96 protein-coding genes and 1 pseudogene are annotated in these 103,972 nt (G+C 71.1%); 51 read left to right on the top strand and 46 right to left on the bottom strand.

Translation table 11 applies throughout. From position 1 onward, the window contains the following. Positions 1 to 11 precede the first annotated feature (11 nt). The 4 genes from crtI to idi are packed head-to-tail and all read right to left on the bottom strand — an operon-like array spanning position 12 to position 4,105. Positions 12 to 1,646: a phytoene desaturase family protein gene (gene crtI, locus HUS56_RS01070; RefSeq protein ID WP_254431226.1), complete on the bottom strand. Its 1,635-nt coding sequence runs from the start codon at positions 1,644 to 1,646 to the stop codon at positions 12 to 14. Positions 1,647 to 1,648: 2 nt separating this feature from the next. Then, complete coding sequence (locus HUS56_RS01065; RefSeq protein WP_173921564.1) at positions 1,649 to 2,530, bottom strand: squalene/phytoene synthase family protein; 882 nt, start codon at positions 2,528 to 2,530, stop codon at positions 1,649 to 1,651. After that, positions 2,527 to 3,573 (bottom strand): polyprenyl synthetase family protein, encoded by a 1,047-nt coding sequence (locus tag HUS56_RS01060; RefSeq protein ID WP_173921563.1) that lies wholly within the window; start codon positions 3,571 to 3,573, stop codon positions 2,527 to 2,529. The genes HUS56_RS01065 and HUS56_RS01060 overlap by 4 nt, the downstream gene beginning before the upstream one ends. After that, positions 3,566 to 4,105: an isopentenyl-diphosphate Delta-isomerase gene (gene idi, locus HUS56_RS01055; RefSeq protein WP_173921562.1), complete on the bottom strand. Its 540-nt coding sequence runs from the start codon at positions 4,103 to 4,105 to the stop codon at positions 3,566 to 3,568. Before idi ends, HUS56_RS01060 begins: the two co-directional genes overlap by 8 nt. Before the next feature lie 86 nt (positions 4,106 to 4,191). Here idi and HUS56_RS01050 point away from each other — a divergent pair, with 86 nt between their 5' ends. From HUS56_RS01050 to HUS56_RS01040, 3 genes are read left to right on the top strand one after another with little or no spacing between them, the layout of a single operon-like run. After that, positions 4,192 to 4,713, top strand: a complete 522-nt coding sequence (locus HUS56_RS01050) for a MarR family winged helix-turn-helix transcriptional regulator (RefSeq protein ID WP_173921561.1) — start codon at positions 4,192 to 4,194, stop codon at positions 4,711 to 4,713. Beyond that, the gene (locus HUS56_RS01045) at positions 4,710 to 6,197 is read left to right on the top strand and encodes an SDR family oxidoreductase (RefSeq protein ID WP_173921560.1); all 1,488 of its coding nucleotides are present in this window, start codon (positions 4,710 to 4,712) and stop codon (positions 6,195 to 6,197) included. The genes HUS56_RS01050 and HUS56_RS01045 overlap by 4 nt, the downstream gene beginning before the upstream one ends. Next, complete coding sequence (locus tag HUS56_RS01040) at positions 6,194 to 6,637, top strand: pyrimidine dimer DNA glycosylase/endonuclease V (protein WP_173921559.1); 444 nt, start codon at positions 6,194 to 6,196, stop codon at positions 6,635 to 6,637. The genes HUS56_RS01045 and HUS56_RS01040 overlap by 4 nt, the downstream gene beginning before the upstream one ends. Before the next feature lie 10 nt (positions 6,638 to 6,647). Here the strand turns inward: HUS56_RS01040 and HUS56_RS01035 are convergent, their stop codons facing one another. From HUS56_RS01035 to sigJ, 3 genes are all read right to left on the bottom strand, one after another. Further along, on the bottom strand, positions 6,648 to 7,490 hold the full coding sequence (locus tag HUS56_RS01035; protein ID WP_173921558.1) for a tryptophan-rich sensory protein: 843 nt from the start codon (positions 7,488 to 7,490) through the stop codon (positions 6,648 to 6,650). Positions 7,491 to 7,690: 200 nt separating this feature from the next. Next, positions 7,691 to 8,713: a 1-aminocyclopropane-1-carboxylate deaminase gene (locus tag HUS56_RS01030; protein ID WP_173921557.1), complete on the bottom strand. Its 1,023-nt coding sequence runs from the start codon at positions 8,711 to 8,713 to the stop codon at positions 7,691 to 7,693. 13 nt (positions 8,714 to 8,726) lie between these two features. Beyond that, positions 8,727 to 9,629: an RNA polymerase sigma factor SigJ gene (sigJ, locus tag HUS56_RS01025; RefSeq protein WP_173921556.1), complete on the bottom strand. Its 903-nt coding sequence runs from the start codon at positions 9,627 to 9,629 to the stop codon at positions 8,727 to 8,729. Between the two features lie 70 nt (positions 9,630 to 9,699). On the opposite strand from sigJ, the gene HUS56_RS01020 reads away from it, so the two are divergent. Then, entirely contained in the window at positions 9,700 to 10,458 is a 759-nt protein-coding gene (locus HUS56_RS01020; RefSeq protein WP_173921555.1) for an SDR family oxidoreductase, read from the top strand. Positions 10,459 to 10,488: 30 nt separating this feature from the next. On the opposite strand, the gene HUS56_RS01015 is transcribed toward HUS56_RS01020, so the two are convergent. Continuing rightward, positions 10,489 to 11,190, bottom strand: a complete 702-nt coding sequence (locus tag HUS56_RS01015) for an endonuclease/exonuclease/phosphatase family protein (RefSeq protein WP_173921554.1) — start codon at positions 11,188 to 11,190, stop codon at positions 10,489 to 10,491. Between the two features lie 49 nt (positions 11,191 to 11,239). Here HUS56_RS01015 and HUS56_RS01010 point away from each other — a divergent pair, with 49 nt between their 5' ends. Then, positions 11,240 to 12,763: an ATP-dependent DNA ligase gene (locus HUS56_RS01010; RefSeq protein ID WP_173921553.1), complete on the top strand. Its 1,524-nt coding sequence runs from the start codon at positions 11,240 to 11,242 to the stop codon at positions 12,761 to 12,763. A 136-nt stretch (positions 12,764 to 12,899) separates the two neighbouring features. On the opposite strand, the gene HUS56_RS01005 is transcribed toward HUS56_RS01010, so the two are convergent. From HUS56_RS01005 to HUS56_RS00985, 5 genes are all read right to left on the bottom strand, one after another. Then, complete coding sequence (locus HUS56_RS01005) at positions 12,900 to 13,511, bottom strand: dihydrofolate reductase family protein (RefSeq protein WP_173921552.1); 612 nt, start codon at positions 13,509 to 13,511, stop codon at positions 12,900 to 12,902. Positions 13,512 to 13,737: 226 nt separating this feature from the next. After that, positions 13,738 to 14,322 carry an NADPH-dependent FMN reductase gene (locus tag HUS56_RS01000; protein WP_173921551.1) on the bottom strand — a complete coding sequence of 195 codons (585 nt, stop codon included), beginning with the start codon at positions 14,320 to 14,322 and terminating at the stop codon, positions 13,738 to 13,740. A gap of 167 nt (positions 14,323 to 14,489) precedes the next feature. Further along, entirely contained in the window at positions 14,490 to 16,853 is a 2,364-nt protein-coding gene (locus tag HUS56_RS00995) for a LuxR C-terminal-related transcriptional regulator (protein WP_173921550.1), read from the bottom strand. Between the two features lie 77 nt (positions 16,854 to 16,930). Continuing rightward, positions 16,931 to 17,140, bottom strand: a complete 210-nt coding sequence (locus tag HUS56_RS00990; protein ID WP_173921549.1) for a hypothetical protein — start codon at positions 17,138 to 17,140, stop codon at positions 16,931 to 16,933. A 40-nt stretch (positions 17,141 to 17,180) separates the two neighbouring features. Further along, positions 17,181 to 18,038 carry a class I SAM-dependent methyltransferase gene (locus tag HUS56_RS00985; RefSeq protein ID WP_173921548.1) on the bottom strand — a complete coding sequence of 286 codons (858 nt, stop codon included), beginning with the start codon at positions 18,036 to 18,038 and terminating at the stop codon, positions 17,181 to 17,183. A gap of 383 nt (positions 18,039 to 18,421) precedes the next feature. Between HUS56_RS00985 and HUS56_RS00980 the strand changes: the two genes are divergently transcribed. Next, positions 18,422 to 19,036, top strand: coding sequence for a histidine phosphatase family protein (locus tag HUS56_RS00980; protein WP_173921547.1), 615 nt, complete (start codon positions 18,422 to 18,424; stop codon positions 19,034 to 19,036). A gap of 41 nt (positions 19,037 to 19,077) precedes the next feature. Here the strand turns inward: HUS56_RS00980 and HUS56_RS00975 are convergent, their stop codons facing one another. Beyond that, positions 19,078 to 19,788 carry a TetR/AcrR family transcriptional regulator gene (locus HUS56_RS00975; protein WP_173921546.1) on the bottom strand — a complete coding sequence of 237 codons (711 nt, stop codon included), beginning with the start codon at positions 19,786 to 19,788 and terminating at the stop codon, positions 19,078 to 19,080. Positions 19,789 to 19,843: 55 nt separating this feature from the next. On the opposite strand from HUS56_RS00975, the gene HUS56_RS00970 reads away from it, so the two are divergent. Continuing rightward, entirely contained in the window at positions 19,844 to 20,845 is a 1,002-nt protein-coding gene (locus HUS56_RS00970) for an NAD(P)-dependent alcohol dehydrogenase (RefSeq protein WP_254431225.1), read from the top strand. A 58-nt stretch (positions 20,846 to 20,903) separates the two neighbouring features. Then, complete coding sequence (locus tag HUS56_RS00965; protein ID WP_173921545.1) at positions 20,904 to 21,437, top strand: hypothetical protein; 534 nt, start codon at positions 20,904 to 20,906, stop codon at positions 21,435 to 21,437. A gap of 91 nt (positions 21,438 to 21,528) precedes the next feature. On the opposite strand, the gene HUS56_RS00960 is transcribed toward HUS56_RS00965, so the two are convergent. The 3 genes from HUS56_RS00960 to HUS56_RS00950 all read right to left on the bottom strand — a co-directional run bounded on the left by HUS56_RS00960 (position 21,529) and on the right by HUS56_RS00950 (position 24,293). Further along, positions 21,529 to 22,773 carry an endonuclease/exonuclease/phosphatase family protein gene (locus HUS56_RS00960; protein ID WP_173921544.1) on the bottom strand — a complete coding sequence of 415 codons (1,245 nt, stop codon included), beginning with the start codon at positions 22,771 to 22,773 and terminating at the stop codon, positions 21,529 to 21,531. Positions 22,774 to 22,875: 102 nt separating this feature from the next. Continuing rightward, positions 22,876 to 23,328 (bottom strand): SRPBCC family protein, encoded by a 453-nt coding sequence (locus tag HUS56_RS00955; RefSeq protein WP_173921543.1) that lies wholly within the window; start codon positions 23,326 to 23,328, stop codon positions 22,876 to 22,878. Further along, positions 23,325 to 24,293, bottom strand: coding sequence for a YafY family protein (locus tag HUS56_RS00950; protein WP_173921542.1), 969 nt, complete (start codon positions 24,291 to 24,293; stop codon positions 23,325 to 23,327). The genes HUS56_RS00955 and HUS56_RS00950 overlap by 4 nt, the downstream gene beginning before the upstream one ends. A gap of 62 nt (positions 24,294 to 24,355) precedes the next feature. On the opposite strand from HUS56_RS00950, the gene HUS56_RS00945 reads away from it, so the two are divergent. After that, complete coding sequence (locus HUS56_RS00945) at positions 24,356 to 25,516, top strand: epoxide hydrolase family protein (RefSeq protein WP_173921541.1); 1,161 nt, start codon at positions 24,356 to 24,358, stop codon at positions 25,514 to 25,516. Positions 25,517 to 25,584: 68 nt separating this feature from the next. Then, positions 25,585 to 26,751, top strand: a complete 1,167-nt coding sequence (locus HUS56_RS00940) for a hypothetical protein (RefSeq protein WP_173921540.1) — start codon at positions 25,585 to 25,587, stop codon at positions 26,749 to 26,751. On the opposite strand, the gene HUS56_RS00935 is transcribed toward HUS56_RS00940, so the two are convergent. Both HUS56_RS00935 and HUS56_RS00930 read right to left on the bottom strand, forming a co-directional pair. Continuing rightward, positions 26,723 to 28,177, bottom strand: a complete 1,455-nt coding sequence (locus HUS56_RS00935) for an MFS transporter (RefSeq protein WP_173921539.1) — start codon at positions 28,175 to 28,177, stop codon at positions 26,723 to 26,725. The two genes, HUS56_RS00940 and HUS56_RS00935, sit on opposite strands and share 29 nt — an antisense overlap. Next, a complete protein-coding gene (locus HUS56_RS00930) occupies positions 28,174 to 29,562 on the bottom strand; it encodes an NAD(P)-binding protein (RefSeq protein WP_173921538.1) in 1,389 nt (462 codons plus the stop codon). Before HUS56_RS00930 ends, HUS56_RS00935 begins: the two co-directional genes overlap by 4 nt. Before the next feature lie 121 nt (positions 29,563 to 29,683). Between HUS56_RS00930 and HUS56_RS00925 the strand changes: the two genes are divergently transcribed. From HUS56_RS00925 to HUS56_RS00915, 3 genes are all read left to right on the top strand, one after another. Continuing rightward, positions 29,684 to 30,619: a cytochrome b/b6 domain-containing protein gene (locus HUS56_RS00925; protein ID WP_173921537.1), complete on the top strand. Its 936-nt coding sequence runs from the start codon at positions 29,684 to 29,686 to the stop codon at positions 30,617 to 30,619. A gap of 193 nt (positions 30,620 to 30,812) precedes the next feature. Further along, positions 30,813 to 32,375 (top strand): DUF222 domain-containing protein, encoded by a 1,563-nt coding sequence (locus HUS56_RS00920; RefSeq protein WP_173921536.1) that lies wholly within the window; start codon positions 30,813 to 30,815, stop codon positions 32,373 to 32,375. Positions 32,376 to 32,422: 47 nt separating this feature from the next. Continuing rightward, entirely contained in the window at positions 32,423 to 33,016 is a 594-nt protein-coding gene (locus HUS56_RS00915; RefSeq protein ID WP_173921535.1) for a class I SAM-dependent methyltransferase, read from the top strand. 21 nt (positions 33,017 to 33,037) lie between these two features. Here the strand turns inward: HUS56_RS00915 and HUS56_RS00910 are convergent, their stop codons facing one another. After that, complete coding sequence (locus tag HUS56_RS00910; RefSeq protein ID WP_254431224.1) at positions 33,038 to 33,880, bottom strand: EI24 domain-containing protein; 843 nt, start codon at positions 33,878 to 33,880, stop codon at positions 33,038 to 33,040. Positions 33,881 to 33,960: 80 nt separating this feature from the next. Between HUS56_RS00910 and HUS56_RS00905 the strand changes: the two genes are divergently transcribed. Next, positions 33,961 to 34,923 carry a hypothetical protein gene (locus HUS56_RS00905; RefSeq protein WP_173921534.1) on the top strand — a complete coding sequence of 321 codons (963 nt, stop codon included), beginning with the start codon at positions 33,961 to 33,963 and terminating at the stop codon, positions 34,921 to 34,923. On the opposite strand, the gene HUS56_RS00900 is transcribed toward HUS56_RS00905, so the two are convergent. Next, positions 34,889 to 35,980 carry a PLP-dependent aspartate aminotransferase family protein gene (locus HUS56_RS00900; RefSeq protein WP_173921533.1) on the bottom strand — a complete coding sequence of 364 codons (1,092 nt, stop codon included), beginning with the start codon at positions 35,978 to 35,980 and terminating at the stop codon, positions 34,889 to 34,891. The genes HUS56_RS00905 and HUS56_RS00900 overlap by 35 nt on opposite strands. 141 nt (positions 35,981 to 36,121) lie before the next feature. Here HUS56_RS00900 and HUS56_RS00895 point away from each other — a divergent pair, with 141 nt between their 5' ends. Then, the gene (locus HUS56_RS00895; RefSeq protein ID WP_173921532.1) at positions 36,122 to 37,312 is read left to right on the top strand and encodes an adenosylhomocysteinase; all 1,191 of its coding nucleotides are present in this window, start codon (positions 36,122 to 36,124) and stop codon (positions 37,310 to 37,312) included. A gap of 20 nt (positions 37,313 to 37,332) precedes the next feature. After that, on the top strand, positions 37,333 to 38,049 hold the full coding sequence (locus HUS56_RS00890) for an IclR family transcriptional regulator (RefSeq protein WP_173921531.1): 717 nt from the start codon (positions 37,333 to 37,335) through the stop codon (positions 38,047 to 38,049). On the opposite strand, the gene HUS56_RS00885 is transcribed toward HUS56_RS00890, so the two are convergent. Then, positions 38,039 to 38,686, bottom strand: a complete 648-nt coding sequence (locus tag HUS56_RS00885; protein WP_173921530.1) for a uracil-DNA glycosylase — start codon at positions 38,684 to 38,686, stop codon at positions 38,039 to 38,041. The genes HUS56_RS00890 and HUS56_RS00885 overlap by 11 nt on opposite strands. Before the next feature lie 101 nt (positions 38,687 to 38,787). On the opposite strand from HUS56_RS00885, the gene HUS56_RS00880 reads away from it, so the two are divergent. From HUS56_RS00880 to HUS56_RS00865, 4 genes are all read left to right on the top strand, one after another. Beyond that, the gene (locus tag HUS56_RS00880) at positions 38,788 to 39,348 is read left to right on the top strand and encodes a hypothetical protein (RefSeq protein ID WP_173921529.1); all 561 of its coding nucleotides are present in this window, start codon (positions 38,788 to 38,790) and stop codon (positions 39,346 to 39,348) included. Positions 39,349 to 39,419: 71 nt separating this feature from the next. Continuing rightward, a complete protein-coding gene (locus tag HUS56_RS00875; RefSeq protein ID WP_173921528.1) occupies positions 39,420 to 39,614 on the top strand; it encodes a hypothetical protein in 195 nt (64 codons plus the stop codon). Positions 39,615 to 39,803: 189 nt separating this feature from the next. Then, on the top strand, positions 39,804 to 40,244 hold the full coding sequence (locus HUS56_RS00870; protein WP_173921527.1) for a group 1 truncated hemoglobin: 441 nt from the start codon (positions 39,804 to 39,806) through the stop codon (positions 40,242 to 40,244). A gap of 109 nt (positions 40,245 to 40,353) precedes the next feature. Beyond that, positions 40,354 to 41,049 carry an NAD-dependent deacylase gene (locus HUS56_RS00865; RefSeq protein WP_173921526.1) on the top strand — a complete coding sequence of 232 codons (696 nt, stop codon included), beginning with the start codon at positions 40,354 to 40,356 and terminating at the stop codon, positions 41,047 to 41,049. Positions 41,050 to 41,158: 109 nt separating this feature from the next. Here HUS56_RS00865 and HUS56_RS00860 read toward each other — a convergent pair whose 3' ends face one another. The 3 genes from HUS56_RS00860 to HUS56_RS00850 are packed head-to-tail and all read right to left on the bottom strand — an operon-like array spanning position 41,159 to position 43,637. Next, complete coding sequence (locus HUS56_RS00860; RefSeq protein WP_173921525.1) at positions 41,159 to 41,809, bottom strand: cyclase family protein; 651 nt, start codon at positions 41,807 to 41,809, stop codon at positions 41,159 to 41,161. Beyond that, entirely contained in the window at positions 41,802 to 43,193 is a 1,392-nt protein-coding gene (locus HUS56_RS00855) for a cytosine permease (protein ID WP_173921524.1), read from the bottom strand. The genes HUS56_RS00860 and HUS56_RS00855 overlap by 8 nt, the downstream gene beginning before the upstream one ends. A 21-nt stretch (positions 43,194 to 43,214) precedes the next feature. Continuing rightward, the gene (locus HUS56_RS00850; protein WP_173921523.1) at positions 43,215 to 43,637 is read right to left on the bottom strand and encodes a nuclear transport factor 2 family protein; all 423 of its coding nucleotides are present in this window, start codon (positions 43,635 to 43,637) and stop codon (positions 43,215 to 43,217) included. Positions 43,638 to 43,832: 195 nt separating this feature from the next. Between HUS56_RS00850 and HUS56_RS00845 the strand changes: the two genes are divergently transcribed. Then, positions 43,833 to 44,414, top strand: a complete 582-nt coding sequence (locus tag HUS56_RS00845) for an XRE family transcriptional regulator (RefSeq protein ID WP_173921522.1) — start codon at positions 43,833 to 43,835, stop codon at positions 44,412 to 44,414. Positions 44,415 to 44,513: 99 nt separating this feature from the next. Next, positions 44,514 to 45,779, top strand: a complete 1,266-nt coding sequence (locus tag HUS56_RS00840) for an AI-2E family transporter (RefSeq protein ID WP_173921521.1) — start codon at positions 44,514 to 44,516, stop codon at positions 45,777 to 45,779. 50 nt (positions 45,780 to 45,829) lie between these two features. Here the strand turns inward: HUS56_RS00840 and nhaA are convergent, their stop codons facing one another. Beyond that, positions 45,830 to 47,767 (bottom strand): Na+/H+ antiporter NhaA, encoded by a 1,938-nt coding sequence (gene nhaA / locus HUS56_RS00835; protein ID WP_173921520.1) that lies wholly within the window; start codon positions 47,765 to 47,767, stop codon positions 45,830 to 45,832. Between the two features lie 290 nt (positions 47,768 to 48,057). Between nhaA and HUS56_RS00830 the strand changes: the two genes are divergently transcribed. The 3 genes from HUS56_RS00830 to HUS56_RS00820 all read left to right on the top strand — a co-directional run bounded on the left by HUS56_RS00830 (position 48,058) and on the right by HUS56_RS00820 (position 49,127). Next, the gene (locus HUS56_RS00830) at positions 48,058 to 48,231 is read left to right on the top strand and encodes a hypothetical protein (protein ID WP_173921475.1); all 174 of its coding nucleotides are present in this window, start codon (positions 48,058 to 48,060) and stop codon (positions 48,229 to 48,231) included. Between the two features lie 126 nt (positions 48,232 to 48,357). After that, positions 48,358 to 48,660, top strand: a complete 303-nt coding sequence (locus tag HUS56_RS00825; RefSeq protein WP_173921519.1) for a DUF1540 domain-containing protein — start codon at positions 48,358 to 48,360, stop codon at positions 48,658 to 48,660. A gap of 71 nt (positions 48,661 to 48,731) precedes the next feature. Then, a complete protein-coding gene (locus HUS56_RS00820; RefSeq protein ID WP_173921518.1) occupies positions 48,732 to 49,127 on the top strand; it encodes a helix-turn-helix domain-containing protein in 396 nt (131 codons plus the stop codon). Between the two features lie 244 nt (positions 49,128 to 49,371). On the opposite strand, the gene HUS56_RS00815 is transcribed toward HUS56_RS00820, so the two are convergent. The 3 genes from HUS56_RS00815 to HUS56_RS00805 form a co-directional block, all read right to left on the bottom strand. Further along, the gene (locus HUS56_RS00815; protein WP_173921517.1) at positions 49,372 to 49,977 is read right to left on the bottom strand and encodes a ClpP family protease; all 606 of its coding nucleotides are present in this window, start codon (positions 49,975 to 49,977) and stop codon (positions 49,372 to 49,374) included. Beyond that, positions 49,974 to 50,597 carry a ClpP family protease gene (locus HUS56_RS00810; RefSeq protein WP_173921516.1) on the bottom strand — a complete coding sequence of 208 codons (624 nt, stop codon included), beginning with the start codon at positions 50,595 to 50,597 and terminating at the stop codon, positions 49,974 to 49,976. The genes HUS56_RS00815 and HUS56_RS00810 overlap by 4 nt, the downstream gene beginning before the upstream one ends. A 74-nt stretch (positions 50,598 to 50,671) precedes the next feature. Continuing rightward, positions 50,672 to 51,193, bottom strand: coding sequence for a MarR family winged helix-turn-helix transcriptional regulator (locus tag HUS56_RS00805; RefSeq protein WP_173921515.1), 522 nt, complete (start codon positions 51,191 to 51,193; stop codon positions 50,672 to 50,674). A gap of 99 nt (positions 51,194 to 51,292) precedes the next feature. Between HUS56_RS00805 and HUS56_RS00800 the strand changes: the two genes are divergently transcribed. After that, a complete protein-coding gene (locus HUS56_RS00800) occupies positions 51,293 to 51,865 on the top strand; it encodes an NADPH-dependent F420 reductase (protein WP_173921514.1) in 573 nt (190 codons plus the stop codon). A 16-nt stretch (positions 51,866 to 51,881) separates the two neighbouring features. On the opposite strand, the gene HUS56_RS00795 is transcribed toward HUS56_RS00800, so the two are convergent. Beyond that, the gene (locus HUS56_RS00795; protein ID WP_173921513.1) at positions 51,882 to 52,697 is read right to left on the bottom strand and encodes an MBL fold metallo-hydrolase; all 816 of its coding nucleotides are present in this window, start codon (positions 52,695 to 52,697) and stop codon (positions 51,882 to 51,884) included. A gap of 80 nt (positions 52,698 to 52,777) precedes the next feature. Between HUS56_RS00795 and HUS56_RS00790 the strand changes: the two genes are divergently transcribed. From HUS56_RS00790 to HUS56_RS00770, 5 genes are all read left to right on the top strand, one after another. Next, positions 52,778 to 53,467, top strand: a complete 690-nt coding sequence (locus HUS56_RS00790) for an NUDIX domain-containing protein (RefSeq protein WP_173921512.1) — start codon at positions 52,778 to 52,780, stop codon at positions 53,465 to 53,467. Positions 53,468 to 53,521: 54 nt separating this feature from the next. After that, positions 53,522 to 54,961: an NAD(P)/FAD-dependent oxidoreductase gene (locus tag HUS56_RS00785; RefSeq protein ID WP_173921511.1), complete on the top strand. Its 1,440-nt coding sequence runs from the start codon at positions 53,522 to 53,524 to the stop codon at positions 54,959 to 54,961. 184 nt (positions 54,962 to 55,145) lie between these two features. After that, the gene (locus HUS56_RS00780; RefSeq protein ID WP_173921510.1) at positions 55,146 to 56,597 is read left to right on the top strand and encodes a lipase maturation factor family protein; all 1,452 of its coding nucleotides are present in this window, start codon (positions 55,146 to 55,148) and stop codon (positions 56,595 to 56,597) included. A 127-nt stretch (positions 56,598 to 56,724) separates the two neighbouring features. Then, positions 56,725 to 57,762, top strand: a complete 1,038-nt coding sequence (locus HUS56_RS00775; protein WP_173921509.1) for a serine/threonine-protein kinase — start codon at positions 56,725 to 56,727, stop codon at positions 57,760 to 57,762. Positions 57,763 to 57,838: 76 nt separating this feature from the next. Continuing rightward, complete coding sequence (locus HUS56_RS00770) at positions 57,839 to 58,969, top strand: AI-2E family transporter (protein ID WP_173921508.1); 1,131 nt, start codon at positions 57,839 to 57,841, stop codon at positions 58,967 to 58,969. 107 nt (positions 58,970 to 59,076) lie between these two features. Here the strand turns inward: HUS56_RS00770 and HUS56_RS00765 are convergent, their stop codons facing one another. From HUS56_RS00765 to HUS56_RS00745, 5 genes are all read right to left on the bottom strand, one after another. After that, positions 59,077 to 60,369 carry a sugar ABC transporter permease gene (locus HUS56_RS00765; RefSeq protein ID WP_173921507.1) on the bottom strand — a complete coding sequence of 431 codons (1,293 nt, stop codon included), beginning with the start codon at positions 60,367 to 60,369 and terminating at the stop codon, positions 59,077 to 59,079. Next, on the bottom strand, positions 60,366 to 61,157 hold the full coding sequence (locus HUS56_RS00760; protein WP_254431223.1) for an ATP-binding cassette domain-containing protein: 792 nt from the start codon (positions 61,155 to 61,157) through the stop codon (positions 60,366 to 60,368). The genes HUS56_RS00765 and HUS56_RS00760 overlap by 4 nt, the downstream gene beginning before the upstream one ends. A gap of 129 nt (positions 61,158 to 61,286) precedes the next feature. Beyond that, positions 61,287 to 62,357 (bottom strand): sugar ABC transporter substrate-binding protein, encoded by a 1,071-nt coding sequence (locus HUS56_RS00755; protein ID WP_173921506.1) that lies wholly within the window; start codon positions 62,355 to 62,357, stop codon positions 61,287 to 61,289. Positions 62,358 to 62,603: 246 nt separating this feature from the next. Then, complete coding sequence (locus HUS56_RS00750) at positions 62,604 to 63,935, bottom strand: GNAT family N-acetyltransferase (RefSeq protein ID WP_173921505.1); 1,332 nt, start codon at positions 63,933 to 63,935, stop codon at positions 62,604 to 62,606. Between the two features lie 40 nt (positions 63,936 to 63,975). Continuing rightward, positions 63,976 to 65,691, bottom strand: coding sequence for an FAD-dependent oxidoreductase (locus tag HUS56_RS00745; RefSeq protein ID WP_173921504.1), 1,716 nt, complete (start codon positions 65,689 to 65,691; stop codon positions 63,976 to 63,978). A 137-nt stretch (positions 65,692 to 65,828) separates the two neighbouring features. On the opposite strand from HUS56_RS00745, the gene HUS56_RS00740 reads away from it, so the two are divergent. The 4 genes from HUS56_RS00740 to HUS56_RS00725 are packed head-to-tail and all read left to right on the top strand — an operon-like array spanning position 65,829 to position 71,811. Then, on the top strand, positions 65,829 to 68,444 hold the full coding sequence (locus tag HUS56_RS00740; RefSeq protein ID WP_173921503.1) for a DUF4062 domain-containing protein: 2,616 nt from the start codon (positions 65,829 to 65,831) through the stop codon (positions 68,442 to 68,444). A gap of 34 nt (positions 68,445 to 68,478) precedes the next feature. Beyond that, on the top strand, positions 68,479 to 69,405 hold the full coding sequence (locus HUS56_RS00735; RefSeq protein ID WP_254431222.1) for a hypothetical protein: 927 nt from the start codon (positions 68,479 to 68,481) through the stop codon (positions 69,403 to 69,405). A 46-nt stretch (positions 69,406 to 69,451) separates the two neighbouring features. Next, on the top strand, positions 69,452 to 70,801 hold the full coding sequence (locus HUS56_RS00730) for a DUF1254 domain-containing protein (RefSeq protein WP_173921502.1): 1,350 nt from the start codon (positions 69,452 to 69,454) through the stop codon (positions 70,799 to 70,801). Positions 70,802 to 70,806: 5 nt separating this feature from the next. After that, on the top strand, positions 70,807 to 71,811 hold the full coding sequence (locus HUS56_RS00725) for an alpha/beta hydrolase (RefSeq protein WP_173921501.1): 1,005 nt from the start codon (positions 70,807 to 70,809) through the stop codon (positions 71,809 to 71,811). 53 nt (positions 71,812 to 71,864) lie between these two features. On the opposite strand, the gene HUS56_RS00720 is transcribed toward HUS56_RS00725, so the two are convergent. Then, a complete protein-coding gene (locus HUS56_RS00720; RefSeq protein ID WP_173921500.1) occupies positions 71,865 to 72,422 on the bottom strand; it encodes a DUF488 family protein in 558 nt (185 codons plus the stop codon). Between the two features lie 128 nt (positions 72,423 to 72,550). On the opposite strand from HUS56_RS00720, the gene HUS56_RS00715 reads away from it, so the two are divergent. Both HUS56_RS00715 and HUS56_RS00710 read left to right on the top strand, forming a co-directional pair. Beyond that, complete coding sequence (locus HUS56_RS00715) at positions 72,551 to 73,255, top strand: ThuA domain-containing protein (RefSeq protein WP_173921499.1); 705 nt, start codon at positions 72,551 to 72,553, stop codon at positions 73,253 to 73,255. Beyond that, positions 73,252 to 74,367 carry a glycerate kinase gene (locus tag HUS56_RS00710; protein WP_173921498.1) on the top strand — a complete coding sequence of 372 codons (1,116 nt, stop codon included), beginning with the start codon at positions 73,252 to 73,254 and terminating at the stop codon, positions 74,365 to 74,367. Before HUS56_RS00715 ends, HUS56_RS00710 begins: the two co-directional genes overlap by 4 nt. An 82-nt stretch (positions 74,368 to 74,449) precedes the next feature. Here the strand turns inward: HUS56_RS00710 and HUS56_RS00705 are convergent, their stop codons facing one another. Further along, on the bottom strand, positions 74,450 to 74,719 hold the full coding sequence (locus HUS56_RS00705) for a hypothetical protein (RefSeq protein ID WP_173921497.1): 270 nt from the start codon (positions 74,717 to 74,719) through the stop codon (positions 74,450 to 74,452). 346 nt (positions 74,720 to 75,065) lie between these two features. Between HUS56_RS00705 and HUS56_RS00700 the strand changes: the two genes are divergently transcribed. The 3 genes and pseudogenes from HUS56_RS00700 to HUS56_RS17200 all read left to right on the top strand — a co-directional run bounded on the left by HUS56_RS00700 (position 75,066) and on the right by HUS56_RS17200 (position 78,059). Then, the gene (locus tag HUS56_RS00700) at positions 75,066 to 75,347 is read left to right on the top strand and encodes a hypothetical protein (protein WP_173921496.1); all 282 of its coding nucleotides are present in this window, start codon (positions 75,066 to 75,068) and stop codon (positions 75,345 to 75,347) included. 93 nt (positions 75,348 to 75,440) lie between these two features. Then, positions 75,441 to 76,331, top strand: a pseudogene (locus tag HUS56_RS17475) (DUF4062 domain-containing protein); the annotation flags it as partial. Between the two features lie 573 nt (positions 76,332 to 76,904). Beyond that, positions 76,905 to 78,059, top strand: coding sequence for a hypothetical protein (locus HUS56_RS17200; protein WP_254431220.1), 1,155 nt, complete (start codon positions 76,905 to 76,907; stop codon positions 78,057 to 78,059). Here the strand turns inward: HUS56_RS17200 and xylB are convergent. Continuing rightward, positions 78,011 to 79,429 (bottom strand): xylulokinase, encoded by a 1,419-nt coding sequence (gene xylB, locus HUS56_RS00690; protein WP_173921494.1) that lies wholly within the window; start codon positions 79,427 to 79,429, stop codon positions 78,011 to 78,013. The genes HUS56_RS17200 and xylB overlap by 49 nt on opposite strands. A 135-nt stretch (positions 79,430 to 79,564) precedes the next feature. Then, complete coding sequence (gene xylA / locus HUS56_RS00685; RefSeq protein ID WP_173921493.1) at positions 79,565 to 80,755, bottom strand: xylose isomerase; 1,191 nt, start codon at positions 80,753 to 80,755, stop codon at positions 79,565 to 79,567. A gap of 116 nt (positions 80,756 to 80,871) precedes the next feature. Here xylA and HUS56_RS00680 point away from each other — a divergent pair, with 116 nt between their 5' ends. Further along, positions 80,872 to 81,906: a LacI family DNA-binding transcriptional regulator gene (locus HUS56_RS00680; protein ID WP_173921492.1), complete on the top strand. Its 1,035-nt coding sequence runs from the start codon at positions 80,872 to 80,874 to the stop codon at positions 81,904 to 81,906. Between the two features lie 387 nt (positions 81,907 to 82,293). Here HUS56_RS00680 and HUS56_RS00675 read toward each other — a convergent pair whose 3' ends face one another. Genes HUS56_RS00675 through HUS56_RS00660 form a run of 4 tightly spaced genes read right to left on the bottom strand, consistent with a single transcriptional unit; the run spans position 82,294 to position 87,871 of the window. Next, positions 82,294 to 84,660: a glycoside hydrolase family 3 N-terminal domain-containing protein gene (locus tag HUS56_RS00675; protein ID WP_173921491.1), complete on the bottom strand. Its 2,367-nt coding sequence runs from the start codon at positions 84,658 to 84,660 to the stop codon at positions 82,294 to 82,296. Then, positions 84,657 to 85,556, bottom strand: a complete 900-nt coding sequence (locus tag HUS56_RS00670) for a carbohydrate ABC transporter permease (RefSeq protein ID WP_173921490.1) — start codon at positions 85,554 to 85,556, stop codon at positions 84,657 to 84,659. The genes HUS56_RS00675 and HUS56_RS00670 overlap by 4 nt, the downstream gene beginning before the upstream one ends. Next, positions 85,553 to 86,545 carry a carbohydrate ABC transporter permease gene (locus HUS56_RS00665; protein WP_173921489.1) on the bottom strand — a complete coding sequence of 331 codons (993 nt, stop codon included), beginning with the start codon at positions 86,543 to 86,545 and terminating at the stop codon, positions 85,553 to 85,555. The genes HUS56_RS00670 and HUS56_RS00665 overlap by 4 nt, the downstream gene beginning before the upstream one ends. A gap of 3 nt (positions 86,546 to 86,548) precedes the next feature. Next, entirely contained in the window at positions 86,549 to 87,871 is a 1,323-nt protein-coding gene (locus HUS56_RS00660; RefSeq protein ID WP_173921488.1) for an ABC transporter substrate-binding protein, read from the bottom strand. Positions 87,872 to 88,015: 144 nt separating this feature from the next. On the opposite strand from HUS56_RS00660, the gene HUS56_RS00655 reads away from it, so the two are divergent. From HUS56_RS00655 to HUS56_RS00645, 3 genes are all read left to right on the top strand, one after another. Beyond that, on the top strand, positions 88,016 to 89,188 hold the full coding sequence (locus HUS56_RS00655) for an ROK family transcriptional regulator (RefSeq protein WP_173921487.1): 1,173 nt from the start codon (positions 88,016 to 88,018) through the stop codon (positions 89,186 to 89,188). Positions 89,189 to 89,332: 144 nt separating this feature from the next. After that, complete coding sequence (locus HUS56_RS00650) at positions 89,333 to 90,607, top strand: multidrug effflux MFS transporter (RefSeq protein WP_173921486.1); 1,275 nt, start codon at positions 89,333 to 89,335, stop codon at positions 90,605 to 90,607. Between the two features lie 209 nt (positions 90,608 to 90,816). After that, on the top strand, positions 90,817 to 91,653 hold the full coding sequence (locus tag HUS56_RS00645; protein ID WP_173921485.1) for a phosphatase PAP2 family protein: 837 nt from the start codon (positions 90,817 to 90,819) through the stop codon (positions 91,651 to 91,653). A 12-nt stretch (positions 91,654 to 91,665) separates the two neighbouring features. Here the strand turns inward: HUS56_RS00645 and xdhC are convergent, their stop codons facing one another. The 3 genes from xdhC to HUS56_RS00630 are packed head-to-tail and all read right to left on the bottom strand — an operon-like array spanning position 91,666 to position 96,433. After that, positions 91,666 to 92,502 carry a xanthine dehydrogenase accessory protein XdhC gene (gene xdhC / locus HUS56_RS00640; protein WP_173921484.1) on the bottom strand — a complete coding sequence of 279 codons (837 nt, stop codon included), beginning with the start codon at positions 92,500 to 92,502 and terminating at the stop codon, positions 91,666 to 91,668. An 11-nt stretch (positions 92,503 to 92,513) separates the two neighbouring features. Beyond that, positions 92,514 to 94,979 (bottom strand): xanthine dehydrogenase molybdopterin binding subunit, encoded by a 2,466-nt coding sequence (xdhB, locus tag HUS56_RS00635; RefSeq protein WP_173921483.1) that lies wholly within the window; start codon positions 94,977 to 94,979, stop codon positions 92,514 to 92,516. Then, the gene (locus HUS56_RS00630; protein WP_173921482.1) at positions 94,976 to 96,433 is read right to left on the bottom strand and encodes a xanthine dehydrogenase small subunit; all 1,458 of its coding nucleotides are present in this window, start codon (positions 96,431 to 96,433) and stop codon (positions 94,976 to 94,978) included. Before HUS56_RS00630 ends, xdhB begins: the two co-directional genes overlap by 4 nt. Positions 96,434 to 96,570: 137 nt before the next feature. Between HUS56_RS00630 and aceB the strand changes: the two genes are divergently transcribed. Genes aceB through pucL form a run of 7 tightly spaced genes read left to right on the top strand, consistent with a single transcriptional unit; the run spans position 96,571 to position 103,894 of the window. After that, on the top strand, positions 96,571 to 98,169 hold the full coding sequence (aceB, locus tag HUS56_RS00625) for a malate synthase A (protein ID WP_173921481.1): 1,599 nt from the start codon (positions 96,571 to 96,573) through the stop codon (positions 98,167 to 98,169). 14 nt (positions 98,170 to 98,183) lie between these two features. After that, positions 98,184 to 99,491, top strand: coding sequence for an aldolase (locus HUS56_RS00620; protein ID WP_173921480.1), 1,308 nt, complete (start codon positions 98,184 to 98,186; stop codon positions 99,489 to 99,491). Continuing rightward, positions 99,488 to 100,387, top strand: coding sequence for a bifunctional allantoicase/(S)-ureidoglycine aminohydrolase (locus tag HUS56_RS00615; RefSeq protein WP_173921479.1), 900 nt, complete (start codon positions 99,488 to 99,490; stop codon positions 100,385 to 100,387). The genes HUS56_RS00620 and HUS56_RS00615 overlap by 4 nt, the downstream gene beginning before the upstream one ends. After that, complete coding sequence (gene allB / locus HUS56_RS00610; RefSeq protein WP_254431218.1) at positions 100,384 to 102,069, top strand: allantoinase AllB; 1,686 nt, start codon at positions 100,384 to 100,386, stop codon at positions 102,067 to 102,069. The genes HUS56_RS00615 and allB overlap by 4 nt, the downstream gene beginning before the upstream one ends. Further along, entirely contained in the window at positions 102,056 to 102,550 is a 495-nt protein-coding gene (gene uraD / locus HUS56_RS00605) for a 2-oxo-4-hydroxy-4-carboxy-5-ureidoimidazoline decarboxylase (protein WP_173921478.1), read from the top strand. Before allB ends, uraD begins: the two co-directional genes overlap by 14 nt. 16 nt (positions 102,551 to 102,566) lie before the next feature. After that, positions 102,567 to 102,920: a hydroxyisourate hydrolase gene (gene uraH / locus HUS56_RS00600; protein ID WP_173921477.1), complete on the top strand. Its 354-nt coding sequence runs from the start codon at positions 102,567 to 102,569 to the stop codon at positions 102,918 to 102,920. 2 nt (positions 102,921 to 102,922) lie between these two features. Beyond that, positions 102,923 to 103,894, top strand: coding sequence for a factor-independent urate hydroxylase (gene pucL, locus HUS56_RS00595; RefSeq protein WP_173921476.1), 972 nt, complete (start codon positions 102,923 to 102,925; stop codon positions 103,892 to 103,894). Positions 103,895 to 103,972 lie beyond the last annotated feature (78 nt).

The following is a 103,972-nucleotide window of genomic DNA, read 5'->3' as shown; positions in this document are numbered from 1 at the left end:
CGTGAACCCCGTCATCCGTGGTGCTCCTCGAACTCGAGGGCGGAGCCGGGGGCCGACGTGGCGGGGGAGTCGGGGCTGCTCGCCGGCTCGGGCAGCGGGCCGGCAGATCGATCCCCGCGCACCCGCTTCAGCACGTTCTCGGCGCTGATCAGGCACATGGGCAGGCCGATGCCCGGCACGCTCGAGCCGCCCGCGTACAACAGCCCGCGCACGCGTCGAGAGCGGTTCGTGCCCCGCAGGAAGGCACTCTGCCGAAGCGTGTGCGCGGGTCCGAGGGCGCCGCCCTGCCACGAATTGAGTTCCTCGGCGAAGTCGGCGGGCCCGATGGTGCGTCGCACGACGATGCGGCGCGCGAGATCAGGGGTTCCGGTCGCGTCGGCGATGCGCGCGATCGCCCGGTCGGCGGCATCCTCGACGAGCCGATCGCCGGTGCCGTCGACGCCGCCGCGCCCGATGGACGGGTCGGCCGGGACGGGGATGAGGATGAAGAGGTTCGTGTCGCCCGCCGGGGCGACGGTGGGATCGCTCGCACTCGGCATGCAGACGTAGAACGAGGCCGGGTCGGGAATGCGGGGGTCGTCGCCGAAGATCTGGTCGAAGTTCGCGCTCCAGTCCTCGGTGAAGAACAGCGTGTGATGTGCGAGGCCCCGCACCTGGCTACGCACGCCGAGCATGGCGAGCACCGCGCCCGGACCCGAGGTTCGACGCTCCCACCACGATTCGGGGTAGGTCTGCGCATGGGCCGGCAGCAGCCGCGTCTCGGTGTGGTAGAGGTCGGCGGCCGAAACCACCCGCTGCGCCGCGACCTGGTGGAGCTCGCCGTTCGGGTCGCGGTACCGCACGCCGGTCACGGCCGGCGAGCGCCCGTCGGTGACCTCGATGGCCTCGACCGAGGCATCGGTGAGCAGCTCGACGCCGGCTCGTTCGGCGACCGCCGCGATGCGCTCGATGAGGGTGGTGAAGCCGCCCCGCGGGTAGAGCACGCCCTGCTCGAGGTCCATGTGGCTCATGAGGTGGTACATGGCCGGCGCGGCGTCGGGCGACGACCCGAGGAACACCGCCGGGTACCCGAGCACCTGCTGCAGGCGGCGGTCGGCGACCGACTGCCCGGCGAAGCGGTCGAGCGGTGTGGCGAGCAGACGCGCGAGCCGGCCGGCGCCGCGGAGCACCTCGGGGGAGAGGAACGCCCACGGGTCGTCGAAGTTGGTGTACAGGAATCGTCGCCGGGCGATGTCGTACGTGGATGCCGCGGAGTCGAGATAGCGCTCGAGGCGAGCGCCGGCGCCCGGCTCGACCGACTCGAAGAGCGCGACGTTCTCGCTGCGGGTGGCCCGGATGTCGAGTGGCTCGGCGTAGCCGTCGCCGTAGACCCGATAGCCGGGATCGAGTCGGATGAGATCGAGCTGATCGGCGGCGCTCGTGCCGAACAGCCGGAAGAAGTGGTCGAAGACCTCGGGCATGAGGTACCACGACGGCCCGGTGTCGAAGCGGAACCCGCGGCGCTCCCACGAGCCGGCCCGGCCGCCGAGCTCGCTTCGCGCCTCGAGCACGGTGACCGGGTGTCCGTCGCGCGCGAGCAGCGCCGCCGTTGCGAGACCGGCGATCCCCCCGCCGATCACCACCGTGCGGTCGGAATCCCGCGTCACCGTCATCGTCGCACCGCGCCGGAGGTGATCGCCGATCGCACCGCGATCGCGAGCTTCTCACCGTCGGGCACCCGGATGCGCGTGGCCATGAGCTGCGCCGCCGGAGTGCTGCGGCATCGCCGGGCGAGCTGCAGGAACAGCCCGTGTGCCGCTGCCACGGCGGGTCGCGCGCGCCGCGGCAACTCGGGGATGCTCCGCGCCGCGATCGCGAGGTCGCGCTCGATGTCGTCGAGGATGAGCGTCTTGTCGGCCTCGCTGAACGCGTCGGGATCCACCCACGGGAAGTAGTTGCGCCCGAGTTCGTGCCAGTCGACGGAGAAGTCGCGGAGGAAGTTGATCTTCTGGAACGCGGCACCGAGGTGCGCCGCGCCCTCCTCGAGCCGCGCACGCCTCGCGGCATCGGCCGGTTCGCCGATGAGGAAGACGGCGAGGCACATCAGCCCGACCACCTCGGCGGATCCGTGGATGTACGTCGCCACTTCGGGGGCATCCATCGGCGTGGAGTCGAGGTCACGTCGCATCGATGCGAAGAAGGGGCGCGTGAGCCGGGTGCCGATGCCGGCCTGGCGGGCGGTGCCCGCGAAGGCGTGCACGACGAGGTTCGTCGAGTAGCCGCGGAAGAGCGCCGCCTCGGTCTCGGACTCGAGCCCGTCGAGCAGCCCGAGCAGGTCGTCGTCGTCGAGCCCCGCCTCACGAGCCGTGCCGTCGACGATCTCGTCGGCCACGCGCACGAGGGCGTAGATCGACCGGATGTGGCGCCGCGACGAGGGATCGAGCAGGCGAGCGGCGGCACCGAACGAGGTCGAGTAGCGGCCGATGACCACGGCCGCGCTCGCCTCGGCGGCGTCATCGTAGCGGCGGAGGAGCCCGCGGTCGTCGTTCATCGCGAGCGCTCCGCAGCACGCTCGGCGAGCTCGGCGAGGGTGACCTTCAACGCGTCGGGGAGCTCGGCCGCGTCGAGCTCGAACCTGGCGAGCGCGACGTGCTCGTCGGCGAGACGCCGCGCCGCGTCGAGCGCGCCGCAGTCGAGGAGGGCGGCGCGCACCGAGTCGGCGCCCTCGTCATCGAGCGCCGGGTCGCCGAGTCGTGTCGAGATGAACGGCCAGGCGTCGGTCGTGGCGGCGTGCGCGGTGAGCGCGGTCTGCTTTCCGGAGCGGAGATCGGAGGTCGTCGACTTGCCGGTCACCGCCGGGTCGCCGAAGACGCCGAGGATGTCGTCGGTGATCTGGAAGGCGACGCCGACGAGGCGGCCGAATCGTGCTAGCGCCTCGACCGAGTCGTCGGGTGCGCCCGCGAGGATGGCGCCCGCCGTGAGCGGGCACTCGAACGAGTAGACCGCCGTCTTGTGCTCGAGCGTCGCGAGCACGAGCTCCATCGGTTGGGCCGCCATCGATCCGGCGGTCACGACGTCGGCGAGCTCGCCGGCGGCCGACACGAAGACGGCACGGTCGAGCACGTCGAGGAGGGCGGCGCGCCGGGCCTCGGGGATGGGGAGCAAGGCGAGCTCGCGGGGGGCGAGGCTGAGCGCCAGGTCGCCCGCGAGCACGGCGGCGGTCTCGCCCCACTCCCGGCTCCGGCGGGGGTCGACGCCGCCGGCGCGTCCGCGCTGCGCGAACCGGGCGGCGATGGTGGGTCGTCCTCGGCGCACGACGTCGCCGTCGATGACGTCGTCGTGGATGATGAACGCCGTGTGCAGCAGTTCGAACGCGATCGCCACGCGGGTGACGAGGGCCTGGTCGGCTCCGCCGAACCCCTCGTAGGCGCAGTTCACGAGGTGGGGACGGATGCGCTTGCCGCCGGCCATCTGCTGCTCGAGCGATTCCCAGAGCCGCGTGTAGTGGTCGCCGTACCGACGGGAGCGGATGAGGGTCTCGGCGAACAGCGTGCGAAGCCCGTCGTCGACCGTCGAGGTGAGCAGGTCAGTCATGGAACAGCTCCAGCTCGCGAGCCTGCAGCACGAGCCAAGGACTGAAGGTCCAGGGGGCTGCGTCGACGGCGCGACGGAGGCGATCGGGCGTCACCCAGATGTGCGACGCGACCTCGCGAGGGTTCGGGTCGGGCTCGTCGGTGGTCGTGGCGAGGTACACCGGGCAGAGCTCGTTCTCGACCATCCCGTTCTCGTCGGTCGCGCGGTAGCGGAACAGCGGGAGGGCCAGCTCGATGTGGTCGAGGTCGATGCCGAGCTCGAAGTCGGCCCTGCGGCGAACGGCGGCCATCAACGTCTCGGCGGGCTTCGGGTGACCGCAGAACGAGTTGGTCCAGACGCCTGGCCATGTCTGCTTGGTGAGCGCTCGTCGGGTCACGAGCACCTCGCCGAGGGGATTCAGCACGTGACACGAGAAGGCGAGGTGCAGCGCCGTGTCGGGGCCATGCGCGGCGCTCTTCGGCGCCCGGCCGATCGGAGTGCCCGCCTCATCGAGCAGCACGACCTCGTCTTCGAGATCTTCGATGGTCTTCATGTCCCCCGCCGTCCGTTCAGATCAGTTCGCTAACTCAGTTAGTGAATTCGCTAACCAAGTTAGTGATCTGACGATAGCATTGGTCCATGCCGAGCGGAAGAACCGAACGCAGAAGTGATGATCACTACTGGTACGACGCGGTGGAGCCCTCGGCCCTCGCCCTGCTCGAGAGCGTGCGCCGCCACCGCGCGGCCGAGGCCGCCATGCGTCGACGCATCCGTGACGACATGGATATGGGCGACACCGACCTCGCCGCCCTCCGGTGGATCATCGAGAACGAGCGGGCCGGTCGCGCCGCGACCAGCGCAGGGATGTCGCGCGCACTCGGCATCACCACGGCTGCGACGGTGAAGGTCGTCGGCCGACTCGTCGCCGAGGGGTACATCGCTCGCAGCAACCATCCGTCCGACCGTCGTGCACTGCTGCTCAGCACCCTGCCCGGGGCCCACGAGCGACTCCGGCGCGCGCTCGGTCCGATGCATGAGCGGATGCTGCGGCTCGCCGAGTCGCTCGAGCCCCGCGATCGCGAGGTCGTCATCCGCTTCCTCGAGCGGCTCGCCGCGATTCTCGACGAGGCGCCCGGCCGCGAAGCAGAGGTGGCCCCATGAGCCCGCGTCGCGTCCTGGTCACCGGCGCGACCGGGTACGTCGGCGGGCGCGTCGTGCCGCAGCTGCTCGCCGCAGGCCACGACGTCACGGTGTTCGTGCGCACGCCGAGCAAGCTGCTCAACGCCCCGTGGCGCGAGCGCGTGACGGTCAAGCGGGGCAGCCTCGACGACGAGGCCGCGACATCCGACGCCCTCCGAGGCATCGATGTGACGATGTACCTCGTGCACTCGATGAGCGCCGGTGGCGCGTTCGAGCGTGCGGAACACGAGAACGCGGCCATGTTCGCGCGAGCCGCGGAGCGACACGCAGTGTCGAAGATCGTCTACCTCGGTGGGCTGCATCCACAGGGCGTGGCCCTCTCACGGCATCTCGCCTCGCGGAAGGCGGTCGGCGACATCTTCCTCGGCTCGGCGGTGCCGGCCGTCGTGCTGCAGGCCGGCGTCATCATCGGCTCGGGGTCGGCCTCGTTCGAGATGATCCGGCACCTCACCGAGGTGCTGCCGTACATGCCGGCGCCGAGGTGGGTGCGCAACTGGGTGCAGCCGATCGCGATCCGCGACGTGCTGCGATACCTCGTCGGCGCCGTCGACATGCCCGACGACGTCGACCGGACGTTCGACATCGGCGGTCCCGATATCCTGCGATACGGACAGATGATGAACGGGTACGCCGTGGAGGCGGGACTTCCACAGCGCCCCATCGCCGCTCTGCCCGTGCTGACGCCGTGGCTCGCCGCGCAGTGGGTGAACGTGGTGACGCCCGTGCCGCGGTCGATCGCCGTGCCGATCATCGCCTCGCTCCAGCACGACTGCGTCGCCCTCGAGCACGACATCGACCGCTACATCCCGCCGCCCCGCGAGGGGCTGCTCACGTATCGGCAGGCCGTCCGTCTCGCGCTCACTCGCGAGGCCGAGGGCATGATCGAGACGAGCTGGCAGAACGCGACCGTGCCCGGCGCGCCGAGCGATCCGCTGCCCACCGACCCATCGTGGGCGGGCACCACGGTGCGCACCGACGTCCGCGAACGCACCAGCGCAGCGCCGCCATCCGCCGTGTGGCACGTCATCGAGTCCATCGGCGGCGCCAACGGGTGGTACTCCTTCCCGCTCGCGTGGGCTGCCCGCGGTTGGATCGACCGCATCTTCGGCGGCGTGGGCATGGGCCGCGGGCGGCGCCACCCCACGCAGCTGCACACCGGTGAGGTGGTCGACGTGTGGCGGGTCGAGTCGATCGAGCGCGGCCGGCGTCTGCGCCCGCGCGCCGAGATGAGGATGCCCGGGCGCGGCTGGCTCGAACTCGAGGGCTCGGATGCCGCGGGCGCCGGCTCCCGCTACCGCCAGACGGCGATCTACGTTCCGAAGGGGCCCGCCGGGCGCCTCTACTGGGTGCTCCTGCTCCCGTTCCATGGCATCATCTTCAACGGCATGGCGAACCGGATCCTCGAGACGGCGGCGGCCCGGGCATCCGAGGCGGCCGCCGCGTGAGGCTGTGGTCGGTGCATCCGCGGTACCTCGATCGGCAGGCGCTCACCGCGTGCTGGCGTGAGGGCCTGCTCGCCCAGGCGGTCATCCTCGAGCCGAGCCGCGGCTACTCGCGGCATCCGCAGCTCGAACGGTTCCGTGCGGTCGAGGATCCGATGGCGGCCGTGTGCAGGTACCTCGCGGCGGTCGCCGACGAGGCCGAGCGGCGCGGATACCGTTTCGCTCGGGAGCGGATCCGCGACCCGCTCGCGACGGCGCCGCCGATCGCCGTCACGACCGGCCAGCTCATGTTCGAGTGGGCGCACCTCATGTCGAAGCTGGAACGGCGTGCCCCCGACCTCCGGCGCGCCTGGCAGCACGTCGAGGTTCCCGACGCGCACCCGTCGTTCCACGTCGTCGCCGGGCCCGTCGCCACGTGGGAGCGCGGGCTGCCGACGGCGTAGCGCGGGGTGCCTACGGCGTCGCGTTGCGTGCCGACGGCGGAGTGCGCCGACGAGCCGTGATCACGCGAACCACGACCGCGGCGCCGAGCACGACGAGGGCGGCGATAACCGCGGCGATCGCGACGGCCGACGACGCGGGCGACCCCGTCGACCGGGCCACCGCCAGCCAGGCGAGACCCCAGGCGAGCGCCACCGCGGGCGCGAGTCGGCCGCGGCCCCAGATGGCGGTGCCGACGCCCGCCAGGCCGGCGAGGGCGACGACCCCGACGCCCCAGGCATCGGCCGGCAGCCCGGCGCCCGAGAATCCGATGGCGGTCAGCCAGGCCGTGATGTTCGCCGCCGTCGCGATGGTCACCCAGCCGAGGTAGAGGCCGATCGTGCCGTCGATGACGACGGCGTCGGTGATCGCTCGGATGCCGGATGCCCCGTCGTGCGGCGTACGGCGCACGAGCACGAAGGCGATGCAGAGCACGACGAGCAGGGCGACGATCACGACGACCGAAAGCCCCAGCAGGTCGGCTTGGACGCTGCCGATCCACGCGGCGTTCAGCGCGAGCGAGGCCGCGACCCAGTACCCGACCCTGCGGTGAATCGGCCGCGCACCCTGGCCGGGGAGCGCCTGCCACACCGTGTACGCCGCGAGCCCGAGGTAGATCACCGACCAGATCGAGAACGCGGGGCCCGCGGGAGCGATCAGCGTCGCGTCGGCCGCGAGGGCGCCGCCTGCGGCATCCGGAATCGCCTGGCCGCCGAACGCACCCGAGCCGATCGTCGCTCCCGCGATCGCCGCGACGGCCGTGGCGATCACGACGATCTGTCGAACCCGATCCGCTGTCCGTGTCTCTGCTCCCACGGCCCCACCCTAGGCGGAGGGCACGGCCGCTCGTGGCGACGGACGGAACCCCTTGCGGCCCCTCCGGTCACGGTGGTATCGCCCGCGACGCCGTGCTTCGTGGTGGTGCGGTCGCCGACCGTGCCCGAAATGACGCCGCCACGCCAGCCGGTACTGGCGAGGAACGCGGTTTCGAGCACACTCGGCGGTGGTGCGAGCTCCTAGTGGTAGCGGCCGCTGTACGCGTTGATCGCGGGCTGTCCGCCGAGGTGGGCGTACAGCACGTTGGCGTCACGGGGGATGGCGCCGCTCGTCACGAGGTCGATGAGTCCCGCCATGGACTTGCCCTCGTAGACCGGGTCGAGGATGACGCCCTCGAGCCGCCCGGTGAGCCGCATCGCCTCGTCGGTCGACTCGACGGGGATCCCGTAGTCGTCGCCGGCCCAGCCCTCGAGCACGGTGACCTCGTCATCGCGCAGGGCGCGCCCGAGCCCGATGACCTCGGCGGTGTTGCGTGCGATGCGCCCAACCTGCTCGCGGGTCTCGTCGATCTTCGCCGACGCGTCGATGCCGATGACGCGTCGCGGCCGCCCGCCGAAGTTCTGCTCGAGGTCGGCGAACCCCGCGATCATCCCCGCCTGCGTCGAGCCGGTGACCGCGCACACGACGATCGTGTCGAAGAACACGCCGAGCTCGCGCTCCTGCGCTGCGACCTCGTGCGCCCAGTTCGCGAACCCGAGACCACCGAGCGGGTGATCGGAGGCCCCGGCCGGGATTGCGTACGGCGTACCGCCCGACGCCTCGACATCCGAGATCGCCTGCTTCCACGATGACTTGAAGCCGATGCCGAACCCGGCGGGCGACAGCCGCACGTCGGCGCCCATGAGCCGCGAGAGCAGGATGTTGCCGACCCGGTCGTTCACCGGATCGGGCCAGTCGACCCAGCGCTCCTGCACGAGCACCGCCTGCAGCCCGAGGTGCGCGGCGACGGCGGCCACCTGCCGGGTGTGATTCGACTGCACGCCGCCGATCGACACGAGCGTGTCGGCGCCCTTCGCGAGCGCGTCGGGCACCAGGTACTCGAGCTTGCGGGTCTTGTTGCCGCCGAAGGCCAGGGCGCTCGAGACATCCTCGCGCTTCATCCAGATGCGGGGACCGCCGAGGTGGTCGCTCAGCCGGTTCACCGGATGCACGGGGCTCGGCCCGAACGTCAGCGGGTGGCGCGGGAAGTCGGCGAGGGCCATGGTGCTCCTTCGATCAGCGATTCCAGGCGTGCAGCTTATCTGGGTTGAGCACGATCCAGACGTCGTGGATGCGCGCCTCCGCGGTGCCGAGCGCGACGACGCCGATCACGCGGCCGCCCTCGGTCACCGCGAATCCGGCCGCGCCGTTCACCTCCCGCTGCTCGATCGCGACACCCGGTCCGGCCTTGGCGATGACGCCGAGGAGGAAGCGGGCGACGTTGTCGGCCCCCACGACCGGGCGCAGGGCGGCGCGCACCCGGCCGCCGCCGTCGCTCACCGACACGACGTCGGGGTCGAGGATGCTGATCAGCTGCTCGAGGTCGCCGTGCTCGCACGCCGCGCGGAACGCGCGCACGAGCCGCTCGTGCTCGCTCACCGGCGCCGGTCGGCGTCGCAGCTCGCGGACGTGCCGTCGAGCGGAGGCCGCGAGCTGACGGGTGGCCGCGGGAGAGCGACCGACGGCCTCGGCGATCTCGGCGAACGGCACCGCGAACACCTCGTGCAGCACGAACGCCACCCGTTCCGCCGGGGTCAGCGACTCGAGCACGACGAGCAGCGCCATGCTCACGGAGTCGTCGAGCGCGACGCGGTCGAGCGGGTCGATCGCCGGTGACGAGCCGGCCGCGGCATCCGTCGGTACCGGCTCGGGCAGCCACTCGCCGACGGACCGTTCCCGCCTGGCCGGCGCCGAGTCGAGCAGGGTCAGGCAGAGGCGGGATGCCGCGGTCGTGAGCCACGCGCCCGGTCGCTCGATCGCGGCCCGCGCCTCGTCGTCGAGCCGGTACCAGCGCTCGTACGCCTGCTGCACCACGTCCTCGGCGTCGTTCCACGACCCGAGCATGCGGAACGCCAGGTTCATGAGCCGCCGGCGTTCGCCGAGGACGTCACGGAGTTCGTCGGTTTCCACATGCGGCATGCTCACATCCTCACATTCCGGTGCGGCATCCGGTCGTAGGGGATGTGAACACTACGGAAGAATCGGTCCGATGAGGATCGCCATCGCCGGCGGAACCGGCATGATCGGACGACACGTCGTCGACGTCACGCGGGAGCGGGGGCATGACCCGATCGTGCTCACCCGATCGACCGGCGTCGACCTGACCACCGGCGAGGGCCTCGCCAGAGCGCTCGACGGATGCGACGTCGTCATCGACGTCACCTCGGTGCGCACCACCTCGGCGAAGACCTCGCGCGAGTTCTTCGGAGCCGTGACGCGAGACCTGCTCGCCGCCGAAGCGGCTGCCGGCGTTCGCCACCACGTCGCGCTCTCGATCGTGGGCGTCGGCGACGCGCCGTTCGCCTACTACGCCGGCAAGGCGTTGCAGGAGCAGCTCGTCGCCGCCGGAAGCGTGCCCTGGACGCTGCTGCGGGCGACGCAGTTCCATGAGTTCGCGATGCAGATCTACGAGCGGATGAAGTCGGGTCCGGTGGTGCCCGTGCCCGCCATGCGCTCGCAGCCGGTGGCGGCGAGGGAGGTGGCCGAGCGCCTCGTCACCCTCGCGACGGCCGAGCCGGCCGGATGGTCGCGCGACCTCGCCGGGCCCCGGGAGGAACGCATGGCCGACCTGGTCCGGCGTTGGGCCGAGCGCGCCGGCAAGCCGGGCCGGGTCGTCGAGGCGCCGCTTCCCGGTGGCTTCGGTCGGGCGATGCGCGACGGCACCCTCCTGCCCGGACCCGACGCCGACCACGGCGTGCAGACCTTCGACGAGTGGCTGGCGACGGTGGCGCCCGCCGCGCCGCGCTGACGGCCGGCGCCGGCCCGCGGCATCCGCCCGTCAGATGACTGGCTCGGTCTGCTGCACCGGCACGCCCGCGTAGTGCGCGTGCACGAGGATCGGGAGGTGGTCGGACGACCCGCGCGGCAGCGTCTCGACGCCGGCGATGTCGAAGCCCACGGATGTCGCGAGGTCGAAGTGCCCCCGGAAGAACTTGTAGCGCGTGTACGTGCGGCTGTCGCTGAGCGACAGCTCGTATCCGACCTCGCGCACCTTCGCGGCCAGGTTGTCCTTGAACACGGGATAGTTGTAGTCGCCGACCATGAGGGTCGGCAGGTTCGGCCCGAGGAACTGCAGCTCGGCGAGGGCCGACCTGATCTGGTGGCGTCGCAGCGAGTTCAGGGCGGTCAGCGGCGCCGCGTGGAACGACGCGACGACCGATTCTCGCTGCTCGAGGAGGTCGTGCAGGCGAACCGCGAGCAGGCGTTCGTGCGCCGGGCGAAGCAGGTGGTCGTGCAGCGACTTCTTCAGCGCGAAGGCACGCACGGCGCGAAGCTCGAAGAGGTCGGCACGGTAGTACACCGCGAGCCCGAGTCGATTGCCCGTCGTGGAGTGGGCGAGCCGCAGCTTGCCGACCTCCTCGGCGAGGCCCGTGGTGTCGACCTCCTGCAGCGCGATGACGTCGGGGGAGTAGCGCTCGTCGAGCGCAGCGAGTTCCGCGATCGCGCGGTGCTTCCTCAGGTTGTAACTGACCACCTTCATCGTTTCCAGCCTATGCGTGGTGTCGGTACCCGATGACAGACTTGACCTCGTGCTCCTCGACGAGATAGTGGCCACGACCGAGGCGGTCACCGCGACGAGGTCGCGGCTGGCCAAGGTCGACGCGCTGGCGGCGCTGCTGGGTCGGCTCGCGCCCGACGAGATCGCGCCCGCCGTGGGGTTCCTCGTGGGCAAGCCGCGGCAGGGCCGGGTCGGCGTGGGCTGGCGCGGGCTGTCATCGATGATGGGCCCGCCCGCCGACACCCCGAGTGTCACGGTCACCGAACTCGACGAGCTGCTCGAGCGGCTCGCCGCGGCATCGGGGTCCGGGTCGGTCACCGCGCGCGCCGGCGACCTGCGCGAGCTGACCTCGCGAGCCACCGAGCGCGAGCAGGGATTCATCTCGCGGGTCATCCTCGGCGAGATGCGCACGGGCGCGCTCGAGGGCGTGCTCACCGACGCGATCGCGCGTGCGGCCGATCGCCCGGGCGACGTCGTGCGGCGTGCGGCCATGCTCTCGGGCGATCTCGGCGAGACGGCGCGGCTTGCGCTCACCGGCTCTGCCGACGAACTGGCCGAGGTCGGGCTCGTCGTGGGCCGCCCGGTGCTGCCGATGCTCGCCGCGACGGCGCCCACGCCGGCGGCGGCGATCGAGGGCACCGGTGAGGCATCCGTGGAGTACAAGCTCGACGGGGCCCGCATCCAGGTGCACCGAGCGGGCGACGACGTGCGCGTCTTCACGCGCAACCTCGCCGACATCACGCATCGGCTGCCCGAGGTGGTCGAGGTCGTGCGCCGCATGCCCGTGCGCGACGTGATCCTCGACGGCGAGACGCTATCGCTCGACGAGGACGAGGCGCCGCGCCCGTTCCAAGAGACGATGTCGCGGTTCGGCGCCGAGCGGGCTCGCGAGGTGCTGCTGCATCCGTGGTTCTTCGACGTCCTTCACGTCGACGGGCGCAACCTGCTCGACGAACCGCTCTCCGTGAGAATCGAAGAACTCGAGCGCATCGCCGGGCCGCATCGCATCCCGGGTGAGATCACCGCCGACCCCGAGGTCGCCGAACGGGTGTCGCGCGACGCCCTCGCCGCCGGGCACGAGGGCATCGTCGTCAAGGCGATCGGCTCGCCCTACGCAGCCGGCCGCCGCGGATCGAGCTGGGTGAAGGTGAAGCCCGTGCACACCTACGACCTCGTCGTGCTCGCCTGCGAGTGGGGGTCAGGACGGCGCACGGGGTGGCTGTCGAACCTCCACCTCGGCGCCATCGACCCGGTCGGCGAGTTCGGCGAGCCCGGCGAGTTCATCATGGTCGGCAAGACGTTCAAGGGCCTGACCGACGAGTTGCTGAAGTGGCAGACCGAGTGGTTCCCGAAGATCGAGGTGCGGCGCACGCCCAACACGGTCTGGGTCGAGCCGGTGACCGTCGTCGAGATCGCGATCGACGGTGTGCAGCGCTCGCCTCGTTACCCTGGCGGCATCGCGTTGCGGTTCGCGCGGGTCAAGCGGTACCGCGACGACAAGCGGCCCGAAGACGCCGACACGATCCAGACGCTGCGCGGGTTGCTGCGGGCGTGACGGCATGGTCGACCCCATGGTGCATGGCTCAACGAAAGACTGCTGAAAAGAAGGACGCCCGCCGATATCGAACCGGGCGTCGAGCGGCGTCCTTCTTTTCAGGAGTCGCGCAGGTCCGAACGCATCTTCGCTTCGGCTACTCCAGATCGGAGATGTCCACGCCGGTCACCGGCACGCCGGCCCGCTCGTAGACGAGCGAGATCGCGCCCTTCGGGAACGCCCTCGGCGGCTCCGCCAGCGTGAAGGCGGCCGGGACCACGCCATCGAAGACGCGCTTGCCGGCGCCGAGCGTGATCGGGTACACGAACAGGTTCAATCGGTCGAGGAGGTCCGCCGCTACGAGCGACCGCACGAGCTCGCCGCTGCCGATGACGTGGATCTCGTCGAACCGGTCCTTGAGGGCGCGAACCTCGGTCGCGACATCCGTCAGCACCGTCGTTCCCTCCCACGTGGGGTCGGTGAGCGTCCGTGACACGACGAACTTCGGCACCGCGTTGAACTTGTGCGCGATCGGGTCGGGGCCCTGGGTGGGCCAGTAACCGGCGAAGATGTCGTACGTCTTGCGACCGAGCAGCAACGCATCGAGCCGATCGATGCCCGCACCGATCACCTCGCCCGACTCCTCGTCGAAGTACGCGCCCTGCCAGCCACCGAGCTCGAAGCCGCCCTCGTGGTCCTCGTCGGGGGCGCCGGGTGCTTGGAAGACGCCGTCGAGCGTGACGAACAGGTCGGCCGAGATGATTCCCATGGTGTGCTCCTTCGAGTGAACGGCGACCGGATGCCGCCTCTCCCTGTGCATCGAACGGGATCGCGCGGATTCGACATCCGCTCATCCAATCTTTCGCGGCCGCGTGCGAGCGTCAATGACCGTCGACGAGCGAGGCGCTCCCCGACGAGGAAACGGCGGATGCCGCCCCGAGACCGGGCGGCATCCGCCGTCGTGAGATGCAGGCGGTGAGGCCCGGGGTGCGTGACTACGCCGCGATCTGCTCCTCGGCGGCGGGCTCGCGCACCGTGCGGAGTGCCTCGGCCCACGCCACGAGCTGGTCGAGCATCGTGGTCACGCCGGGCAGGTGGTACTCGGCCGGGGTGAAGGTCGAGAAGTCCTTGAAGTCGGTCATCAGCGAGAACGCGAGCTGCTGGCGCACGGTCGCGAGCTGGAGCTCGGCGGCGACGAGACGCAGGTGCTCGACGGCGCGGGCGCCACCGAGGCTGCCGTAGCTGACGAATGCCGCGGCCTTGTTGTTCCACTCGTTGTAGAGGTAGTCGAGCGCGTTCTTCAGGGCGCCCGAGGTCGAGTGGTTGTACTCGGGAGTGACGAAGATGTAGCCGTCGTAGTCGGCGATCGTGGCCGACCACTTCTTGGTGTGCTCGTTCGCGTACTGACCGAACGCGGCAGGCGCGGCCTCGTCGAGGTGCGGGAGGTCGAAGTCCTTGAGGTCGACGATCTCGAACTGGGCATCCGTGCGGGACGCGGCCTGCTCGAGCACCCACTCCGCGACGGCCTGGCCGTTGCGGCCGGGGCGGGTGCTTCCGATGATGATGGCGATCTTGGTCATTCGCTTCGCTTTCCGATGGTTCAGTGGTTCGGATGTCGCGGACGGGCGGTCCTCCCACGACAAGACGCGCCTCTCGACGCGTCCAGCGAGTGCAACTCGGCGATGACTCGATCTATTCCTTTGCATGGAAATCTCGGGAAACGGAGTTGATCGGGCCGCCGCGCCCGTTAGTTGACCGGCGCGATGGTGAAGTCGTCGACGAGTTCGGGCGGGCAGGCCGCGGATGCGGCATCCGCCCCAGCGATGGCAGCGAGCCGGTCGAGCGTCGCGAGTGTCGCGACCCGGTCGCCGAGCGCCCACCGCGCATCGACGAGCGCCGTGAGGGTCGACGACTGCAGGTCACGGTTGCCACCGGCCTCCGCGACCGAGAGGGCTTCTTCGAGCAAGCCGACCCTCGCCTCGGACGGAACGCGCCGCGCCTGCAGCGCAAGGCTCCGCGAGAGGCACCGGAGGTCGCCCAGCCGGCGGAAGGTGCCGATGAGTGCCGCGATGTTGTCGCCCTCCGTCGGGTCGTCGCGATGCAGCTTCGCTCGAACGAGGTACGCGTGCGCGAGTTCGTGCTCGTTCCCGACCGAGTGCGCGTAGGCGATGCACTCCGACACCAACTGCTCGGCGCGATCGAGTTCGCGCCCCGAGTCGGCCGCCGCGAACGCGAGCATGAAGCGCGCGTTGTTCACGTGCATGGCATCTCCCGCCAGCGCGAAGCCACGCATCGCGGCCTCGAACTCGTCCATCGCCCGCTCGGTCTGCGGAGGTGTCGCATGGCGGAACGCGATGCCGCGCATCTGGTGGACCGCCGCGAGCTCCCATGAGTCGCCGAGCGAGCTGGCGATCCGCTCCGCCTCGTCGAGGTGCTCGTGCGCGGTGTCATCGCGGTCGGCGTACGCGTCGGCCATGCCCGCGAGGTGGTGCGCCGCGAGCCGAGCCCGATCGTCGCCGTCGCCACCGGCGAGTGCCATGGCGCGCTGCGCGAGCTCGCCGACGAGCTCGACGTCGAGGAAGGCGAGGGCGTTCCCCATCAGCAGCAGCTGCTGGGGGGTCGCCGATGCGAGCACCCGCTCGTCGCGCGCGGCCATGGCGATGGCGCGAACGCTGTCGACATCCGACCCGTACTGCTCGACGCCGATCGACAGGTCGGCCGCGAGCGGCAGGGCCGACGGATGCTTGGCGGCGAGGGCCCACCGCAGGGCGGCGTTGACCTCGGGGCAGAGCGTCGCCGAGAGATCCAATGCTCGGGCGCTGTCGTCGGTGCGGGCGGTGACCACGAACTGGTCGGTGATGCGCTGCATGTACACGGCGTGCTGTTCGAGCACCTCGCGGATGACGGCCGGATCGGTGCGGGCGTGCACGAACTCGCGCATCACGGCGAGCAGCCGGAACCGGCGCGGCGAGCCGCCGGTCGCCACGAGCAAGGAGTGATCCAGCAGCCGCAGCACCGTGCCCTCCGCGCCGGGGTGCGTCACGGCGGACGCCAGGTCGATGTCGAACGTGCGAGGCAGGGCCGCGAGCCGGCAGAGCACGTCGCGTTCCTCCTCGGTGAGGAGGTCCCAGGTCCAGTCGAAGGCGGTCTCGAGGGTGCGGTGCCGCCCCGCGGGCACGGCGCGGTCGAGCGTCGCGAAGTCGCGGTCGAGCCGCTCGGCGAGTTCGGCGAGCGACAGGTGGCGCGCGACGGCCGCGGCGAGCTCGATGGCGAGCGGGAGGCCGTCGAGTCGCTCGCACACGTGCGCGGCGAGCGGGAGGCCGTCGAGGCGCTCGCACACGTGCGCGGCGAGCTCGAGGTCGGCGGTCGACAGGCGCGCCGCCGCGGCACCTCCCGACGCGCCCAGGCGGTCGAGGAACATCGTCACCGCCGGGGCATCCGTGCCCCCGACGGGGAGGGGAGCGAGCGGATACACCGCCTCGAGGTCGTCGCCGATCGGCGTGCGCGAGGTCGTGAGTACGCGCAGGCCGTTCGCCCGTGCCTGGGCCCGCGCCACGAGTTCGCCGACGGCCGGCCCGACGCGATCGACGTTGTCGAGCACGAGCAGGTACGGATGCGATGCCAGCGCCATCACGACGGAGGTCGCGGCATCCGCCCCCGGCACGGCCTCGAGGTCGAGGGCCCGCGCGATCCTCGCGACGACGTCGCCCGGCTCGGCGTGCTCGAGTTCGACGATGACGGGCACGTGCTCGCTGCGGCTCGCGAACTCGAGGGCGAGGCGGGTCTTGCCCACGCCACCGGGCCCGACGACGGTCACCCAGCGCTGCTCGTCGAGCAGGTCGGCGAGCGTCGCGAGGTCGGCGTCACGTCCGACGAAGGCGTTGCGGGGCAGGCGAACGGATGCCGCACGCTCCCGCCGCTCGGCGGCCGCGGCCATGAGCTCCGCACGGCTCTCGGCCCCGAGCTTGCGCTTCAGGCTCGCGATGTGGCTCTCGACCGTGCGCACCGAGATGAACAACTCCGCGGCGATCTCGGGGTTGCTCAGGCGCCGTTCGATGGCGGCGAGGACCGCGCTCTCGCGGGCGGTCAGCGTGTCCGTACGGGCCGACACGGCGCCAGTCTAGGACCGCGCGCCGGTCGCCGCACCGGTTCGGGCACGCCCCCGTTCGCGGGTGACGGTGCGAGCATTCACCCCGTGGATGCGGGCGGCGCCACCAGACGGCCGAAGCGGCGGGGAAGGAGGGCACGGATGCCGCGGCGCGGGCGCGCGGCATCCGTCACCCCCTCGGCAGCCTCAGCGACCTCGGCGATGCGTCGCCGCAGCTCGAGCTCGCGCTCGAGGCGGGTCTCGTCGAGTCGGCGGAGGTCGAGCGTCGTGTAGTGGTTGCTGAGGTGCATGATCGTCTCTCGGGTTCGTTGTCGTGCGGGTGGTCGCCGGTCAGCGCACGCGTGCGGTGACGAGCAGGTACTCCCACTCGATCGCGTCGCCCGGCTTCTCGAGGCCGTGCGAACGTGCGAGCTCGGCGAGCGCGGTGTCGAGTGCGTGCACCTGCTCGGGGTCGTCGGCGATGCGGTTGTACACCGAGATCGTCGGTCCGTAATGGTGCTTGAAGTAGTCGCGGAACGCCTCGCCCGAGTCGAACCGGTCGATCACGACGGTCTCGCGCGTGACGGTGAGGTCGCTCACGCGGTCGCCCAGGAGGTCGCGCACATGCTGCTCGTCGCCCCAGAGCGGAGCGGGCTGGGCGCCCTCGGGCAGCGGCGGAGCGTACGGCTTCATGGTCTTGAACATCTGGCCGATGAAGCCCTCGGGGGTCCAGCTGATGAGGGCGATTCGCGCGCCGGGCTTCGAGACCCGCACGAGTTCGTCGGCGGCACGCTCGTGGTGCGGCGCGAACATCACGCCGACGGTCGAGAGCACGGCATCGAAGGCGTCGTCGGGGAAGGGCAGGGCCTCGGCGTCCGCCTCGCGCCACTCGAGCTCGGCGCCCGCTTCGGCGGCGAGACGCCGGCCGACGTCGAAGAGCTCGGGCGCGAGATCGCTCGCCACGACCATCGCGCCGCGGAGCGCGGCGGGGATGGCGGCGTTGCCGCTGCCGGCGGCCACGTCGAGCACGCGGTCGCCGGGTCGCACGTCGGCTGCGGCGACGACGCGTGGGCCGAGCTGCCAGATGAGGTCGGATGCGAGGGTCGGGTAGTCTCCCGACGCCCACATGGCGCGGTGCTTGGTCTTCAGGGCGCGGTCGGCGTCGGCGCGATCGGCATCGGTCTGGACGGGTGCTGCGGTCTCGGTCATCAGTCGTCTCCTCGACGGTGGATGGGTTGGTGTGCCCAGCGTCCTCTCGCCCGGCATCCGCCGCATCCGTGCTCTGCACGGAGATTTCCCCCGCGCCGGCTCGCAGGCGGTGTGGTGCGGCGCGGTGCGGTGCGGTGCGTTCCGGGATGGGTCTCCCTTCTGCGCGCGTCCGGCACTTCGGCACTTCGGCACTTCGGCACTTCGGCACTTCGGCACCTCGGCACTTCGGCACTTCGGCACCGCCTTCGAAAATCGGGAACACGACTTCCGTGCCTCGGCGGCACTCGGGGCCCGGCGACGCGCGCCGTCGGTGAGCGGTGTCGCCGGCCCGTCGGGCGCGACGTGTAGCGTTCGCCCAGCCGGCCCCGCCTATGGTGGGAGCCATGCACATCGCCCTCATCCGCCACGGTCAGACCGACTGGAACCTCCAGGGGCGCATGCAGGGACGCAGCGACATCCCGCTGAACGAGACGGGGCGCGAGCAGGCCCGCGTCGCGGCATCCGCCCTCTCGTCGGAGCCGTGGGACGCCATCGTCAGCTCCCCGCTCGTGCGGGCACGCGAAACCGCCCAGCTCATCGGGTCGGCCCTCGGCGTGCCGCTGGCCGCAACCTACGACGAGCTCATCGAGCAGGAGTTCGGCGAGGCCGAGGGCGTGCTCGTCGCCGACCTCGATGCGCGCTGGCCCGACCGCGACTTCGCCGGCAAGGAGCCCGATGAGCGGGTGGGGCCACGCGGAATCCGTGCCCTCGAGCGCATCTCGGTCGACCTCCCCGACTCGCGGGTGCTCGTCGTGACCCATGCGATGGTGATCCGGCACACGCTCGCGGCCATCTCAGGACATGCCGAGCGGCGCTACCCGAAGCTCGAGAACGCGTCGTCGTCGCACGTGCGCTTCACGGATGCCTCGTGGCGCGTGATCACCGTCGGCGGCGTCGACTTCGCCGACGTGCTGCCCGGCCTCGGCGACCCGATCACGGGGATGCGCCTCGCGAGCTGACCCCGAGGCGGCGCCCGGCCGGCCGCGTTGAGCGACCTCCGTCAGCTGTTGGCGTGGAGCCGCTCGAGCCCGTCGAGGATGAGGTCGAGTCCGAACTCGAACTCGAACTGGTCGTCGCACCAGCCGAGCGTGGAATCGGGGTCGTCATGAGCGACCACGGCGAGCATGGCGGCGAGATTCGGAACGTGCTCGGCCATTTGCCCGAGCGCATCGGCGTCGCCCGCGTCGGCCGAGCTTCCCTCGTCGCCGAGCTCCTGTGAGAACCCGAACGCGCGGCTGCCCAGCGCATGCATAGCGTGGTGGATGAGGTCGAACGAGAGCCCACCCGATCGCAGGGTGCCCACGACGGCGTCGACGTACCGGGCCTGCGCGAGCCCGAGACCGCTGCGCGTGTCGAGCAGCGCCGGGACCCACGGATGCCGCAGCATCACGCGTCGGGCAGCCACGATGCGGTCGCGCAGCGCCGCCTTCCAATCGGGGTCGGACTCTGCGGGCGCTTCGAAGGCCCCGACCTCGTGCTCGACCTCGCGGAAGACGAGGTCGACGATGCCGTCGAGGATCGCCTCCTTGTTCGGCACGTGGTAGTAGAGCGACATCGGTTCGACGCCCAGCTGCTCGGCGAGCCTGCGCATGGTCACGAAGGCGACGCCGGCCCCGTCGGCCAGGTCGACGGCGGCGCGCAGCACGCGCTCACGCGTCAACGGCGCGCGGCGCTCGGTGGTCGTCGGAGGAACTTCGCTCTGGACATCCATCGGGTTCGAGTGTACCTTACGACGTAAGGCATACACCGTAAGGTAAGGGGTCGTCATGACGACAACAGGTGTTCAGGGCACGCGGATGCGGGCCGCGGTCGCGCGACGGTTCGGCGCGCCCGAGGTCGTGCAGGTCGAAGAGGTGCCGAAGCCGACACCGAAGCCCGACGAGCTGCTCGTGCGGGTGCACGCCAGCACGGTGAGCATCGCCGACCACCGCCTCCGCACCCGAGACGTCCCCGACGGGCTCGGATTCCTCATCCCGCTCTCGCTCGGCGTGTTCCGGCCGCGCAAGCGCGTGCTCGGAATGGACGTCGCCGGTGTCGTGGAATCGGTCGGCGGTGCCGTCACGGGCTTCGCGCCGGGCGACGAGGTCATCGCGATGCTCGGTGGATCGTTCGGCGGGCACGCCGAGTACGTCCGCGTTCCTGTCTCGAAGGCGATCGCCCCGAAGCCGTCCAGCCTCAGCATGGAGGAGGCGGTGGCGCTGGTGTTCGGCGGCCACACGGCGCTCGCCTTCCTCGCACATGTCGAGATCAGTTCGGGAACCGAGGTGCTCGTGAACGGGGCATCCGGCGCCGTCGGCAGTGCGGTCGTGCAGCTCGCGAAGCTTCGCGGCGCACGCGTCACGGCCGTGTGCAGCGGTACGAATGCCGATCTCGTGCGCTCGCTCGGCGCCGACCGGGTCATCGACTACACCATCGACGACTTCGCGGCGAACGGCGAGACGTACGACGTGATCGTCGACTGCGTCGGCAACGCCCCGTTCGAGCGCGTGGAGGGGTCGATCGAGCCCGGGGGAGCACTGCTCCTCGTGATCACCGACCTCAAGGGCGTGCTCTCGGCGAAGCGGCACAGCCGGCGCAGCGGCAAGCTCGTGACGATGAAGCTCGCGCCGGTCAGCAGCGAGGACTTCGCCGAGTTCGCCCGGTTCGCCGAGTCGGGCGCGTTCCGCCCGGTGATCGATCGCGTCTACGACCTCGACGACGTCGCCGAGGCCCATCGATACGTCGACACGGGGCGCAAGCGCGGCAATGTCGTGCTGCGGATCGCCTGACCGCGCCGAACCGCGACGAACTGCCGCACCCTGCCACAACCCGACGTACAATGCGGAAATGGAGGCACCGGCAAGTACCACTCTGGTCGTCGTCGGCGACGAGTCGACGTCGGCCATCCATGCCCTCGAGGGATACGCGAACGTCAGAGCCTTGGCGTTCGACGGCATTCCCGACGACGAGGTCGCGCGCTGGTCGGCCACGGCCGACGCGCCCTACTTCGTGCACGACCACGATCCGCTGGCCCACGTGGCGGCCGCCTGGGTCGAATTCTTCGACGACCAGTCCACGTACGGCGTGCTCGAGCTCGAGATCGATCGAGCCGTCGAGGCGGCCGAGCGGCACGAGATCACCGTGCCCGACTACTACGTCGTGCTGCACCCCGAAGACCTGCGTCCGACGTGGCAGCACTGGTGGCTCGGCGTCCTCGCCTCGGCGGCACCCACCCGGGTCATCCCGTGGCCCGATGCCGACGACTCGTTGGCACGCCTCCTGCGTCACCTGCCCACCGGCCGGGCCTGGCCCGAGATGGAGTCATGGCTCCCGGGCGTCGTCGGCGCCGTGCCCGACCGGGTCGGCCTTCCCGGCTCCTGAGCGAGCGGATGCCGCCGCAGCCGGCACGGCGGGCAGCCAGCACCCGGGATGCCCCGCGGCATGACGAGCCACGGGGCATCCGTCGTGTTCGTCAGCCGTGCACGCGCAGGTCGACCCACACCGCCCGGTGGTCGCTCGACGGGAATGGGAACACACCCGTGAGCGCCGACAGCGGGTCGGCCTGCAGCGGCCAGAAGACACCGGCGTCGAGCACGCGCAGGTCCTTCGACGGCAGCACGTAGTCGGCGCGCAGGTTGCCCGGCGCGTTGTCGTTGAAGTCGGCCGTGTCGAAGGCGGGGTCGCCCCGGTGCGCGAGGTTCGCTCCGCCCTGCAACGCGGATGCCTCGACCGCGCCCTCGGAGGTCGGCAGCGGGTCGTGGATGCGCGGGTGGTCGAGCAGTTGGTCGATCGCGGCCGCCACCGAATCACCGTCGAGCGGGTCGGCGTTCTGGTCGCCGAGGATGACGAACGACTCGCCGGGCTTCAGTCCGCCCATCGTTCCCTTGTCGTCGTAGATGTAGCGCGACGCCTTGCCGGGCCGCACGTAATCGGCCCAGAACCGGATCTCGTCGTGGTTGCGCAGCCCGTTGCGGTCTTCCGCGCCGTCGAACGTCGGCGGGGTGGGGTGCGACGCGAGCACGTGCACGGTGTTGCCGTTCACGTCGACGGGAATGTCCCAGTGCGACTTGCTCGAGAGGCGGAACACGTTGAGCTCCGCAGCCGAGTACCAGTCGGCCGGTGCAGCCGTGTTCGGGTCGTCGGGCAGCAGCGCGCCTGGCATGTCCTTCCAGAGGAAGTTCTGGAAGGTGCGCACCTGGTCTTCGAGGATCGGGTACTTCGAGAGCACGGCCATGCCGAACTGGCCGGGGAAGAGCCCGAAGCCGAAGGCGTCGTCACCCCCGCCGACCACGCCGTCGTTGTTCAGGTCGAAGCCGCTCGGCACGCCCGTGTTCGACGGCGCCACGAACGCGTACGGGTACTCGACGGGGTCGGCCCCGCCCTGCGACACCTCGAGGTAGTTGTCGCGGAACAGGTCGGCGGCCACACCGCCCTCGACGAAATCGAACTCGTTGAGCAGCACGATGTCGGGGTTCACGCGCTGGATGATCTCGGCGACCGTCTGCGCCTGGTCGTTCGTGCCGGTCTCCAGGTCGGCGACGAGCTGGCCGGCTGCGTTGCGGTTCAGCGAGAGGTTGTAGGTCGCGACCCTGAGCTCGGTGGTGCCGCGCCCGTCGGGCGGAGCGGCGGCGGCCGGTGCGGCCGCGAGCGTTGCGGCGGCAAGGGCGCCGACCGCCGTGGCGGTCAGGGCGGCGTGGATCGGGCGTCTCGTGGACATGCGAACTCCTTCGTCTGCTCCTCGGCGAGCGATGCCTCCCACGTTAGGCACGCCCGGTGACGAGCGGAAGAACGAAAGCCGAGCGGATGCCGCGGCGACGCGTCAGCGCTCCGCCGTGGACTTCAGCGACCGCAGCATCCGCTCGCTCTCGCGCGTGTACCTCGTGACGATGAGCGAGCGCAGCAGCGCCAGCCGTCGGGGGATCCCCAGCTCGACTCTGCGGGTGACGCGCGCACCCGTCGCGGTCGGCGCCACCGACATCGACACCGTGCTCCCGATCGTGCCCGCGAACCGCGGCCGCAAGATCATGGGCTGTCGGAACGCGATGACATCGGGACGCGCGAGCGCGATGACGACGCCTCGTCGTGTGCCACGGCGGCTGCGCTCGACGTACGTCGTGCCGACGGCCACGGGTGGGGGAGAGATCTCGCTCGTGCCCTCGTAGTCGCCCGCCGACGGGAGCCAGCGCCCGTAGCCGTGCAGGTCGCTGACGAGGTCGAACACCGCCTCGGGCGACGCCGCGATGTCGACGTGCCGCTCGATGGTCGTGGTCATGCCCCCAGCCTCCCACCGGCGGCCGCCCGCGCATACCGTTCCGACAGGGTCTGCAGCAGCGGGACCAGCTCGGGCGGGGACTCCACCGTGAAATCCATGCCGAGCATGCCGATGTACGCGCCGATCGTGTCGAGCGAGTCGGCGCCCGTCACCAGCACCGACTCCGACTCCGAGACGGCCTCGACGACGCCGACCGCGGGGTTGATGCGAGCGAGCACGGCGTCGGCGGATGCCGCGATCCGCAGGCGCGCGTGCACGTTCCACCCGCTCGCGGCGATCGAGCGCATGGCGAAGGCGGTGTAGTCGCCGCCGGGCAGCGGCGTCGGGGAGAATCGACGGCGCGTCGGCATCCGGGGCTCGATCCAGTCGGCGCGGTAGGTGCCCCACTCGCCCGAGCCGGGATCGCGCCCGACCAGGTACCACCGCCGGTGCCAGCTGAGCAGCCGGTACGGCTCCACGAGCCGCGGCGTTCCGCGATCGACGAAGCGGAACCACTCGACGTCACGGATGGCGGCGGCGATCGCGGCGAGCACCGCCGGGTCGACCTCCGGGTCGGGGGCATCCGTTCCGGTGTTCTCGGGCGCGCGCTCGACGACCGACCCGATCGCCGTGACCACGGGCCGCAGCCGCGACGGCAGCACCTGCTCGAGCTTGGCGAGGGCACGGGCGCTCGACTCCTCCACGCCGGCGACGCCCGTGGCCTCGCGCAGGCCGATCGCGACGGCGACCGCCTCGTCATCGTCGAGCAGCAGGGGCGGCAGTTTGCCGCCCGAGCCGAGCCGGTAGCCGCCCGCGGAACCCCGGGTGGCGTCGACGGGGTAGTCGAGCTCGCGCAGCCGCTCGAGGTCGTTGCGGATCGTGCGCGTCGAGACGCCGAGCCGCTCGGCGAGTTGCGTGCCCGTCCAGTCGCGTCGCGACTGGAGCAGGGAGAGCAGGGCGAGCATCCTCGCGGCCGTATCCGACATGCCTCGATCTTCTCGTTCTTTTAGGAAGTGAACGTGCCTGATTCGACCGTAGCGTCGAAGGCATGACGAACACCACGAGCACCACCGCGACGACCGACATCCGCCCCTTCCGCGTCGAGATCGACCAGGCCGACCTCGACGACCTCATGGACCGCCTCTCCCGCACGCGCCTGCCGCAGCCGGCTCCCGTCGACGACTGGGACTTCGGAACCCCGAACGCCTACCTCCGCGACGCCGTCGAGCAGTGGCGCACCAGCTACGACTGGCGCGCCGAGGAGGCGCGCATCAACGCGTTCCCGCACTTCACGACCGAGATCGACGGCCAGCCGATCCACTTCATCCACGTGCGCTCGCCGCACGAGGGCGCGACACCGCTGCTGCTCGCGCACACCTACCCCGGGTCATCCGTCGACTATCTCGACCTCATCGAGCAGCTCGTCGACCCGGTCGCATACGGTGGCCGCGCCGAGGACGCCTTCGACGTCGTGGTGCCGGATGCCCCGGGGTTCGGCTTCTCGAACCCCGTGACCGAGGCGGGGTGGACGACCGCGCGAGTCGCCCGCGCGTACGACGCGCTCATGCGCCGCCTCGGGTACACCGAGTACGGCATCCACGGATCCGACAATGGCGCGCTGGTCGCCCGCGAGCTCGGACTGCTGAACCCCGACGGCTTCCTCGGCCTGCACGTGCTGCAGCTCTTCTCGTTCCCGTCGGGCGACCCGGCCGAGTTCGAACAACTCGAGCCGCAGGACTACGCCGGTCTCGAGCACATGCAGTGGTTCCAGTCGGTGGGCGGGTACAACACCATGAACGCGAGCCGGCCGCAGACCGTCGCCGTCGGCCTCAGCGACTCACCGGTGGGGCTGCTCGCCTACAGCGAGCTGTTCAACTCCTTCGGCAACGGCACCTCGCTGGTGCCGCTCGAGAAGATCCTCACCGAGGTCAGCGTGAACTGGTTCGCGAACGCCGCCGCCGGCATGAGCCGGGTCTACCTCGAGGACGCCCGCCGCCAGGCTGAGCCGCAGGTCAACGCAGCCCCGACCGGCGTCGCCGTCTTCAAGGACGACTTCCAGACGATCAGGGTCTTCGCCGAGCGCGACAACTCGAACATCGTGCACTGGAGCCGCTTCGACCACGGCGGCCACTTCGCCGCCCTCGAGGTGCCCGACGACGTCGTGCGCGACATCCGGGCGTTCTTCGCGACGGTGCGCCCCGCTGGTTGACGAGCCACCACCGCGGGATCGGCACCCGAGCGTTGCCGATCCCGAGGTCGGCTCGCATACTGGCACACGTGACCGCCCAGCCCGCCGCCGCTCCGACACGCCGGAGGCGGTCGTATGCCTGGGCGGTGCTGGCCCTCGTCGTCCTGGCCGCGATCACGGTCGCCGTGGCCGCGGTGCAGGTGTTCGATGCCGCGAACGCGCGGTACGACGAGGCGGTCGCCCGGCACGCCTCGGCATCGGCTGCGGCATCCGAGGCCGTCGCCGATCTCGAAGGGGCGGCAGCGGATGCCGCGGAGCCGCTGCCGATCGGGCAGGCGATCGTTGCGGCGGCGGCCGACGGGTACGCGGATGCCGCGCTGAAGGAATCCCTCGCGGCATCCGTCACCGAGCTCACGTCGGCTGTGGAGGACCGGGCCTCCGACGTGGACCGTGCGCCTGCCGAGCGCGTCGGCCCGAGGCCGACGTGGTTCGCCGACCTCGATCGCGAGGCGGAACGGCTGGACCGTGACTCGCGGCGGCTCGAGTCGGCTGCCGAGTCCGCGGCGGCCCGCGCGAGTGAGCTGCAGGAGGCGAGCGAGCGGGTGGTCGCCGAGGGTTCGGCGCTCGTGGAGTCGGTCGCGGCGTCCGCGCCATCCGTCGACGCGGCCACGGTGTCGGCGAGCAACGGCGACCGACTCGCCCTGAGAGCCGCCATCGGCGAGGTGACGGCGATCGCCGCGCAGGCCCCGTGGAGCCTCGCCGCAGCCGCCGAGATCCAGGAGTATGTCGTCGCAGCGAGCGCCGCACAGGCTTCGCACGCCGCAGAGGAGGCCGAGAACGCGGGCCCGCTCGCCGAGCAGCGCGCCGCCGCCGAGGCGTTCGCACACTCGCTCGCGGGCGGGGTGCTCATCGAGATCGACTGGGCCCCGATCGTGAACGGCTTCGGGTCGGGCGGTTCGTACGGCGGCTGGGCGACCTGGGAGCCCGGCGGCGGAGTGGCCACGATCCAGCTCTCGGATTCGGTCGCGGAGCTGTGGCCCTCGGATGGCGTGCAGTCGCTCATCGCCCACGAGGTGGGGCACGCGATGATCGCGAAGTGCCCGTGGGGCGTTCCCGAGCCGGCGACCCGCGAGGCCAACGAGGCGTGGGCCACCGCATGGGCGATCGGCATGGGGTTCCACGCCGATGGGAACGGCGAGAGTCTCTACGGACGCCCCTCGGATGCGCTCATCGAGCAGACGCTGGCGTGTCGCTGATCGGCGGCCCCGGATCGCCCGGCGGCACGTCGGCGGTCGAGCGAGGTCGCCAGAGTGCGACCACCGTCACGACGATGATCGCGAGCGCCACGGTGACGAGCGCCAGCAGCATCCAGTCGCTCGGGCCGGTGCCCGAAGCGAACGCGACGCCGACGACGACCGTGGAGCCGATGCAGCCGAGCGATCGCGCCGTCTGGAACAAGCCGGCGGCCTCGCCGACCTGGTCGGCCGGCGCGGCGACGTAGAGCGATTGGGTGAGTGAGATGAGCACGAGCACGTAGGGCACGCCGATCGCCGCGGTCACGAGGAGCACGAGCCACGGTGCGGTCGATACCCCGAGCAGGAGCAGCGCCGTCGTCGCCACGGCGAGCGCGGTCGTGCCGACGATGACGGCCGTGCGCAGGCCGCGCTTGTCGATGAGGCGCTCCGCGAACGGCGCCAGCACCGCGTTGAAGGCGGCGAGCGGCACGAGGAGCACGCCGACCAGGTCGGTGCTGTACCCGGCGTGATCCTCGAGGTATTGGGGAATGCCGAACAGCGCGCTGTAGAAGACGAGGGTCGCGAGGATGAACGAGACGTAGACGCGCACGAGCGGCGCGTTCGCGGCGAGCAGCCGCAGGTCGATGAACGGCACCTTGCAGCGCAGCTCCCGCCACGCGAACAGGGCTCCGGATGCCGCGGCGACGGCGATGAGCAGCCAGTTCGGGTCGGATGTGAGGTCGAGCAGGAACATGAGCAGGGCGACGACCGTCACGCTGAACGCGAGAATGCCCGGGATGTCGGATTCGGCGAGGGTCTTGCGCAGCGGCGTCCTCGGCCGCGGTTCGTCTCGGGGGGCGAGGATGAGCGTGCTCACGATGGCGACGAGCGCGAGCGGGACGTTGATCCAGAAGATGGCCTGCCATCCTGCGAGCACGAGGAGCACGCCGCCGACCACCGGTCCGATCGCGGCCGTGCTCGTGTCGACCAGCTGGATGCGCCCGATCATCTTCGGCGCGCTGCCCCCCGACACAGCGGCGATCGATCGGAGCATCGCCGCGGCCGACGGAAAGGTCGTCGCCGTGCCGATCGCGAGGAGCACTCGCGCAGCGGCCACCCATTCGATCGTCGGCGAGAACGGGCCGAGTGCGCCCGCGACGATGACGAGCACCGTGCCGGCGATGAACACGCGGCGCGGGCCGTACTGATCGGCGAGCCGGCCCATCAACGGCTGCAGCACCGCCGACGCGAGGTAGAAGAGCGAGATGACCCACGTGACCGTTGCGACGTCGACCGAGAACTCCCGGCGCAGTGTGCTCAGCGCCACGGCGACCATGCCCGAGTTCAGGGCGCTCAGTGCGGTGCCGGTGCAGAGCGCGGCGATCGTCCACGCCGAGTGTCGGGTGGCCCCGGAGGGTCTGGTCGCCCGATTCGCTTCGCGGGTCATGTCGGCTCGATGCCGCTCAGCTCGGCGAGCCTCGCCAGGCCCGGCCGCGTGTGGGTCTGCACCCGATCGAGCGTGTCGTCGAGTCGGGCGGAACGAGGAGCTCCTGGCGCGATGCGGGCGGGATTGAGTGCGACCGTCGACGCCCAGGCGGCGATGTCGGCTTCGGATCCGAACTCCCTCGCGTTCCGGGCCCCCACCACGGTCATGCGCGCCCAGGCGGCCATCGAGTCGGGATAGGGAGACGGCCGGCACAGCCGGTTCTTCTCGTCGTCGTCGTCGCGGGTCGCCTCGACGTAACCGATGAGCGCCGCCCCGAAGCACGGGAACCCCGCCCGGATGGGCTGCAGCGTGATCGCCTCGGGCGCCCAGACGGGAATGAGCGGCCGGTAGATGAGGCCCTCACCCGCGCAGTGCACGACGAGCGCGTCATCAGCGATGGTGACGGCGCCGTCGGCGAGCTCGATGCGTCCGCGTTCGACCCGCGCGATGTGCCCGAGCCGGACGACCTGCTCGATGGTGCGCAGCAGATCGAGTTCCCAGGCGGCCAGGGTGGGCGTCTTGGCCATCATGGGTGTCACCGCGCGGTCGATCCGGAGCATGATGCCGGCGTCCTCGAGGCGCAGGAAGAGGTCCTCCAGCGATGCGGATGCCTCGGCCGCCTGCATCGTGTCGGCGACCATGCCGAGGAAGACCTCGGGTACCGGCTGGATCACCGCGCGATTCAACATCCACGGCTCTCGAGGCCGCACCCAGCAGATCGCGTCGGGCTCGACGCCGCCCGTCAGGAGCCAGACGCAGGCGTCGGTCGCCGTCTTGCCCGACCCGACGATCACGTACTGGCTCGGAGCATGCTCCACGTGCGCCAGCTCGTTGACGGGAACGACGCTGGCGTCGTCGGCGACGCCGAACGGCGGCGGCTTCTCGGCCGGAACCCGGGGGGCGAGGTAGTGCGCGTCGACGATGCGGCATCCGTCGGTGACGGTGAACCGCTCGCCCGACACGCGGGAGACGAAGGTGCGGTCGCCGACGTACTCGCTGCCCGGGTAGAACTCGACCCGGTCGGATTCGAGCAACCGGTCGGACAGCACATCCTCGTAGTAGGCGCAGATCTCGGCCTTCGTCGCGCGTTCCTGCAGGCCGGCCTCGGGGCCGCGGTGCTGCACGCGACCGCCGCCGAGCAGGGTCGAGGCAACGCCGTAGAGGGCCGACGCCTGATGCAGCCGAACGAACGGATACGCCTCGAGCCAGTGTCCGCCGACGCCGTGGCGACGGTCGATGAGGGCGATTCGCACGTCGTCGGCGTGCTCGATCAGGGCGTCGGTGAACGCCATTCCCATCGCACCGGCACCCACGACGAGGTAGTCCGCGTCGACCACGTGGGTCACGAGTCCACTCAAGCACTCCGGCGGTCGGGTCGTCTACGGATCCGTCGCCATGCGCTGCGACGCCGGCTCGCGGCATCCGTGAGCTTCGTGCTCCCAGCCGGCGCCGCTATCGTCGAGAGTCGTGACCACGACGAAGCCCCATCGCGCCACCGAGTGGTGGAAGGCACGGCGCAGGCGAGTGCTGTGGTGGGCGGTCATCTCGGTCGTCGTGCTCGCCGTCGTGGTGCTCGTCGCCCGGTGGCTGCGCGGCCTGCCGGCGGTCGAGCAGTTCATCGAGACGTACCCGGGCGTGGTGCCGCCACCCGACGGGACGCCCGTCGGCATTCCCGCCTGGCTGGGGTGGCAGCACTTCCTGAACGCGTTCTTCCTGCTGCTGCTCGTGAAGACGGGCTTCGAGCTGCGATCGAAGCGACGGCCGCCGGGATTCTGGACCCGCGACAACACGCGCTGGCCGCGCACCAGGCGCGCCCCGAGGCGACTCGGGATCTATCTGTGGCTCCACCTCTGGGTCGAGGCGCTGTGGGTGCTCGTCGGCGTCAGCTACGTCGTGCTGCTCTTCGCGACGGGGCAGTGGCTGCGGATCGTGCCGGTCGACTGGGCCGTCATACCGAACGCGCTGTCGGCCGCGCTGCAGTACGCGTCGCTCGAGTGGCCCACCGAGGACTCCTGGGTCGTCTACAACTCGCTGCAGCAGCTCGCGTACTTCGCCGTGGTGTTCATCGCGTCGCCGCTCGCGATCGTCTCGGGGCTTCGTCTCTCGTCGGTGTGGCCGCTCGAGGGACCGCTCGTGCGAGGCTTCCCCGAGCGGCTCGCGCGGGCCGTGCACTACCCGGTGATGCTGTTCTTCCTGGTGTTCACGTTCGTGCACGTGGTGCTCGTGTTCACGACGGGCGCGCTGCGCAAGCTGAACCAGATGTACGCGGGCCGCGATGTCGACGACTGGGTGGGGTTCGCGGTGTTCGCGGCATCCGTCGTCGTCATGGTAGCGGCCTGGGTGCTCGCGAAGCCGCCGCTGCTGAAGCGCATCGCTGCGAAGTCGGGCCGCGTGCAGGGCTGACGACGGCGGCCTGGGCCGGGCGTGGGGATGCCGCTGGGGCGGCGTCGCCCGCGCGGTTCGGTCATTCCTGCCTGCGCTGCCCGCGTGCCCTTCCAGACCCCGACTCGTCCGCCCCATCCGAGCTTCCGGCGGCCGCACCCGGAGATCATCGAGGATATGTTCGAGTGCGGGTGGTGCGCGCGAGGATGGGGGCATGCCGGAACCGCTCCCTGACATCACCGGATTGACCGGGGTGTTGCGCGGGTTCGGGGTGTCGCCGGCCCTGTTCCGGGCGGCGGATGACGCCGCGCTGGTGGCGGCGCTCGAGGCGATTTCGGAGTTGCGGCACGAGGCCGAGCGGGTGCGGGCGCTGGCCGCAGCCGAGGTGGCGCGCCGGTCCCGCGTGGCGTTCGGGCAGCAGGGGTTGGCCCGGCGGGCCGGACACGTCTCGGCGGGCGCGATGTTGCAGCAGATCACCCGCGCCACGAAGCGTGACACCGCCGCCCTGCTCGCGGTGGGCGAGCTGGTCGCCGAGACCGGGGCGGCGGCGGAGTTCGACCGGCGGCGCGTCGCCGCCCCCGGCGCCGCAGCCGTGCTGCCCGATGTCGCCCCGCCGTGGTACGCCGCACTCTCCGCGGCTGTCGTCGTCGGGGAGTTGACGGTGGCGGTGGCCGACGCGATCCGGTCGGGCCTGGGCGAGCCCGGCGGTGACGCCGACGAGGAGTCGTTGGCCGCCGAACTTGACCGGCTGATCACCGCCTGCCGTGACGGCCGGGCGCATGCCGACGCGGCCCGGCTCGCGGCCCGGCGGGCCCGTGACCGTATCGACGCCGCCGGGGTGGCCGCCCGCGCCCACGCTCAGCTGGAGCGACGGTACTGGCGGGTCTGGCTGAAACCCGACGGCATGGTCCGCGGCGAGTTCGAACTCGACCCCGAAGCCGGCATGCTGGTCAAAGCGGTCTTCGACCAGCTGACTCATCCGAGACAGGTCGAACCGCGGCTGCGGCGCGGGTTCGGCGACCCCGTGCATGGGGATACCGCATACGCCGACGCCAAGGCGATCAGGGAGCGCAACGCCGCCGACGGGCTGGTGCAGTTGCTGCACGCGGGCGCCACCGTCGACCCCGGCCAGGTCGTGAACCTGACGAAGCCGGCGGTGCGGATCGTGGTCAACGCGCACACCCTCGGCACGGGGCACGGCACCGGGATGCTCGAGGGCCACCCCGGCCGGATCCCGCTCGCCGCCGTACACACCGGGCTGTGCCAGGGCTATCTGCCGATCCGGTTCGACCACGACGGCGCCGTGCTCGACCTGGGCCGCGAGGAGCGACTGTTCACGCCGATGCAGAAGGCGGTACTCGCGGTCCGCGACGGCGGCTGCATGGATCCCGACTGCACTCGCCCGCCGTCATGGTGCGAAGCCCACCACACCGACCACTGGCAGCGCGACCAAGGCCGCACCGACCTCGCCGACGGGATCCTGCTGTGCCGACGAGACCACCTCCGCTACCACAATGAAGGCTGGGAAGTGCGCCGCGAGGGCACCACCTACTGGCTCATCCCACCTCGCAACGTCGACCCCGACCGAACCCCGAGGCTGATGCGACCGAAGACCCCGGCAGACCTCATCAACCCCATCGACCCGGCACGACTGCCGGCCCCACGTGTAGCGGCGGCGACAACACGAGAACGAGAACCAGCAGCCGAACGAGAACGGGAACGGGAACGGGAACACGAGGGTGGGCAAGGGCCCGGATCCGACCGGAACGCCGCATGACCGCGCAACGAGTGACGCGCGCGGGCTGGCGCGGTAGCGTGCCGTGGGTGACCACCTCGACCACTCCGCTCATCGAAGAAGCGGAACTCGACGACCTCGAACGGGAGTTCGTCGGGCGCGTGCGCGGCCGAGTGCTCGAGATCGGCGCTGGTGATGGCGAGAACTTCGGGGCGTTCGATCCGGGAGTCGAGTGGGTGGGACTCGAGCCCGACGGAAAGCGACTGTCCGAACTCGCGACCCGGGCGCGGGAATGGCGGCACACGGCGGCTCCTCTCGAGGCCCGAGCCGAGTCGATCCCGTTGCCCGACGCGTCCGTCGACGCGGTCGTCGGCACGTACGTGCTCTGCTCCGTCAGCGACCAGGCGACCGCCCTCGCCGAGATCCGGCGCGTGCTGGTGCCCGGCGGACGCGTGGTGTTCGTCGACCACGTCGTCGCGCCGCCGCGCACCCTGAAACGCGTGATCCAGCGAGTGGCGACACCGTTCACGGCTCGCTTCCATCACGGATGCCACTGGGATCGCGACACCGAGCGAGCCCTCGTCGAGGCGGGGTTCACCGGCGGCGACGTGCGGCGACTCCGGGTGCGCTCGATGCCGTTCGGTCCGGTGCCCATGCTGCTGTTCGACGGCACGGCGTCCTGAACCCGGTCGGCGACGAGCCCGTCAGGTGCCGGGCGGCGGTTGCCCGCTGGCGGGCGGCGGCCCTGCGGTGGGCGGCCCTGCGGTGGGCGGCCCTGCGGTGGGCGGCCCTGCGGTGAGCGGTTGCTGCTGCCTCGCGGCCGCATCGAGCACCGAGCGCGCCAACAGCGTCGACCCCGCGACCGCGGCCGGCATCGTGATGATCGCGCCGAGCGGAACCATGAAGCACAGCTGCGTCGCGATGCCGAAGCCCAGCAGCTTCGCTCGATGGCCGCGAAGCAGGCGTCGTCGCACGCCCGAGCGGATGCCGCGAGCCTCGAACGCCCGCGAGCTCAGCTCGGTCGCGAGCAGCCGCCCCGAGAGGATCACGCCGAGCGTCGGCGCGAGCACCCCGCCGACGACCGGGATGAATCCGCTCAGCACGACGCCGATCGCCGTCACGAGGCCAAGCGCGATGAGCACGATGGAGTCGCGAACCGAGCGCCAGAATCCGCCGCCCTCGTCGGGCACCGTTCCGCCGAGCTCGACCTCCACCGCCCGCCAGATGCGCTCGTAGAAGGGATCGCCGACGGCGAGCGTGAGCGCCGTGAAGGTCACGGCGGCCAGCACGATGGCGGCGGCGAAGATGATCGCGCCGATCGCGGCACGCACGAGGTCGGGCCACGGATCCGTCCAGTCGTCGGCGAAGGGCGTGAGCCAGTCGGTGAGGAACGGCATGTTGAAGCCGAGCGCGACCAGGGCCGCGCCCACCACGATCGCGACGATCGCTGCTGGAACCAGTCCGAGCGCCATCGCTTCGGGCCGCCGGGCCCAGAACCCGAAACCGCGGAAGAGCATCCCGACCCCGGTGAAGAAGCGACCGATCATCCTCGCCAGCTTAGAGGTCGGTCGCCTGCGCGGCGGCTCGACGCCTCCGCACTGACGTACCCCTGTGGTTGGCTGAGTCGATGACCCCGGAATCCACACTCGATACCTCTGCCGCGCCATCCGTCGCGGCCGAAGACGCCACGTCGAACGCGAAGGATCTGAGCCGGTGGCTCTTCCTCGTCATCGGCGTGGCGTCGGCCCTCTTCGGCCTGCTGCCCTGGCTCATCACCGGCCTGCGCCTCCCGTTGCAGAACCTGTGGGCCGTCGAGACCCTGCCCGACGACATGCCGTTGGCGCTGCTGCCGTTCAGCCAGTACCACCTGACGATCATCGCCGCCCTCATCGTCATCGGATCGGCCACCGCCGGTCTCGTCGCGCGCGCCCTGCGCGACCGGACCCCGAGGGGCGGACTCGCGCTCTTGGTGCTCGGTGTGGGAGTCGTGCACCTCGTGGCCGTCACGCAGACCGCGATGGTCGTCGCCGGCGGCCTCCGCGACGACCCGATGTCGGAGCTCTACCTGACGGGCGTCACCGCGGTCGCCGTCACCGCGGTCGCCCTCGGTCTCGGCGTGCTCGGGCTGATCGCGCGGGCGCCCAGGGCCGGCGCCGTCATCGGGTTCACCGTCGCGGCGCTGCTCTCGAGCGGATGGCTGCACGCCCTCCTTTCCCCGCAGGGTCCGGCGTTCGCCGGCGAACCGCCGTGGTTGTTCGGCGCGGTGCGCTGGGTGGCGCCCGTGCTCATCGGCGCGGCGATCGCCTGGGCCGGAGTGAACACCATCGGACGGATCATCGCCGCGGTTGCGAGCCTGGCGATGCTCTGGATCGCTCCAGCCCTGATCACCGGTGCGACCAGCGCCATCGGCAGCCGGGTGCTGGCTCGGCACCTCGACGAGATGCTCCACTACGGCATCGGGGTGTTCCGCATGGCACTGCTCGAACCGTCGCTGGTCGTGCCGCCGCTCGCGGTCGCGGTCGTCGTGGCGGCGGGCGGGCTCGTTCTGCGTGCACTCAGGCGGGATCGAGTGCGTCGAGCACAGACGTGAGGTCGCGGTGCAGGTCGTCGACGTGCTCGAGGCCGACCGACAGGCGGACGAGGCCCTCGGGGATCGTCGACTGCTCGGCGGGCCACCGCCGACGTCGTTCGAGCGTCGACTCCACGCCGCCGAGGCTCGTGGCATGCACCCAGAGCTTCGTGCGCTCCGCCAGCGCCTCGGCCGGCTCGGCTCCGCCGCGCACGACGATGGAGATGATCGCGCCGAATCCGGGGTAGCGCACCTCCTCGAGGGCGCGGTGTCCGGTGAGTCGGCGCACGAGCTCCTGTGCGTTCGACTGGGCGCGCTCGACGCGCACGGGCAGCGTGCGCAGGCCGCGCAGCGCGAGGAACGTCTCGAGCGGCGCCGGGATCGCGCCGTACATCGAGCGGTGCCCGACGAAGGCCGCTGCAAGGTCGTCGGATGCCGCGACCGCCGCCCCCATGAGCACGTCGCTGTGGCCCGAGATGTACTTCGTCGCGGAGTGCACGACCACGTCGGCGCCGTGCTCGAGCGGACGCTGCAGCACCGGCGTCGCGAACGTGTTGTCGACCGCGACGAGGGCACCGTGCTCATGAGCCGCGGCCGCGATCGCCGCGATATCGGCGACCTCGAGCGCCGGATTGGTGGGGGACTCGATCCACAACATCGCGGCCCCGGCTGCGGCATCCGTCACGGCATCCGTGTCGGAGATGTCGACGAACACGGCCTGGATGCGCCTCTTCGCGGCGAGCTCCTCGAGCAGGCCGACGGTGCCCGTGTACGAGTGGCGCGGTGCGACCACCGTGGCACCGGGCTCGACCAGGTCGAGCACCGCCGTGATCGCGGCCATGCCCGAGGCGAAGGCGACGCAACGCCCGCCCTCGAGCGCGCCCAATGCATCCTCGAAGGCCGCCCAGTTGGGATTGCCATAGCGGCCGTACCGCAGGTCGCCGTTCGCGACATAGGTCGACGTGAGGTGGACGGGCACGTTCATCGGCGCATCCGGGAGGTGCGGCGGCCGGCCGGCGATGATCGCCAGCGTGTCGGGATGGAGCGTCGGGCCGCCGGCGGGGTTCGCGTCATGCACGTGGAGGTCTCCGATCGGGTCAGGCAACGCGGATGCGGCATCCGCTCTGCGCCCGGTCAGCGTACTCGCTTGCGCCCGGCGTCGCCTGCCGAAGGAGTATCATCTACGAAAAGTCATATTCACCCACGAAAGCCGTCGAACATGTCAGCGCTCACCTCGTCCACGCTCGCCGACCAGGGCGCCGCCCGCATCCGCTGGATCCGATCGCGGATGCCGCTGCTCGCCGCGGCTCGGGCGGAGTTCGCCGAGCGACGACCGTTCGCCGGCCGCAGCGTCGGCATGTCGCTGCACCTCGAGCCGAAGACCGCCGTGCTGCTCGAGGTCCTCGCGGCCGGCGGCGCCGAGATCGTCGCGACCGGCAATCACGGCTCCACGCAGGACGACATCGTCGCCCACTTGCGAGCCACCGGCATGACGGTGTTCGGCCGACGTGACGACACGCTGGCCGAGCACGAGGCGAACGTCGCGGCGGTCGTGGCCGCGCGCCCCGGAATCCTGCTCGACAACGGCGCCGACCTCGGGGCCGGCGTGGGCGCGGCAGGCACGGCCGGCACCGTGATCGGCGGCACCGAGGAGACGACCAGCGGCGGCATCCGCCTGCGCACCGAGCTCGCAGGCCGTGTGCCGTTCCCGACCATCGTCATCAACGACAGCCCGCTGAAGGCGATCGGCGAGAACCGGCACGGCGTGGGCCAGTCGGTCGTCGAGAGCGTCATGCGCATCACGAACCTGATGATCCCCGGCCGCCGATTCGTGGTCGCCGGCTACGGGTGGTGCGGGCGCGGCATCGCCCAGTACCTGCGTGCATTCGGCGGGCGGGTCGCGGTCGCCGAGATCGACGAGCTCAAGGCGTTCGAGGCCGCCCTCGACGGCTATCGCGTCGGCGAGCTCGCCGACCTCGCCGAATGGGGCGAGTTCTTCATCACCGCGACGGGGCAACCCGGCATCATCACCGACGAGATCGTCGACCGGATGCCGAGTGGGGCCGTGCTCGCCAACGCCGGCCACTTCCCGTGGGAGATCGACACGGCCGCGCTCACTGGCCGTGCGACCGCCGTCACCGAGCTCGACACCGCGATCGAGCGCATCGAGCTGCCCGACGGACGCGAGATCGTCCTGCTCGCGGGCGGCCGCATGGTGAACCTCGCCGGACGCGAGCCCAAGGGCAACTCGATCGAGGCGATGGACCTCGGATTCCTCCTGCAGGCGCTGTCGCTCGAGCGGGTCGCCACCGCCGCCGATTCCCTCGTGCCGGGCGCCCAGCCGGTGCCCGATGACCTCGAACGCGAGATCGCCCGACGTTTCGTGCGGGCACTCGGCGCCGACCGCTGACGGGAGCCCAGAGGCATCCGATGGCTCCCCGCACCCCTGACTACTCGGCCCCCGCGCTCGACAAGGCGCTCGACATCCTGGAACTGCTCGCCGACCAGGCCGCCGGGCTCAGCCAGACCGAGATCGCTGACGCGGTCGGGCGCAACGTGAGCCAGATCTACCGGGTGCTCGCCACGCTCGACCGGCGGGGCTACCTCACGCGCGACGAGCACTCCGGCCGCTACGTGCTCTCGATGGCCCTGTTCGACCTCGCCCACCCGCACCCGCCGGTGCGCGGACTCGTCCAGCTCGCGGCGGGCCCCATGCGCGCGCTCGCCGACCGGATTCGGCAGTCCTGCAACCTCAGCGTCGACGACGCGGGCAGCGTGCGCGTCATCGCCCAGGCCGAGTCGCCGGCCGACTTCGGCTACCACGTCCGGGTGGGTGCGCTGTTCCCGATCGACACGACCGCGACCGGTGCGGTGCTCACGGCGGGCCGAACGGATGCCGCGGCGCCCGCGCCGTCCGAGGCCCGCGCGCTGCGCGCCGGATACCTCACCCGTCCCGACCGACTGCAGGCCGGCGTCACCGATGTGGTCGTGGCGATCGCGGGACCGTCGGGTGAGACCATCGCCGCGCTGACCGTGCCCTACGTCGCGACCTCGTACAGCACCGTCGACCTCGACGAGGTCGTGTCCGCCGCGCGTGCGACCGCGGCCGACATCTCCGAACGGCTCGGGAGCCTGCCTAGGCGATGACGCCTCGGTCGAGGAGGTCGCGCAGGCCCGACGTGAACTTCTCGCGACCGCCGTGCGCCGGGTGGCGGACGTGCGGGACCGACAACCCTTCCCGCGCGAGCGTCGCGCGCGACACGTTGCCCACGGCGACGACGGAGGTGATCGGGAACACGTCCATCAGCTCGCGCCACGCCCACGCCCACGCCGCGGTCTCGGTCACCGAGGGCGTGCGATTCGACCGCGGATCGCCCGGGCGGTGCGGGTGCAGGGGGTACGCGCTCCAGAGCACCGGGAGGAAGTCGAGCTCGACGAGGGCGTTCCACATGACGGTCGCGGTCGGCTCCGCGGCGATGCCGGCGGCATCCGGGATCTCGTAGCCGTGCCCCGTGCCGAACAGGTCGAAGTGCGGGATGCCGCGGCGCAGGAGCACGGCGTTGGTGAACGGGACGCCCGTGATCGCCATCCCGCGGTACCCGGGGGCTTCGCCCACGAGCAGGGTCGTCGGGCGCCGGGCGGCCAGCTGCTCGAAGTAGCGCGCGAGGTTCCGCCGACGGATGGCGTTCCCGGGCCGGCCTCGGTCGAAGAAGTTCGCGCTGTTCGGGCCGGCCGGGCTCACCGTGAGCCGCTCGATGAATGCAGCGATCGCGTCGTTGGACATCACGAGAGCGTACCCGTGCGCGCCGCGTCGTCAGAAGGCGCGGTCCGACGCACTGTGGCGCATCCGCGGCCGTGGGCATCGTCGCCCCTACGATGAGCCGCATGCGCAACGACGTGCGGCGGCGGATCCTTCCGGGGGCTGCCGCGATCCTCATGACCCTCGCCGCCCTGACCGCCTGCAGCGTTGTCGGCGCCGGCGACGCCAGCTCCTCCGTAGCCCCCGAGACGTCGCCACCACCAGCCACGGCTTCGGCGTCGCCCTCGGAGCCGGCCGAATCCGACGGCGCCCTCCCGAACGCGCTCCCAGCCGAACCGGGCGACTGCCCGCTCGACCGCTCCGCGCCCGGCGTGGTGACCTTCGTCGTGACCGCGGACGACGATTCGACGCCGATCGACCTCACGTACTCGGTGTTCCGCCCCGATGCGGACCCCGAGATCCGCAGCACGACGTCCGTCGGCCCCGCGGTCGCGCTCCTCCAGACCAACTGCGGCAACCAGGCGGCATCCGCACCTTGGACCTTCGTGGCCACCAGCGCCACCGGAGGGAGCCTCGCGTGTGCGGTGTTCTACGGGGGCAAGCTCGTCAAGTCGGCCAGTGACTACGCCGAGGGAGACGTCGCGCGCGGAACCGCGGTGGACTGCACCTCCCACCCCGGAATGTAGGCGGGCCGATCGCGCCCGCGCGGCGTCACCGATTCTTCGAAGCTCCCATGAACCTCGACTAGCCTCGAAGCATGAGTCGCACCGTCTGGACCATCCTCGGCGTCATCGCCGCCGTGCTCATCGCGTGGTTCATCGTCGACCTGCTCTTCAGCCTGCTGTGGTTCATCGCCAAGCTCGCGATCGTCGCCGTCGTGGCGGTCGTGGTGTTCTTCGTACTTCGCTCGCTGGTCGCTCGCCGCGATGATCGGCGGTCGATCGAGCGCTGAGCGCCGAAGACCGTCAGCACGAGCATTCCGAGCACGAGGTCGGTCGAACCGGCGCCAGGCGACGCCGTCTCGGCCGACGCGGGCCAAACGTCCATGAGGTTGTAAGCCACGGTTGCCGGCTGGCACTCATCGATTAACCGACATCGCTCGACGAGGCCAGCGATCGCGGGACCGAACAGAGGAGCAACCATGTCCGAACCCACGCTCTACGACCGGCTCGGTGGCGTCTTCGCCATCGCCGCGGTCGTCGACCACTTCAGCGACGCCGTCGTCCAGAACCCGATCGTCGGTCAGCAGTCGCAGAATCCGGCCCTGCGGGAGTGGCACACCCAGAATCTGGGCAGGCTTCCGGGCCTGAAGTTCATGCGCACCCTCTGGGTGTGCAACGTGGCCGGCGGGCCGTTCCAGTACACGCCCACCGTGCCCGGCAGCACCACCCTCGGGCTCGAGGAGGCGCATCGCAACCTGCGCATCTCTCCCGAGGAGTTCGACGAGGTGGCGGCCGAGCTCGGCCGCACCCTCGATGTCGTCGGCGTGCCACAGCGGGAGAAGGACGAGGTGCTCGCCGCCTTCGCCGCCCACAAGGCTGAGGTCACCGCCGGATCCGTCGCTCCCGTGCCGGCGGGCTGACCTCGCTGCGTGAGCCGCGATCGAAACGCAGGAGAATCCGCATCACGAGGCCCCTCAGCCGCCCATACCCCGGATTCTCATTCGTTTTCGACGCTGATTCAATGGAGGGATGCGCATCGTCGTGCTGACCGGCGCCGGGATCTCGGCGGAGAGCGGAGTACCCACGTTCCGCGACGCGGGCGGGCTCTGGGAGGGGCATCGCGTCGAGGATGTCGCGACACCCGAGGCGTTCGAGCGTGACCCCGACACCGTGCACAGGTTCTACGACGCGCGTCGACAGGCGTCCGTGCTCGCCGAGCCGAACGCGGCGCACGGCGCGCTCGCCCGCCTCGAGCAGGAGCTCGGCGACGACCTCCTCGTCGTCACGCAGAACGTCGACGACCTGCACGAGCGAGCCGGTAGCCGCCGCGTCGTGCACATGCACGGCGACCTCCTGACCGCGCTCTGCAACGCGTGCGGGGCACGTACGCCCATCACGGTCGACCTCATCGAGCGTCCTCCGTGCCCCGAGTGCGGTGAGCGGATGCTGCGACCCGACGTGGTGTGGTTCGGTGAGATGCCGTACGAGCTCGACGCGATCGACGAGGCGTTGGTCGCCTGCGACGTCTTCGCCGCGATCGGCACCTCGGGCGCGGTCTATCCGGCCGCCGGCTACGTCATGACGGCGGCCGCCGCGGGCGCCAGCACGATCGAGCTCAACCTCGCCGCGAGCGAGATCACGCCGCTGTTCGACGAGGTGCGGCACGGCCCGGCGACCGTCGTGGTGCCGGCCTGGGTCGACGAGGTGCTCGCCGAGCGCGGCTGATCCGCGAGCTCGACCGCCGACTGCAGGAACGTCCGTGAACACGCCGTGTGACGGTGCGGGTGCCCGGTCACGTGCCGAGAATCCTCCGGTCGCGGGAGGGCACCCGACGTCAGTCGTCGAACGCGACGGCCCGCACGGGCGCGCCGTCGACGCCGAGCCGCAGGGGGAAGATCCCGACCCGCACGCGCGACGGCAGCCCCTCGAGCCCGGTGAGGTTCTCGACGATGAGGCCGTCGGCCCCGAGCACCACTTCGTGCACCGGGAAATCCGTCGTGCCCGCGGCATCCGTGGGGTCGGGGCTCAACGTGTCGACCCCGAGCACTCGCATGCCCCTCGCCATGAGCGTCCGCGCGGCATCGGGATGGAGCGCCGGATGCCGCAGCGCCCGCTCCGACCCGAAGAAGCGCCACCACCCGGTGTCGACGACGACGATGGGCGGGACGCGCTCGGGCAGGTCGGAAGCTGGGCCGGCCGCCGCCGCCAGCTCGGGCAGCCCGTACGTCGCACGATCGCCGAGCCCGTCGACGTGCAGCACGAGCGCCTCGCCGACGAGCTCGTCGAGCGCGACCTCCGCCATCGTGCGCCCGCCGGCCACGGTGTGGGCCGGGGCGTCGACGTGCGTGCCCGTGTGCGACCCGAGGTCGAGCCTCGTGACCGCCGCGCCGTCGCGCTCGAGCTCGAGGGCTGGCGCGAGGTGCACGCCGGGGTCGCCCGGGTACACCTGCATGCCGCTCTCGATGGGATGACTCAGGTCACGCATGCGGCGCCGGCTCCGCCGCGGCATCCGCGAGGTGTCGGCTCTCGACCTTGGGCTGCTTCGAGCGCTCGCGCAGCGACAGGAGCAGGTAGAGCACGAACGTGACCGCGAACGACGGGATGGTCGCGCCGATCGGCGTCGGGAACGCGTACGTCCAGACGTAGGCGCCGACGGCGCCCACCGCCCACGCCGCGATCGCCGCCCAGTTGACGCCGGCGGTGTACCAGTAGCGTCCCTGCTTCGGCTGCAGGATGTCGGTGGTGTACGCGCTGCGCTTCACGATGTAGTAGTCGGCGATCATGATCGCGAACACCGGGGCGAACAGTGCGCCGATCGTCACCAGGAACGCGGTGAACTGGTCGAGCAGCCCGAAGAAGGTCGAGCCGATGATGGAGATGATGCCGACGATGATCGCCGTCGGCAGGAACTTCAGCTTCTTGCGGCCCGGGAGCGCGTTGACGACGGTGGTGACCATGCCGTAGACCACCATCGTGTTCGTGGCCATCACCGACAGGAAGATCACGATCGCGAGGGGTGCTCCGAACGGCTCCACGATGGTCACCGGGTCGAACGGGATCGCCTCGTCGCCCGAGAGCACCACGTACCCGATCGCTGTCGCACCGAGCACCATCGCGAGGGTCGTCGAGAGCGAGTAGCCGACGCCCGAACCGATCATGCCCGCCCGGTTCGACTTCGCGAAGCGGTTGAAGTCGGCCGACAGCACCGTCCACGAGATGGCGGTGGCGATCACGACGTCGAGCACGAGGATCGGCGTGTACCCGATCGAGGCGTCGGCCGGGATCGCGAGGTACTCGGCGGGCGCGAACGTCGTGAACGCGGTCACGAAGATGTACGCCATGATCGCCAGCATCAGCACGGCGAGCCACGGCTCGACCTTCGCGATGCCCTCGTGCCCGAAGATGGCCAGGATCACGACGATCGTCTGGCAGATGATGGCGAACATCACGGGGCTCGAGAACCCGGTGACGGATGCCACGAGGAAGTCGAGCGCGATGCCGGCGAGCATCGCCTGCACCCAACTCCATCCCATGAGGATGATGACGTTCGCGGTGACCGGCAGGAGGCTGCCGCGGGTGCCGAAGGGGCCGCGGGTGAGCGCCATGGTGGGCAGGCCGGTGCGGGTGCCGATGTTGCCCACCGTGATGAGCACGGCGGCGCCGACGAGCGTGCCGAGGATGATGAGCAGCACGACCAGGCCGTAGTCGACGCCCGGCACGAAGAGCGTGCCGGTGAGCAGCGTCGTGACCACGAGGTTCGCGGCCAGCCAGATCATGAGGATGCGGGGCAGCGAGAAGCTGCCGCGCACCGGACCGGCGTCGTCGGAGTTTCGTTCGAGGTGCTGTTCGAGACGGGTGTAGAGCGACATTGCTGGACTCCTCGGGTCGGGTCAGGCCGCGGCTGGGTCGCCGGCGGCGGGCAGGGGGGAGAGGTGCTCGTGCACGGCGACGAGGCCCGTGGCATCCGCTCGGAACACGATGGTCTCGCGCTCGCGGTAGGCGTCGCCGCCGTCAGCGGTCTCGACGGAGGTGTCGACGGTGTGCGTGAAGACGGCGCCGCCCGGGAACGCCTGCACGTGCCGGTCGGTCGAGGTGCACGACACGACGCGCCAGCCGCCCTCGAGCCACTCGGCCCAGAGCCGTTCGTACGCGGCCCGGTCGTCGAGGCGCGCCGGCTCGGTGTGGAACACGAACGTGGCGTCGGGGGAGAAGGCGGCGAAGTAGCGGTCGCCGTCGGTGGCGGCGAAGGCATCGACGATGGCGGATGCCGCGGCCTCGACCTGTTCGCGGGTGGGGGTCGTCGGTTCGGGCATCTCGTGGGCTCCTTCGCCGGGTGAGGTGGGTCTCGATACGCGTCGCCTCGCGGCGCTACTCGAGCGCCGGAAGCAGCGGGAGGGCGATGGTGGGGTCGCCGCCGGGTTGCATATCGGACAACATCCAGTACTGTTGGGGAAACCTGCGGCCAGAGTATGCCCGGCCCGCCATCGACGTCAAGGGAGGAGGGCCGCATGCGCCCGATTCACCCCACCGCTGACCCGAACGCCACGCCGATCGGCGCGAAACTGCGCAATGCTCGCATCGCCCAGGGGCTCACCCTCGCGCAGGTGGCGATGTCGAGCGGGCTGAGCAAGGGCTTCCTCAGCCGGGTCGAGCGCGACGAGGCGTCGCCCAGCGTCGCCACGCTCGTGCAGCTGTGCCAGGTGCTCTCGCTGCCCGTCGGCGCCTTGTTCGCCGAGCCCGAGATCCAGCGGGTCACCCGGGCCGACGCGCCTCACATCAACCTCGGCGGCGTCGGTGCGACCGAGCTGCTCATGTCGCCGCGCGGCGAGGAACGGGTGCAGCTCCTGCGCTCATCGCTCGAGCCCCGAGCGCACGGCGGTCACGAGCTGTACACCGTGAACTGCGACGTCGAGGTGCTACACGTGTTCTCGGGTTCGGTCACCGTGCGCTTCGCCGACCGATCGGTGCGGGTCGAGGCGGGCGACGCGCTCACGTTCCCGGGTCGCGAGCCGCACACCTGGCACGCCGACGATGCGCCGGCCGAGGTGTGCTGGGTGCTCGCGCCCGCTCCGTGGAGCGGCTCGGCGTAGCATCCGTCGTCCGCGAGGTGACTCCGAGTCCCTCTACCATGTGCGGCGCACCGGGTGAAGGCCTGCGGGCCCCACAGGGCGCAGACGTACAGTCGACGCATGGTCTTCCGACGCGCACGCCGCAACGTCGACACCCGGGCCGCGCCCGGAGTGCGTGCGGCCGTGCCCGGAGCGCGCGCCCCCGCGCCCCCCGAGGCGGCCGCCACCGCCCGACGCGCCGCCGGCGATCCGATCTGGCACGACCGACTCGGTCGCTGGTCGATCCGGAGCCTGCAGGTCATGCTCGTCGCCGCACTGGGCGCCATCGCCGTGTGGGCGCTGGTGCAGGTCAAGCTCCTCGTCATCCCCGTGCTCATCGCGCTCATCGTCGCCGCGGCGGCGAGTCCGCTCATCGGCTGGCTCCGCCGGTTCATGCCGCCGATCCTCGCGGCCTGGGTGACCCTGCTCGGCGGCATCATCGTGCTCGGCGGCATCGTCACCGCGATCGTGTTCGCGGTTCGCAACCAGTGGGGACCGCTCGTGCAGTCGGCGTCCGAAGGGTTCGACGACCTGCTGGCCTGGGTCGAGACACTGCCATTCTCGATCGACCGGATCCAGGTCGAGCAGGCTCGCGACTCGGTCGTCGACTTCCTGACGAGCGCGGAGTTCGGACGGGGCGCCCTCGCCGGCGTGTCGGCCGCGGCCGAGGTGATCACCGGCGCGCTGCTGATGCTCGTCGTGCTGTTCTTCTTCCTGAAGGACGGCGACCGGATCTGGGCGTTCTTCATGCGCCCGTACACCGGTGCGCGCCTCGAGCGCGGTCGGCGCATCGGAGTCACGAGCGTCAAGGTGCTCGGCGGCTACGTGCGGGGCACGGCGATCATCGCGCTCGTCGACGCCGTCGCGATCGGCATCGGCCTGCTGATCCTCCAGGTGCCCCTCGCGCTGCCGCTGGCGGTCATCGTGTTCCTCGGCGCGTTCATCCCCCTCGTGGGCGCCACGGTCGCCGGCGTCCTCGCGGCGCTGGTCGCGCTCGTCGCGAACGGTCCGATCGTCGCGCTCATCGTGGTGGCGATCGTGATCGCGGTCAACCAGCTCGAGGGCGACCTCCTCCAGCCGGTCGTCATGGCGCAGTCGCTGAAGCTGCATCCGCTCGTCATCCTCATCGCCCTCACGGCCGGCACCATCATCGGCGGGATCATCGGAGCCGTGCTCGCGGTGCCGCTCACGGCCGTGGGCTGGGCGATCATCAAGGTCTGGGATGCGCCCGATCCATCGATCGACGAACGCAAGCCGTTCCGGTTCAGGCGTCGTCGAGTGGGGGATGCCACGACCGACGGGCCTGCGCTCCCGGCCGACTCGGCCGGCGGCACGCCCGTCGCCTGACCCGTCGACCCCGCTCGGTTACGGTTGGCCGTGGACCCGACCCACGTCGACTACGTGGATCGGCCGTCGACCTCCTCGGGACTGCCCGGCACGGTGCCGTCCATCGACCTGGACTGCGTGAGCCCGTCGTTCGGCCGCGTGCCCACGTCAGCCAGCCGCTGCCGCTCCAGCTCGAGCGCGCGGATGAGCGTGACCGAGTCCCATGGGCCCTTGTGGCGTCGCTCGCCGACGAAGAACGTCGGCGTGGAGTGCAGGTCCATGAGCTCGGCGTCGAGCACGTCGTCTTCGACGCGACGGATGACGCTCGGTGAGCGCAGGTCTGCGGCGAACCGGTCCATGTCGAGGCCGAGATCGCGCGCGTAGGCGAAGAGGTCGTCGGTCGCGAGCCGGTCCTGGTTCGCGAACATGGCGAGGGCGAGGTCGAGGAACCGACCCTGCAGCCCGGCCGCCTCGGCGGCCTGCGCGGCCTCCCTCGCGTGCGGGTGCATCATCTCGAGCGGCAGGTGGCGGAACACCCAGCGCACGTCGTCCCCGAAGTGCTCGATCACGAGGTCGATCGAGCCGGTCGCCCGACTGCAGAAGGGACACTCGAAGTCCCCATACTCGACGATCGTGAGCGGTGCGTCGGGGCGCCCGCGGAAGTGGTCGCGTTCCACGTCGACCGGGCGCACCAGCTTCGCGCCGATCAGCTCAGGTGGCCGAACCCGGTCGGCGACGGCGAAGACGGCCCATCCGAGCAGGAATGCGATGACGGATGCCGCGAGCACACCGACGCGGGCGAGGTCCTGCGCCGCTTCATCGGCGATCGCGAGCTCGATGATGAACAGCGAGATGGTGAACCCGATGCCCGACAGCGCAGCGCCGCCCGCGATGCGCGGCATCCCGAGACCGGGCGCGAGCCGCCCCAGGCCGAATCGCTGGACGAGCGCCGTCGCCCCCGCGATGCCGATGAACTTGCCGACCACGAGCCCGGCGATGACACCCCACGTGAGCGGCGAGACCGCGGCCTGGGCGAGCGTGGTCGGATCGAGCCGAACCCCCGCGTTCGCGAGCGCGAAGAGTGGCAGCACAGCGAAGGAGATGTAGGGCGTCCACTCGGTCTGGAGCCGTTCGTTGATCGAGATGGAGTTGCGGAGGCTTCGCGTCGCCTCCCGTGCGTAGACCGAGTTCGGCGACTCCCGGAAGGCGCGAGCCAGCTCGGCCACCCGTTCGACGTCCATGCGCCTCGGGGAGTACACCGGGATGAGCAGGGCCACCGCGACGCCCGCGAGCGTCGGGTGCACCCCTGCCGCGAAGAGCGCCAGCCAGAGCCCGAAGCCGAGGAGCGCGTAGGCGGGACCCCGTCCTGCGGGAAGGAATCGGACGAGCGCCAGGGCGACGAGCAGCACGCCGACGAGCAGGAGCGGCACGAGCTCGATCCCGTTGTTGTAGAACACGGCGATCGCCGCGAGCGCGCCGACATCGTCGACTACGGCCAGCGTCAACAGGAACGTGCGAAGGCGCGCCGGGTACTTCGGTCCGATGATGGCGAGCGCGCCGAGGAGGAAGGCCGTGTCGGTCGAGATCACGACGCCCCAGGCGTGCGCCTCGCCGGAGCCGAGATTGAACATCACGAAGATCACGGCCGGCACCACGAGACCGGCCACGGCCGCGATCACCGGGACGGCGGCCCGGGAGCGGTCGGTGAGGTCGCCGATGGTGAACTCGCGCTTGACCTCGAGCCCGACGAGGAAGAAGAAGAACGCCATGAGCCCGTCGTTGACGAGCGCATGCAGCGTGAGGTGCGCGTCGAGTTCGCCGATCGAGAGCTGCACCTCGGTGTCCCAGAACGCGTCGTACGTCGCGCCCCACGGCGAGTTGGCCCAAACGATCGCGATGACCGTGAACAACAGGAGCAGGAACGCGGCCTTGCGGTCGCCCGCGGCGAGCTTCCTGGCGTGACGGCGCGCAGCCGCCGGCCCTTCCGTCGTGACCTGGGCCGAGGTCATCCGCTCAGCGCGGCGCCTTGACCATCGACCAGGCCGCGGCGACGCCCAGAACGGCGACGACGGCGGCGATCACGCCGAGGATCGACCAGAGCACGAATTCAGGGGACATTGCCAAACCTCCGAAAGTCTTGGGCTCCATTCTGTCCTGCGAGTGCACCGTTCTCCAGTTCACCCGATTCGGATCGGGAACCTCCCCCGGTTCGGATCGCGAACGGCCGGCGAGTCAAGCGGTTGACGGAGGTCGCGCCCCGCCCGACGCTGAGAGGAGAACCGAATGAGGAGCGTGCACCATGACCGATCCCGGCACCGATCGGACCCCTCGGCCCCGTCCTGCCGACGCCCCGCAGCCGACGGGCAAGGACGGCGAGATCCACGAGGGCCCCGACGTCAACGACCTCGACGCCGACAACGCGGTCGAGGCTGACTCGATCGAGACGCTGCAGCCCGACAACCCGCCCGCGTAGGTGAGGCTCACCTAACCAGAAACCCGGCGTGATCTGCGGAAAAAGTGAGTCGGAGTGCTGCGGCGTCACGTGTTCGGCGCTAGCATGCCCGATATCCCAGCGGTCGAGGCCCACGTGGAGGACGCCATGAGCATGACGCTCGACGAACTGCCCGCCGTCGCCGAATGCTCGGTGGCCGGGTGCTCGTACAACGATCACTCGCACTGCCACGCCGCCGCCGTCACCATCGGCGGGTCGGTGGGCGATGCCGAGTGCGCGACGTTCATCCCGCTCGGCATGGAGGGCGGGCTCGACAAGGGGCTGACGCACGTCGGCGCGTGCCAGCGCGCGGAGTGCGTGCACAACTCGAAGCTCGAGTGCACGGCGGCATCCGTTCGCATCGGTCCCGGCGTCGACGACGCCGATTGCCTCACCTACGAACCGGCTTGAGCCGAGCGCGCCGATTCTGCTCTGAGCGGATCCGGCTGTCGAGCCAGCCGACCGGCGGATAGCCTCTCGGCATGGGCGACGTCGTCGAGTTCTCACCACCCGCCGGCCGCAGGTCGAGGCCGTTGTGGCGCCACGTGCTGGGAGAAGTGCTGCGCGGCGAACGCCTCGAGCAGGAGCGGATCCTCACCGAGGTCGCCGCGGCCGCCGGAGTGTCGCCGCAATACCTCTCCGAGATCGAGCGCGGGCGCAAGGAGCCGTCATCGGAGATCCTCGGGTCCGTCGCGGGCGCGCTCGGGCTCGACCTGCTCGATGTGGTGGCCCGGGTCGCGAGCCGCCTCGGCGGGAGCCCCGTGATGCTGCGGCATCCACTCGATCTCACCGGCTCGGCTGCCGGTGTCGTGGTCGTTCCCCCGGGCGGGGGAAGCGCCATGTCGTCGCCGACGGACGCGTTCCTTCTCGTGGCCTGACCTTTCCCGGGTTTCTAGGACGCGTTTCCCTTCCCGGGTTCGTAGGACGCGTTTCCCTTCCCGGGTTTGTAGGACATTCGGCGCTTCGTAGGACGCGACGCCGCCCACTCGTCCTACCGAGCGGCCGTCGTCCTACAAACCCGTTCGGGTCACGCGGCCCCATTGGGGTCACGCGGCCCCATTCGGGCCACGCTGCCCCATTCGGGTCACGCGGCCCCATTGGGGTCACGGAAACCCGTTCGGGTCACGCGGCCGGGATTCCCGCCGGTGTCGACAGCACGCGGTCGACGAGCCCGTACTCGACGGCGGCGGCGGCCGGCAGGATCAGGTCGCGGTCGGTGTCGCGCCGCAGCATTGACGGGTCGCGCCCGGTGTCGGCGGCGAGCGCCGCCTCCAGCTCGGCCCGCACGCGCACCACCTCGTCGGCGTGGATGATGAGGTCGGGGATCGCGCCGCGGCCCTGCGTCGACGGCTGATGCAGCACGACGCGGCCGTGGGGGAGGATGCCGCGCATCCCCTTCGCGCCTCCGGCGAGGAGCACCGCCGCCGGCCCGCCCGCCTGGCCCACGCACGTGGTCGCGACATCCGGTCGGATGTGCTGCATCGTGTCGTACACCGCGAGCGCAGCGCCCGGCGATCCACCCGGCGAGTTCACGTAGAGGCTGATCGGCGTGTCGCTGCCGTCGGAGGCGAGGTGCAGCAGCTGCGCGATGAGCGCGTTCGCCACGCCGTCGTCGATCTCGGTGCCGAGGTAGACGATGCGCTCTGAGAGCAGTCGGCTGTAGACGTCCATGGTGCGCTCGGTGTTGCCGCGCTTCTCGACGACGTACGGAATCGTGTAGCTCGTCATGCCGGCACCTGCAATCCGGTCGTGGGTCGCGGGACCCGGGGGAGCATCTCGTCGAAGCCGTCGACGACGCGGTCGAGGAAGCCGTATTCCACGGCCGCGGCGGCGGTGTACCAGCGGTCGCGCGGCGAGTCCTCGATGATGCGCTCGATCGGCTGGCCCGTGTTCTCGGCGGTGATGGCGAGCACGGTGTCGCGCGTGAAGCGCAGGTCGTCGGCCTGCAGCTCGACGTCGACCGCGGTGCCGCCGATGCCCGCCGAGCCCTGGTGCATGAGGATGCGCGCGTGCGGCAGGGCGAAGCGCTTGCCGCGGGTGCCCGCCGAGAGCAGGAACTGCCCCGCGCTCGCCGCCATGCCGACGGCGATGGTCGCGACATCGTTCGGGATCGATCGCATGACGTCGGCGATGGCGAGCATCGCCGTGACGGAGCCGCCGGGCGAGTTGATCCAGAAGCGGATGTCGCGACGCGGGTCGTCGGCGGCGAGGGTGACGAGCTGCGCGCAGATGCGGTTGCCGCCGGCCTGGTCGAGCTCCTCGCCGAGCACGACGATGCGCTCGTGGTACAGCCGGCGGGTCAGTTCGACGTCGATCGGGTGGATCGGTGGGGATTCGGTGTCGGTCATGCCTCCAGCGTGCGACGGTCGCGGCATCCGTGGGGTGGATGCTGCCGTGAGCAGTGCTGCTGTCGGCGGAACCGTCAGCCCGCGCGAGCGAGCGCCGGGCCCTCGCTGAACTGGCAGGAGGTGGCGGTGAGGCGTTCGTCGGGATCGAGCTGCGCGAGCACGGCGCCCGCGATCTCGTAAAGCTGCCCGAGCTGCTCGGGCGTCAGCGCGTCGAGCACGTTCGCGCGCACCGTGTCGACGTGACCGGGCGCGGCGCTCTCGAGCAGGGCGAGGCCCGTCTCGGTGATCGTGGCGTTCGTGGCGCGACGGTCTTCGGGACACGGGTGGCGCTCGATCAGCCCGCGCTCCTCGAGGCGGCGGGCGACGTGCGAGAGGCGGGGAAGGGTCGCGTTCGTGCGGGCCGCGAGTTCGGTCATGCGCATGGTGCGATCCGAGGCATCCGCAAGGGCCATCAGCGCGCCGTACTCGAAGTGGGTCAGGCCGGCGTCGCGCAGGAGCTGCGCGTCGAGGGCGCCCGGCAGCAATTCGGTGAGTGCGACGAGGCGCACCCAGGCCGCGGACTCCTCGGTGCTCAGCCATCTCGTCTCGGTGCTCATGCACCCATCCTACCGTATTAGTTGACGCAACAACTGAACTGCGCTATGGTGTTAGTTGTAACGACAACCAACGCGTCGCAGGGCGCGAGGAGGAGCACAATGACCACCGTCAGCATCATCGGTTCGGGCAACATGGGCACCGCGATCGGCGGCATCGTCGCCGCGGGCGGCAACACCGTCGAATTCGTCGGCCGCGACGTCTCCGAGCCCATCAACGGCGACATCGTCGTGCTCGCCGTGCCGCATCCCGCACTCGCCGAGATCGTCGAGGCGCGCCGCGACCAGCTCGCCGGCAAGATCGTCGTCGACATCACGAACCCCCTGGACTTCGAGACGTTCGACTCGCTCGTCGTCCCCGCCGACGGCTCCAAGGCCGCCGAGCTCGCCGAGCAGCTGCCCGAGTCCCGGGTGCTGAAGGCGTTCAACACCAACTTCGCGGCGACGCTCGCATCGAAGACCGTGGGCGGCCAGCCCACCACCGTGCTCATCGCCGGTGACGACGAGGTGGCCAAGCAGGCCCTCGCCGATGTCGTGCGCGCCGGTGGCCTCAACGCCATCGACGCCGGCCGCCTGAGCCGCGCCCGCGAACTCGAGGCCGTCGGCTTCCTGCAGCTCACGCTCGCGGTGCAGGAGAAGGTCGGCTGGAACGCCGGCTTCGCGGTCGCCGCCTGACGACCCCGACCCCACGTCAGCTCGTCGCCATGCCCCGAAGGTAGGCGAGCTGAGCCCGAACGGATGCCTCGGCTGCGAATCGCACCGAGGCATCCGTGTCTGCATAGACCACGTCGGTGACCGCTTCGGGCGAGGCGTCCTCGCCGAGCTCGCGGAGCGCAGCCCGCACCTGGTCGAGACGTTGCGCCCGGTGCGCGAGGTAGTCGTCGCAGACCGACGCGAGGTCGCGCAGCACCGGACCGTGCCCGGGCAGCACCGCGACCGGTCCACCGGCGGCCCGGGCGTGCGCGAGCAGACGCTCGAGCGACGCGAGGTACGGACCGAGCGCGCCGTCGGGATCCGCGATGATCGTCGTGCCCCGCCCGAGCACGGTGTCGCCCGTGAGGATCGTGCCGTGGTCGTCGTCGTGCGGCAGCGCGAAGCAGACCGAGTCGGAGGTGTGGCCCGGGGTCGCCACGACGTCGAGCTCGACCCCCGCCGCCGTGATGCGCTCGCCGTCGACGAGCGGGGCGGCGCCGACGCAGTACGTTGCGTCGATCGCGCGCACGGGCGCGCCCGTGAGCTCCGCGAACTCTGCGAGCGCCTCGCTGTGATCGGCGTGGTGGTGCGTGAGCAGCACGAGCTCGACCGGCCCGTACGAGGCGAGCCGGTCGAGGTGCGCGGCATCCGACGGCCCCGGATCGACGACGATGACCGACGTCGAGCCCTCGGAGCGCAGCACATAGGAGTTCGTGCCGTCGAGCGTCATCGGCCCCGGATTGGGGGCTCGCACGAGCGTCGCGAGCGGAGAGACGGCCTCGTCGTCGGTGTGCCGGAGTCTGGACAGCTGCATGCCCGAAGTGTAGTCGCGCCCGGTGCGACGACGGCGTCGCGACCGGTGCGCCAGCCGGGTGACGGGCCTAGTCTGAACACATGGACAGCGACCTTGAATCCCTGATGAACGACGAGGTTCCGGGCTCGGCCGCCACCGTGGTGCTCCTCCGCGACGGTGAGCGCGGCCTCGAGGTGCTCCTGGCGGAACGCCCCCGCGATCGCGGCTCGTTCGCGGGCGCGTGGGTGTTCCCCGGCGGTGCGGTCGACGAGGCGGATGCCGCGGGCGGGCGACTCGACACCGAAGACGCCGCTCGACGCGCCGCCGTGCGCGAGACCCGCGAGGAGATCGGACTCGAGCTCGACCGCTACGACCTCGTGCCCTTCTCGCACTGGACGCCCCCGAAGGGATCGCCCAAGCAGCTCGGCACCACCTTCTTCGCGGTGCGGGTTCCCGACGGCGAGATCCGTCCCGACCCGAATGAGGTGATGGCGGTCGAGTGGATCCGACCGGTCGACGCGCTCGATCGGCACGCCGCCGGCAGCATGACGCTGTGGCCGCCGACCTGGGTCACCCTGCACGGACTGCAGCGCGCGGCATCCGTCGAGGAGGCGTTGGCCGAGCTGAGCTCGGGCGACGTCACGCCGTACGTCAGCCGGTTCAGCGACGACCGCTCGACGGTCATCTGGCAGGAGGCGACGAGTACGAGGCCCAGCGCGAGCACCAGGACGACCGCCCCGACGTTCCCGACGATGCGCCCGACGCCCAGGGCAACCAGCACCGGCTCGTGATGGACCGGCTTCCGTGGGTCTACATCAACACGCTGGGAACCGGATTCTGACGGGGTGACCGTCGACGTCACGGTCGTCGGCAGCGGCCCGAACGGGCTGGTCGCCGCGGTCGTGGCCGCCCGAGCCGGGCTGTCGGTGCGACTGCTCGAGGCGGAGTCGTCGATCGGCGGCGGCCTGCGTTCGGCCGGGATCACCCTGCCCGGGTACTGGCACGACGTCTGCTCGGCGGTGCATCCGGCTGCGCTCGCCTCGCCCGCCTTCCGAGTGCTCGGGCTGCTCGACCGGATCGACTGGATCGTGCCCGAGGCTTCGTACGCGCACCCGCTCGACGGTGGCCGGGCGGGCGTGGCCTGGCGCGACCTCGATCGAACGGCCCAGGGCCTCGGACCAGACGGGCGGGCCTGGCGCCGGCTCATCGCGCCACTGCTCGCGCGCCGGCGCGGCGTGGGCGAATTCACCGGTTCGCAGCTGCTGCGCGTGCCACGCGACCCGATCGGCGTGCTGCGGTTCGGACTCCGCGCGCTCGAGCAGGGCACGTCGGCCTGGAACTCGCGATTCTCGGGCGACGTCGCGCCCGCCCTCTTCTCCGGGGTCGTCGCCCACGCCGCTGGCCCCATGCCGTCGCTCGGGCCGGCGGGCGCCGGGCTCCTGCTCGCCATGCACGCGCACGGCGTGGGATGGGGCTTCCCGAGGGGCGGCTCGCAGGTCATCGCCGATGCGCTCGCGAACGAGTTGCGCGCGCTCGGCGGCCGGATCGTGACGGATGCCCCGGTGCGCCGCCTCGCCGAGGTGACGGGAGGTGCCGGGGTCGTGCTGCTCGACACCGCGCCCGAGCTCCTGCTCACGGCCGATCTCCCGTGGACGTACCGGAGCGCCATCCGGCGATACCGCTACGGTTCGGGCGTCGCGAAGGTGGACTTCGCGCTCAGCGGTCCCGTGCCGTGGACCAACCCCGAGGTCGCGCTCGCGCCCACGGTGCACCTGGGCGGCAGCCGAGAGGAGATCGCCGCGGCCGAGAACGCGGTGGCGCGCGGGCTCCAGCCTGGAGTCGACGACGCGGCGCCGCGGCATCCGTACGTCCTCGTCACGCAGCCGAGCGTGCTCGACCCGACCCGTGCGCCGCGCGGCAAGCACGTGCTCTGGGCGTACACCCACGTGCCGGCCGGGTCGACGCTCGATGCCACCGAGCTCATCACCCGGGAGGTGGAGCGGTTCGCGCCCGGATTCCGCGACCTCGTGCTCGGCTCGGCGCACCGCACGGCGACCGACCTCGCCGCGCATAACGCCAACTACGTCGGGGGAGACATTTACGCTGGCGAGTTCAGCATGTGGCAGCTCGTGAAGCGTCCGGTGGTGTCGCCGAAGCCGTGGCGCACGCCGCTGCCGCGGGTGTACCTCTGCTCGAGCGCGACGCCGCCGGGGCCAGCCGTGCACGGGATGAACGGGTGGTACGCGGCGAAGCTCGCGCTGAAGGAGCACTTCGGCATCGAGTGAGCACGCATCGGTGGTCGAGTCGTGTCGGCGCGGGACGGCGGGTCTCGATACGCCTGCGTGCCGGGTCTCGATACGCCTGCTTCGCGGGCTACTCGACCACCGGGCCTGCTTCAGCGGGTGCTCGACCACCGGACGGGCCGCCGGGTGCTCGACCACCGGATGGACGCGGGCGTAGCGTGAAGACGTGGACTGGGTCGGCTGGTTCGACGCGCACGACTACGAGATCGCCCGCCAGATACTGCAACGCGGGGTGGGCGCGCTCGCGTTCGTCGCGTTCCTGTCGACGCTGAACCAGTTCCGTCCGCTCCTCGGCGAGCGCGGGCTCCTGCCGGTGCCCGAGCTGCTCCGCCGGGCGTCCCGGTTGCGCGGTCCGAGCGTGTTCCGGTGGGGGTACACCGATCGGCGCCTCGTCGCGCTCGCGATCGCCGGGCTCGTGCTCGCGGCATCCGTCGTGATCGGCCTGCCCCAGCTGGGGCCGCCGTGGGTGCCGATGCTGGTGTTCCTCGCGCTCTGGATCGGCTACCTCTCGATCGTGAACGTCGGGCAGACGTTCTACGGGTTCGGCTGGGAGATGCTGCTGTGCGAGGCGCTCTTCACGGTGGCGTTCCTCGGGTCGAACGACCAGCCGCCGCCCATCACGATCCTCGTCGCCATCTGGTGGCTCGTGTTCCGCCTCGAGTTCGGCGCCGGCATGATCAAGATCCGCGGCGGCCGCGAGTGGCGCGACCTCACGGCGCTCATGTACCACCACGAGACGCAGCCCATGCCGAACCCGATGAGCCGGCAGGCGCACCTGCTGCCGAAGTGGTTCCACCGCGGTGAGGTGCTCGGCAACCACTTCGCCCAGCTCGTCGTGCCGTTCTTCCTGTTCGTGCCGGGCCCGGTCGGCTCGGCGGCCGCCGTCATCGTGATCCTCACCCAGCTGTGGCTCATCGTCACCGGCAACTTCGCGTGGCTCAACTGGATCACGGTGGTGCTCGCGACATCCGCCATCTCGGACTCGGCGTGGCACTGGGCGATCCCGGCGATTCCCTCCGACCTGGGCACGGATGCCGCCACGACGCCGCTCTGGTGGGCGATCGTCGTGCTCGCGGCATCCGCCCTGCTGCTCGTGCTCAGCTGGTGGCCGATCAAGAACCTGCTCTCTCGGCGTCAGCTCATGAACGCGAGCTTCAACCGGTGGATGCTCGTCAACGCATACGGGGCGTTCGGCACCGTCACGAAGCGGCGCATCGAGATCGTCATCGAGGGCACGCTCGCCGAGCGGCCCGACGCCGACGCGGACTGGCGCGAGTACGAGTTCAAGGGCAAGCCCGGCGATGTGCGGGCGGTGCCGCGCCAGTGGGCGCCGTACCACCTGCGGCTCGACTGGCTGATGTGGTTCCTGCCGCTCGGGCGCATGTGGGAGCCGTGGTTCGAGGTGTTCCTGCTGCGGTTGCTCGAGGCGGATGCCGCGACCCTGGCGCTGCTCGCGCGGGATCCGTTCGACGGGGTGCCGCCCCGGTGGGTTCGGGCGCGGGCGTACCACTACCGGTTCACCACTCGCGCGCAGTTCCGCGAGACCCGCGGGGCGCGGTGGACGCGCACGCTGGAGGGCGAGGTCATCGGTCCGGCGGCCCTGCCAGAGCGTGCCTAGGTGATCGGCGGGCTGAGCACAACCCCCCGTTCGGCGGCGGAGGGCCTCGTTACGCTGGCAACACGCATGAGTCAGTCGATGCGGAGTACGCCACAACCCGAGACGTGCGGCACATCAGGAGATGACCATGATCGACCACAGCCCGGCGGAGACGGCCTCGGCCATACCCGTGTCCGACCGCCGACAACGTTACGACTTCCGCGAGCATATCGGCTCCGGGGGGATGGCCGACGTCTACCGCGCGCGCGACACCGAACTCGGACGCGACGTCGCGGTGAAGGTGTTCCGCACCGACGACGACACCGTCGCCGACCTGCAGCGCCGTGAACGCGAGATCCGGATGCTCAGCCAGCTCAACCACCCCGGGCTCGTCGGGCTCCACGACGCCGGCACGCTGCTGCACGAGGGCAACCCCCGCCGCTATGTGGTGATGGAGTACGTCGAGGGCCGCTCGCTCGCCCACCGGATCGCGCGAGGCCCGCTGAAGCCGCGGCAGGTGGCCGACCTCGGCGCCCAGATGGCCGATGCGCTGAGCTACGTGCACGGGCGGTCCATCGTGCACCGCGACGTCAAGCCCGAGAACATCCTCATCGCCGAGGTCCCGACGCTCGGGTACACGCTCATGGCGAAGCTGGCCGACTTCGGGGTCGCCCAGTTCATCGACGGCTCCCGGCTGACGAGCAACGGCGTCATCATGGGCACCGCGGCCTACATCTCGCCCGAGCAGGCCCGCGGCGAGGAGGTCGGCACGCCGAGCGACATCTACTCGCTCGGTCTCGTGCTGCTCGAGGCGCTGCGCGGAGAGCGCGAGTACGCGGGCAGCGCCATCGAGGCCGCCCTCGCCCGCCTGCATCGCCCGCCGAGCATCCCCGAAGAGCTGTCCGACGAGTGGAAGATCCTGCTCGAGGCCATGACGGCGAGCGACCCGGCCGAGCGGCCCACGGCGCACGACGTGGCGGCGACGCTTCGCGACATCATCCGCAGCATGATCATGACCGGCCGCGGCAAGCACGAGGTCACGCGTCGTCGTGCACCGCGTGCGGCTGCGTCGCGTCGCGTCGGCTCGCGCGCGGGCTCGGCGACGGTGGCGAGTGCGCTCGCCGGAGGTGCCCTCGTCGCGGTCAGCCTCGTCGTCGGAACCGCCGTCGGTGTCATCCCCTTCTGACGCCGACTCGACCGCGCTCGAGGAGGTTTCGGCGCGGCGCGCGGCGGCGATGGCTCGAGCGCGTAGCGTCGCAACCATGTGGAGACGCAAGCGACCACTGGAGCTCGAGGCGCCGCCGCCTGCGGCCGAGGTCACCGCAAGCGCGCACAACGAAGCACCCGAGCTGCGCATCCGGGCGTTCCGGATCGGATTCGTCGGAGCGCTCGGGGTGCTGCTGGCCGTGCTGCTCGGTGGGATCGTCGGGCAGCTGGGCACGGTCATCCTCTACGTGGCGCTCGCGCTGTTCCTCGCGCTCGGCCTCGACCCCGTGGTGAGCTGGCTGCAGAGCCGGGGGATGCATCGCTGGGTCGCGATCCTCGTCGTCTTCATCGTGGTGATCGGCATCTTCGTCGGCCTCATCGCCACGATCGTCCCCATCGTCATCGAGCAGACCACGATCATCGTCGAGGACTGGGACTCGATCGTCGAGAACGTGCGGAACAGCGACTTCGTCGCCTGGCTCAACGCGCTGAGCGGCTCGGGAACGACCATCCAGGACGCGATCGACTCCGCGGGGGAGTGGCTCGCCGACCCGGCGAACCTGGGCGCCCTCGGCGGCGGCATCCTCGCCGTCGGTGCCGGCATCGCCGGTGGCCTCACCGGTGCCGTCATCGTGCTGATCCTCACGCTGTACTTCCTGGCCTCGCTCGACTCGATGAAGCGCTACGCGGCCCGGTTCGTGCCCGCCACCTCGCGCTCCTCGTACCGAGCGGTGTCCGAAGAGATCACCGGGTCGGTCGGCCGCTACGTCATCGGCCAGGTCAGCCTCGGCGCCATCAACGGAGTGCTGAGCCTCATCTACCTCTCGATCATCGGCGCGCCGGCCCCGATCCTGCTCGCATTCATCGCGTTCCTGTTCTCGCTCGTGCCGCTCGTCGGAACCCTGACAGGCGCGGTCATCATCTCGCTCGTCTCGCTTGCGGCGTCGCCGGCGACGGGCCTCGCGGCGGCCATCTACTACCTGATCTACATGCAGGTCGAGGCCTACGTGCTGAGCCCGCGGATCATGAACCGTGCGGTGGCGGTGCCGGGCGCCCTGGTCGTCATCGCCGCGGTCGCCGGCGGGACGCTGGGCGGCGTGCTCGGGGCGCTCGTCGCGATCCCCGTGGCGGCGTCGCTCATCATCATCATCGAGAAGGTCGTGTTCCCGAGGCAGGACGCGATGTAATCGCGCGACTCGCCACTGCTGCCGAAGAACGCCGCGGTGTCGGAGCCGCCGAGGGGATCGACGGATGCCGCGAGGCGCGACCGCGACGTCCGTCATCGCATCGGGCTTCAGGTCCGCATGATGGAGCCGCCGGCGCGCACCCGCGAGACCGCGTCGACGGTCGCGGCGAGGATGAGCACGCCGCCCGTGACCACGAGGTTGACGCCCGCGGGCAGGTTCAGCAGGCCGAGTCCGTTCGTGATCACCGCGATCACCAGGGCACCGATGGCCGCGTGCAGCAGGCGGCCGCGACCGCCGAAGAGGCTCACGCCGCCGACCACGGCGGCGGCCACGCCCGACAGCACGATCTCGCGACCGGCCGCCGCATCGACGGAGCCGACCTTGCTGATCGAGAAGAGTCCCGAGACCACGGCGAGTGTCGAACAGACGATGAAGGCGCTCCAGCGGATGAGCATGACCTTGACGCCCGACCGGCGCGCGGCCTCGGCGTTGCCGCCGATGGCGTAGAGGTACCGCCCGAACTTGGTGCGGTCGAGCACGAACGTGCCGATCCAGAGGATGAGCAGCACGATCGGCACCACGATCGGCACGCCCTCGACGACGCCGACCGATTGGCCGCGGTTGCGGCTGAGGATGGCGACGGCGGCGCCACCGATGACGGCGATGACCGCGAGCTTGATCCACACGAGGGCGATCGTCCGGTTGGGCACGCCCGCACGGCTTCGGCGCGCGCGATCCCAGAACGAGGTCGCGGCCGAGACCGCGATGACCACCGCGAGCATCGCCCAGCCCGCCCAGACCGGCAGGTTCTGGTTCTGGATGGCGGTGATCTCGGGGATCTGCACCCGGTAGAGGCCGCCGGCGCCGATGATCATGAGCGTGACGCCCTGGTACCCCAGGAACAGGCCCAGGGTGACCACGAACGACGGGATGCCGACCCTTGCGACGAAGAACCCGATGAACGTTCCGGTGAGGATGCCGGCGGCGAAGGCGATCGCGAGGGCGAGCGGCCACGGCACGGCGTGCACGTTCACGAGCACGATGAACAGCGCCATCGTCATGCCGCTCGTGACGCCCGCCGACAGGTCGATCTCGCCGAGCAGCAGCACGAACACGAGCGCCATGCCGAGCATGACGAGCGTGGCCGCCTGGGTGAGGAGGTTGGCGAAGTTGCGCTCGGTGAGGAAGAACGGGCTGAGGAAGCTGAACAGGATCGTCAGCACGACGAACCCGCCGACCGCGGGGAGCGCCCCCATGTCGCCGCTGCGCAGCCGCTGGAAGTAGGCACGCATCTGGTCGCCGACGGTGCCCTCCTGGCCGCTGCCGATGAGGTCGGGTGCGACGTCGGTGGCCGAGGTGTCGGGCGCGATCGTGCCGGGAGGTGTCGGGTTCACGTTCATGCGTTCATCCCCTGCTGGGTCTTGGCGCCGGTGATGTAGCCGACCACGTCGTCGCGCGTGGTCTGCTTCGCGTCGAGGGAGGCGACCATCTGGCCCAGGTAGAGCACGTTGATGTGGTCGGCCACCTCGAACACGTCGACCAGGTTGTGGCTGATCAGGATGACCGCGACGCCCTGCTCGGCGAGGCGGGTCACGAGGTGCAGGACCTGTTCGGTCTGCGCCACGCCGAGGGCGGCGGTCGGCTCGTCGAGGATGACGACCCGCGCCTTCTTGAGCACCGCGCGCGCGATCGCGACCGTCTGCCGCTGTCCGCCCGAGAGGCTCGCCACCTTCTGGCGTACCGACTTCACCGTGCGCACCGACAGGGATCGGAGGGTGTCGGATGCCTCGCGCTCCATGCGTCCCTCGTCGAAGGTGCCGAACCCCGTCTCCTCGCGGCCGAGGAACATGTTCTGCACGATGTCGAGGTTGTCGCAGAGGGCGAGGTCCTGGTACACCACCTCGATGCCGAGCCGCGAGGCGTCACGGGGAGTGTGCAGGGTGACCGGTTCGCCGTCGAAGCGCACGACGCCGCCGTCATACGGCTGGACGCCTGCGAGCCCCTTGATGAGGGTCGACTTGCCGGCGCCGTTGTCGCCGACGAGGGCAGTGACCCGACCCGGATAAGCTTCGAGGGCGACGCCTTTCAGCACGCTGACCGGGCCGAAGCTCTTGACGACTCCCTCGAGTTCGATGATCGGCCGGGCTCGGGTTCCTGTATCGATGGTCGTATCCATGACCGTGTCCATGCCGGTTCCTTTCGACGACGCTGTCTGGCTCTCAGTGTGGCACTCGGCAGCCGCGCACGGGAGCAGGGGACCGAGGCCCCGGATCCCGACGGACACGCCGCCGGGCCCGGGGCCCCGTGGATGGTTCGACTATTGGATGCCGAACTCGGCGCACTTGGCCTGGACCTCGCCCTGGCACAGCTCGGCGGGGTCGGCGTCGCCGGCGTCGACGACCTCGACGACCTCTTCGGGCCCGACGAGCTGGGGCGTCACGGCGATGTACGGCGTGCCGTCCTCGAGCTCCTGATCGGCCTCGGGCGTCTCGCCCTCGAGCAGCGCGATCGCGAGCTCGACTGCGGCGTCCGCCTCCAGCTTGATGGGCTTGTACACGGTGGCGGTCTGCTTGCCGAGCAGCACGTTCTGCAGGCCCGCGATCGAGGCATCCTGACCCGAGACCGGAACGACCAGGCCGTTCTTGTCGAGGATCGTGATGACGCCGGCCGCGTTCGTGTCGTTCGCGACCCAGACCGCGTCGACCTGTCCGCCGAGCGACGTGAGCGCCTGCTCGAAGTTCGTGGCCGACTTCTCGCCGTCCCACACACCCGGGGGCTCGGCGGCCGGCTTGATGCCCGCTGCCTCCATGACCTCGACGGCGCCGTCGTGGAACATCTTCGCGTTGCCGTCGGCCGGGTCACCGCCCATGTACACGACGACCGCGGTCGCGGGGTCCTTTCCGGCTGCCTCGAGGCCCTCGACGATCGACTGGCCCTCGAGCCGCCCGACCTCGAGGTTGTCGAACGACACGTAGTAGTCGGCGCCCTCGATCGGACGGTCGTAGGCGATGACGGGAATGCCCTCGGCCTTGGCCTTCTCGGCCACCGCGGCGCCTGCGCCGTTGTAGTCGACGAGCAGCATCACGCCGCAGCCCTTGCTCAGCTGCTGGTCGGCGATGGTCGCGTACTTGTTCGTGTCGCCCTGGGCGTTCTGGATGTCGGTTTCGAACCCGGCCGCCTCGAGCCCGTCCTGCAGGTACGGACGGTCGTTGTTCTCCCAGCGCGGCGAGGACGCCGCGTCGGGAAGGATGACACACGCACGGGCCGCGGCCGCGTCGGCCTCGCCGGTCGCATCGCCGCCGCCGCCACCGCCGCTCGAACAGCCTGCCAGCAGTAGCGCGGAGATTCCGGCGAACGCCGCGGCAGACACCAATGAAGATCGCTTCATCGTGCTCCCCATTCTGTTGGTGAGGTCGACCCCTCACGGTCGCCGTCGTCGGCAATGACTCCGGCACAGCCCATGATGAACCCAAATGTGGTCTGCGCAAACAAATGGTTCATAACACTTGCGTAACCACCCGGTCGCTCCTGGGCAGGACATCGCCGCGAACAGGCGCGGCAACGATAGAGCGCTCTCTCGATCCTCCCCCGGACTGGAGCGTGGCGAACCCCTCCGAGCCGGGAGCGAACGGGATCAGAACCAGATGCTGAGCTGCGGCGTGCGCTGCGCGTGGAACATCCGATCCGCGAGATCGAGCGATCTCGGCCGGAGCTCGCGGATCCGCCCGGCGCGACCGAGCACCGACGGCCGGACACCACCGAGGTAGATCGCCGCCAGCTCCTGCACGCCGAGTCGCAGCCGCGGCGTCGAGCGAGCGGATGCCCCGGCGCGTGCGCCGTCGACGAGCGTCACCTCGGGACGGCCGCGATCGTCGACGACCAGGTCGACAGTGCACTCGGCGTGCCCGAGGTCATCGTGCACCTCGAGGCGGAGGGTGCCGGCCGCGCCGTAGATGCGTGCCGACAGCGCGGCGACCGGGTCGAGCACACGAAGCCACAGGTGGTCGACGACGTTCGAGAGGGTGATGGCACGGGGGTCGTCGATGAGCCAGTGCAGCGGCTCGTCGACCGAGCGGAGCAGTCCGCGCACGCCCGTGACGAAGTCCTGTTCGACGAGGAAGCGCCAGAGGGCGCGCTCGGCGTCGTCGGTGGCCGCGGCGAGCGAGTCGAACTCGAGGATGCCGGGCTCGTTCGGCTCCCGCCGGATGCGGTAGGTGGCGAACCCCTGCGGTCGGCCGTGCTCGTCGTCGTAGCGCACGACGCGGATCGCCCGCGACCGCTCGCTCTCGGGGTCGAAGAGGCCGAGCATGCGGTCGAGGAGTCCGGGCCATCGATCGACCTCACCGGGAGTGCGCGCGACCGCCCGTCGGGCGATCGCGGGTGCGGCCTTGCGCAGGGCCGCCGCGTCGACGAACTGCACGCGGCCCGGGGTGTCCGGGCCGATCCAGCGCACCCGGCGGCGATCGACGTGCAGGGTCGCCGCCTGCGCCGCGGGCGCATAGCCGTATCGACCGTAGATCGTCGCCTCGGTGACGGTGAGCATCGCCACGGCGGCACCGGCGTGGCGCGCGTTGGCGAGTTCGCCGAGCATGAGCGCGCGGGCGATGCCCCGACGCCGATGCGTCGGCGAGACCGTGACCGAGCTCACCGCCCAGGCGTCGACGCTTCCGGCCCCGGGGACGCTGAGTCCGGTCGGCCACGACGAGACCGTCGCGACCGGAACGTTCGGTTCGGCCAGACCCGGGTCGTAGACGCCCTGCACCCGGCGGTCCCCGAGCACCCGGCGGTCGTGGTCGCGTTCGACGGCGGTGGGCCGCGCGTGGTGGAAGCCGCGGAAGTCGGCCTCGATCCATCCGTCGATGGCCGCGTCGTCGGAGGCGTCCACCAGTCGGTACTCGAGTCCCTGCGCCGCGAGGTCGGCGGAGGTTCGTGAGTCGACCGGGAAGCTGCGGGGATCGAAGGACATCTGGCCAGCGTAGCGAGGGACGCTGTGCCGGTCGGATGCCTCAGCCGCCCGCGTGCTCGCCGAGATGGCGATGCACCGACGAGATGACCACCGACCCCTCGCCGACGGCCGACGCCACGCGCTTCACCGATCCGCGGCGCACGTCGCCGACGGCGAAGAAGCCGGGCACGGAGGTCTCGAGCGGGGCGGGCTCGGTTCCCTCGGCGCCCAGCCACGCCCGCCGCCCGCCCTCGGCGAGCACCTCGGGCCCCGTGATCACCGACCCCCATCGGTCGCGCAACACCTCGGGGGCCAGCCACTCGGTGTGCGGACGCGCGCCGATCGTGATGAACACGGCGTCTGCGCCCATCTCGCGTCGTTCACCCGTCTCCGTCAGCTCGAGCACCACGTGGTCGAGGCGGTCGGCTTCGGCGGCGCCCGCGTCGACCACCCTGGTTCCCGTGATGAGCCCGACGCCCGCGGCATCCAGCTGGTCGATGAGGTACTTCGACATGCTCGCGGCCGGCGACTCGCCGCGCACGACGAGCGTCACCGAGCGTGCGTACCTGGCCAGGTGCAGGGCCGCCTGCCCGGCCGAGTTGCCGCCGCCGACGACGAGCACGTCGCGCCCCGCCTGCCCTCGCGCCTCGACCGAGGTCGCGCCGTAGAACACCGAGGCGCCCACGAACGGCTGCAACCCCGGCGCGGCGAGCCGGCGATAGCTGACGCCGCTCGCGAGCACCACGGTGCGCGCACGGACGACCTCGTCGGGAGCCACCTCGAGCTCGAAGCCGCCGCCCTCGGACACGCGCATCGCCGAGACCCGGCGGGTGTGCCCGAACTGCGCGCCGAACACCCACGCCTGCTGATACGCCCGCTGGGCGAGCTCGGCACCCGAGACGCCCCGCGAGAAGCCGAGGTAGTTGCGGATCAGTGAGCTCGATCCGGCCTGCCCGCCGATCGATTCGGCCTCGAGCACGAGCGTGTCGAGGCCCTCGGATGCCGCGTACACCGCCGCGGCGAGTCCGGCCGGTCCGGCGCCGACGACCGCGACGTCGACCGTGCGATCGGGCAGCGAGGTCGTGAGGCCGTAGGCGCGCGCGAGCTCGGCGTCGTCGGGATCGACGAGGATGCTGCCGGCCGCGGTGCGCACGAGGGGAACGCCCGCGTAGTCGACGCCGGCCTCGGCCAGCAGCGCGAGCGCGTCGGGCGACGCCGGATCGAGGTGGTCCGACGGCACGCCGGCGCGCGCGAGACGGCTCCGCAGGGCGTGGGTGCGGGGCTGGGCGTCGTCGCCGATCACGGTGAACGCGCGGTGCCGCTTGCCGACCGACGCCTCCCACTCGCGGAGGAAGTCGGTGACCGCGCGGTGGAACGACTCGTCGGGCGAGTGCACCGGCCGCACCACGTAGTAGTCGATCTGCACGTGCGACATGAGCCGCAGCACGTCGTCGGCGGTCCGGCGATCGGCCCACGATCCCCATTCGATGACGAGGCCGCGCCGGACGTCGGGGAAGCTCCGCCTGGCCGCCGCGAAGACGTTGTCGTGGTCTCCGACCGGTGAGGCGTCGTCGGCGAGGATGAGCGCGAGGTCGTCGCCGGCGGCATGCAGTTCCCCGATCGCCGCGACCCCCTCGGCTGGGCTCGCGGCATCCACGATGCGGTAGTCCTGTGCGTACCGCCGGCCGAGGGGCTCGAGGAGCGCTTGCCGACCCCGCTCGTCGGCGGAGACGACCAGGATGGCGGTGGAGGGTGGCGCCGGCGCGTGAGCCTCCATGGTTCCCCCTCGGAGCGTCGCGAGTGCGGCGGCGGCCCCGGCCGCACGCCGCGAGTGTACCGCCGGGCCGCGAGGGCGCACCACCGGCGTCCCGGTCGGGGTTTACAGGCGGATGCCGCGAGGAACAGACTTTCACCATGAGTCCGGTCGACGGGGTCATCCGCACGCCCGACCAGCGCCTGCGCGTCTTCGTGAGCTCGACGCTCCGCGAACTCGCCGCCGAGCGACGCGCCGTCCGAAGCGCGATCGAGCAGTTGAACCTCGCCCCCGTGATGTTCGAGCTCGGAGCGCGGCCGCATCCGCCACGCGACCTCTACCGCGCGTACCTCGCGCAGAGCGACATCTTCGTGGGCCTCTACGCGCAGCAGTACGGCTGGATTGCGCCGGGCGAGGACATCTCGGGCCTCGAGGACGAGTACCGCCTGGCGCGGTCCGACATGCCGAAGCTCGTCTACGTCAGGGAGAACGGCGACCGGGAGCCGCGTCTGACCGAATTGCTCGAGCGCGTACGGGCCGACGACCACGCGTCGTACGTCTACTTCGCCGATGCCGACCAGCTCGGCGAGCTGGTGCGCGGCGATCTGGCGACACTGCTCGCCGAACGGTTCGCGCAGGCGTCATCGTTCGTCGACGACACCGGCGCGTCGATGGACGGAGCAGTGGTGCTGCCGGCGGCGTTGACCTCCCTGATCGGTCGCGAGCGCGAACTGGAGGCGGTCGTCGACCTGCTCTCCGACGATGACGTGCGTCTCGTCACCATCACGGGCCCCGGCGGAATCGGGAAGAGCCGACTGTCGATCGATGCCGCGAACCGCATGCACGACCGATTCCCCGGTGGGATCGCCTTCGTCGACCTCGCTCCCGTGACCGACTCCGAGCTCGTGCCGGCGGCGATCGCGAACGCGCTCGGCATCAACGACGTCGGCGACGGCGACCTCGACGCGAAACTGCGCATGGCGTTGCGCGACCGACGCATGCTGCTGCTCCTCGACAACGTCGAGCAGGTCGTCGACGCCGCCCCCGAGATCAAGTCGCTGCTCACGGATGCCCCGCACCTGACCGTGCTCGCCACGAGCCGCGTCCTGCTGCGCATGACGGGGGAGCACGGGGTCGAACTCGGCCCGCTCCCGCTCCCCGACATGCGCCACGGCGCGAGCGTCGGGCGGGCGCTCGCCTCGCCCGCGGTGAATCTCTTCGTCGAGCGCGTCCGTGCGGCGAAGCCCGACTTCGAGCTCACCGACGAGAACGTCGAGGATGTCGAGCGCATCGCGATCGCCGTCGACGGCGTGCCGCTCGCGCTCGAGCTGGCCGCCGCGCGGGCTCGGGTGCTCACTCCGGCCGAGCTGCTCCAGCGGCTCGACCAGCGCCTGCTCGTGCTCGGTGGCGGGGCCCGGGACCTTCCCGAGCGGCAGCGCACGATCCGCTCCACGATCGAATGGAGCACCCAGCTGCTCACGCCCTCGCAGCAGCAGCTGCTCGCCCGGCTCGGACTGTTCGCCGGAAGCTGCACCCTCGACGCGGCCGAGTGGATCGCCGACGGCATCCCCGATGGCGACACTCTCGACGATCTCGCCGCGCTCGTCGACGGGAGCCTCGTGCGCCAGCAGGACCGCGGCGACCGAGCGGTGTTCTCGATGCTGTCGACTGTTCGGGAGTACGCACTCGCCCAGCTCGACGCCGGGCCCGACGCTCGGGCGCTCCGCGACCGGCATGCGCAGTACTTCATGCGGCTCGGTGAGGACGCCGAGCGGCAGCTCGAGGGCCCGAAGCAGCTCGAGTGGATCAACCGGCTCGCCGAAGAGGGCGACAACCTGCGAGCGGCCGCCAGGCACCTGCTCGACACACGGCAGTGGGCGGAAGCCGCCCACTTCGCCTGGACGCTCTACGTCTTCTGGTGGGTCGACGGGCACCTCGGTGAGGTCCGGGCGTGGATGCGCGAGCCGCTCGATTCGGGCGACGAGCTCGATGACGTGACCAGGGCCACCGCGCTGTACTTCACCCGCGCGATCGGGTTCTGGCAGAACCCCGATGATGGCGTGGTGCCCGGGCTCCAGGAGAGCGCCGCGCTGTTCCACCGTGAGGGCGTGCGTTCGGGGGAGGCGCTCGCGCTGATCTCACTCGGGCTCGCCCTGCTCGCATCGCGGGTGCCCGACATCGCCCGTGCCGGCGAGGCCCTCGGCACGAGCCTCGCCCTGTTCCGGGAAGCGGATGACGCCTGGGGACAGGCGATGGCCCTCGTGACCATCGGTCGCGTGGAGGTGCTGACGCAGGACGTGCCGACCGCGCTCGCACGGTTCGAGGAGAGCCTCGAGCTGGCGCGGCGGCAGCGTGACGACCTCGGCGTGTCCATCTCCCTCCACCACCGCGGTTGGGCGAAGCTCCTGCTCGGGGACCTCGAGACCGCCCGCACGTGCTTCGACGAGTGCCTCATCCTCTCGGCGGCCCTGCACCACGACGAAGGGGTCGCGTATGCGCTCGAGGGACTCACCGCGGTCGCGGCGGCGAGCGGTGATCCGGCTCGGGCCGGCACGCTGCTCGGGGCTGCGCAGGTGGTGCGTGAGCGCACCGGCCTCTACAACGCCCCGTCCTTCTCGTTCCACCAGCAGTTCGTCGACGGCGTGCTCGCCGGGCCCGGTGCCGACGCGTTCGAGTCGGCACGGGAGCGAGGGCGGCACCTGCACGTCGACGATGCGGTGACGTACGCGCTGGGGCGCGATCGAGTCGAGGCCGCGGCATCCGCGACCTTGACGTAGGCCGCCCGGGCCGAACTGAATCCGAGGAGCACTCATGAGCGACGTCGAACCGCGACACGACGAGCGCCACGCTCGACCTTCCGACCCGGCACCGCCCGAACCCGCCGAGCGGCGGCACAGCGAACCGCTCGCCGATCGCCACCGGGCGGGAGCGACCGACCGCGTGCGACCGTTCACCCGCGTGCTCGCGTACGTGGTGCTCCCCTTCCTCGTGGCCGCTGCGTTCCTGCTCCTCGTCCTTCCCGGCGGCACCGAGCAGCACTTCGCCTGGACCATCAATCCGCCGATCACGGCCATGCTCCTCGGGTCGGCGTACGCGGGCGGCATCTGGTTCTTCGTGCAGGTGGCCGTGCAGCGGCGCTGGCATCGCGTGCGGCACGGCTTCCCTGCCGTGCTCGTGTTCGCCACGCTCGCCGGCATCGCGACGTTCCTGCACTGGGATCGGTTCCACTTCGGCCACATCTCGTTCATCACGTGGGTCGCCCTCTACGTGACGACGCCCGTGCTCGTGCTCATCGCGATCATCGTGAACCTCCGCGAGGACGACGGCGCGCCCGAGGGCGATGACGTCGAGATCCCGGCGCCGTGGCGGTACCTGCTCGCGTTCGTCGGTGCCGCGTCATCCGTCACCGGCCTCGTGCTCTTCATCGCCCCGCAGGCGTTCCTCGAGACGTGGGCCTGGGACCTGACGCCGCTCACCGCGAGGATCGTGGGCACGGTGCTCACGCTGCCCGGCTTCGTGAACATCTGGATGCTGTGGGACAACCGATGGTCGGCCTTCCGGCGGGTGTTCCAGGCGCAGCTCGTCTGCCTCGCCTGCATCCTCATCGCGATGGTGGTGCGGTTCGGCGACTTCGTGTGGTCGCGGCCGAGCGCGTGGGTGTTCGCCGTCGGCATGGTGGCGTCGGTGGCGGTGTACCTGACCTTCTACCTCTCGCTCGAACGGCGTCGCGCAGGCTAGTTTGGGGAACGGGTCCGGCGCCCGGTCCGGACGGAACGGGAGAGCGATGGACTGGACCTCACGCCATCTCGTGGACGCCTACGTCTTCGGGTATCCGCTGGTGTACAACCTGTCGAGCATCCAGGCGATCGCGACGCATGGCCTCGGCTCACTGCCGCCGGCCCGGTTCAACGAGTTCGCGCACGCGACCGGGCTCGCGTCGCCGGCCGACGCCTTCGTCAGCGTGAACAACGACACCGTGTACTCGATCGGCCTGCTCGACCTGTCGGGCGGCCCGCTGCTGCTGCACGTGCCCGACACCGATGGCGCCTACTACGTGCTGCAGTTCGTCGACGCATGGACGAACAACTTCGCGTACGTCGGTCGTCGTGCCACCGGAACCGGCGAGGGCACCTACCTCATCACCCCGCCCGGTTGGACGGGAACAGCGCCCGACGGTGTGCCGACGATCGAGTCGCCGACAGACGTCGCCGCGATAGTGGGCCGGCTCGCGGTCGACGGGGCCGACGACCTGCCTCGCGTGCGTGCCCTGCAACAGCAGTTCACCCTGACGCCGCTCGAGGGGAACGGGCCGTTGCGCGGGCTCCCGCAACCGCATGCCGACCTTCCCGAGCACCTGCGGTTCTGGGAGCTGCTGCGGGTGTGGAGCCTGGCCTTCCCACCGGCCGCGGCCGATCTGGAGTTCCTGCGGAGGTACTCCGACTACGGGCTCACCGATCACGGGAACCCGTACGGGGTCGTGGCGCGCGATCTCGACGAGCATCTCGCGCACGCCTTCGCGGGCGGACGCGAGGAGGTCGAGGAGCTGTCCAAGCCCGATGCCGCAGCGGCCGTGAACGGATGGCTGGGGTGGCCGCACGGCTTCGACTACAACGTCGACCACCTCGGCCTCGGAACGATCGACGCGCCCGAGTGGAAGGTCGCCGACCGCGCCGAGTCGTACGTGCTGCGGGCCCGGTCGGCGCGGAACGGCCTGTGGGGCAACCACGGCTACGAGGCCTACTACGCCGAGGTGTTCGTCGATGCCGACGGCAGGCGGCTGAACGGCGAGCACGCCTACGAGCTGCACCTTCCCGAGCCGCCGCCCGCCTATGCGTTCTGGTCGATCACCATGTACTCGACGCCCGAGTACCTCCTCGTCGAGAACCCCATCCGGAGGTACTCGATCGGCGACCGGACACCCGGCATCGTGACGGGCGATCCGTCGACGGGCTCCGGGCAGGCCGGTTCGATCACCATCCGCATGCAGCGGGAACGCCCCGACGACCCGGCCGCCGCGGCGAACTGGTTGCCGACGCCCGAGGGCGACTTCCGCCCGATGATGCGCATCTACCAGCCACGCGCGCAGGTGCTCGACGGAACCTTCGAGTTGCCGGCGATCACGCGCCTGGGGTGACGCGGATGCCGCGGTCCACCCGCCCATCGTTCGATCCCGAGCTCGCACCGGCGCTCGACGGCCTGCCCCGCTTCTTCACCACGCTCGAGCCCTCGGCGATCGGGGAGTTCCGGGCGGCGACCGCCCGGGAGCGGTCGTCGATCGAGGACGTCGTGGCCGGGCGTCCCGTGGAGGTCGTGGACCACACGGTGCCGGGCTACGACGGCGGGGAGATCACCGTCTCGGTGGTGCGCCGCACAGACGACGCCGGTTCGTCGGCGCCTCGAGCCGGGTCGGCGCTTGACGGTGGCTCCACTCCCGGGATCTACCTGCTGCACGGTGGCGGCATGGTCGGCGGGAGCCGCTGGGCGGTGGTTCCGATGCTCGTCGGATGGGTGCTGGAGCATGGTGCCGTCGCGGCATCCGTCGACTACCGACTGGCGCCCGAGTTCCCCGATCCGGTACCCGTGGAGGACGCCCTCGCCGGATACGAGTGGTTCGTCGCCCGAGCGGGGGAGCTCGCCTTCGACCCGCAGCGCGTGCTCGTCGGGGGTGTGAGTGCCGGAGGCGGCCTCGCCGCCGGAACGATCCTGCTCGCGCGGGACCGCGGGATCGCGATGCCGGCGGCGCAGCTGCTCATGTCGCCGATGCTCGACGACCGCAACGACAGCGATTCGTCGCGTGAGCTCGATGGCGTCGGCGTGTGGGATCGCACGAGCAACGAGACCGGCTGGACGGCGCTGCTCGGCGACCGGCGCGGCACCGACGACGTGACGATCGCCGCCGCACCCGCACGCGCCGCCGACCTGGCGGGCGTGCCGCCCACCTACATCGACGTGGGCAGCGCCGAGGTGTTCCGCGACGAGGTGGTCGCGTTCGCGACGAGGATCTGGGCGGCCGGCGGCTCGGCCGAGCTGCACGTGTGGCCGGGCGGGTTCCACGGATTCCAGGGCATCGTGCCCTCGGCGGCGGTGTCGCAGGCGGCCGTGCAGGCCCGGGATGCCTGGGTGCGCCGGGTCCTGAGCGCCTGATCACGGCCCGGTTCAGGCGCCTGCCGGTGTGGGCGCTGCCGGTCGCTGCCGAGTCAGTCGCCGGCTGAGCCGTCGGCTGAGCCGTCGGCGGGGCCGTCCCACACGATCGTGCCGTCGGCCCGCACCCGGGCGCCCTCGGAGACGGGATGGCGCGTTCGTCGGCCGTCGTGCATGAGGTGCTCCACGTCGCCGTGCCGCTGCAGCACGACGACATCCGCGACGAGCCGCCGATGGCAGCGCCACCAGACGCTCTCGCTGCACATCATCGCCGTCGTGGTCTCGTGCGCCTGCGCGAGCAGCTCGTCGAGGGCCGACGAGAACTCGGCCGTGCGGGTGTGCGCGGCGTACGCGGCGAATTGCTCGACGCGCCACCACGGGTCTTCGCGCGGCGCGTCGGGGGCGAGCCGGCGTCGTCCGCCGAGGCGCTCGTCGACCCGGTACTCGAGACCCGCGTCGGGCAGCCACTGCGCCATGGCATCGCGTCCGACGTCGGGATTCCGTCGGCTCCCCGGGAAGCGACGGATGTCGACCACCGCTCGGACGCCGGCCGACCGGAGGAGCTGGGTGAGGCCCTGCCGATCGAGCCGACCGTGGCCCACGGAGAACAGCATGCTCGCGATTCTGCCCGACCCGAGTGCGAGCTCGCCCTCCGATGCTGTCGCGCGTCGCCGATCGCCGCCCATCTCGCGACGTGACCGACGTACGGCGATACGATGCACCTGAGAGCGGAGGGGGCGACATGCGCGCGGTCATCCTCAGCGGCTCGGGCCGCTATGCCGACCCATGGCACCGCTTCGACGAGACGAGCGCCGCGCTCGCCGGGATCGTCGCGGGCGCCGGATACCGTGTCGAGGCGAGCGATGACCTGCTCGGTGGGTTCGCCGCGCTCGACGACATCGATCTCGTCGTGGTGAACGCGGGAGACCCCGACGGCCCGATGCCCGAGGGCGCGGCCGACCCGGGCCCGGTCGACGAGTCGCGCGTTGCGGCGGCGACGGCCGGGTTCGAGGCTGCGCTCGAGCGCGGCATCGGCATCCTGGCCGTGCACGCGGCCGCGTCGACCCTGCGCGAAGTGCCGGCGTTCGGTGCGGCGCTCGGCGCGCGATGGGTCGAGGGCGAGTCCTGGCATCCCGAACTGGGCGACGCCCGGGTGCATGTCGTCGGCTCGCACGCGATCGCCGAGGGCCTCGCCGACTTCACCGTGACCGATGAGCGGTACGCCGGACTGCGGCTCGACGGCGTGATCGAACCGATCGCCGAGCACGAAGACGGCGGCATGCGGCATCCGCTGGTCTGGGCTCGGGAACTGGGGCACTCCCGGCTCGTGTACGACGCGCTCGGCCACGACATTCGCTCGTACGAATCAGCCGAGCATCGTGAGTTGCTCGAGCGCGCGCTGCAGTGGCTGTCGCGCGTGCCTGCGCCGACCTTCGACGCGTCGTGACGCGCGTCGTCGTCGCTCCCGACTCGTTCAAGGGCACGGTGAGCGCCGCGGATGCCGCGGCTGCGCTGGCGGCCGGATGGCGCGCCGTGCGCCCACGCGATGAGCTCGTGCTGCGACCGATGGCCGACGGCGGCGAGGGCACGCTCGACGCCTTCGCCACGACGGTGCCGGGCGCTCGCCGGATGCCGGTGCGCGTGCGCGGGCCGGTGGGAGCGCAGCCCGACACGGTCGAGACGCACGGGGTGCTGCTGCCCGACGGCACCGGCGTCGTCGAGCTCGCGGCGACCTCGGGCATCACGCTGCTCGATCGACTGCAGCCGCTCGACGCGCACACCGCGGGATTCGGCGACGCGATCGCCGCGGCGCTCGATCACGGCGTCTCGCGGCTGCTGCTCGGGCTCGGCGGCTCGGCGTCGACCGACGGCGGGGTCGGCGCGCTCGCCGTGCTCGGCGCACGGTTCGCGGGTGCCTCAGGTCGGCCGATCGGGCTCGGCAACCGGGGCCTCCGGGCCCTGCACCGGGTGGATCTCTCGCCGCTTCGGCCGGTGCCGCCGGGGGGCGCGGTGATCCTCGGCGACGTCACGAATCCGCTCCTGGGGCCATCGGGGGCCGCGGCGGTGTTCGGACCGCAGAAGGGGGCGGATGCCGCGACCGTCACGGTGCTCGAGGAGAACCTCGCGCGACTCGTGCGCCGGATGCCGTCGTCGGTGCGACCGCTCGCCGCCGTTCCCGGCGCCGGAGCCGCCGGTGGTGCGGGCTTCGGCCTGCTCGCGTGGGGCGCGACCATGGGCGGCGGGGCGGCCGTCGTCGCGGACGCCATCGGGCTGCCCGAGGCGATCAGGGGCGCCTCGCTGGTGATCACGGGCGAGGGCCGGTTCGACGGTCAGTCCGCGGCGGGTAAGGCGCCCACCGAGGTGGCCGCACTCGCGCGGCAGGCGGGCGTGCGCACGGCGCTGGTCGCCGGGGCGGTCACGGCCGAGCCGCGCGGGTTCGCGGCATCCGTCGCCCTCGTCGATCTCGCCGGCAGCAGCGCCGTCGCGATGACGGAACCGCGTCGGTGGCTCGAGGCCGCGGGCGCGCAGTTGGCGCGCTCGGTCGACCTGCCTGGCTGACGGCGCTGCTGCGCCACGCGAGCACCCTCTGCGCCACATGGACTGGCGCAGAGGACGCCGCAGGGGCGCAGTGACGGTGAGGTCAGCGCTTGGTCGGGTCCCGGTCGGTGCGGATGAACTTGCCGTGCCGCTCGGACGCGTCGTGCGTGATCGGCCCGTCCAGCGTCTCGACGTAGTCGCCGACCACGTCTTCCTCGTCGTCGGGCGCCCCGTCGGTGCGCGTGTACCGCCCGGCGACGGTGCGGACGTGCGGCGCTTCGCCGTCACGTTCGGTGTAGCTGCCCTCGAGGCGGTCGGTCTCGGTCTCGGGCGTCGACTTCGGCCGCTCGACCGGTTCGTTCTGGTCGGACATCTTTCTCCCTCACTCTCACTCGCGGCGATTCGCGGGGCGTCGTATGACGCGACGTCGTCTCCTCCTGATGCTACGCGTGTTCCGCATCCGCGTCACCGGGGCTCGGCGCGGGGGCTCGGCGCGGAGCGCTTCCCCGGGCCATCGGATCTGGACACGCAAGCTCGCACGCGACGAGACTGAAGCGGAGCGACCATCGGCAGCAGCGGCTCGAGCACTTGCTGGCTCGCATCCGTGATGCCGATGGGGCGACTTATGTCGCATTCATGGATGCCGCGGTTGAGGCCATCGTCCTCAACCACCTGGGCTGGGAGCGGTTGCTCAGCGGCGACGCCGAAGGTGCCCGGGGATGCTTCACCGAGCAGCTGCTCATCTCCTCGACCTTCGGACACGAGGAGGGATTCGCCTACGGGCTCGAGGCGGTGTCGGCCGTCGCGGTGACCGGCGACCTCGACCGCGCGAGCCGGCTGTTCGGTGCCGCCGAGACGGTGCGCGAGCGCAAGGGTTCTCGCTGCACGGCCAGATCCTCGAGCAGGCGCTCGCCGGCGGCGGCACCGAGGCCTTCGAGCAGGGGCGCCGCGCCGGACGCAGCGCCAAGCTCGCCGACACGGTCGCGCTCGCGCTGTCGTGATCGGGTGCGAATCGGTTGGGCATTCGGACCCGATCCAACGGCCACGACGATCAGGTCTGGACACGGACGATCCTGGAGCAGGAGACTGTGCACATGAGCCGGGTCGCCGGCGTAATCAGGACACCCGACCAACGACTACGCGTGTTCGTCAGCTCGACGCTGAAGGAGCTGGCGCCGGAGCGACGTGCGGTGCGAGCGGCGATCGAGCGACTGGCGATGGCGCCGGTGATGTTCGAGCTCGGGGCACGTCCTCATCCGCCACGCGAGCTGTACCGTGCATACCTCGAGCAGAGCGACATCTTCGTCGGCATCTACTGGGAGCAGTACGGCTGGATCGCGCCAGGTGAAGAGGTCTCCGGGCTGGAGGACGAATGGAACCTCGCGCCCGACATCCCGAAGCTCATCTACCTCAAGCGGAGTGAACGTCGGGAGGAGCGGCTCGAGGAGCTGCTCGCTCGCGTCCGGGACGCTGACGGGGCATCCTATGTCCAATTCACGGATGCCGCGGAGCTGGCCGACGTCGTCACCGCCGACCTCGCGACGCTGGTCGCAGAGCGGTTCGACGCTGCCGACTCGCGACGTGGGCCACTCGTCGAGGCACCGCCGGATGTTGCGTCCACCGAACTCGTGCGACTTCCGTCACCGGTGACCCGCATGCTCGGGCGCGAGGTCGAGTTCGACACGGTCGTCCGGATGCTCGCTGTCGACGGAGCTCGGCTGGTGACGATCACCGGTCCGGGAGGCATCGGCAAGAGTCGCCTGGCAATCGCTGCCGCTCGCTCGGTCGAGACGTCGTACCCGGACGGCACGGCCTTCGTGGATCTCGCTCCGGTGAGCGACCCGGACCTCGTGATCCCTGCGATTGCTCAGTCGCTCGGCATCCGGGACACCGGAGATCGCTCGCTCGACGAGAAGCTCGGCCCGGCATTGGCCGATCGGCGGCTGCTGCTCGTGCTGGACAATGTCGAGCAGGTGGTCGAGGCCGCGCCGCAGATCCGGACTCTTCTCGCCGGCTCGAGGATGTCGATGCTCGCGACGAGTCGAGTGCTCCTGCACGTCTCCGGCGAGCAGAGCATCGAACTTGGACCGCTGCCCGATCTCGCGGCCACCGGCCTCTTCTTGGAGCGTGCGCGGGCCGTCAAACCCTCCTTCGAACGAACCGCGACGAATGCTTCGGCAATCGCGGCGATCGCCGCCGCGTTGGACGGCATCCCGTTGGCACTCGAGCTCGCTGCCGCTCGGGTTCGCGTGTTCACTCCGGTCGAGATCCTCGCGCGACTCGATCATGCCCTGCCGCTGCTGGTCGACGGTCCGCGTGATGTTCCAGAGCGTCAGCGCACGATCAGAGGAACCATCGAATGGAGCGCGCGGCTCCTCCGGCCCGAGCATCGCCAGCTGTTCTTCCGGATGGGTGTCTTCCGGGGTGGATTCGCGCTCGACGCAGTCGAATGGATGGCCGAGGGACTCGAGGCCACCGATGCGGTCGAGGCGCTGGGGGCACTCGTCGAGAGCAGTCTCGTTCGCGAGACCGATCACGGCAATCGAGCATGGTTCACGATGCTCGCCACAGTGGGGGAATACGCACGCGAGCAACTCGACGCTCGCGGCGCGATCAGCGAGTGCGAGGAGCGACACGCGCGCTTCTACCTGAAGCTCGCCGCCGATGCGGCCGGACCGCTGACCCACATCGACCAGGATGAATGGATGTCCCGGCTCGTCGATGAACGTGACGGGATTCGAACCGCGGTCACCTATTTCCTCGCCACGCACCAGTGGAACGAGATCGTGGAACTCGTCTGGGCGCTTCTTCCGTTCTGGTGGATCTCCGGCCAGTTCGGCGAGGTCTCGGCTTGGCTGAAACGACTTCTGGAGCCAGACGTTCGGCTTGCCGAGCACCTCGACGCAATCGTGGTGTTCTCCGTCAATGCGATCGAGTTCACCTCTCAGAGCGCGCCCGATCCGGGCTTCATACCCGTCTTCGCGGATTGCGTCGAGCGCTTCCGACGACTGGGTGACGAATCCGGAGAGAGCGCAGCCCTTCTCTCCCTTGGCATGGCTCAACTGATGCAATCACCGCCCGACACCGACTCGGCAGAGAGCACGCTCAGACGCTCCGTTCAGATGATGGAGCAGGCCGATAATCCGTTCCTCCGCGTGACCGTCGGGCTGGTTCTCGGTCAGTTGGAGCTCATGCGCGGCAGGACTTCCGCCGCCGTTGAGAACTTCGAGATGATCCTGGCGCTCGCGCGAAGCAACGGGGACCGAGTGAACGAGTCCGGAGCCCTCAACTACTTGGGCTGGACCAAGTTGCTCGCAGGTGAGAGGGTCACCGCTCGAGAACTCTTCTCGGACACGCTACTTCTCACGACCTCTACCGGGAGTGAGTGGGGCACGGCGTACGCACTCGAGGGATTCTCGGCGGTCGCCATGATGTCGGGTGACCTCTCGTTCGCCGGGCGGATGCTCGGTGCGGCCGACACCATCCGGGAACACAAGGGCATGCTCGCAGTATCGACCCTTTCGTTCTTCCAGCCGATTCTGGCGCGCGTCCTGGATGGGCCGGGAGCGGCGGAGTTCGAGGCGGCTCGAGCAGTCGGTCGCGAGACAGTACTCGCCGACGCCGTCGAGGCGGCGCTCGCGTGGATCGTCCCGGTCGATACGCCTCAGTCTGGAGCAGAGGTGGCCGCAGTCCCGGCCGCCCGTTCGGAATAGCGTCGACGGATCTCAGGGCGGGTGTCGACGTCGAGCGTGGCCACCATCTCGATCGGCCACGAGGGACGCTCGCCGGTGCGCACCCACGCCGCCTGGCGCGCCGCGCCGTCGGCGACGTACTCGCCGGGTTGGGGCACCGTCACCGGCACGTCGAAAACCTGCGCCGCGACTCGCTGCACCGCGGAGTTCTGGGCCGCGCCGCCGATCAGCAGCACCCGCCGCGCCTCGACGCCCTGACCGCGCACGGCATCGAGCCCGTCGGCGAGTCCGCAGAGCATGCCCTCGACCGCCGCCCGCGCCAAGTTCGGCCGAGTCGTGTTCGCGAGGGTGAGCCCCGAGAACGAGGCCGTCGCGTCGGGCAGGTTCGGCGTGCGCTCGCCCTCGAAGTACGGCACGAGCACGACCCCGGATGCCCCGGGCTCGGCGTCCAGCGCGAGTCGCCCGAGCTCGGCGTGGTCGACGCCGAGGAGCCGAGCCGTCGCGTCGAGCACCCGGGCCGCGTTCAGCGTGGCGATGAGCGGAAGGAAGCGCCCCGTGGCATCCGCGAACCCTGCGACCGTGCCCGAAGCGTCGGCAATGGGGGCATCCGTCACGGCGAAGACCGTGCCGCTCGTGCCGATCGAGACGACGACGTCGCCGGATGCCGCGTCGAGCCCGAGCGCGGCCGCCGCATTGTCGCCCGCGCCCGGGCCGACGAGGATGCCGTCGGGCGTGCGGCCGGCCACCTCGCCGGGGCCGAGCACGCGCGGGAGGATCGCGTCGTGCCCCAGCGCCCCGGCGAGGAGTTCGCGGTCGTATCCGTCGGCGCCCCAGTACGCCGTGCCGCTCGCGTCGGAGCGGTCGGTCGTGAGCTCCTCGAGCACGGGACCCAGCGGCGACTCGCCCGCAGGGCCGTAGCCGCGCAGGCGCCACGTCAGCCAGTCGTGGGGCAGCGCCACCGCCGCGACCCGGGCAGCCGCGTCGGGCTCGGCGTCGCGCAGCCACCGCAGCTTCGTCGCGGTGAAGGAAGCGACGGGCACGACGCCCGTGCGGCGGGCGTACTCGTCGGCCCCGACCTCGGCGATCAGGTCGCGCGCTGCCTGCGCAGAGCGAGTGTCATTCCAGAGCAGGGCATCCCGGATGACGCGGCCCTCGTCGTCGAGCACCACCATGCCGTGCTGCTGCCCGCCGATCGAGATCGCCTCGACGCCGTCGAGGCCGCCGGCATCCGTGAACGCGCTGAGCAGCGCGCCCCACCAGGCGGCCGGGTCGACCTCGGTGCCGTCGGGATGCGGCGCGCGACCCGCACGCACGAGTGCGCCGGTCGCGGCATCCCGGATCACGACCTTGCACGACTGCGTCGACGAGTCGACGCCGGCGACCAGTGCCATCACCCACCTCCCGTGTTGTCAGTCCCGTCGGTTGTCAGTTCCTGCGCCGAGTGTGCCCGATTCGACCGAATGGCACCGGCTGAGCGGGCACATTCCAGTCGTTTCGGGCACACTCGGCGATACAGGGAAGGGGAGTCAGCGCGCCCCGAGCAGGTGCTCGGTCGCGAGCTGCTGCAGGCGCACGAACCCGAAGCCGCGGCCGCCCAGGTAGGCCGACGCGTCGAAGTCCTCGAACGCCGAGCGGTCGGCGAGCAGGTCGTGGTACGTCTCGCCCCACTCGAGGGTGGGCACGGCGAGCTCGGGCACGCGCGCGGCCTCGAGGGCCTCCTGCACCTCGGGGTCGGCACGAAACGCCGCGGCCCGCTCCTTCAGCAGCAGGTAGGTGCGCATGTTCGCGGCGGCCGAGTCCCACACGCCGGTCTCGTCCTCGGTGCGCGACGGCTTGTAGTCGAAGTGGCGCGGACCCTCGTAGGCCGGGCCGCCGTTCGGGCCGCCGTTCTCGAGCAGGTCGACGAGCGCGAACGCGTTGTGCAGGTCGCCGTGGCCGAACACGAGGTCTTGGTCGTACTTGATGCCGCGCTGTCCGTTGAGGTCGATGTGGAAGAGCTTGCCGTGGTAGAGCGCCTGCGCGATGCCGGCGGCGAAGTTGAGCCCGGCCATCTGCTCGTGTCCGACCTCGGGATTGAGGCCGACGAGCTCGGGCCGCTCCAGCGACTCGATGAACGCGAGCGCGTGCCCGACGGTCGGCAGCAGGATGTCGCCACGCGGCTCGTTCGGCTTCGGCTCGATCGCGAACCGGATCTCGTAGCCCTGGTCGGTCACGTACTCGCCGAGCAGGTTCACCGCCTCGCGGTACCGCTCGAGCGCCGAGCGGATGTCCTTCGCGACGTCGTACTCGGCACCCTCGCGTCCGCCCCACATCACGAACGTCTTCGCGCCCAGTTCGGCGGCGAGGTCGAGGTTGCGAAGCACCTTGCGCAGCGCGAACCGGCGTACCTGCCGGTCGTTCGACGTGAATCCGCCGTCCTTGAAGACCGGCGCGCTGAAGAGGTTGGTCGTCACCATGGGCACGACGATGCCGGTGGCTTCGAGTGCGCCCTTGAGGCGGTCGATCTGCGTCTGTCGCTCGGCGTCGCTCGAGCCGAACGCGAACAGGTCGTCGTCGTGGAAGGTCAGGCCGTACGCGCCGAGTTCGTCGAGCTTCTCGACGACGTGGACGACATCGAGCGGATGCCGCGTGGGGCCGCCGAACGGATCGGTGCCGTTGTAGCCCACGGTCCAGAGGCCGAAGGAGAACTTGTCTGCACGGGTGGGCGCGCTGGCCATGGAGGGATCCGCCTTTCAGCGTCAGCGATGATTTGTTGGCAGGTACAACATAAGCGCAGGCGCCAGCCAATGCAAGCCCGCCGCGGGTCGCAACTTTCGACACTAGACTTCGAAACATGTCATCGGATGCCGCGACCGACCGCGTCACGCTCGCCCAGATCGCCGACGAGGCGGGCGTGTCGCTGTCGACGATCTCGAAGGTCCTGAACGGCCGGTCGGATGTCGCTGCGGCCACCCGTGCCCGGATCGAGGAGGTGCTCTCGGAGCGAGGGTACCGGCGTCGCGGCGCCGGACGTTCCGAGTCGCGCGCCGAGCTCATCGAGCTCGTCTTCCATGAGCTCGATCCGATCTGGTCGATGGAGCTCATCGACGGCGTCGGAGCGGTGGCGAAGGAGCACGGCCTCTCCGTCGTGCTCACGGTGAGCGGGAGTCGCCACTCGCCCGACCCCGACTGGATCGACGGCGTGATGCGGCGACGACCCGTCGGCGTCGTGCTCGTGTTCAGCGACCTGGTGCCCGAGTACCGGGAGCGGTTGCACGCCCGCGCCATCCCGTTCGTCATCGTGGATCCCGCGGGGGATCCCTCGCCCGACGCGCCGTCGGTCGGCTCGGCGAACTGGTCGGGCGGGCTCGCCGCCACCCGGCACCTCATCGAGCTCGGGCACCGGCGCATCGCCGCCATCACCGGACCCGCCGACATGATGTGCTCGCTCGCCCGCGTCGACGGCTACCGATCGGCCATGGGATCCGAGGGGCTCCCCATCGATGAGTCCTGGATCCGCTTCGGGGACTTCCACGTCTCGGGCGGACGGAACCGAGCGCGCGAGCTGCTCGACGCTGCCGAGCGGCCCACGGCCATCTTCGCCGGCAGCGACATGCAGGCACTCGGCGTGCTCGAGGCGGCGCGCGAGCGCGGCATCCGGGTTCCCGAGGACCTCTCGGTCGTCGGGTACGACGACATCCCGCTCGCCGCCTGGCTCACGCCGAAGCTCACCACGGTGCACCAGCCGCTTCGGCGCATGGGGGAGGAGGCGGCCCGGCTCGCGATCCGCCTCGCCGACGAGCCGGTCGAACCGGGTGCCCCCACGCCCCGGATGGACCTCGCGACGAGCCTCGTCGTGCGCGAGAGCACGGCGCCGCCGGCCGGCTGATACTCCGATGGTCGAGTAGCGGGCCGGAGGCGCCCCTGCGGTGGTCGAGTAGCGGGCCGCAGGCGCCCCTCCGGTGGTCGAGTAGCGGGCCGCAGGCACGCGTATCGAGACCGGGTGGGGGATCTCGATACGCGTCGCGCTGCGCGCGGCGCTACTCGATCAGCGGGTGTCGCGCTGGCGCCTGCGGTGGTCGAGTAGCGGGCCGCAGGCACGCGTATCGAGACCTGGTGGGGGATCTCGATACGCGTCGCGCTGCGCGCGGCGCTACTCGATCACCGGGGGCGCGCTGCGCGCGGCGCTACTCGATCAGCGGGGGCGCGCTGCGCGCGGCGCTACTCGATCAGCGGGTGTCCCGCTGCGCGCGTCCGGTGGCCGACCGGAGAGGCCTCAGCCGACCGTGACCGTCGGGTGCAGAGCCCGGGTGTGGTCGACCACGCGCACGGGCCCGGTGATGCGGACCTCGTGACGGTACACGAGGTCGGCGCTCGAGCGCCCGACGCTCAGCACGATCGCACCCGTCTCGACGATGCGTTCGCCCGAGCGCGACGTGAACGACGTCAGGTCGGCCGGCACGCCGAACGCGACCTCCGCCGACTCACCGGGTCCGAGCTCGACGCGGGCGAATCCGATCAACCGCTGCACCGGCCGCACGATGGAGGCGACCGGGTCGTGCAGGTACAGCTGCACGACCTCGGTGCCGACCCGGTCGCCCGCGTTTCGCACGCGCACGCGCACGGTCGCCGTGCCGTCGCCCTCGATCGTGTCCTCGTCGCCGCCGAAGGACGACCACTCGAAGCGCGTGTATCCGAGCCCATGCCCGAAGGCGAACGCGGCGGTCGGGTCGATGTTCGACACGTCGCTCGCCTGGCCGAGCGGCGCCGCGAGGTACGTCGTGGGCTGGGTGCCGGGCGTCGCCGGGATCGACACGGGCAGCCGCCCGCTCGGGTTCACCCGGCCGCTCAGCACGCCGGCGATCGCCGGAGCGCCCTCCTCCCCGGCGAAGAACGCCTGCACGATGCCGGCTGCCTCCGAGACGGCCCGCCCGAGCGCGTACGGCCGCCCCGCGAGCAGCGCGAGCACCGTGGGCGTCCCGGTGTCGAGCACCGCGTCCACGAGCTGCTGCTGCGCGCCGGGCAGGTCGAGCGTCTCGGCGTCGCACCCCTCGCCGCTCGTGCCGCGACCGAACAGCCCCGCACGGTCGCCGAGCGCGAGCACCACGACGTCGGCGGAGGCGGCCAGCGCCGCGGCATCCGCGAGCCCGTCGGTCTCGCCGCCGTCGACCGTGGTTCCGACGAGGTGACGGATGTCGCTGCCGGGGAACTCGGCCCGAATGGCGTCGAGCAGCGACGGGATCCGGATGCCCATCTCGACGCCGGGGTGCTGCGTCACGACGTGCGTCGGGAACGAGTAGCAGCCGAGCATCGCGTACGGGTCGTCGGCGTTCGGCCCGATGACCGCGATCGTGCGCGGAACGGATGCCGCGAGCGGCAGTGTGCCGTCGTTGCGCACGAGCACGACGGCGCGCTCGGCGAGCTGGCGCGCCAGCTGGCGGTTGGCGGGCGGATCGAGGTCGATCGTGCCGCGAACGGCCGCGGCATCCGCCAGGTCGACGCCGTCGAGCGCCGGGGGCACCGGTGTCCATCCGGGGTCGAGCAGTCCGAGTTCGGCCTTCTGCCGCAGCACGCGCCGCAGCGCCGTGTCGATGAGCGCGACATCCACCGCCCCCGATGCCACGGCCGCGCGCAGGGGTTCGCCGAACGCCTTCACGGTGGGCAGCTCGACGTCGATGCCGGCCTCGAGCGCCGCCGCAGCGGCATCCGCCCACGTGTCGGCCACGCCGTGCAGCAGCTTCAGGAACGCCACCGCGAAGTAGTCGGCGACGACCGTGCCGTCGAAGCCCCAGGTCTCGCGCAGCAGTTCGGTCAGCAGCCAGCGGTCGGCCGCGGACGGCACGCCGTCGACGTCGGAGTACGAGTTCATGACGCTGCGAGCGCCGCCCTCGCGCACGGCCATCTCGAACGGCGGCAGCAGCACGTCGCCGAGCTCGCGAGGTCCGACCGAGACGGGCGCGAGGTTGCGTCCCGCCTTCGACGCTGAGTAGCCGACGAAGTGCTTCAGGGTCGAGACGATGCCGGATGCCTCGAGCCCGCGCACGTACGCAGTGCCCACCGTGGCGACGAGGTACGGGTCCTCGCCGATCGTCTCCTCGACGCGGCCCCAGCGGGCGTCGCGCACGACGTCGAGCACGGGCGCGAGCCCCTGGTGGACGCCGACCGCTCGCATGTCGTCGCCGATGCGCCGCGCCATGCGCTCGACGAGCGCGGGGTCGAACGTCGCGCCCCACGACAGCGGCACGGGATACGCCGTCGCGCCCCAGGCCGCGAAGCCCGCGAGGCACTCCTCGTGCGCGATGGCGGGGATGCCGAACCGGTTCGCGGCGACGATGCGCTCCTGCATGCGAACGAGCGAGAGCGCGCCGACCGCAGCGTCGACGGGCGCCGTGCCGAACGGGCGGGTGACCTGTCCGAGCCCCGACGGCAGCAGCTCGTCGAGGTCGACCACGTCGTTGAGGTCGTGCTGGTGCGGCGCCACGTCGGCGTGGCCGTCGTCGGACGCGCCGACCCACACGCCGTAGAGCTGGGCCAGCTTCTCGTCGAGGGTCATCGCCGCGACGAGCGCGTCGACGCGCTCGTCGAGCGGGCGCGCAGGGTCGCGCCACGCGGCATCCGTCGATCGATCGTTCAAGGTCGTCATCCCTTCACCGCCCCCTGCAGGCCGCCGACGATGCGCCGCTCGGCCAAGGTGAAGAACAGGATTGCGGGGAGCATTGCGAGCGCCGTGTAGGCCAGCACGCCGGTGGTGTCCTGCCCATACGCCGTCGAGTAGAACTGCACGCCGAGCGGCAGGGTGTAGTTGTCGATGCCGGCACCGCCCGCCTGCAGCACGAACAGCGGCAGGAGATAGGCGTTCCAGCTTCCGACGAACGCGAGGACGCCGACCGTCATGAGACCCGGCATCGACAGGGGCAGCAGGATGCGCCAGAAGAACCCGACCCGACTGGCGCCGTCGACCAGCGCGGCGTCTTCGAGCTCGACCGGGATGGCGCGCAGGAACGGCGTGAGGATGATGATCGTCAACGGCAGCGCGAACGCCACCTGCGGGACGATGAGCCCCCACCAGTTGCCGAAGAGGCCCATCTGCCGCAGCAGCACGGTCAGCGGGAGGATCGAGATCGTGAGCGGGAACAGGAGCCCGGTGGTGAACAGTGCGTACAGAACCCCGCGGCCCCTGAACTCGTACCGTGCAATCACGAACGCGGCCATGACGCCGAGGAGCATGACGCCGATGGTCGTGCCCAGGGCCGTCACGGTGCTCGCGAGCACCTGGTTCCAGAAGCTGGAGTCGCCGAGCACCCGCGCGTAGTTCTCGACCGTCCACGGGTTCGGCAGGCCGGCCGGATCGGTGAAGAAGTCGGGGTTGGTGCGGAAGCCCGAGATGAAGACGTAGATCACGGGTCCGATCGCGACGGCAACGACGGCGAGCGCGACGACGTAGACGACCGGCTGGCCCCAGTCGATGCGGCCCCGGCTCGCTCGGCGCCTCGGGGTGGATGCCTCGGATGCGGGCGGAGTGGCGGTGGTGACGGTCACGTGCGTTTCCCTCCCGTGAGCGAGCCCTCGAGGTCGCGCCGCAGCGCGAAGCGCTGGTAGCCCAGTGCGATGAAGAGGGAGATGAAGAACAGCACGACGGCGACGGCGCTGCCGAAGCCGATCTGCGAGACGTTCAGGCCGTACTTGACCATGTAGACCGCCATGGTGTTCGACGCATTGAGTGGTCCGCCGCCGGTCACGATCCACACCATGTCGAAGAGCTGCAGCGAGCCGATGATCGACAGGAAGGCCCAGATGCGGATGGTCGGTCCGAGCAGCGGCACGGTGATGTACCACTGGGTCTTCCACCAGCCGGCGCCGTCGAGGGCGGCCGCTTCGTAGAGCTCCTCGGGCACGCCGGCGAGGCCGGCGAGCATGAGGATGATCGCGAGACCCAGGTACTTCCAGGTGAGGATGCCGAACATCGTCCACATCACCACGTTCGGGTCCGCCAGCCACGCCGGGGGGTCCTGGATGCCGATCCCCTGCAGCATGGTGTCGAATGGGCCCCAGCGCGTGGGGGGCACGGACTGCAGCAGGATCTGCCACGCGAGGCCGGCGGTGACCTCGCTGAGCACGTAGGGCACGAAGATGAGGGCGCGCAGCATCCCGCGGAAGCGCAGGCGCCGGTTCATGAGCAGGGCGACGAGGATCGCGATCGGTCCCTGGACGAGCAGGGACAGCACGATGATGAAGAAGTTGTTGTAGACCGAGGTGTGGAACACCGGGTCGGTCAGCAGCCTGACGTAGTTGTCGATGCCGACGAATCGGTCGAGTGGGCCGAGGCCGTTCCAGTTGAAGAAGCTGTAGTACCCCGCCAGCAGCACGGGAAGCAGGACGAAGACGACGTAGACGATCACGGCCGGCCCGGCGAAGAGTGCGACCTCGCGTCGCTGACCGGCGCGGGCTCGGTTGCGGCGCCTCGTGCTGGGTGCAGGGGCCGGGCCCGCGGCGGAAACCGCGGGCCCGGTCGTTTCGGTTGCGGTCATCGGCTAGAGCGTGGCAGCCGCGGCGTTCATCGCCTCGGGGATCTGCTCCGGCGTGCCGTTCCCGAACATCAGGTTGACGATCGCGTCGTTCATCGCCTGGCCGATGACCGGGCCGTACTGCGTGTCGAGCCAGGTCACGACGAGCGAGGCGTTGACCGTGCCTTCGGCGATCTGCTTGAGCACCGGGTCGGTGATGCCGGCCTCGGCGCCTGCGACCGTCGGGATCTCTCCCGTGGCGGCGAAGCGCGTCTGCACGTCTTCGCTCATGACGTACTCGAGCAGCTCGAGCGTCTCGTCGGGAGCGTCGACGTAGACGCCCCCCGCGTCGCCGGAGCCGAGTGCCGCCCCGGGCTCCCCCGCGGCGCCCTCGATGTCGGGCACGGGCATCCAGGAGAGCCATTCGGGTGCCGGCGGGTTGTCGGCGGGAGCGCCGGGAACGAGCTTCGCGACCTCGCCGCGGTGCCAGGTGCCCATGAGCTCCATCGACGTCGTCTGCGCGGCGAGCAGGCCCGCCGCGCTGTTCGGCACGCTCTGGGCCGGCGTGCTCGTGGGGTTCGCCTGGAACGGCAGGTCGCCCTCGAACCCGTCCATCCACGACTTCAGGTTCTCGCCGGCCTCGACGAAGCAGGCGTCGCTGAAGTCGAGCGTCTCAGCCGCCTTCTTGAGCGAGTCGCCCGAGCACGTCTTGATGGCGAACTGGTACCACCAGTGGGCCGCCGGCCAGCCGTCGCCCGCGCCGACGCCGATCGGCGAGACGCCCGATTCGGCGAGCTTGGTGATCGCTTCGCCGAACTCGTCGAAGGTGGCCGGGGTCTCGGTGATCCCCGCCTGCTCGAACTGGTCGGAGTTGTACCAGATGCCCTCGATGCCGAAGCGGAAGGGGATGCCGTACTGCTTGCCGTCGACGTTCCAACCGGTGCCCGCACCGCCCACGCTCTCGACGACATCGGTGAGGCCGCTGAGATCCTTGAGGTAACCGGCCTCGACCTGGGCCTTGATCTCGCCCTCGGCCCAGACCATGAACAGGTCGGGGGCGGCGTCGCCGCCCGCCTGGAGGGCGTTCGGAATCAGGGTGCGCTGGAGGTCTTCGTTCTGAAAGGCCTCGACATCGACGGTGACTCCGGGGTGGTCCGCCTCGAACTCGGCCGCGACCTCCTCCCAGAACGACTTCAGGGGTTCGCCGGTGCCGTTGTGCCACCACGTGACCGTGACGTCGCCGCCCGTCTCTTCGGGACCGCTGGAGCCGCTGGCACACCCACTGAGCGCGGCGACGGCGAGGCCCGTGGCGGCGGTGAGCGCGACGAGCCGGGTGCTGCGTCTGTTCATCATTGAACCTCTCGAAAGTTTCGATATTTGAATCGAAAGTGATCTGGACGTCATGAATATACGTCGCTTCAGATTTGGGGTCAAGCGCAACAAATACCGGCGCGCCGGATCGTCACCAAGCCGTGACCCGCCTAGAGTTGACCCGTGACAGACCGGGCAGGCACGTTCGACGGCGTCCACCGTCGAAACCTTTCGAAGGTGCTCGGCCTCGTCCACCTCGAGGGGCCGCGGTCGAGGGCGCGACTGACTGCCGCGACCGGGTTGAACCGTTCGACGGTGGCTACCCTGGTCGCCGAGCTCGTCGAAGCAGGCCTCGTCATCGAGCAACCGCCCGATCCCACGAATCGCGTGGGCCGACCGTCGCCGGTCGTCGCAGCTGACCCGAGCGTGCTCGCCATCGCGGTGAACCCCGAGGTCGACGCCGTCACGATCGCCGCCGTGGGCCTGCACGGCGCGATCCCGGTCCGCGAGCGGATCGAGGTCGACGTGCTGCCGACTCCCGAGGCAATCGCCGAGCTCACCGCGGCGACCATCGATCGATGGCGCGCGGGGCAACTCCAGGGTGCGCGGATCGTCGGCGTCGGCCTCGCGGTTCCCGGCCTCGTGCGCGCCGCCGACGGACTCGTGCGTTGGGCTCCGCACCTGGAGTGGTCGGATGCCCCGCTGCGCGCGCTCGTCGAAGCGGCGACCGGCCTACCCGTGGCCGTCGGCAACGACGCGAGCCTCGGCGCCCACGCGGAGCACCTGTTCGGCGCCGGCCGAGGCGTCGACGACCTCGTCTACCTCAACGGCGGCGCCAGCGGCATCGGCGGCGGCCTGATCGTGCACGGCCGACTCGTCGGGGGCACCGGCGGGTATGCCGGGGAGTTCGGACAGAACCGGCCGGGCTTCGCCGAACCGGGGGATCGTCGCGCGGGAGCAGACGGGGTGCTCGAGGACGAGGTGTCGCGGGCCCGCCTGCTCGACGTCGTCGGACTCACGCACGTGGATGAGCCCACGCTCGCCGCGGCGCTCGCGGAGTCGGACGACCCCGCGGCAGCCGATGAGCTCGCACGCCAGCGCCGTGTGCTCGCTGCCACGCTCGCGAACGCCGTGAACGCCCTCAACCCCTCGCTCGTCGTGCTGGGCGGGTTCCTCGCGACCGTCGCCGAGAGCGACCTCGACGACCTGGCTCGGGCGGTCGAGGCGCAGACCCTGGCGGCGGCCTTCGAGGGAGTCGAGATCCGCGTGGCCGCCCTCGGGGGGGACCGGCTCATGATCGGCGCGGCCGAGGCGGCGCTCGCCCCGCTGCTCGCCGACCCGCTTGCGGCACGCTAGGCTGTACCGTAAGTCGAATCGATTCGAGGCCCGAGCGGCCGACGTTCGTTCCCCCGGCGGCGCCCCACCCGTGGCGCCGCCGTTCTGTCCCCACGGCGCCCGAGGGCGTGCGCCATCCCGTCCACAGCACGCCCAGGAACCGCCTTGTCCTCAACGAGCTCCATCCCCATCGTTCGCCCCGACGACCACTCGACGTCGACGCACCCGGGCGATCTCCTCACCCGCCGACAGCGACTCGTCTACGTCCTCGTGCTCGGCGCGCTCACCGCGCTCGGGCCCTTCACGGTCGACCTCTACCTGCCCGCCTTCCCGGTGCTGCAGGACGAGCTCGGCGTCTCGGCCGCAGCGGTGCAGCTCACGCTCACCGGCACCATGATCGGCTTCGGCCTCGGGCAGCTCGTCGTTGGACCGTGGAGCGACAAGGTCGGCCGGCGCCTGCCGCTCATCCTCGCCACGACCCTGCACATCGCGGCATCCGTCGCTGCGGCCCTCGCACCCGACATCACGTGGCTGCTCGCGTTCCGGCTGCTGCAGGGGTTCGGCGCTGCGGCCGGCGGCGTCGTGGCCATGGCGATGGTGCGCGACCTGTTCGGCGGCAAGCCGCTCGTGCGCATGCTCTCGCGCCTCGCGCTCGTCAACGGCCTCGCGCCGGTGCTCGCGCCGGTGATCGGCTCGCAGCTGCTCGCGGTCGTCGACTGGCGAGGCGTCTTCTGGGTGCTCGGCATCTACGGCGCGGTGGTCCTCGCGGCCGTCGCGTTCTTCATCGTCGAGACGCTGCCGCGATCGCGTCGGCATGTCGCCGGGCACGCGACGCTTCGCGACCGGTACGCGGCGCTCTTCCGCGACCGCGTCTACATCGGCGCGATCGTCATCGGCGGTATGACGTTCACGGGCCTGTTCGGCTACCTGTCGACGTCGTCGTTCCTCTTCCAAGAGCTCTACGCGTTCACCGCGCAGGAGTACGGGCTGCTGTTCGCCGTGAACTCGCTCGGCGTGATCGCGGGCGTGCAGACCAGTGCGCGCCTGATGCGCGGCTCCGCGCAGCCGCAGTGGATCCTCGCCGTGGCGACCATCGCGCACCTGGCCATGGCGACCGCGATCATCGTGCTCGACCGTGCCGGTGCCGGCTTCTGGGGCACCGCGATCCCGCTCTGGTTCTTCATCCTCGCCTGCGGGTTCGCGTTCCCGGCCGTGCAGGTGCTGGCGCTCGCGCCGCACGGGGCCGAAGCGGGAACGGCCGCATCACTCCTCGGCGCGGTGAACTTCGGGCTGGCGGGCGCGCTCTCGCCGCTCATCGGCATGCTCGGCGTCGGAAGCGCGACGCCCATGGCCTCGGTCATGGCCGCCGCGGCGGTCGTGGCGATCATCGCGCTCTGGGCGTTGGTGCGGCCGCGGTCGGTGCCGCCGCTCGGCGACTGAACGGGGGCGGATGCCGCGGCATCCGTTCCCCCCGTTGACCCCCCGCCTCGCGTGGTCACCGCACCGAGAGTGCACTCGTCGCCCTCGGTCGGGCGGGAGGTGCACTCTCGATGCGGATGGCGCGATGGCGCGATGCCCCGACCGAAGCGCGCTGCGCGTCGCCTGTCAAGGCCGACTTCCGCGGGCCGTCTCGCCAGTACCGTGGTGGGATGACGGACCGCGACCACGACCAGTCGAGGCCGACACCCGCGCCGGAGCCGGCGGCCGACGCGCCCGACACGGCGCAGGAGGCGACGGGTCACGATCCGACACCCACGATCGCCGACGACCTCAAGCCAGAACAGCGGGAGGCGCGGGCGAAGCGGATCGGACGCCGGGCGCCGGTGATCGGCGGTGTCGTCGCCGTGGTCGCGGCGGCCCTGCTCGGCCTCATCGTGTCGGCGCGGCGAGACTTCCTGTTCGAGTTCGACGAGGAGTGGGCCGAGGACGTGCTGGCGGTCCGCGGGCCGGCCGGCGACGTCTTCTCGTACTTCATGAACGCCCTCGGGGGCGGCATCGTGGGAGTCTTCGTCGTGCCGATCGCGGTGGCACTGGCGCTTCTCATCTTCCGCCGACCGTGGGGGGCGCTGTACTTCATCGTCGCCTCGGCCGCGAGCGCCGGGGCGGTGCAGCTGCTGAAGAACCTGTTCGGCCGGGCCCGCCCCGAAGACATCATCGTGGCATCCGACTTCGGTTCATTCCCCTCAGGGCATGTGGCGAACGCCGCGACCATCGCCGTGGCGCTCGGGGTGATCGTGCCGCACGTCTGGGTCTGGATCTGGGGCGCGGTGTACACGTTGCTCATGGCGGCGAGCCGCACGTACCTGGGTGCGCACTGGCTCTCGGACACCGTCGGCGGGATGCTCGTCGGGGCAGGTGTCGCGCTGCTCGTGTGGGTGGTGTTCGCGACCCCGCTCGAGCGTGAGCGCCTCGAATGGACGGCGCGCCTCGCGGCGCGGAACGCCGCGCGGGCCCAGGCCCACATCACTCCGCCCGCCAAGCGCTGAGCCCGGCGTGATTCAGCCCGCGGTCTGCGCCGGCGCCGCGGCCTCCACGAGTTGCAGCACGCGCGCCGCCACGCTCACGGCGATCGCCGCGGGCTCCTTCGAGTGGATGCCGTCGATGCCGATCGGCGTCGACACCCGGGAGAGGTCGTCGTCGCTGAAGTCCGCGTCACGCAGCTGCGCGCGGAACCGCGCCCACTTCGACCGTGACCCGATGAGCCCGATCGAGCCGAGGCCTGGGGTTCGCAGCGCCGCTTCGACGATCGCGAGGTCCTCGACGTGGTCGTGCGTCATGACGAGCACGTGCGCACCGGGGGGCAGGTCGGCGAGGGCCGACTCGGGCACCGGCGCGACGACGAGCGAGATCGACGCGACCGCATCGGCGAGTGCCCCCGAAGCCCCTGGCACGCCGACTCGCTCGGGGGCCAGCATCGACGCGCGCGAATCGACGAGCGAGAGCTCGATCTCATGCCGGCTCAGGATGCGTGCGAGCTCGAGGCCCACGTGGCCCACCCCGAAGATCGCCACCGACGGCACGATCGGCACGGGCTCCAACATCATGGTGACCTCTCCTCCGCAGCATTGCACCCCGTAGTCGGTGACGGCCTTGTCGCTGAGCGTGAGCCTCAGCAGCTGGGGCTCCGTCGTGCCCGACGCCAGCATCTCGCGGGCCCGGTCGATCGCGGTCGCCTCGAGATTGCCGCCGCCGACCGTGCCGTGCGACGTCTCCGGTGCGACGACCATCTTCGCGCCGCCGTTGCGCGGCGCGTGTCCCCGCACCATCGCGAGCGTGACGATGACTGCGGGCGTGCGCGCCGCCCGCAGCTCCTGCAGCGCAGCCAGCCAGTCCATCGCGGCCCGACTCAGCGGCGGTGTCGTGCGAGTGGCGCCAACACGGGCCCCGGCGGTGGCGACTCGGATGCCGCGGCATCCGTCGGCCCTGCCTCGTCGCCGCTCGACGCAGCCCCGGTCGCGTCGACCTCCGCGACCTCCGCAGCCTCGCGGGCCCGCTCCGCCTCCTCGATCGCCCAGAATACGGCCTCGGGCGTGGCGGGCGACGCGAGCACGACGCTGTGCCCGGGAGGCCCGAACGCCGCGATCGCCTCGCGAAGCGCCTCGCGCGCGCTGAAGGCGAGCATGAGCGGCGGCTCGCCGACCGCTTTCGAGCCGTAGACCGCGCCGTCCTCGGCGGCACCCTCGAGCAGCGAGACGTTGAAGACCTCGGGCATCTCCGAGAGGCTCGGCAGCTTGTAGGTGCTCGCCGAGGGAGTGATGAGCCGCCCGCGCCCTGGGCCGTCGCTCTCGTCCCACCGCAGGTCCTCGAGCGTCAGCCAGCCAACCCCTTGCACGTATCCGCCCTCGATCTGACCGAGGTCGATGAGGGGCGAAAGGGTGTCGCCCACGTCGTGCACGATGTCGACGCGTCGCAGCCGAGACGTGCCCGTGTCGCCGTCGACCTCGACCTCCGTCGCGGCGGCGCCGTAGGCGAAGTACTTGAACGGCTCGCCGCGCATCGCCTCCTGATCCCAGTGGATGCCCTCGGTGCGGTAGAACCCCGCGGCCCACAGCTGCACGCGCTCGTGGTACGCGATGCCCGTGAGCTCGTCGAACGCCACGGCACGGTCGGGCTGGGTGATCGCCGTCACCTTCCCGTGCGAGAAACGGATGTCGCGGGGATCGGCGTCGAGCAACCGCGCCGCCACATCGGCCAGGCGCCGGGTGATCTGCTGGCAGGCATCCTTCACCGCACCGCCGTTCAGGTCGGAGCTCGACGACGCGGCCGTGGCCGACGTGTTCGGCACCTTGTCGGTGCGCGTGGGCGCGAGGCGCACCGACGCCAGTGGCACGCCGAGCGCGGTCGCCGCCACCTGCAGCATCTTCGTGTGCAGACCTTGCCCCATCTCGGTTCCACCGTGGTTGATGAGCACCGAGCCGTCCTTGTAGACGTGCACCAGGGCGCCCGCCTGGTTGAACGCGGTGAAGTTGAACGAGATGCCGAACTTCACGGGCGTGATCGCGAGCGCACGCTTCACGTCGTCGTGCCGGGCGTTGAATTCGGCGATCTGGGTACGTCGCGCGTCGAAGTCGCTGCGCGCTCGCAGCTGCGTCCAGATCGTCTCGAGGCGCTCGGGGTGGCGAACCTCCTGGCCGTACGGCGTCAGCTGGCCGGGCTCGTAGAAGTTCCGCCTCCGCAGCTCGGCGGGGTCGATGCCGAGCAACGGCGCCACCCGGCCCAGGATGTCCTCGATCACGAGCATCCCCTGCGGGCCGCCGAACCCCCGGAAGGCGGTCTGCGACGTCTTGTTCGTCAGGGCGATCCGCCCCTGCGCCAGCACGTTCGGGATCCAGTACGCGTTGTCGATGTGGCAGAGGGCCCGGCCGAGCACGGGATCCGACAGGTCGAGGCTCCAGCCGCCATCGGAGGTCAGCGTCGCCTCGAGCGCGAGGATGCGCCCGTCGTCGTCGAATCCGGCCTTCCACGTCGCATGGAACGGATGCCGCTTGCCGGTCATGATCATGTCCTGCTGCCGCGTGAGCCGCAGCCGAACGGGCCGGCTGGTCAGCACCGCGCCGAGGGCCGCGATCGCCGCGAACCCGTGCGGCTGCATCTCCTTGCCGCCGAAACCGCCGCCCATGCGCAGGCACTGCACGGTCACGCCGTTCGACGGGATGTCGAGCACGTGCGCGATGATCTCCTGCGTCTCGGTCGGATGCTGCGTGCTCGATTGCACGAACACCTGGCCCTCGGTGTCGACGATCGCGAGGGCGGCGTGCGTCTCGAGGTAGAAGTGCTCCTGGCCGCCCATCTGGGTCACGCCCTCGAACACGTGCGGGGCCTCGGCGAGCGCGCGCTCGGGGTCGCCGCGATGCACGGTGCGCGTCGCGCCCTGGAACGAGCCCGCCTCGATCGCCTCCGTGACCGCGACCACTGACGGAAGCGGTTCGTAGGTGACGACGACGGCCGCCGCTCCGAGCCGGGCCGCCTCGGCGGTCTCGCCGAGCACCCAGGCGAGGGCGTGGCCGTGGTACATCGCCTCCGACGGGAACAACGGCTCGTCGTGCTTGATGCCGGCGTCGTTGATGCCCGGCACGTCGTCGGCGGTGAGCACGCGCACCACCCCGGGCACCTCGTAGGCGGGCGCGACGTCGAGCGACACGCGCGCGTGCGTCTGTGCCGACTGCACCGGCCACGCGGTGAGCACTCCGGGGGTCGTCGCGGCGACGTCGTCGGTGTACACGGCCGCGCCCGTGGCGTGGAACGCCGCGCTCTCGTGCGGCATGTGCAGGCCGACGACGGGGTCGATCGGGCGTTCGGCGAGTTCGGTCATGCCGGTACCTCCGCTCGCTCGGGGGCCGTGGAACGGTAGAGCCTGACGAGCGACCGCTGCATCATGACGGCCCGGTACTCGGAACTCGCTCGCTGGTCCGACATCGGGGTGCCTTCCGAGCCGAGCACGGATGCCGCGGCACGCACGGTCTCGAGCGTCCACGGGCGCCCGACGAGCGCCTCCTCGGTCGCGTTCGCCCGCAGCGGCGTCGCGGCCGCGCCCCCGACGCCGATGCGCGCGGTCGTCACCTCGCCGTCGTCGAGCGTGAGGGCGAAGGCGATCGCGACGCTGGAGATGTCGTCGAAGCGTCGCTTCGCGATCTTGTGGAACGCCGTGAGCGGCGCGAGCGGCCGCGGGATGCGAACCGCGCGGATGATCTCGTCGGCGCTGCGCACGGTGGTTCGGTACCCGGTGAAGTAGTCGGCGAGGTCGACCTCGCGCTCACCCGACTCGGAGACGAGCACGACGGATGCCCCGAGCGCGAGCAGCGCGGGCGACGTGTCGCCGATCGGGGAGGCGGTGCCGAGGTTGCCGCCGATCGTCGCGCGATTGCGGATGAGCGGGGACGCGAATCGCGGGAACAGCTCGGCCAGGAGGGGCACGCCACCATCGAGCCGGTGCTCGACCTCCGAGAGCGTGAGCCCGGCGCCGAGCTCGATCAGGTCGTCACTGATGCTGATCGCGCGGAGCTCGGGCAGCTGGTCGATCGCGATGACCGTGTCGGCGCGGCGGCCGCGCAGGTTCACGTCCACGCCCCAGTCGGTCGCGCCGGCGACGAGCACGGCGTCGGGGTGCGCGGCGAGCTCCGCGAGCGCTGCGTCGAGCGTTGCGGGTCGGATGAAGCGGCCGACGTCGGTCTCGAGACGCGTGTGGCTCGGGGCGGGTGCCGGCTCGGCGCGTCGAGCGGCGAGCGGATCGTCGCCCTCGGGTGCGCCGAGTGCGAACGCGGCGTCGCGGATCGGACGGTACCCCGTGCAGCGGCAGAGGTTCCCCGAGATGGCGTGCAGGTCGAACCCGTTCGGCCCGGTCCACCCATCGGAGTCGCCCGATTCCGGCGAGACTTCCGCAACTCGAGAGGAGCGGTAGTACTCGGCGGCCATGCTGCAGGCGAATCCCGGCGTGCAGTAGCCGCATTGCGATCCACCCGCCGCGGCCAGCTCCTGCTGCACCGGATGCATGGCCTCGGGCGTGCCCAGGCCCTCGGCCGTCACGATTTCCTGGCCGTCGAGGGCCGCGGCGGGCACGAGGCACGCGTTGACCGCCGTCCACATGGTGCCGCCGTCGTCGGACGGGGTCGCGATGAGCATGGCGCACGCACCGCACTCGCCCTCGGCGCAGCCTTCCTTGCTTCCGGTCAGGCCCGTCTGGCGCAGCCAGTCGAGCGCGTTCGTCTGCGGCTGCACCCCCGCGAGCGGGCGGCGTCGGCCGTTGACGGTGACGGCGATGTCATCCATCAGGGAAGTCTACTGCGCACGCTTCCCGCGCCGCCGCATGTCGGTACGACGGAAATCGTCGCGACGCGAGCGTCGCAGTCCTCGTCCTCGCGCCGCTCGTGCGGGATGATGAGCAGGACGCGAAGGAGCGGCATCCGATGACCATCGAACTCACCCGGGCCACCGGTGTCGCGGGCGGCGACGAGATCCTCAGCACCCAGGCGCTCGAGTTCGTCGAGGAGTTGCATCACCGGTTCGACCCTCGCCGACGTGAGCTCCTCGGGGCACGCACCGAACGCCGCGCGAGGATCGCGGCGGGCGAAGCGCTCGACTTCCTCCCCGAGACCCGCGAGGTCCGCGACGGCGACTGGCGCGTGGCGCCGGCACCCGAGGCGCTGACCGATCGCCGCGTGGAGATCACCGGTCCCGCGAATCCGGCGAAGATGGCCATCAACGCGCTGAACTCGGGCGCTCGCGTCTGGCTGGCCGACCTCGAGGACGCGTCCAGCCCCACGTGGGACAACGTGATCGGCAGCGTGCTGAACCTGCGCGACGCCGCCCGCGGCACGCTCGCGTACACGTCACCCGAGGGCAAGGACTATGCGTTGCGCAGCGACATCCGCAGACCCACCGTGGTGACCCGGCCACGCGGCTGGCACCTGCCCGAGCGTCACGTGCTCGTCGACGGAGAGCCGGCGTCGGGCTCGCTCGTCGACTTCGGGCTGCACTTCTTCCACACCGCGCAGCTCCTGCTCGACGGCGGCCGCGGGCCGTACTACTACCTGCCGAAGCTCGAGAGCCACCTCGAGGCGCGCCTGTGGAACGACGTGTTCCTGTTCGCGCAGGAGCGGCTCGGCATCCCGCGCGGCACGATCCGCGCCACCGTGCTCATCGAGACGATCCCGGCGGCCTTCGAGATGGACGAGATCCTCTTCGAGCTGCGCGAGCACGCGTCGGGTCTCAACGCCGGCCGTTGGGACTACCTGTTCAGCATGATCAAGGTCTTCCGCGATGCCGGGCCCGCCTTCGTGCTGCCCGACCGCTCCGCGGTCTCGATGACCGCGCCGTTCATGCGCGCCTACACCGAGCTGCTCGTGAAGACGTGCCACCGACGGGGTGCGGCCGCGATGGGCGGGATGGCCGCGTTCATCCCGAACCGCCGTGACCCCGAGGTGACGGATGCCGCGATCCGCAAGGTGCGCGACGACAAGCGGCGTGAGGCGAACGACGGGTTCGACGGATCCTGGGTCGCGCACCCCGACCTCGTCGAGATCTGCCGCGAGGAGTTCGATCGCGTGCTCGGGGATCGCCCGAACCAGTTCGACCGGCAGCGCCCCGAGGTGTCGGTGTCGGCCCAGGATCTCCTCGACGTGGCATCCGCCGGCGGTGAGGTCACCGAGGCGGGCCTGCGCAACAACCTCTACGTCGCCGTCGCGTACGTGGCCGCCTGGCTCGGCGGCAACGGTGCGGTGGCCATCCACAACCTGATGGAGGATGCCGCGACCGCCGAGATCTCGCGCTCGCAGGTGTGGCAGCAGCTGCAGAACCGCGTGGTGCTCGCCGACACGGGGCAGGCCATCACGCCCGACCTCGTTCGCTCGGTGCTCGCCGAGGAGGTGGAGCGCCTGCGCGGCGAGGTGGACCCCGAGCGCTTCGCGACGCTGTACGAGCCGGCGGCACGCCTGATCGGCGATCTCTGCCTGTCGAGCGACTACGTCGACTTCCTCACGCTTCCGGCCTACGAGCTGCTCGACTGACGACGGGATCGAGGATGCGCACAACCCGAGCCACCCCAACTCCCCGCACGGCACTCGCCCGAGCGGAGCTCGCGGCGATCGAGCGTCGCCTCGCCGCGACCGACGCGCTCCTCGAGCGGGCGTACCCCGGAGACACGGGTGCGCGCCAGCCCGTGCACACCGCCTACGTGCCCGGCGACAGCTACACGCCCGTGCTGCCCGCCGACTGGGGCCGGGCGGCGCTCGAAGCGGCCGACGAGTACGGTGGCGTCGCGTCCGTCGCGACCCTCGTCGGCATCGACGAGGCGCTCGGCGAACGGATCGCGCCCCTCGTGCGCGACAAGCTCCTGCGCGAACCCATCGAGGACCTCCGCATCGACTTCGAGGACGGCTACGGCGACCGCGGCGACGACGTCGAGGACGCCGACGTGGTCCGCGCCGCGGCCCGGGTGGAGGCCGCGATGGCCGGTGGGATCACTCCGCCGTACATCGGCATCCGGTTCAAGAGCCTCGAGGCGTCGACGCGGGCCCGCGGCATCCGAACCCTCGACCTGTTCATCGGCGGCCTGCTCGAACACGGCGACCTTCCGCCGGGCCTCATGCTCACCGTGCCGAAGGTGAGCACCGTCGCCCAGGTCGAGGCGATGGTCGAGCTGACGGCGGCGCTCGAGCGCGCGTACAAGCTTCCCGAGGGCCGGCTCCACTTCGAGGTGCAGGTCGAGACGCCGCAGCTCGTGCTCGCGCACGACGGCACGTCGCCGCTCGCGTGGCTTCCGCACGTCGCGAGCGGACGCCTGATGGGGCTGCACTACGGCACCTACGACTACAGTGCGGCGATCGGGATCCCGGCGCGCTACCAGTCGCTGCGGCATCCGGCGGCCGACCTCGCCAAGGAGTTGATGCAGCTCGCGGTCGCGGGCACCGGGGTTCGGCTCTCCGACGGGTCGTCGAACCTGCTGCCCGTCGGCGACCGCACCGAGGAGGCGTGGCGCACGCACGCGCGGCTGGTGCACCGCTCGCTCGAGCGCGGCTTCACCCAGGGGTGGGACCTGCACCCCAACCAGCTGCTGACGCGCTACCTCGCGACGTACGCGTTCTACCGGGAGGGCTGGCCCGAGGCTTCGGTTCGGCTGCACGACCACGACGAGCGGCGCACCGATGGGGCGGTGCTCGACGAGCCGGCGACGGTGCGCGCGCTCGCCGGCTTCGTGCTGCGCGGCATGCAGTGCGGCGCGCTCACCGCGGCGGAAGTGGCCGCCGAGACGGGGTTCGACGCGCACGCCCTCACGCGGCTCGCGCATCCGCGTATCGATCGACCGCAGAGACCCCAGGAGGTGTCATGACGTACTACACCCCGCCGGGCGGGCTGCCCGCGCAGACCGAACTCCTGACCGACCGCGCGATCGTGACCGAGGCGTACACCGTGATCCCGAAGGGCGTGCTGCGCGACATCGTCACGAGCAGGCTGCCGGGCTTCACGAGGACGCGATCGTGGATCCTGGCGCGGCCGATCGCGGGGTTCGCGACGACCTTCGCGCAGCTCATCGTCGAGATCGCGCCCGGCGGCGGTGCCGAGCGACCCGAGCCCGAGGCCGGCGTCGAGGGGGTGGTGTTCGTGACGGCGGGGGAGCTCACGGTGACCTTGGGCGATGACAGCGGTGCCGGCGGCGATTGGGACGGCAGCGGCTCGCGCCATGTGCTCGGCCCGGGCGGATACGCGTACCTCGCCGCCGGCGCGCCCTGGTCGGTCGCGAACGAGGGCGACGAGTCGACGTCGTTCCACTGGATCCGCAAGGCGTACGAGCCGGTCGAGGGCATCGACGCACCCGCGTCGTTCATCACGAGCGACGCCGCCGTCGAGGCGCAGGCGATGCCCGACACCGACGGCGCGTGGGCGACGACGCGGTTCGTCGATCCCGACGACCTCGCGCACGACATGCACGTGAACATCGTGACGTTCCGGCCGGGCGGGGTGATCCCGTTCGCCGAGACCCACGTGATGGAGCACGGACTCTTCGTGCTCGAGGGCAAGGGCGTCTACCGGCTCAACGGCGACTGGGTCGAGGTCGAGGCCGGCGACTTCATGTGGCTGCGCGCGTTCTGCCCGCAGGCCTGCTACGCGGGTGGTCCGGGGCCGTTCCGGTACCTGCTCTACAAGGACGTCAACCGCCAGGTGCGACTGACGGGGCCCGGCGCGGGGCCTGCCGAGGGCGTCCGGGCCGCGAGCCGATGGGGATGAGCGAGCGGATGCCGCAGCCGCCCGGCTCCGGGGCATCCGGGCCGCCCGCCGACCTCGTCATCCGCGGCGAGCGGGTGCTCATCGGCGGCGCCTTCGTGCCCGCCGAGGTCCATGTGCGCGGCGGCGTCATCGTGGAGGTGCGAGTCGCCGTTCCCGTCTCGTCGACTCCTGAATCGAAGGACGACCGCCCGCCCGACGACGACGTCCCCGTCTCGTCGACTCCTGAATCGAAGGACGCCCGGCAGCCCGAGGAAGGCGTCCTTCTTTTCAGGAGTCCCGCCGGACAGAACCCCTCCGCCCAGCACCTCTCCGCCCAGGATCTCGACCCCCGGTCCGGTCCGGAGTCCGCCGTCGCCGCCCCCGCGCGAACGATCGAACTTGCGCCCGACGAGGTCCTGATCCCGGGGCTCGTCGACACGCACGTGCACGTCAACGAACCCGGCCGCACCGAGTGGGAGGGCTTCGCGTCGGCCACGCGGGCCGCCGCCGCGGGCGGGGTCACGACGATCATCGACATGCCGCTGAACAGCATCCCGCCGACGACCTCGGTGCCGGCGCTCGAGACGAAGCGAGCCGCGGCGGCCGGCGAGGTCTTCGTCGACGTCGGATTCTGGGGCGGCCTGGTGCCCGGCAACCTCGACGATCTCGGGCCGCTCGTCGCCGAGGGCGTGTTCGGGTTCAAGTGCTTCCTCGTGCATTCGGGGGTCGACGAGTTCCCGGCGGTGACCGCCGACGAGATGGAGTCCGCGATGGCCATGCTCGCGGCATCCGACTCGCTCATCATCGTGCACGCCGAGGATGCCGCGCTCATCGATGCCGCCCCGCACCCGCACAGCAGGTCGTACGCCGACTTCCTCGCCTCCCGGCCGGGCACGGCGGAGGATGCCGCCATCGCCGCCGTCATCGAGCGAGCCCGACGAACGGGGGCCGCGGCGCACATCCTGCACCTCAGCTCGGCCGACGCGCTCGAGCGGATCGCGGAGGCCAAGCGCGACGGCGTCGACCTCACCGTCGAGACGTGCCCGCACTACCTCACGCTCACGGCCGAGGAGGTGACGCCGGGGTCGACCGCGTTCAAGTGCTGCCCGCCGATCCGGGAGGCCGCGAACCGCGAGGCCCTCTGGCGCGGGCTCGAGGAGGGCGTCATCGACTTCGTCGTCTCGGACCACTCGCCCGCGACCCCCGACCTGAAGTTCGCCGGCGACGGCGACTTCGTCGAGGCGTGGGGCGGCATCGCGTCGTTGCAGCTCGGGCTCCCGCTGGTCTGGACCGAGGCGCGGCGCCGGGGCATCCCGCTGGCCAGGGTCGTCGAGTGGATGTCGGTGGCCCCAGCGCAACGGGTGGGCCTCGCGGCGAAGGGCGCGATCGAGGTCGGCCGCGATGCCGACCTCGTCGTGTTCGCGCCCGAGCAGACGTTCACGGTGGATGCCGCGGCCCTCGAGCACCGCCACCCCGTGTGCGTGTACGACGGGCGCGAACTCGCGGGGGTGGTGCGCACGACGGTGCTGGCGGGCGAGCCGGTCGATCGGGCGTCGCCGCGTGGGCGGCTGCTGCGGCGAGACGAGCGGCTGCCGCGGCGAGACGAGCGGCTGCCGCGAAGAGACGAGCGGCTGCCGCGAGGAGACGAGCGGATGCCGCGTGCCGGCGTCGCGGAGGAGGGAGCGCGCGATGCGGCTCGATGAGTTCAACGACGCCGACTGGGAGGACGCGGTCGAGATGCTGCGGCCGTGCGTCGACGTGCAGCGCTGGTGCGAGGAGGTCGCCGACGGGCGGCCGTACGCGTCGGTCGACGACCTCGTCGGCGCGGCGGGTGACGCGGCGGCGCCGTTCACCGCCGACGAGGTGGAGGCCGCGCTCGCGCATCACCCGCGCATCGGCGAGCGTCCCGCCGGTGACGATGTCGAGGCCGCGATGTCGCGTCGCGAGCAGTCGGGGGTCGATCCGACGGATGCCGCGACCGCCGCCGCGCTCGCCGAGGGCAACCGCGCGTACGAGGCGCGGTTCGGGCGCGTGTTCCTCATCCGGGCGGCGGGGCGCTCGTCCGCCGAGATGCTCGCGGCGCTCCACGAGCGGCTCGGCAACACGCCCGCCGAGGAGGACGCCGTCGTCGCCGAGCAGCTGCGCGAGATCGCGCTCCTGCGCCTGAGGGGACTGTTCACGTGAGGGGTATGGTCGCGGCATGAGCGCCTCGCAGATCACGACGCACGTGCTCGACGCGACGAGCGGCCGTCCGGCGGCGGGGGTCGGCGTCGAACTGCTCGCCCGCTCGCCCGGGGGCGGCGACGCCGAATGGCGCGCGGTCGCGGCATCCGTCACCGATGACGACGGCCGCGTGAGCCGGCTCGGCCCCGACGCCGTGCCCGCGGGCGAGTACCGCCTGCGGTTCGACACGGGCGGCTACTTCGCCGCGCGCGGCACTGACACGTTCTACCCCGAGGTGCTCATCGACTTCGTCGTCGCCGAGGAGGGGCGGCACTACCACGTGCCGCTGTTGCTCAGCCCGTTCGCCTATTCGACCTACCGAGGGAGCTGACCATGGCCGAGCCCGCCCGCGACCCCGAGCAGCCCGCCCGCGATCCCGAGCACCCCGCCCGCGATCCCGAGATCGTCCTCGGGCCGAACCAGTACGGCAAGGCCGAGGTGCGCGTGGTCAAGGTGACGCGCGACACGGCGCGGCACGAGATCGACGACCTCAACGTCACGTCGCAGCTTCGGGGCGACTTCGCGGCGGCGCACCTCGAGGGCGACAACGGGCACGTCGTCGCGACCGACACGCAGAAGAACACGATCTTCGCGTTCGCGCGCGACGGCATCGGATCGCCCGAGGCGTTCCTGCTGCGGCTCGCCGACCACTTCACGAGCTCGTTCGACTGGGTCACCGGCGGGCGCTGGGAGGCCGAGCGCTACGCGTGGGACCGCATCATCGCGCACGGCGAACCGCACGATCACGCGTTCGTGCGGTCGGGCCAGGTGGTGCGTACGGCGGTCGTCGTCGCCGACGGCGCCACGCGGCATGTGATCGCGGGCCTGCGCGACCTCACGGTGCTGAAGTCCACCAAGTCGGGCTTCGAGGGCTTCCCGCGCGACCGGTACACGACGCTCGCCGAGACCTCCGACCGGATCCTGGCCACGGATGTCGCGGCGCGGTGGCGCTACGACGGCGCCGCGCTCGCGGCATCCGACCGCTTCGACTACGACGCGACCTACGAGCGCGTGCGCGCGCTGCTGCTGGAGGCCTTCGCCGAGCGCTACTCCGCCGCGCTGCAGACGACGCTCTTCGACATGGGGAGCCGCGTGCTGGAGCGGCACCCCGAGATCGCCGAGATCCGCCTCTCCATGCCGAACAAGCATCACTTCGTCGTGGACCTCGCTCCGTTCGGGCTCGACAACCCCAACGAGGTGTTCTTCGCCGCCGACCGCCCGTACGGCCTGATCGAGGCGACCGTGACCCGCGGCGGCGCCTCGAGTCCGGCCGCCGCCTGGGAGGGCATCGCGGGCTTCTGCTGAGCGGATGCCGCGGCATCCCGCCCTGCGGCGGCGCCCTTGCGCGCCCTCCGCGCCTACGCCGTTCCCGCCCCTTGGGGC

The sequence above is a fragment of the Agromyces sp. Marseille-P2726 genome (assembly GCF_902809835.1).
Classification (GTDB): domain Bacteria; phylum Actinomycetota; class Actinomycetes; order Actinomycetales; family Microbacteriaceae; genus Agromyces.
Note: the sequence above shows the minus strand (reverse complement) of the source record. Positions and strands in the feature narration are given on the sequence as shown.

Excerpts from the sequence above, each read along its gene's own strand:
- HUS56_RS00760 (WP_254431223.1), bottom strand. The coding sequence starts at position 61,157 with ATGGACACGGTCATGGATACGACCATCGATACAGGAACCCGAGCCCGG.
- idi (WP_173921562.1), bottom strand. The coding sequence starts at position 4,105 with ATGAAGACCATCGAAGATCTCGAAGACGAGGTCGTGCTGCTCGATGAG.
- HUS56_RS01020 (WP_173921555.1), top strand. The coding sequence starts at position 9,700 with ATGAGGATCGCCATCGCCGGCGGAACCGGCATGATCGGACGACACGTC.
- HUS56_RS00825 (WP_173921519.1), top strand. The coding sequence starts at position 48,358 with ATGAGCATGACGCTCGACGAACTGCCCGCCGTCGCCGAATGCTCGGTG.
- HUS56_RS00970 (WP_254431225.1), top strand. The coding sequence starts at position 19,844 with ATGACGACAACAGGTGTTCAGGGCACGCGGATGCGGGCCGCGGTCGCG.
- HUS56_RS00620 (WP_173921480.1), top strand. The coding sequence starts at position 98,184 with ATGCGCACAACCCGAGCCACCCCAACTCCCCGCACGGCACTCGCCCGA.
- uraH (WP_173921477.1), top strand. The coding sequence starts at position 102,567 with ATGAGCGCCTCGCAGATCACGACGCACGTGCTCGACGCGACGAGCGGC.
- HUS56_RS00895 (WP_173921532.1), top strand. The coding sequence starts at position 36,122 with ATGTCAGCGCTCACCTCGTCCACGCTCGCCGACCAGGGCGCCGCCCGC.
- HUS56_RS00705 (WP_173921497.1), bottom strand. The coding sequence starts at position 74,719 with ATGTCCGACCAGAACGAACCGGTCGAGCGGCCGAAGTCGACGCCCGAG.
- HUS56_RS00950 (WP_173921542.1), bottom strand. The coding sequence starts at position 24,293 with ATGTCGGATACGGCCGCGAGGATGCTCGCCCTGCTCTCCCTGCTCCAG.
- HUS56_RS00740 (WP_173921503.1), top strand. The coding sequence starts at position 65,829 with ATGAGTCCGGTCGACGGGGTCATCCGCACGCCCGACCAGCGCCTGCGC.
- HUS56_RS00875 (WP_173921528.1), top strand. The coding sequence starts at position 39,420 with ATGAGTCGCACCGTCTGGACCATCCTCGGCGTCATCGCCGCCGTGCTC.
- HUS56_RS00755 (WP_173921506.1), bottom strand. The coding sequence starts at position 62,357 with ATGAAGCGATCTTCATTGGTGTCTGCCGCGGCGTTCGCCGGAATCTCC.
- HUS56_RS00675 (WP_173921491.1), bottom strand. The coding sequence starts at position 84,660 with ATGACGACCTTGAACGATCGATCGACGGATGCCGCGTGGCGCGACCCT.
- HUS56_RS00770 (WP_173921508.1), top strand. The coding sequence starts at position 57,839 with ATGTGGAGACGCAAGCGACCACTGGAGCTCGAGGCGCCGCCGCCTGCG.
- HUS56_RS00830 (WP_173921475.1), top strand. The coding sequence starts at position 48,058 with ATGACCGATCCCGGCACCGATCGGACCCCTCGGCCCCGTCCTGCCGAC.
- HUS56_RS00795 (WP_173921513.1), bottom strand. The coding sequence starts at position 52,697 with ATGCAGCTGTCCAGACTCCGGCACACCGACGACGAGGCCGTCTCTCCG.
- HUS56_RS00720 (WP_173921500.1), bottom strand. The coding sequence starts at position 72,422 with ATGCTGTTCTCCGTGGGCCACGGTCGGCTCGATCGGCAGGGCCTCACC.
- HUS56_RS00870 (WP_173921527.1), top strand. The coding sequence starts at position 39,804 with ATGTCCGAACCCACGCTCTACGACCGGCTCGGTGGCGTCTTCGCCATC.
- HUS56_RS00920 (WP_173921536.1), top strand. The coding sequence starts at position 30,813 with ATGCCGGAACCGCTCCCTGACATCACCGGATTGACCGGGGTGTTGCGC.
- xylA (WP_173921493.1), bottom strand. The coding sequence starts at position 80,755 with ATGGCCAGCGCGCCCACCCGTGCAGACAAGTTCTCCTTCGGCCTCTGG.
- HUS56_RS17200 (WP_254431220.1), top strand. The coding sequence starts at position 76,905 with ATGCTCGCCACAGTGGGGGAATACGCACGCGAGCAACTCGACGCTCGC.
- HUS56_RS00945 (WP_173921541.1), top strand. The coding sequence starts at position 24,356 with ATGACGAACACCACGAGCACCACCGCGACGACCGACATCCGCCCCTTC.
- xylB (WP_173921494.1), bottom strand. The coding sequence starts at position 79,429 with ATGGCACTGGTCGCCGGCGTCGACTCGTCGACGCAGTCGTGCAAGGTC.
- HUS56_RS01060 (WP_173921563.1), bottom strand. The coding sequence starts at position 3,573 with ATGACTGACCTGCTCACCTCGACGGTCGACGACGGGCTTCGCACGCTG.
- HUS56_RS00860 (WP_173921525.1), bottom strand. The coding sequence starts at position 41,809 with ATGCGTGACCTGAGTCATCCCATCGAGAGCGGCATGCAGGTGTACCCG.
- allB (WP_254431218.1), top strand. The coding sequence starts at position 100,384 with ATGAGCGAGCGGATGCCGCAGCCGCCCGGCTCCGGGGCATCCGGGCCG.
- xdhC (WP_173921484.1), bottom strand. The coding sequence starts at position 92,502 with ATGGACTGGCTGGCTGCGCTGCAGGAGCTGCGGGCGGCGCGCACGCCC.
- nhaA (WP_173921520.1), bottom strand. The coding sequence starts at position 47,767 with ATGACCTCGGCCCAGGTCACGACGGAAGGGCCGGCGGCTGCGCGCCGT.
- HUS56_RS00935 (WP_173921539.1), bottom strand. The coding sequence starts at position 28,177 with ATGACCCGCGAAGCGAATCGGGCGACCAGACCCTCCGGGGCCACCCGA.
- HUS56_RS00815 (WP_173921517.1), bottom strand. The coding sequence starts at position 49,977 with ATGACGAGCTACACGATTCCGTACGTCGTCGAGAAGCGCGGCAACACC.
- HUS56_RS00820 (WP_173921518.1), top strand. The coding sequence starts at position 48,732 with ATGGGCGACGTCGTCGAGTTCTCACCACCCGCCGGCCGCAGGTCGAGG.
- HUS56_RS00810 (WP_173921516.1), bottom strand. The coding sequence starts at position 50,597 with ATGACCGACACCGAATCCCCACCGATCCACCCGATCGACGTCGAACTG.
- HUS56_RS01030 (WP_173921557.1), bottom strand. The coding sequence starts at position 8,713 with ATGGCCCTCGCCGACTTCCCGCGCCACCCGCTGACGTTCGGGCCGAGC.
- xdhB (WP_173921483.1), bottom strand. The coding sequence starts at position 94,979 with ATGACCGAACTCGCCGAACGCCCGATCGACCCCGTCGTCGGCCTGCAC.
- HUS56_RS00845 (WP_173921522.1), top strand. The coding sequence starts at position 43,833 with ATGCGCCCGATTCACCCCACCGCTGACCCGAACGCCACGCCGATCGGC.
- HUS56_RS00960 (WP_173921544.1), bottom strand. The coding sequence starts at position 22,773 with ATGTCCACGAGACGCCCGATCCACGCCGCCCTGACCGCCACGGCGGTC.
- HUS56_RS00790 (WP_173921512.1), top strand. The coding sequence starts at position 52,778 with ATGGACAGCGACCTTGAATCCCTGATGAACGACGAGGTTCCGGGCTCG.
- HUS56_RS00840 (WP_173921521.1), top strand. The coding sequence starts at position 44,514 with ATGGTCTTCCGACGCGCACGCCGCAACGTCGACACCCGGGCCGCGCCC.
- HUS56_RS00745 (WP_173921504.1), bottom strand. The coding sequence starts at position 65,691 with ATGGAGGCTCACGCGCCGGCGCCACCCTCCACCGCCATCCTGGTCGTC.
- sigJ (WP_173921556.1), bottom strand. The coding sequence starts at position 9,629 with ATGCCGCATGTGGAAACCGACGAACTCCGTGACGTCCTCGGCGAACGC.
- HUS56_RS01005 (WP_173921552.1), bottom strand. The coding sequence starts at position 13,511 with ATGGGAATCATCTCGGCCGACCTGTTCGTCACGCTCGACGGCGTCTTC.
- HUS56_RS00805 (WP_173921515.1), bottom strand. The coding sequence starts at position 51,193 with ATGAGCACCGAGACGAGATGGCTGAGCACCGAGGAGTCCGCGGCCTGG.
- HUS56_RS00735 (WP_254431222.1), top strand. The coding sequence starts at position 68,479 with ATGAGCGACGTCGAACCGCGACACGACGAGCGCCACGCTCGACCTTCC.
- HUS56_RS00730 (WP_173921502.1), top strand. The coding sequence starts at position 69,452 with ATGGACTGGACCTCACGCCATCTCGTGGACGCCTACGTCTTCGGGTAT.
- HUS56_RS01000 (WP_173921551.1), bottom strand. The coding sequence starts at position 14,322 with ATGACCAAGATCGCCATCATCATCGGAAGCACCCGCCCCGGCCGCAAC.
- HUS56_RS00800 (WP_173921514.1), top strand. The coding sequence starts at position 51,293 with ATGACCACCGTCAGCATCATCGGTTCGGGCAACATGGGCACCGCGATC.
- HUS56_RS00865 (WP_173921526.1), top strand. The coding sequence starts at position 40,354 with ATGCGCATCGTCGTGCTGACCGGCGCCGGGATCTCGGCGGAGAGCGGA.
- pucL (WP_173921476.1), top strand. The coding sequence starts at position 102,923 with ATGGCCGAGCCCGCCCGCGACCCCGAGCAGCCCGCCCGCGATCCCGAG.
- HUS56_RS00630 (WP_173921482.1), bottom strand. The coding sequence starts at position 96,433 with ATGGATGACATCGCCGTCACCGTCAACGGCCGACGCCGCCCGCTCGCG.
- HUS56_RS00725 (WP_173921501.1), top strand. The coding sequence starts at position 70,807 with ATGCCGCGGTCCACCCGCCCATCGTTCGATCCCGAGCTCGCACCGGCG.
- HUS56_RS00965 (WP_173921545.1), top strand. The coding sequence starts at position 20,904 with ATGGAGGCACCGGCAAGTACCACTCTGGTCGTCGTCGGCGACGAGTCG.
- HUS56_RS00750 (WP_173921505.1), bottom strand. The coding sequence starts at position 63,935 with ATGTCCTTCGATCCCCGCAGCTTCCCGGTCGACTCACGAACCTCCGCC.
- HUS56_RS00680 (WP_173921492.1), top strand. The coding sequence starts at position 80,872 with ATGTCATCGGATGCCGCGACCGACCGCGTCACGCTCGCCCAGATCGCC.
- HUS56_RS00645 (WP_173921485.1), top strand. The coding sequence starts at position 90,817 with ATGACGGACCGCGACCACGACCAGTCGAGGCCGACACCCGCGCCGGAG.
- HUS56_RS00980 (WP_173921547.1), top strand. The coding sequence starts at position 18,422 with ATGCACATCGCCCTCATCCGCCACGGTCAGACCGACTGGAACCTCCAG.
- HUS56_RS01050 (WP_173921561.1), top strand. The coding sequence starts at position 4,192 with ATGCCGAGCGGAAGAACCGAACGCAGAAGTGATGATCACTACTGGTAC.
- HUS56_RS00975 (WP_173921546.1), bottom strand. The coding sequence starts at position 19,788 with ATGGATGTCCAGAGCGAAGTTCCTCCGACGACCACCGAGCGCCGCGCG.
- HUS56_RS00985 (WP_173921548.1), bottom strand. The coding sequence starts at position 18,038 with ATGACCGAGACCGCAGCACCCGTCCAGACCGATGCCGATCGCGCCGAC.
- HUS56_RS00990 (WP_173921549.1), bottom strand. The coding sequence starts at position 17,140 with ATGCACCTCAGCAACCACTACACGACGCTCGACCTCCGCCGACTCGAC.
- HUS56_RS00905 (WP_173921534.1), top strand. The coding sequence starts at position 33,961 with ATGACCCCGGAATCCACACTCGATACCTCTGCCGCGCCATCCGTCGCG.
- HUS56_RS00660 (WP_173921488.1), bottom strand. The coding sequence starts at position 87,871 with ATGAACAGACGCAGCACCCGGCTCGTCGCGCTCACCGCCGCCACGGGC.
- HUS56_RS00885 (WP_173921530.1), bottom strand. The coding sequence starts at position 38,686 with ATGTCCAACGACGCGATCGCTGCATTCATCGAGCGGCTCACGGTGAGC.
- HUS56_RS00715 (WP_173921499.1), top strand. The coding sequence starts at position 72,551 with ATGCGCGCGGTCATCCTCAGCGGCTCGGGCCGCTATGCCGACCCATGG.
- HUS56_RS00665 (WP_173921489.1), bottom strand. The coding sequence starts at position 86,545 with ATGACCGCAACCGAAACGACCGGGCCCGCGGTTTCCGCCGCGGGCCCG.
- HUS56_RS00765 (WP_173921507.1), bottom strand. The coding sequence starts at position 60,369 with ATGAACGTGAACCCGACACCTCCCGGCACGATCGCGCCCGACACCTCG.
- HUS56_RS00850 (WP_173921523.1), bottom strand. The coding sequence starts at position 43,637 with ATGCCCGAACCGACGACCCCCACCCGCGAACAGGTCGAGGCCGCGGCA.
- HUS56_RS00855 (WP_173921524.1), bottom strand. The coding sequence starts at position 43,193 with ATGTCGCTCTACACCCGTCTCGAACAGCACCTCGAACGAAACTCCGAC.
- uraD (WP_173921478.1), top strand. The coding sequence starts at position 102,056 with ATGCGGCTCGATGAGTTCAACGACGCCGACTGGGAGGACGCGGTCGAG.
- HUS56_RS01015 (WP_173921554.1), bottom strand. The coding sequence starts at position 11,190 with ATGAAGGTGGTCAGTTACAACCTGAGGAAGCACCGCGCGATCGCGGAA.
- HUS56_RS00615 (WP_173921479.1), top strand. The coding sequence starts at position 99,488 with ATGACGTACTACACCCCGCCGGGCGGGCTGCCCGCGCAGACCGAACTC.
- HUS56_RS01045 (WP_173921560.1), top strand. The coding sequence starts at position 4,710 with ATGAGCCCGCGTCGCGTCCTGGTCACCGGCGCGACCGGGTACGTCGGC.
- HUS56_RS01065 (WP_173921564.1), bottom strand. The coding sequence starts at position 2,530 with ATGAACGACGACCGCGGGCTCCTCCGCCGCTACGATGACGCCGCCGAG.
- HUS56_RS00880 (WP_173921529.1), top strand. The coding sequence starts at position 38,788 with ATGCGCAACGACGTGCGGCGGCGGATCCTTCCGGGGGCTGCCGCGATC.
- HUS56_RS00700 (WP_173921496.1), top strand. The coding sequence starts at position 75,066 with ATGCTTCACCGAGCAGCTGCTCATCTCCTCGACCTTCGGACACGAGGA.
- aceB (WP_173921481.1), top strand. The coding sequence starts at position 96,571 with ATGACCATCGAACTCACCCGGGCCACCGGTGTCGCGGGCGGCGACGAG.
- HUS56_RS00910 (WP_254431224.1), bottom strand. The coding sequence starts at position 33,880 with ATGATCGGTCGCTTCTTCACCGGGGTCGGGATGCTCTTCCGCGGTTTC.
- HUS56_RS00775 (WP_173921509.1), top strand. The coding sequence starts at position 56,725 with ATGATCGACCACAGCCCGGCGGAGACGGCCTCGGCCATACCCGTGTCC.
- HUS56_RS00955 (WP_173921543.1), bottom strand. The coding sequence starts at position 23,328 with ATGACCACGACCATCGAGCGGCACGTCGACATCGCGGCGTCGCCCGAG.
- HUS56_RS00890 (WP_173921531.1), top strand. The coding sequence starts at position 37,333 with ATGGCTCCCCGCACCCCTGACTACTCGGCCCCCGCGCTCGACAAGGCG.